The 111,566-nt window shown below is 71.7% G+C and carries 112 protein-coding genes, 3 tRNA genes, 1 other RNA gene and 1 riboswitch (2 of these 117 running past the window's edge); of the genes, 77 read left to right on the top strand and 39 right to left on the bottom strand.

Annotated elements, in window-relative coordinates; all coding sequences use genetic code 11:
- The 5 genes from topA to SHK19_RS01105 form a co-directional block, all read left to right on the top strand.
- Positions 1-814, top strand: partial view of a type I DNA topoisomerase gene (topA, locus tag SHK19_RS01085; RefSeq protein ID WP_322937609.1) — the 3' end only. The gene continues 1,886 nt to the left of window position 1, outside the view; the window shows 814 of its 2,700 coding nt (coding positions 1,887-2,700); its start codon lies off the left edge, out of view; the stop codon is at positions 812-814.
- Between the two features lie 28 nt (positions 815-842).
- A complete protein-coding gene (tmk, locus tag SHK19_RS01090) occupies positions 843-1,508 on the top strand; it encodes a dTMP kinase (RefSeq protein ID WP_322937610.1) in 666 nt (221 codons plus the stop codon).
- Positions 1,505-2,659, top strand: a complete 1,155-nt coding sequence (locus tag SHK19_RS01095) for a DNA polymerase III subunit delta' (protein ID WP_322937611.1) — start codon at positions 1,505-1,507, stop codon at positions 2,657-2,659. The genes tmk and SHK19_RS01095 overlap by 4 nt, the downstream gene beginning before the upstream one ends.
- Before the next feature lie 31 nt (positions 2,660-2,690).
- A complete protein-coding gene (locus SHK19_RS01100) occupies positions 2,691-4,262 on the top strand; it encodes an alpha/beta hydrolase (protein ID WP_322937612.1) in 1,572 nt (523 codons plus the stop codon).
- Between the two features lie 282 nt (positions 4,263-4,544).
- Positions 4,545-4,617, top strand: a tRNA-Thr gene (locus SHK19_RS01105).
- 125 nt (positions 4,618-4,742) lie between these two features.
- Here SHK19_RS01105 and SHK19_RS01110 read toward each other — a convergent pair.
- Positions 4,743-6,287, bottom strand: coding sequence for a hypothetical protein (locus SHK19_RS01110; protein ID WP_322937613.1), 1,545 nt, complete (start codon positions 6,285-6,287; stop codon positions 4,743-4,745).
- A 365-nt stretch (positions 6,288-6,652) separates the two neighbouring features.
- On the opposite strand from SHK19_RS01110, the gene SHK19_RS01115 reads away from it, so the two are divergent.
- Together SHK19_RS01115 and SHK19_RS01120 are read left to right on the top strand one after the other, a co-directional pair.
- Positions 6,653-6,895, top strand: a complete 243-nt coding sequence (locus tag SHK19_RS01115; RefSeq protein WP_322457445.1) for a DUF3263 domain-containing protein — start codon at positions 6,653-6,655, stop codon at positions 6,893-6,895.
- Positions 6,896-6,951: 56 nt separating this feature from the next.
- Positions 6,952-7,149, top strand: coding sequence for a hypothetical protein (locus SHK19_RS01120; RefSeq protein WP_322937614.1), 198 nt, complete (start codon positions 6,952-6,954; stop codon positions 7,147-7,149).
- A gap of 24 nt (positions 7,150-7,173) precedes the next feature.
- Here SHK19_RS01120 and SHK19_RS01125 read toward each other — a convergent pair whose 3' ends face one another.
- The gene (locus tag SHK19_RS01125; RefSeq protein ID WP_322937615.1) at positions 7,174-8,385 is read right to left on the bottom strand and encodes a phospholipase D-like domain-containing protein; all 1,212 of its coding nucleotides are present in this window, start codon (positions 8,383-8,385) and stop codon (positions 7,174-7,176) included.
- A gap of 145 nt (positions 8,386-8,530) precedes the next feature.
- Here SHK19_RS01125 and SHK19_RS01130 point away from each other — a divergent pair, with 145 nt between their 5' ends.
- Positions 8,531-9,076, top strand: a complete 546-nt coding sequence (locus SHK19_RS01130; RefSeq protein ID WP_322457448.1) for a MarR family winged helix-turn-helix transcriptional regulator — start codon at positions 8,531-8,533, stop codon at positions 9,074-9,076.
- Here the strand turns inward: SHK19_RS01130 and SHK19_RS01135 are convergent.
- Entirely contained in the window at positions 8,995-10,536 is a 1,542-nt protein-coding gene (locus tag SHK19_RS01135; RefSeq protein ID WP_322937616.1) for an FAD-dependent oxidoreductase, read from the bottom strand. The two genes, SHK19_RS01130 and SHK19_RS01135, sit on opposite strands and share 82 nt — an antisense overlap.
- A 44-nt stretch (positions 10,537-10,580) precedes the next feature.
- Entirely contained in the window at positions 10,581-11,651 is a 1,071-nt protein-coding gene (locus SHK19_RS01140; protein ID WP_322457450.1) for a CobW family GTP-binding protein, read from the bottom strand.
- A gap of 68 nt (positions 11,652-11,719) precedes the next feature.
- Here SHK19_RS01140 and SHK19_RS01145 point away from each other — a divergent pair, with 68 nt between their 5' ends.
- Positions 11,720-12,922, top strand: coding sequence for a YibE/F family protein (locus SHK19_RS01145; protein ID WP_322937617.1), 1,203 nt, complete (start codon positions 11,720-11,722; stop codon positions 12,920-12,922).
- Here the strand turns inward: SHK19_RS01145 and eccCa are convergent.
- A complete protein-coding gene (gene eccCa / locus SHK19_RS01150) occupies positions 12,870-16,556 on the bottom strand; it encodes a type VII secretion protein EccCa (RefSeq protein ID WP_322937618.1) in 3,687 nt (1,228 codons plus the stop codon). The genes SHK19_RS01145 and eccCa overlap by 53 nt on opposite strands.
- 164 nt (positions 16,557-16,720) lie before the next feature.
- Between eccCa and SHK19_RS01155 the strand changes: the two genes are divergently transcribed.
- The 3 genes from SHK19_RS01155 to SHK19_RS01165 are packed head-to-tail and all read left to right on the top strand — an operon-like array spanning position 16,721 to position 18,433.
- Positions 16,721-17,038: a WXG100 family type VII secretion target gene (locus SHK19_RS01155; protein WP_322937619.1), complete on the top strand. Its 318-nt coding sequence runs from the start codon at positions 16,721-16,723 to the stop codon at positions 17,036-17,038.
- 19 nt (positions 17,039-17,057) lie between these two features.
- Entirely contained in the window at positions 17,058-17,360 is a 303-nt protein-coding gene (locus SHK19_RS01160) for a WXG100 family type VII secretion target (protein ID WP_322457454.1), read from the top strand.
- 53 nt (positions 17,361-17,413) lie between these two features.
- A complete protein-coding gene (locus SHK19_RS01165) occupies positions 17,414-18,433 on the top strand; it encodes an EsaB/YukD family protein (protein ID WP_322457455.1) in 1,020 nt (339 codons plus the stop codon).
- 184 nt (positions 18,434-18,617) lie between these two features.
- Here the strand turns inward: SHK19_RS01165 and SHK19_RS01170 are convergent, their stop codons facing one another.
- From SHK19_RS01170 to SHK19_RS01185, 4 genes are all read right to left on the bottom strand, one after another.
- Entirely contained in the window at positions 18,618-20,009 is a 1,392-nt protein-coding gene (locus tag SHK19_RS01170; protein ID WP_322457456.1) for a phospholipase D-like domain-containing protein, read from the bottom strand.
- 293 nt (positions 20,010-20,302) lie between these two features.
- Positions 20,303-21,268 carry a D-alanine--D-alanine ligase family protein gene (locus SHK19_RS01175; RefSeq protein WP_322937620.1) on the bottom strand — a complete coding sequence of 322 codons (966 nt, stop codon included), beginning with the start codon at positions 21,266-21,268 and terminating at the stop codon, positions 20,303-20,305.
- Positions 21,265-22,350, bottom strand: coding sequence for an alanine racemase (alr, locus tag SHK19_RS01180; protein WP_405030448.1), 1,086 nt, complete (start codon positions 22,348-22,350; stop codon positions 21,265-21,267). The genes SHK19_RS01175 and alr overlap by 4 nt, the downstream gene beginning before the upstream one ends.
- Before the next feature lie 232 nt (positions 22,351-22,582).
- Positions 22,583-22,670 (bottom strand) — tRNA-Ser (locus tag SHK19_RS01185).
- A gap of 70 nt (positions 22,671-22,740) precedes the next feature.
- Between SHK19_RS01185 and ffs the strand changes: the two genes are divergently transcribed.
- From ffs to SHK19_RS01220, 7 genes are all read left to right on the top strand, one after another.
- Positions 22,741-22,831, top strand: an RNA gene (gene ffs / locus SHK19_RS01190) — signal recognition particle sRNA small type.
- Positions 22,832-22,956: 125 nt separating this feature from the next.
- Entirely contained in the window at positions 22,957-24,885 is a 1,929-nt protein-coding gene (locus tag SHK19_RS01195) for a DNA polymerase III subunit gamma and tau (RefSeq protein ID WP_322937621.1), read from the top strand.
- A gap of 37 nt (positions 24,886-24,922) precedes the next feature.
- Entirely contained in the window at positions 24,923-25,339 is a 417-nt protein-coding gene (locus tag SHK19_RS01200) for a YbaB/EbfC family nucleoid-associated protein (protein ID WP_322937622.1), read from the top strand.
- A gap of 8 nt (positions 25,340-25,347) precedes the next feature.
- The gene (gene recR / locus SHK19_RS01205; RefSeq protein ID WP_322457461.1) at positions 25,348-25,944 is read left to right on the top strand and encodes a recombination mediator RecR; all 597 of its coding nucleotides are present in this window, start codon (positions 25,348-25,350) and stop codon (positions 25,942-25,944) included.
- Positions 25,941-26,558: a DUF5063 domain-containing protein gene (locus SHK19_RS01210; RefSeq protein ID WP_322937623.1), complete on the top strand. Its 618-nt coding sequence runs from the start codon at positions 25,941-25,943 to the stop codon at positions 26,556-26,558. Before recR ends, SHK19_RS01210 begins: the two co-directional genes overlap by 4 nt.
- Positions 26,559-26,617: 59 nt before the next feature.
- Complete coding sequence (locus SHK19_RS01215; protein ID WP_322937624.1) at positions 26,618-27,910, top strand: aspartate kinase; 1,293 nt, start codon at positions 26,618-26,620, stop codon at positions 27,908-27,910.
- A gap of 42 nt (positions 27,911-27,952) precedes the next feature.
- Entirely contained in the window at positions 27,953-28,984 is a 1,032-nt protein-coding gene (locus tag SHK19_RS01220; protein WP_322937625.1) for an aspartate-semialdehyde dehydrogenase, read from the top strand.
- 34 nt (positions 28,985-29,018) lie between these two features.
- Here SHK19_RS01220 and SHK19_RS01225 read toward each other — a convergent pair whose 3' ends face one another.
- The 3 genes from SHK19_RS01225 to SHK19_RS01235 form a co-directional block, all read right to left on the bottom strand.
- Entirely contained in the window at positions 29,019-29,978 is a 960-nt protein-coding gene (locus tag SHK19_RS01225) for a hypothetical protein (RefSeq protein WP_322937626.1), read from the bottom strand.
- A 128-nt stretch (positions 29,979-30,106) separates the two neighbouring features.
- Positions 30,107-30,180, bottom strand: a tRNA-Pro gene (locus SHK19_RS01230).
- Between the two features lie 131 nt (positions 30,181-30,311).
- Entirely contained in the window at positions 30,312-31,253 is a 942-nt protein-coding gene (locus SHK19_RS01235) for a metallophosphoesterase (RefSeq protein ID WP_322457466.1), read from the bottom strand.
- Between the two features lie 98 nt (positions 31,254-31,351).
- Here SHK19_RS01235 and SHK19_RS01240 point away from each other — a divergent pair, with 98 nt between their 5' ends.
- A complete protein-coding gene (locus tag SHK19_RS01240) occupies positions 31,352-31,810 on the top strand; it encodes a GatB/YqeY domain-containing protein (RefSeq protein ID WP_322457467.1) in 459 nt (152 codons plus the stop codon).
- 24 nt (positions 31,811-31,834) lie between these two features.
- Here the strand turns inward: SHK19_RS01240 and SHK19_RS01245 are convergent, their stop codons facing one another.
- A complete protein-coding gene (locus SHK19_RS01245; protein ID WP_322457468.1) occupies positions 31,835-34,204 on the bottom strand; it encodes a penicillin-binding protein in 2,370 nt (789 codons plus the stop codon).
- A gap of 260 nt (positions 34,205-34,464) precedes the next feature.
- Here SHK19_RS01245 and SHK19_RS01250 point away from each other — a divergent pair, with 260 nt between their 5' ends.
- Entirely contained in the window at positions 34,465-34,755 is a 291-nt protein-coding gene (locus SHK19_RS01250) for a WhiB family transcriptional regulator (RefSeq protein WP_322457469.1), read from the top strand.
- A gap of 13 nt (positions 34,756-34,768) precedes the next feature.
- Here SHK19_RS01250 and SHK19_RS01255 read toward each other — a convergent pair whose 3' ends face one another.
- From SHK19_RS01255 to SHK19_RS01290, 8 genes are all read right to left on the bottom strand, one after another.
- Complete coding sequence (locus SHK19_RS01255) at positions 34,769-35,959, bottom strand: ArsA family ATPase (protein ID WP_405030449.1); 1,191 nt, start codon at positions 35,957-35,959, stop codon at positions 34,769-34,771.
- 22 nt (positions 35,960-35,981) lie between these two features.
- The gene (locus SHK19_RS01260) at positions 35,982-36,980 is read right to left on the bottom strand and encodes an ArsA-related P-loop ATPase (protein ID WP_322457471.1); all 999 of its coding nucleotides are present in this window, start codon (positions 36,978-36,980) and stop codon (positions 35,982-35,984) included.
- 24 nt (positions 36,981-37,004) lie between these two features.
- The gene (locus SHK19_RS01265; protein ID WP_322937627.1) at positions 37,005-37,406 is read right to left on the bottom strand and encodes an FtsX-like permease family protein; all 402 of its coding nucleotides are present in this window, start codon (positions 37,404-37,406) and stop codon (positions 37,005-37,007) included.
- Positions 37,306-39,474, bottom strand: coding sequence for an ABC transporter permease (locus SHK19_RS01270; RefSeq protein ID WP_322937628.1), 2,169 nt, complete (start codon positions 39,472-39,474; stop codon positions 37,306-37,308). The genes SHK19_RS01265 and SHK19_RS01270 overlap by 101 nt, the downstream gene beginning before the upstream one ends.
- Entirely contained in the window at positions 39,474-40,244 is a 771-nt protein-coding gene (locus SHK19_RS01275; RefSeq protein ID WP_322937629.1) for an ABC transporter ATP-binding protein, read from the bottom strand. The genes SHK19_RS01270 and SHK19_RS01275 overlap by 1 nt, the downstream gene beginning before the upstream one ends.
- Positions 40,245-40,343: 99 nt before the next feature.
- Complete coding sequence (locus SHK19_RS01280) at positions 40,344-40,943, bottom strand: response regulator (protein ID WP_405030476.1); 600 nt, start codon at positions 40,941-40,943, stop codon at positions 40,344-40,346.
- A 68-nt stretch (positions 40,944-41,011) separates the two neighbouring features.
- The gene (locus tag SHK19_RS01285; RefSeq protein ID WP_322937631.1) at positions 41,012-42,163 is read right to left on the bottom strand and encodes a sensor histidine kinase; all 1,152 of its coding nucleotides are present in this window, start codon (positions 42,161-42,163) and stop codon (positions 41,012-41,014) included.
- 92 nt (positions 42,164-42,255) lie between these two features.
- Positions 42,256-42,669, bottom strand: a complete 414-nt coding sequence (locus SHK19_RS01290; protein WP_322457476.1) for a hypothetical protein — start codon at positions 42,667-42,669, stop codon at positions 42,256-42,258.
- Positions 42,670-42,732: 63 nt separating this feature from the next.
- Here SHK19_RS01290 and SHK19_RS01295 point away from each other — a divergent pair, with 63 nt between their 5' ends.
- The 4 genes from SHK19_RS01295 to SHK19_RS01310 are packed head-to-tail and all read left to right on the top strand — an operon-like array spanning position 42,733 to position 45,058.
- Positions 42,733-42,888 carry a hypothetical protein gene (locus SHK19_RS01295; RefSeq protein WP_162851546.1) on the top strand — a complete coding sequence of 52 codons (156 nt, stop codon included), beginning with the start codon at positions 42,733-42,735 and terminating at the stop codon, positions 42,886-42,888.
- Between the two features lie 3 nt (positions 42,889-42,891).
- Positions 42,892-43,362 carry a RidA family protein gene (locus SHK19_RS01300; protein WP_322457477.1) on the top strand — a complete coding sequence of 157 codons (471 nt, stop codon included), beginning with the start codon at positions 42,892-42,894 and terminating at the stop codon, positions 43,360-43,362.
- Positions 43,359-44,240: an NUDIX hydrolase gene (locus SHK19_RS01305; RefSeq protein ID WP_322937632.1), complete on the top strand. Its 882-nt coding sequence runs from the start codon at positions 43,359-43,361 to the stop codon at positions 44,238-44,240. Before SHK19_RS01300 ends, SHK19_RS01305 begins: the two co-directional genes overlap by 4 nt.
- The gene (locus SHK19_RS01310; RefSeq protein ID WP_322457479.1) at positions 44,237-45,058 is read left to right on the top strand and encodes an MBL fold metallo-hydrolase; all 822 of its coding nucleotides are present in this window, start codon (positions 44,237-44,239) and stop codon (positions 45,056-45,058) included. The genes SHK19_RS01305 and SHK19_RS01310 overlap by 4 nt, the downstream gene beginning before the upstream one ends.
- Before the next feature lies 1 nt (position 45,059).
- Here the strand turns inward: SHK19_RS01310 and SHK19_RS01315 are convergent, their stop codons facing one another.
- Complete coding sequence (locus SHK19_RS01315) at positions 45,060-45,422, bottom strand: DUF1330 domain-containing protein (RefSeq protein WP_322457480.1); 363 nt, start codon at positions 45,420-45,422, stop codon at positions 45,060-45,062.
- Positions 45,423-45,535: 113 nt separating this feature from the next.
- On the opposite strand from SHK19_RS01315, the gene SHK19_RS01320 reads away from it, so the two are divergent.
- Complete coding sequence (locus SHK19_RS01320) at positions 45,536-46,306, top strand: helix-turn-helix domain-containing protein (RefSeq protein WP_322457481.1); 771 nt, start codon at positions 45,536-45,538, stop codon at positions 46,304-46,306.
- A 16-nt stretch (positions 46,307-46,322) separates the two neighbouring features.
- Here the strand turns inward: SHK19_RS01320 and SHK19_RS01325 are convergent, their stop codons facing one another.
- Positions 46,323-46,685, bottom strand: a complete 363-nt coding sequence (locus SHK19_RS01325) for a YdeI/OmpD-associated family protein (RefSeq protein ID WP_322937633.1) — start codon at positions 46,683-46,685, stop codon at positions 46,323-46,325.
- Positions 46,686-46,898: 213 nt separating this feature from the next.
- On the opposite strand from SHK19_RS01325, the gene SHK19_RS01330 reads away from it, so the two are divergent.
- On the top strand, positions 46,899-47,843 hold the full coding sequence (locus SHK19_RS01330; RefSeq protein WP_322937634.1) for a type IV toxin-antitoxin system AbiEi family antitoxin domain-containing protein: 945 nt from the start codon (positions 46,899-46,901) through the stop codon (positions 47,841-47,843).
- Between the two features lie 67 nt (positions 47,844-47,910).
- Here the strand turns inward: SHK19_RS01330 and SHK19_RS01335 are convergent, their stop codons facing one another.
- The gene (locus SHK19_RS01335) at positions 47,911-48,588 is read right to left on the bottom strand and encodes a Crp/Fnr family transcriptional regulator (protein ID WP_183098839.1); all 678 of its coding nucleotides are present in this window, start codon (positions 48,586-48,588) and stop codon (positions 47,911-47,913) included.
- Positions 48,589-48,723: 135 nt separating this feature from the next.
- Between SHK19_RS01335 and nth the strand changes: the two genes are divergently transcribed.
- The 5 genes from nth to SHK19_RS01360 all read left to right on the top strand — a co-directional run bounded on the left by nth (position 48,724) and on the right by SHK19_RS01360 (position 52,818).
- The gene (gene nth / locus SHK19_RS01340; protein ID WP_322937635.1) at positions 48,724-49,440 is read left to right on the top strand and encodes an endonuclease III; all 717 of its coding nucleotides are present in this window, start codon (positions 48,724-48,726) and stop codon (positions 49,438-49,440) included.
- Positions 49,440-50,036: a TlpA disulfide reductase family protein gene (locus tag SHK19_RS01345; protein WP_322457485.1), complete on the top strand. Its 597-nt coding sequence runs from the start codon at positions 49,440-49,442 to the stop codon at positions 50,034-50,036. Before nth ends, SHK19_RS01345 begins: the two co-directional genes overlap by 1 nt.
- Complete coding sequence (locus tag SHK19_RS01350) at positions 50,033-50,785, top strand: NUDIX hydrolase (RefSeq protein WP_322457486.1); 753 nt, start codon at positions 50,033-50,035, stop codon at positions 50,783-50,785. The genes SHK19_RS01345 and SHK19_RS01350 overlap by 4 nt, the downstream gene beginning before the upstream one ends.
- The gene (locus SHK19_RS01355) at positions 50,785-51,966 is read left to right on the top strand and encodes a MarP family serine protease (protein WP_322457487.1); all 1,182 of its coding nucleotides are present in this window, start codon (positions 50,785-50,787) and stop codon (positions 51,964-51,966) included. The genes SHK19_RS01350 and SHK19_RS01355 overlap by 1 nt, the downstream gene beginning before the upstream one ends.
- A 78-nt stretch (positions 51,967-52,044) precedes the next feature.
- Entirely contained in the window at positions 52,045-52,818 is a 774-nt protein-coding gene (locus tag SHK19_RS01360) for an enoyl-CoA hydratase/isomerase family protein (protein ID WP_322937636.1), read from the top strand.
- 3 nt (positions 52,819-52,821) lie between these two features.
- Here SHK19_RS01360 and SHK19_RS01365 read toward each other — a convergent pair whose 3' ends face one another.
- Together SHK19_RS01365 and SHK19_RS01370 are read right to left on the bottom strand one after the other, a co-directional pair.
- Entirely contained in the window at positions 52,822-53,601 is a 780-nt protein-coding gene (locus SHK19_RS01365; RefSeq protein ID WP_322937637.1) for a hypothetical protein, read from the bottom strand.
- Positions 53,602-53,707: 106 nt separating this feature from the next.
- Positions 53,708-54,469 carry a hypothetical protein gene (locus SHK19_RS01370; protein WP_322457490.1) on the bottom strand — a complete coding sequence of 254 codons (762 nt, stop codon included), beginning with the start codon at positions 54,467-54,469 and terminating at the stop codon, positions 53,708-53,710.
- Between the two features lie 82 nt (positions 54,470-54,551).
- Here SHK19_RS01370 and SHK19_RS01375 point away from each other — a divergent pair, with 82 nt between their 5' ends.
- From SHK19_RS01375 to SHK19_RS01390, 4 genes are all read left to right on the top strand, one after another.
- Positions 54,552-55,742 (top strand): NADH:flavin oxidoreductase, encoded by a 1,191-nt coding sequence (locus SHK19_RS01375; RefSeq protein WP_322937638.1) that lies wholly within the window; start codon positions 54,552-54,554, stop codon positions 55,740-55,742.
- 98 nt (positions 55,743-55,840) lie between these two features.
- A complete protein-coding gene (locus SHK19_RS01380) occupies positions 55,841-56,938 on the top strand; it encodes an NAD(P)H-dependent amine dehydrogenase family protein (RefSeq protein WP_322937639.1) in 1,098 nt (365 codons plus the stop codon).
- On the top strand, positions 56,935-57,774 hold the full coding sequence (locus tag SHK19_RS01385) for an SDR family oxidoreductase (RefSeq protein ID WP_322457493.1): 840 nt from the start codon (positions 56,935-56,937) through the stop codon (positions 57,772-57,774). The genes SHK19_RS01380 and SHK19_RS01385 overlap by 4 nt, the downstream gene beginning before the upstream one ends.
- A 9-nt stretch (positions 57,775-57,783) precedes the next feature.
- Entirely contained in the window at positions 57,784-58,869 is a 1,086-nt protein-coding gene (locus SHK19_RS01390) for an MBL fold metallo-hydrolase (RefSeq protein ID WP_322937640.1), read from the top strand.
- Here the strand turns inward: SHK19_RS01390 and SHK19_RS01395 are convergent.
- The gene (locus tag SHK19_RS01395; RefSeq protein ID WP_322457495.1) at positions 58,851-59,822 is read right to left on the bottom strand and encodes an AraC family transcriptional regulator; all 972 of its coding nucleotides are present in this window, start codon (positions 59,820-59,822) and stop codon (positions 58,851-58,853) included. The two genes, SHK19_RS01390 and SHK19_RS01395, sit on opposite strands and share 19 nt — an antisense overlap.
- A gap of 116 nt (positions 59,823-59,938) precedes the next feature.
- On the opposite strand from SHK19_RS01395, the gene SHK19_RS01400 reads away from it, so the two are divergent.
- Positions 59,939-60,592 (top strand): NAD(P)-dependent oxidoreductase, encoded by a 654-nt coding sequence (locus SHK19_RS01400; RefSeq protein WP_322937641.1) that lies wholly within the window; start codon positions 59,939-59,941, stop codon positions 60,590-60,592.
- Here SHK19_RS01400 and SHK19_RS01405 read toward each other — a convergent pair.
- On the bottom strand, positions 60,576-61,025 hold the full coding sequence (locus SHK19_RS01405) for a GNAT family N-acetyltransferase (protein WP_322457497.1): 450 nt from the start codon (positions 61,023-61,025) through the stop codon (positions 60,576-60,578). The two genes, SHK19_RS01400 and SHK19_RS01405, sit on opposite strands and share 17 nt — an antisense overlap.
- A gap of 25 nt (positions 61,026-61,050) precedes the next feature.
- Positions 61,051-61,158: riboswitch (TPP riboswitch) on the top strand.
- On the opposite strand from SHK19_RS01405, the gene SHK19_RS01410 reads away from it, so the two are divergent.
- The 7 genes from SHK19_RS01410 (at position 61,152) to SHK19_RS01440 (ending at position 70,411) form a co-directional block, all read left to right on the top strand.
- Positions 61,152-62,210: a thiamine ABC transporter substrate-binding protein gene (locus tag SHK19_RS01410; RefSeq protein ID WP_322937642.1), complete on the top strand. Its 1,059-nt coding sequence runs from the start codon at positions 61,152-61,154 to the stop codon at positions 62,208-62,210. Its footprint overlaps the riboswitch before it by 7 nt.
- Positions 62,207-63,892 (top strand): ABC transporter permease, encoded by a 1,686-nt coding sequence (locus SHK19_RS01415; protein WP_322937643.1) that lies wholly within the window; start codon positions 62,207-62,209, stop codon positions 63,890-63,892. Before SHK19_RS01410 ends, SHK19_RS01415 begins: the two co-directional genes overlap by 4 nt.
- Before the next feature lie 2 nt (positions 63,893-63,894).
- Complete coding sequence (locus SHK19_RS01420) at positions 63,895-64,917, top strand: ABC transporter ATP-binding protein (RefSeq protein ID WP_322937644.1); 1,023 nt, start codon at positions 63,895-63,897, stop codon at positions 64,915-64,917.
- 34 nt (positions 64,918-64,951) lie between these two features.
- Positions 64,952-66,154: a phosphatase PAP2 family protein gene (locus tag SHK19_RS01425; protein ID WP_322457501.1), complete on the top strand. Its 1,203-nt coding sequence runs from the start codon at positions 64,952-64,954 to the stop codon at positions 66,152-66,154.
- Positions 66,155-66,477: 323 nt separating this feature from the next.
- A complete protein-coding gene (locus SHK19_RS01430; protein ID WP_322937645.1) occupies positions 66,478-67,731 on the top strand; it encodes a C40 family peptidase in 1,254 nt (417 codons plus the stop codon).
- A gap of 20 nt (positions 67,732-67,751) precedes the next feature.
- Positions 67,752-69,740 (top strand): acyl-CoA dehydrogenase family protein, encoded by a 1,989-nt coding sequence (locus tag SHK19_RS01435; RefSeq protein WP_322457503.1) that lies wholly within the window; start codon positions 67,752-67,754, stop codon positions 69,738-69,740.
- A complete protein-coding gene (locus SHK19_RS01440; protein ID WP_322457504.1) occupies positions 69,737-70,411 on the top strand; it encodes a class I SAM-dependent methyltransferase in 675 nt (224 codons plus the stop codon). Before SHK19_RS01435 ends, SHK19_RS01440 begins: the two co-directional genes overlap by 4 nt.
- A 53-nt stretch (positions 70,412-70,464) precedes the next feature.
- On the opposite strand, the gene SHK19_RS01445 is transcribed toward SHK19_RS01440, so the two are convergent.
- Entirely contained in the window at positions 70,465-70,971 is a 507-nt protein-coding gene (locus tag SHK19_RS01445; protein ID WP_425454058.1) for an inorganic diphosphatase, read from the bottom strand.
- Between the two features lie 89 nt (positions 70,972-71,060).
- Between SHK19_RS01445 and dacB the strand changes: the two genes are divergently transcribed.
- The 11 genes from dacB to SHK19_RS01500 all read left to right on the top strand — a co-directional run bounded on the left by dacB (position 71,061) and on the right by SHK19_RS01500 (position 81,061).
- On the top strand, positions 71,061-72,536 hold the full coding sequence (dacB, locus tag SHK19_RS01450; RefSeq protein WP_322457505.1) for a D-alanyl-D-alanine carboxypeptidase/D-alanyl-D-alanine endopeptidase: 1,476 nt from the start codon (positions 71,061-71,063) through the stop codon (positions 72,534-72,536).
- Between the two features lie 38 nt (positions 72,537-72,574).
- Positions 72,575-73,630, top strand: a complete 1,056-nt coding sequence (locus SHK19_RS01455) for a zinc-dependent metalloprotease (protein ID WP_322457506.1) — start codon at positions 72,575-72,577, stop codon at positions 73,628-73,630.
- Positions 73,631-73,634: 4 nt separating this feature from the next.
- Positions 73,635-74,636, top strand: coding sequence for a tRNA lysidine(34) synthetase TilS (gene tilS / locus SHK19_RS01460; protein ID WP_322937646.1), 1,002 nt, complete (start codon positions 73,635-73,637; stop codon positions 74,634-74,636).
- A gap of 5 nt (positions 74,637-74,641) precedes the next feature.
- Positions 74,642-75,193 carry a hypoxanthine phosphoribosyltransferase gene (gene hpt, locus SHK19_RS01465; RefSeq protein WP_322457508.1) on the top strand — a complete coding sequence of 184 codons (552 nt, stop codon included), beginning with the start codon at positions 74,642-74,644 and terminating at the stop codon, positions 75,191-75,193.
- A 242-nt stretch (positions 75,194-75,435) separates the two neighbouring features.
- Positions 75,436-77,508, top strand: coding sequence for an ATP-dependent zinc metalloprotease FtsH (gene ftsH / locus SHK19_RS01470; RefSeq protein WP_322457509.1), 2,073 nt, complete (start codon positions 75,436-75,438; stop codon positions 77,506-77,508).
- A gap of 48 nt (positions 77,509-77,556) precedes the next feature.
- The gene (gene folE, locus SHK19_RS01475; protein WP_322457610.1) at positions 77,557-78,135 is read left to right on the top strand and encodes a GTP cyclohydrolase I FolE; all 579 of its coding nucleotides are present in this window, start codon (positions 77,557-77,559) and stop codon (positions 78,133-78,135) included.
- Positions 78,136-78,151: 16 nt separating this feature from the next.
- Positions 78,152-78,976: a dihydropteroate synthase gene (folP, locus tag SHK19_RS01480; protein WP_322937647.1), complete on the top strand. Its 825-nt coding sequence runs from the start codon at positions 78,152-78,154 to the stop codon at positions 78,974-78,976.
- A complete protein-coding gene (gene folB, locus SHK19_RS01485; RefSeq protein ID WP_322937648.1) occupies positions 78,973-79,386 on the top strand; it encodes a dihydroneopterin aldolase in 414 nt (137 codons plus the stop codon). The genes folP and folB overlap by 4 nt, the downstream gene beginning before the upstream one ends.
- Positions 79,379-79,951 (top strand): 2-amino-4-hydroxy-6-hydroxymethyldihydropteridine diphosphokinase, encoded by a 573-nt coding sequence (folK, locus tag SHK19_RS01490; protein WP_322457512.1) that lies wholly within the window; start codon positions 79,379-79,381, stop codon positions 79,949-79,951. The genes folB and folK overlap by 8 nt, the downstream gene beginning before the upstream one ends.
- The gene (locus SHK19_RS01495) at positions 79,948-80,454 is read left to right on the top strand and encodes a DUF3180 domain-containing protein (RefSeq protein WP_322457513.1); all 507 of its coding nucleotides are present in this window, start codon (positions 79,948-79,950) and stop codon (positions 80,452-80,454) included. Before folK ends, SHK19_RS01495 begins: the two co-directional genes overlap by 4 nt.
- Before the next feature lie 10 nt (positions 80,455-80,464).
- Positions 80,465-81,061 carry a hypothetical protein gene (locus tag SHK19_RS01500; RefSeq protein WP_322457514.1) on the top strand — a complete coding sequence of 199 codons (597 nt, stop codon included), beginning with the start codon at positions 80,465-80,467 and terminating at the stop codon, positions 81,059-81,061.
- 19 nt (positions 81,062-81,080) lie between these two features.
- On the opposite strand, the gene SHK19_RS01505 is transcribed toward SHK19_RS01500, so the two are convergent.
- The gene (locus SHK19_RS01505; protein ID WP_322457515.1) at positions 81,081-82,076 is read right to left on the bottom strand and encodes an ABC transporter ATP-binding protein; all 996 of its coding nucleotides are present in this window, start codon (positions 82,074-82,076) and stop codon (positions 81,081-81,083) included.
- Between SHK19_RS01505 and SHK19_RS01510 the strand changes: the two genes are divergently transcribed.
- From SHK19_RS01510 to SHK19_RS01520, 3 genes are read left to right on the top strand one after another with little or no spacing between them, the layout of a single operon-like run.
- Positions 82,075-82,800, top strand: coding sequence for an ABC transporter permease (locus SHK19_RS01510; RefSeq protein ID WP_322457516.1), 726 nt, complete (start codon positions 82,075-82,077; stop codon positions 82,798-82,800). The two genes, SHK19_RS01505 and SHK19_RS01510, sit on opposite strands and share 2 nt — an antisense overlap.
- The gene (locus SHK19_RS01515; RefSeq protein ID WP_322457517.1) at positions 82,797-83,552 is read left to right on the top strand and encodes an ABC transporter permease; all 756 of its coding nucleotides are present in this window, start codon (positions 82,797-82,799) and stop codon (positions 83,550-83,552) included. Before SHK19_RS01510 ends, SHK19_RS01515 begins: the two co-directional genes overlap by 4 nt.
- Before the next feature lie 59 nt (positions 83,553-83,611).
- Positions 83,612-84,526, top strand: coding sequence for an ABC transporter substrate-binding protein (locus tag SHK19_RS01520; RefSeq protein WP_322457518.1), 915 nt, complete (start codon positions 83,612-83,614; stop codon positions 84,524-84,526).
- 1 nt (position 84,527) lies between these two features.
- Here SHK19_RS01520 and SHK19_RS01525 read toward each other — a convergent pair whose 3' ends face one another.
- Positions 84,528-85,658 (bottom strand): glycosyltransferase family 2 protein, encoded by a 1,131-nt coding sequence (locus SHK19_RS01525; protein WP_322937649.1) that lies wholly within the window; start codon positions 85,656-85,658, stop codon positions 84,528-84,530.
- Between the two features lie 316 nt (positions 85,659-85,974).
- Here SHK19_RS01525 and SHK19_RS01530 point away from each other — a divergent pair, with 316 nt between their 5' ends.
- The 8 genes from SHK19_RS01530 (at position 85,975) to SHK19_RS01565 (ending at position 94,847) form a co-directional block, all read left to right on the top strand.
- Entirely contained in the window at positions 85,975-86,898 is a 924-nt protein-coding gene (locus tag SHK19_RS01530) for a Rossmann-like and DUF2520 domain-containing protein (RefSeq protein ID WP_322937650.1), read from the top strand.
- Between the two features lie 2 nt (positions 86,899-86,900).
- Complete coding sequence (gene panC, locus SHK19_RS01535) at positions 86,901-87,869, top strand: pantoate--beta-alanine ligase (protein ID WP_322937651.1); 969 nt, start codon at positions 86,901-86,903, stop codon at positions 87,867-87,869.
- Positions 87,869-88,291 (top strand): aspartate 1-decarboxylase, encoded by a 423-nt coding sequence (panD, locus tag SHK19_RS01540; RefSeq protein ID WP_322937652.1) that lies wholly within the window; start codon positions 87,869-87,871, stop codon positions 88,289-88,291. Before panC ends, panD begins: the two co-directional genes overlap by 1 nt.
- A gap of 25 nt (positions 88,292-88,316) precedes the next feature.
- Positions 88,317-90,017 carry an L-aspartate oxidase gene (locus SHK19_RS01545; protein WP_322937653.1) on the top strand — a complete coding sequence of 567 codons (1,701 nt, stop codon included), beginning with the start codon at positions 88,317-88,319 and terminating at the stop codon, positions 90,015-90,017.
- Complete coding sequence (gene nadC / locus SHK19_RS01550) at positions 90,014-90,940, top strand: carboxylating nicotinate-nucleotide diphosphorylase (protein WP_322457524.1); 927 nt, start codon at positions 90,014-90,016, stop codon at positions 90,938-90,940. The genes SHK19_RS01545 and nadC overlap by 4 nt, the downstream gene beginning before the upstream one ends.
- A complete protein-coding gene (locus tag SHK19_RS01555; RefSeq protein ID WP_322937654.1) occupies positions 90,921-91,697 on the top strand; it encodes a type III pantothenate kinase in 777 nt (258 codons plus the stop codon). The genes nadC and SHK19_RS01555 overlap by 20 nt, the downstream gene beginning before the upstream one ends.
- Before the next feature lie 136 nt (positions 91,698-91,833).
- Complete coding sequence (locus tag SHK19_RS01560) at positions 91,834-92,145, top strand: histone-like nucleoid-structuring protein Lsr2 (protein WP_449867062.1); 312 nt, start codon at positions 91,834-91,836, stop codon at positions 92,143-92,145.
- A 119-nt stretch (positions 92,146-92,264) separates the two neighbouring features.
- Positions 92,265-94,847 (top strand): ATP-dependent Clp protease ATP-binding subunit, encoded by a 2,583-nt coding sequence (locus SHK19_RS01565; protein WP_322457527.1) that lies wholly within the window; start codon positions 92,265-92,267, stop codon positions 94,845-94,847.
- Between the two features lie 49 nt (positions 94,848-94,896).
- On the opposite strand, the gene SHK19_RS01570 is transcribed toward SHK19_RS01565, so the two are convergent.
- Entirely contained in the window at positions 94,897-95,757 is an 861-nt protein-coding gene (locus SHK19_RS01570; protein WP_322937655.1) for an HhH-GPD family protein, read from the bottom strand.
- A 67-nt stretch (positions 95,758-95,824) separates the two neighbouring features.
- Here SHK19_RS01570 and SHK19_RS01575 point away from each other — a divergent pair, with 67 nt between their 5' ends.
- Positions 95,825-96,664 (top strand): hypothetical protein, encoded by an 840-nt coding sequence (locus SHK19_RS01575; protein WP_322937656.1) that lies wholly within the window; start codon positions 95,825-95,827, stop codon positions 96,662-96,664.
- A gap of 141 nt (positions 96,665-96,805) precedes the next feature.
- Here SHK19_RS01575 and disA read toward each other — a convergent pair whose 3' ends face one another.
- Together disA and radA are read right to left on the bottom strand one after the other, a co-directional pair.
- Positions 96,806-97,879: a DNA integrity scanning diadenylate cyclase DisA gene (gene disA / locus SHK19_RS01580; protein WP_322457530.1), complete on the bottom strand. Its 1,074-nt coding sequence runs from the start codon at positions 97,877-97,879 to the stop codon at positions 96,806-96,808.
- Between the two features lie 76 nt (positions 97,880-97,955).
- Positions 97,956-99,374 (bottom strand): DNA repair protein RadA, encoded by a 1,419-nt coding sequence (gene radA / locus SHK19_RS01585; RefSeq protein WP_322457531.1) that lies wholly within the window; start codon positions 99,372-99,374, stop codon positions 97,956-97,958.
- Positions 99,375-99,458: 84 nt separating this feature from the next.
- On the opposite strand from radA, the gene SHK19_RS01590 reads away from it, so the two are divergent.
- Complete coding sequence (locus SHK19_RS01590; RefSeq protein WP_322937657.1) at positions 99,459-100,508, top strand: LacI family DNA-binding transcriptional regulator; 1,050 nt, start codon at positions 99,459-99,461, stop codon at positions 100,506-100,508.
- A 31-nt stretch (positions 100,509-100,539) separates the two neighbouring features.
- Here SHK19_RS01590 and SHK19_RS01595 read toward each other — a convergent pair whose 3' ends face one another.
- The 3 genes from SHK19_RS01595 to SHK19_RS01605 all read right to left on the bottom strand — a co-directional run bounded on the left by SHK19_RS01595 (position 100,540) and on the right by SHK19_RS01605 (position 102,850).
- Positions 100,540-101,244: a class I SAM-dependent methyltransferase gene (locus SHK19_RS01595; protein ID WP_322937658.1), complete on the bottom strand. Its 705-nt coding sequence runs from the start codon at positions 101,242-101,244 to the stop codon at positions 100,540-100,542.
- Positions 101,245-101,261: 17 nt separating this feature from the next.
- The gene (locus tag SHK19_RS01600; protein WP_322457534.1) at positions 101,262-101,900 is read right to left on the bottom strand and encodes a VOC family protein; all 639 of its coding nucleotides are present in this window, start codon (positions 101,898-101,900) and stop codon (positions 101,262-101,264) included.
- A gap of 185 nt (positions 101,901-102,085) precedes the next feature.
- Entirely contained in the window at positions 102,086-102,850 is a 765-nt protein-coding gene (locus tag SHK19_RS01605) for a hypothetical protein (protein ID WP_322457535.1), read from the bottom strand.
- A gap of 57 nt (positions 102,851-102,907) precedes the next feature.
- Here SHK19_RS01605 and SHK19_RS01610 point away from each other — a divergent pair, with 57 nt between their 5' ends.
- From SHK19_RS01610 to SHK19_RS01630, 5 genes are all read left to right on the top strand, one after another.
- The gene (locus SHK19_RS01610; protein ID WP_322937659.1) at positions 102,908-103,846 is read left to right on the top strand and encodes a Ppx/GppA phosphatase family protein; all 939 of its coding nucleotides are present in this window, start codon (positions 102,908-102,910) and stop codon (positions 103,844-103,846) included.
- Between the two features lie 8 nt (positions 103,847-103,854).
- Complete coding sequence (locus SHK19_RS01615; RefSeq protein ID WP_322457537.1) at positions 103,855-104,709, top strand: sugar phosphate isomerase/epimerase family protein; 855 nt, start codon at positions 103,855-103,857, stop codon at positions 104,707-104,709.
- Positions 104,706-105,302, top strand: a complete 597-nt coding sequence (locus SHK19_RS01620) for a TetR/AcrR family transcriptional regulator (RefSeq protein ID WP_322457538.1) — start codon at positions 104,706-104,708, stop codon at positions 105,300-105,302. Before SHK19_RS01615 ends, SHK19_RS01620 begins: the two co-directional genes overlap by 4 nt.
- A gap of 174 nt (positions 105,303-105,476) precedes the next feature.
- Entirely contained in the window at positions 105,477-106,169 is a 693-nt protein-coding gene (locus tag SHK19_RS01625; protein ID WP_322937660.1) for an ABC transporter ATP-binding protein, read from the top strand.
- 100 nt (positions 106,170-106,269) lie between these two features.
- Complete coding sequence (locus SHK19_RS01630; RefSeq protein WP_322937661.1) at positions 106,270-107,007, top strand: ABC transporter permease; 738 nt, start codon at positions 106,270-106,272, stop codon at positions 107,005-107,007.
- A gap of 14 nt (positions 107,008-107,021) precedes the next feature.
- Here SHK19_RS01630 and SHK19_RS01635 read toward each other — a convergent pair whose 3' ends face one another.
- Complete coding sequence (locus SHK19_RS01635; protein ID WP_322937662.1) at positions 107,022-107,495, bottom strand: cupin domain-containing protein; 474 nt, start codon at positions 107,493-107,495, stop codon at positions 107,022-107,024.
- A gap of 61 nt (positions 107,496-107,556) precedes the next feature.
- Between SHK19_RS01635 and SHK19_RS01640 the strand changes: the two genes are divergently transcribed.
- The 3 genes from SHK19_RS01640 to proC are packed head-to-tail and all read left to right on the top strand — an operon-like array spanning position 107,557 to position 110,503.
- Entirely contained in the window at positions 107,557-108,672 is a 1,116-nt protein-coding gene (locus tag SHK19_RS01640) for a helix-turn-helix transcriptional regulator (protein ID WP_322457542.1), read from the top strand.
- A 54-nt stretch (positions 108,673-108,726) separates the two neighbouring features.
- Positions 108,727-109,692: a proline dehydrogenase family protein gene (locus SHK19_RS01645; protein ID WP_322937663.1), complete on the top strand. Its 966-nt coding sequence runs from the start codon at positions 108,727-108,729 to the stop codon at positions 109,690-109,692.
- A 7-nt stretch (positions 109,693-109,699) separates the two neighbouring features.
- On the top strand, positions 109,700-110,503 hold the full coding sequence (gene proC / locus SHK19_RS01650; RefSeq protein ID WP_322457544.1) for a pyrroline-5-carboxylate reductase: 804 nt from the start codon (positions 109,700-109,702) through the stop codon (positions 110,501-110,503).
- A gap of 14 nt (positions 110,504-110,517) precedes the next feature.
- Here the strand turns inward: proC and SHK19_RS01655 are convergent, their stop codons facing one another.
- On the bottom strand, positions 110,518-111,225 hold the full coding sequence (locus SHK19_RS01655; RefSeq protein WP_322937664.1) for an HAD family hydrolase: 708 nt from the start codon (positions 111,223-111,225) through the stop codon (positions 110,518-110,520).
- A 92-nt stretch (positions 111,226-111,317) separates the two neighbouring features.
- Between SHK19_RS01655 and SHK19_RS01660 the strand changes: the two genes are divergently transcribed.
- Positions 111,318-111,566 carry the beginning of a hypothetical protein gene (locus tag SHK19_RS01660; RefSeq protein WP_322457546.1) on the top strand. 270 nt of this gene lie beyond the right edge of the window, so 249 of the gene's 519 nt are visible here — the first part of the coding sequence; its start codon is at positions 111,318-111,320; its stop codon lies beyond the right edge, outside the window.

Genomic DNA, 111,566 nt, shown 5'->3' on the forward strand with positions numbered 1-111,566 from the left:
CCCCTACTTGGAGACCACTGCGGGGCCGGACGACGACGGGTCCTTCGTGTCCCAGCGCGCCAACGTGCCCGAGGACCTGCCGCCGGACGAGCTCACGCTCGCCAAGGCCAAGGAGCTGCTGGCCAACCCGGCGGGCGAGGAGATCGAGCTCGGCTCCCACCCGGAGACGGGCCTGCGGGTCGTGGCCAAGAACGGCCGCTACGGGCCGTTCGTCACCGAGGAGCTCCCCGAGGACGCTCCCAAGAGTGCCAAGCCACGCACCGGCTCGCTCTTCAAGTCGATGTCCCTCGACACCATCACCCTGGCCGACGCGGTCATGCTGCTGTCCCTGCCGAGGGTCGTCGGCGAGGATCCCGCAACCGGTGAGGAGATCACCGCCCAGAACGGCCGCTACGGGCCCTACCTCAAGAAGGGCACCGACTCCCGGTCGCTCCAGACCGAGGACCAGCTCTTCACGGTGACCCTCGAGGAGGCGCTGGCGATCTACGCCCAGCCCAAGCAGCGCGGCCGGGCTGCCGCGGCGCCGCCGCTGAAGGAGCTCGGCAACGACCCGGTCTCCGGCCAGCCGATCGTGGTGAAGGCCGGCCGGTTCGGCGAGTACGTCACCGACGGTGAGTACAACGCCACCCTCCGCAAGGACGACTCGGTCGAGGCGATCACCCTCGCGCGCGCCGCCGAGCTGCTCGCCGAGCGCCGCGAGAAGGGTCCGGCCAAGAAGGCCGCCAAGCGCGGCGCGAAGAAGACGGCCAAGAAGACCACCAAGAAGGCCACGGCCAAGAAGACGACCAAGAAGAGCGCGGCCAAGAAGAAGTGACGTCGGGCCCGTCGTCTAGGTTTCATCCGTGAGTACGTCCCCGTCGCCCGGCCGCTACACCGAGACCGGGGTCTTCGTGTGCTTCGAGGGCGGCGAGGGATCGGGCAAGTCGACCCAGTCACTGCTGCTGAGAGACGCGCTGGTCGCCGAGGGGTACGCCGTACGCCTCACGTTCGAGCCGGGCGACACCGCGGTCGGCAAGGAGGTACGCCGGATCGTGCTCAGCCCCGAGACCGGCGACCTGGACGACCGCACCGAGGCCCTGCTCTACGCCGCCGACAAGGCCGAGCACGTCGAGACCGTCGTGCTGCCGGCTCTCGCCCGGGGTGAGGTGGTCATCACCGACCGCTACGTCGACTCCGCGCTGGCCTACCAGGGCGTCGGCCGCGGCCTCGACGCCGCCGAGCTCGAGCGCGTCGCTCGGTGGGCGACCGGCGACCTGCGACCGCACCTGACCGTGGTGCTCGACCTCGCGCCGGAGGCCGGGCTGGGGCGCTTCGACGAGCGCGACCGCATCGAGGGGGAGTCGCTCGAGTTCCACCAGCGGGTGCGGCAGGCGTTCCTCGACCTGGCCGCGGCCGACCCCGACCACTACCTGGTGCTGGACGCCAGGTCCGGCGTCGCCGCCATCGCCGCCGCGGTCCGGGAGCGGGTCGCGCCCCTGCTCGGCCAGGCCCTCCGGGACCGGCCATGACGATCTGGGACAGCCTGGTCGGTCAGCGCGTCGCGATCGAGGCGCTGCAGACGGCCGCGCGCGGGCACGGCATGAGCCACGCCTGGCTGTTCACCGGCCCGCCGGGGTCCGGGCGTTCCAACACCGCCGTGGCCTTCGCCGCCGCGCTCCAGTGCGAGCACCAGGGACTCGGACCCGACTGCCCGCAGGGCTGTCACGACTGCCGCACGGTCCTCGCCGGCAGTCACGCCGACGTCGCGGTCATCCGCACCGAGAAGCTGACCATCGGCGTCAAGGAGGTCCGCGACCTCGTCCGGCGCGCCTCGCTGACGCCAATGGGCCGGCGCTGGCAGATCCTCATCGTCGAGGACGCCGACCGGCTCACCGAGCAGGCGTGCAACGCGCTCCTCAAGGCGATCGAGGAGCCCACCCCACGCACCGTCTGGATGCTGTGCACCCCGACCGTCGAGGACGTCTTGCCGACCATCCGTTCGCGATGCCGGCTGGTGGCGCTGAGCACGCCGACGGCCGCCCAGGTGGCAGGGTTCCTGGTGTCGCTCGGCTGCGACCCCGAGCGGGCGTCGTACGCCGCCCGAGCCAGTCAGGGCCACATCGGACGTGCCCGCGCGCTCGCGTTCGACGACGCGGTGCGTGACCGACGGCAGGACGTCGTCGGGATGCCCGCCCGGCTCACGTCGCTCGGCGCGTGCCTGGCGTCGGCGACCCGCCTGGCCGAGGTCGCGAAGGCGGAGGCCGACGAGATCACCGCCCAGCTCGACGCCCGGGAGAAGGCCGACCTCGACGCGGCGTACGGCGTCGTCGAGCGCGGGCGCCGGCCACGGGACTACGGCCCCGCCCTGCGTGACCTCGAGGGCGCACAGAAGACCCGGGCCAAGCGGCGCCAGCTCGACGTCGTCGACCGCGGGCTGATCGACCTGATCTCGGTCTACCGCGACGCGATCGCGGTCGCCACCGGGGCGCCGGCCGAGCTGGTCAACGAGGACATCCGGACCGACGTCGAGCGGATCGTGCAGACGTCGTCGCCCGAGCTCAACCTGCAACGCATCGGTTGGATCTTCGAGGCGAGGGAACAGATGCTGGAGTTCAACGTGCCCATCGCCCTGGCGCTGGAGTCGATGATGGTGGCGCTGCGCGTCCCCACGCCGCGTTGATCGTGGTGAACCGAACCGAGGAGACGGACCCGTGAAGAAGTGGATCGTGGCGATCATCGTCATCTGGGCGCTCGTGATCGCCGCCGGCGTCACGGTCGGGGTCGTCCTGGTGACCGGCGACGACGACGAGGATGCCGGGGACGAGTCGTCGCCCGGGTCGGAGTCGACGTCGGAGACAGCACCCGGCACGTCACCGCCGGCGGACATCGGCACGGTCCCTCCCGGCCTGGAGTCCTTCTACGGGCAGCAGGTCGCGTGGGAGGCGTGCGGAGCCAACCAGTGCGGCACCCTCGAGGTGCCGCTCGACTACGCGGAGCCCGACGGCGAGTCGATCGAGATCGCCCTCGAGATGGCGCCGGCGACCGGCGAGCGGATCGGCTCGATGGTGGTCAACCCCGGCGGCCCCGGGGCGCCCGGCACCGACGTCGCGGCACAGGCGGACGCGTACTTCGCCCCGGCACTCCTGGAGCGCTACGACATCGTCGGGTTCGACCCGCGCGGCACCGGTGACTCCAGTCCGGTCGACTGCGTGACCGACAGCGAGCTCGACGCGTACGTCGCCGGCGACCCCGATCCCGACAACCGCAGGGAGGTCCGTGACTTCGTCGAGACGCAGGAGAGCTTCTGGGCCGGGTGCGAGGAGAAGTCCGGTGACCTGGGGTCGCACGTCAGCACGATCGAGGTCGCTCGCGACATGGACGTCCTCCGGGCCGTGCTCGGCGAGGAGAAGCTGCCCTACTTCGGGTTCTCCTACGGCACCCGCCTTGGCGCGACGTACGCCGAGCTGTTCCCCGACAACGTCGGCCGGTTCGTCCTCGACGGCGCCGTCGACCCGAGCCTGCCCACCCTCGAGGGTTCGCTGAGCCAGGCCGAGGGCTTCGAGACCGCGCTGCGGGCCTACCTCGAGAACTGCGTCGACGACGGCGACTGCTTCCTCGGCGACACCGTCGACGAGAGCCTGCAGACCATCGACGACCTCCTGGCGGAGATCGAGTCCGAACCGCTGCCGACCGACGAGGACCGCGACCTCGCGATCGGCAACGCGTTCTACGGCATCGTCCTGCCGCTCTACTCCGAGACCAACTGGCCGTTGCTCGACCAGGGGCTCCAGGAGGCGCTCGACGGCAAGGGCGACACCCTGCTCTTCCTCTCCGACTTCTACGGCTCGCGGGAGGGAGGCGAGTACGTCGACAACAGCCTCGAGGCGATCAGCGTGATCAACTGCCTCGACGACCCGTGGTCGATCTCCGCGGAGGAGGTCCCCGACTACTACGACGAGTTCGAGGAGGCCTCGCCCACCTTCGGCCGGGTCTTCGCCTGGGGCCTGGTCGGCTGCCACGACACCCCGTTCCAGACCACCGAGCCGGAGATCGAGATCGACGGCTCCGGCGCCGACCCGATCGTCGTCATCGGTACGACGCGCGACCCCGCGACGCCGTACGAGGAAGCAGTGGCGATGGCCGAGCAGCTCGAGTCCGCTGTCCTGCTCAGCCGCGACGGCGACGGCCACACGGCCTACAACAAGGGCAACGCCTGCATCGACGACGCCGTCCACTCCTACTTCATCGACGGCGCCGTCCCCGCCGACGGCAAGGAGTGCTGAGTTGAATGGCGCGAGTGCGTCGCTCCTCCGTCGCGCCGCGCTGCCGCGCCGCGGTTGACGCGGTCATCGGTTGAACACGACTGGCGGCTCACGAGTCGGCGTCGCGAAAGCCCGACCGCACTCGGCTCCGGTCGCTCCTTCGTCGCTCCCTCCGCCTCGTCGGTCGGGTTTTCGCGACCGGCCGACCGACTCTGAGGAAGGTGGCGCCGCCGGTTTCGTGGGGCCGGTCGCCCGCCGGTATGCTTCCGCAGGTTGTTGCCAGGCTGATCGGTCGGGCAGCACGCCGCCTTAGCTCAGTCGGTAGAGCGGCTCACTCGTAATGAGCAGGTCATCGGTTCGATTCCGATAGGCGGCTCCGACGACCGTTGCCCTGAACAGCAGACTTGCTGGCCAGGGCCGATGTCCGTTCGATGTCCACCAGCCCGATCGACACGACTGTGACACGTTTCCCGGGATGGGATCGACGCCTCAACGCAGGCATTACGAAAAGAACAGGGCGGCCAGGGCTTCCGGAGTGGCGGACGCCTCGCCGTCGGGACCGTAGGCCTCGAGGTAGCATCGGCACTTCGCGTCGTCGATGTAGAACACAGCGTTCTCATCGGCCGTGCCGTCTTGTATGAGATAGCCGTGCTGCCGACCCTCGTTGACGTCCGGGGTTTCCGTGAAGTTCCAGTTGCCGCCTTCGTAGACGGCGTCCTCGTCCTCCCACTCGGCTGTGTCGCTGCGGTAGGCGAGGAAATCACGGCCGGTACGGAAGGTCGAGACGTAGACGTTCAGCTCGCCCCACCGACGGCTGCGATACGAGCACCAGTTCGCCTCGAGCTCGCCTTCGATAAAGGTGAACTGGCGCTCACAGCCCTTGATCTTCGGCCAGGTCCTGATGAATTCGATCAAGCGCGGCAACCCGGGTTCCGTCGGCGCTTCGACCGTGGGAGAGGTGAGACCGTACTGGGTCTCCACGTCGGCGTACTCGGAGCCAGCCGACGCGGTCAGGTGCGCGGCGACCCTGGCGAACTTCGAGTCCCAGTAGATCTCGGCGGTACCGGGTTCATGGGGCGTGAAGAGCTTCGGGTCGAACGCATAGAAGAGTTGACCCTGGTCCTGGCCCGACAGCGTGTAGGGCCGCGTCGCGTCGACCACCCGAACCCGTCCGACCGAGAGGTCGTCCGTGCTCGCGTACGTCGTCAGCCGGAGCGTCCCGACCGGGACGGTGCACTCCAGCATCTCCTCCGCGCCAGCCGGCGGGTCGACGTCGACACAGGACGTGGCCCCCACAGTGATGTTCTCGGCGAGGTACCTGTACCGCGTGTCGACGTCCTCGAGGTCGATCCCCCCATCGCCCTCGCCGCTGCCGTCGTCGGTGCTGCCGTCGTCGGTGCTGCCGTCGTCCTCGGTGCCGTCCTCACCACCGTTCTCCTCCTCGGACTGACTCGCGGACGCGGTGTCGTCGTCGGAGCTGAGCTGCCACCACGCAACACCGCCGCCCGTGGCAAGCAGGAGCACCAGGACGACCGCGACGACGAACGGCCATCGCTTGCGAGCCGCAGGGGCAGGCGGCGGGGGTGCGGGTGGAAACTGGGGTGCGAATGCAGTTGTCCGCGAGTGCACGTCCGCCCGTGGCAACGGCGGCAGAGACGACGGAGGAGGTGGTGGCGGGGGCGGCGGAGCAGGCAGGTGCCGCGACGAGAAGGCTGCCACTGTCGCCTCGTCGATCCTTCCCACGCCGTATCCCAGCACTGCGCAGGCCCACCCGCACATCGCCGGGTCGCCGCCGCCGCGCGCCAGCGCGAAGCGCTGGCCGGCGTCGCGAACCGCGGAGACAGGGTCGGCGCCGTTGTCGACGTTGTGCACCACCAACCAGACGGCCTGGTTGCGCACAGCATCGACGAGCAGGTTGATGAGACCGGTCGGCAGGGACTCGTCACCGAGCAGGTCCTCGAGACCTGCACGGAAACCCATCGGGTCCTCCAGGATCGCGGGCCCGTTCGACCGGATCAGGTCTCGGATGTCCTTGTGCAGCTCCATGGCAACGCCTTCATTCGATGAACGGGTGCCGTCAGCTCACCGACGCGGTGAAGGTGAACGGCTCGGTGGGCACGACGCGTCCGCGCGTGCCGCCGGGCCGACAGAGGATGCGAAGGGTCATTCCACGACGATAAGGAGCACTGAGCCGGCCTGGCGGGGAATCGCCAAAGTAGCGACAAGTGGTAACGGAGGGGTCCACCACGGCTGCGCCGTGGGGCTGGCCCGCGTCCACAAGGACCCGGTCGGAACCAGCTTCAACCGTGCGACGGAGGTCCGTTGGAGCCGGTCCTTCACGCGGCTCCTGGAGCCGAAGCACGTCACCCCCCGGCGGGCGTTTCGTCGGACCCCCGTGGCAGGCTTTTGCCATGGCCCTGACCGACACCGACCTGGCGATGCTCGAGCTCGAGCGCTCGTGGTTCACCTTTGCCGCCACCAAGGACGAGGCGATCGCGGAGCGGTTCGGCATGACCACGACTGCCTACTACCGCGCGCTCAACAAGCTGATCGACCGGCCGGACGCGGTGGCAGCCGACCCGCTGACCGTGCGCCGCCTGGTGCGGATGCGTGACCGCCGTCGCGCGGAGCGCGTCGCCCGCCGCGTCATGTGATTCCCGTTCGGCCGTCTTCGGCGTACCTTCGAAGGAGGACGACGAAGGAGGACGAGATGACTGACGACCAGTACGTCCTGGGGTTCATCCTGATGGCCATCGCGATCGCTCTGATCCTGGGGCTCGGCACGCTGCGGATGGCCGGGATGCTGCAGCGCCACCAACGCACGGAGGCCGACGAGCAGCAGCGCCGCGGGCACAAGGCGGAGCACCACCACTGGTACGACCGCTTCCACCTGCACGGCGCTGCCTGAGCGGCCCGGCGCCAGTGCGACTCCTTAGTCGGCGAACAGGTCGCACCGGTCGGGGTCGATGTCGGGCCGCTCCGTGAGGACATCGAAGTGGCGCACGTACTGGCGGTGCACGTCGCGGCCCGCGATCCCGACCACGGTCTGGTCCGAGTTCATGGTGTGCGTCGTCCAGTTGTCCGAGCCGATCCAGGTCCAGTAACGGCGCTCGCCGCGAGCGACGTACGTCGCGCTCATGGCCTTGTCGTGCACGAAGGTCTCGTCCGCCGGCCAGCAGCCGCCCTCGACCCGGACTCCGGCGGCGAGCAGCTCCGCGCGCGGCAGCCGGCCGACCAGCGGCCCGGCGACGAACGTGACCCGGGCACCTCGTCGCGCCATCGCGGCCAGTCGGTCGGCGATCCACTCGCCGCGGGAGTCCCACATCGTGAACATCGCGATCCGGACGACCGTGTCCCGGCGGGCGGGGATGGAGCGCAGCGCCTTCATGACCGGGTCATGGTCGGCGCTCTGGATGCTCGACGGCAAGGCGTACGACGACCAGCCGTTGCCGCGGAACTCCCGCATCGGGTTGGCGCCCGCCGGGCGGTCGCGCCGGCTCTCCTGGAACGTCTGCTCGATCGCGTCGTACACCGGTGGCAGTGCCAGCGACCACATCATGCTGAAGGCGTGGGTGTCGGAGTAGTCGGTGTTGTTGTAGGACCCGACGACGGTCACCCAGCGACGATCGCCGACCCGCGAGAAGCGCCAGATCTTGTTGTGGTTGATCGACAGCACGCCCTCGGGGCCGCGCGCCGACAGGTCGGTGAACACGACCCATGACCGGTCCGTCCGATCCGCATTCAGCACGGTCGCCAGCCGCAGCCCCTGCGGGAAGCGGTACCGGCTCGAGCCGTTGAGGATCACCTGCACGTGGACGCCACGCCGGAACGCACGCACCAGTGCGGGATAGGTGATCCGCGACCCGAGGAAGTACGTCTCGACCTTGATGAACTCGCCTGTTGGGACGGCGTCGACGTACCTGGCGAGCGCGCGGGCGATCGCATGTGGCCGGCTCCGCGGGTCGTTGGCCAGGATCGCGCGGCGGGGCGGGCTGAATGCTTCCGATGCGGCTTGCTCGGCAGCAGACCGGGCAGGTAGGTCCGGGTCCGATCGATCCGGGGAGGTGGCGTGGAACGCCGCGCCGACGACCAGTGGGACGAGGACTGCGACGAGCAGGCTGCGGTGCGTCTCGCTGGAGATCACGTACTACGACGTTGTCGGGGCGCGGTGAACCGGTTGTGACCACGGATCCGCGGTCACGCGAACGGCGCGCGGATTCACCGGACAAGGTGGCGACGGCCGTCACAGCAAAGGTGGATACGTCAACCAACTCGGCTAGCATGGAGGCATGACAGCGCCGCGGTGGCTCGACGACGAGCAGCAGGAGGTCTGGCGAGCCTGGCTCGAGGTCAACGCCCAGCTCTTCGCGCGGATCAGCCGCGAGCTCCAGGCCAACAGCGGGTTGTCGCTCCAGGACTACGACGTGCTGGTGGCGCTGACCGACGTGCCCGACGGCAGCGTGCGGATGCGCGACCTCGGCGTGAAGCTGCAGTGGGAGAAGAGCCGGCTCTCCAAGCACCTGACCCGGATGGCGGCTCGCGGCCTGGTGGCGCGGCGCGAGTGCCACGACGACCGGCGTGGCTCCTTCGTCGAGCTGACCGACGACGGGCTGGCGGCGATCCGGGCTGCCGCGCCGGACCATGCCGCGCTGGTCAAGGACATCTTCTTCGACGGGCTGAGCCGCGAGCAGGTGCGCGACCTCGGCAAGGTCTGCGCGATCGTGCTGGAGCGCCTCGGTGCCGCGGAGACGGCTCAGGTCTCGCCCAGCAGGTCGCGGACGGCGAGCGAGCCGAAGACCATCGCCGCACCGAGCGGCGCGCCCGGACCCGGGTAGCGCGACCCGAAGACCGACGTGACCGAGTTGCTGGTGGCGTACAGGCCCGGGATCGCGGCCTCGGTCGCGGCGTCGAGCACGCGACCGGCAGAGTCGGTGACCAGGCCGCCCTTGGTGCCGAGGTCGGACAGCACGAACCGCGCGGCGTAGTAGGGCGGCTGGTCGGTCGGCGTCAGCGCCTTGTTGGGGCCGGTGCCGCCCGCGAAGAAGGTGTCGTACTCGTCCTCGCCCCGGCCGAAGTCGTCGTCGACGCCGGCAGCGGCGAAGCCGTTGAAACGGCCGACGGTCTCCGTCAGCACGGCTGGCTCGACACCGATGGCCTCCGCCAGGTCCTCGATCGACTCCGCGGTGACCCAGGTGCCGGCCGCCAGGTGCTCGGCCGGGTCACCTTCCGGCATCGCGATCGCCGGGAGCCGGCCGCCCTCCCGGTTGTCGAAGACGAACCAGGAAGGGATCCGCTCCGGCGCGGCCGCCATGATCCGGCCGAACCGGTCGTAGGGCAGGCACTCGTTGGCGTAGCGACGGCCGGTCTGGTCGACCATCAGCCCGCCGCGGAAGCCGAGGGTGAAGGTGCCGCTGCCGTCGGGCTGGGCCAGGCCCGGGCAGAACCAGCCCTCCCCCGAGTAGTCGGTCGCCGCACCGGCCTTCGCGCAGGCCTCGATCAGGTCACCGGTGTTGGTGCCCCGCGGGGCCATCGTCCACGCGGCGCTGCCGGGAGTGCCGTGCAGCTCGCGCAGCTCGGGGCTCCCCTCGTAGCCACCGGCGGCGACGATCACGCCTCGGTGGGCGCCCACGTCGACCGGTCCCGTGGGCGTGTCCACGACCACCGCGGTCACCCGGCCGGCGCCGTCACGCCGTACGTCGACGACGTGGTGCTCGGTCGCGAGGGTGCCGCCGTCACGGACCACGATCGCGGCCAGCCGCCCGATCAGCGCCTGGCCGCCCGACAGGGTCGACCGGCCGGCCGCGCCGGCCCGGTCCCGCTCGACCGGCGGCCGCAACAGCGCCGTCACCGCCGGGTCGAGGCCGGCCCGGGCGATCGAGACCGGCTGGATCGAGCGGCCCATCGGCACCCGGCCGGGCGCGTCGTAGTACTCGGAGAACGGGATCCACTCGAAGTCCATCAGCTCGTCGGCCTCGAGCACCGCCACCAGCGCGGGTGCCTGCTGCAGGAACGCCTCGACCCGCGCGGGGTCCGGCTGGTCCAGGACGGCTGCGAGGTAGGCGCGGGCGCCGTCGGTGGAGTCGGGGAGGCCGGCCCGCTGCTGGACGTCGCTGCCCGGCAGCCAACAGGCGCCGCCGGAGTACGCCGACGTACCGCCGATCAAGGGGGTGCGCTCGAGCACGACCGTCGACAGGCCGGCCTTCGCGGCGAGCGCGGCCGCGGTCATGGCGCCGCCGCCGGATCCGACCACCACGATGTCGTAGGAGGACTGCAGAGGAGCGGGCACCGTGGTCACGGCGAAACTGTAACGCGTTCTAGTTTCGGCGGCAGTACGACGATCTACGCGGCGTCGCGGATCGGCCCGAGCCACGGCTCGAAGCCGTCCTCGCCCATGTCCGATCCTCTGTGCCAGGTCTCGCCGGGCTGCACGAGCATGGCGGCGAACGCAGCGCGGGCGTGCTCGGGCGCCACGCCCACGCCCGTCATCACGATTCGCGTGAACGGCTCCTGGTCGCCCCACGGTCCGTGGTGGCCGATGCTCAGCTGGCCGCCGGCGCCGTCCCAGGCGATGACCCGACCGGGGCGGGTGGGGAGCCAGAAGCAGCCGCGGGAGCGATGGTGTCCCGTGCCGAGCTGCTCCAGCGAGTCAAGGAGGCGGCCGGGGTGGAACGGAAAGGAGGACCGGAGGTCGAGCTGCCAGATCCCCTCCGCCCCGGTCAGCGGCAGGTCGTGGGCACGCGTCGGAGCGGTCCACGCCTCGGTGCGGGAGTGGTGGTGGAGCCGACCGGTGAGTGTCGCGTCGTCGAGATCGCTGGCGCCGGTCACGATCGTCGCGTCGGGCCGGGCGAGCGTGCGCACCAGGCCGCGCGCGACCGGATCCGTGGCGCCGTCGAAGGCGATCACGTCGGCATGCTCGACCAGCGCGCCGAGCACCTCGCCCACGCCGCGCCGGTCGTCGTGGGAGCTGTGCACGCCCCGCTCGGCCAGCAGGTCGGCACCCAACAGGGCTTGCACCGGATCCTGGCCGCTCACGGCCGCGACCACGGCGGTCACCCGCAACAGCCGGGCCAACCCGTTCTCCCGGGCGAGCACCCAGCAGACCTGACCAGCCTCGCCGCCCACCGGCAGGTGGGCGACGATGCTCTGCCAGCGGCCGTCTCGCGCCAGCCGCTCGAGAGTGGGCAGGACGTCCTCCCGGATTGCGCAGCTGACGCAGGCGTGCTCGAGGGTGATCTCGTGCTGCTCCAGCACCCCTGTGAGGTCGCTGACGGTCCGGGTGAGGACCTGCCGTTCGACGTCGATGTGATGGCGGACGGCGACCGCTCCGGGCAGGCCGAACTGCAGACCAACCATCGTCGTCGCCATCGCGTCGGGATCGACACCCGTGACCAACACGACCGGAGTCTGCATGTGGCGGACCTCTCTGGATAGGATGAGAACGATTCTCAACTCTACAGCCAGAGAGGCAGTGGTGACGCGTGGGCCACGGACACGCACATCGAGCCCCTGCGGGCGTCGACGAGGCGGTCGAGGTGGGTGGTCCGGGACGGACCGCGCTGCTGGTCGCCCTGGGGATGGCGGCGGTGGCCACCGTCGTCGGGCTGGTCGTCTGGTGGCCGTCCGGCGACGCCTCGGAGGTCGAGTCCGCGCAGTACGCCGCCGACGGCGTGACCTTCCCGGTCGGCGAGGTGCGCGACGTCGGTGAGCCGTGCCCGTTCGACGAGGCGCCCCCGGAGGGCTGCGGGCTGGTGACGGTCGAGGTCGACGGCCGCGACGTCGACGTCCAGGTGCCGCCGGAGGTCATCAACGCCGGCCTCGCCCGCGGTGACTCGGTCGAGCTTCTGAAGACTCCGGCCGCTGACGGGGCGGAGTCGACGTACTCCTACTTCGCCACGGACCGGGACGGCACGCTGGTCTGGCTGCTGCTCCTCTTCCTCGTCGTCGTGCTCGCGATCGCGCGCTGGCGCGGTCTCTTCGCCCTGATCGGCCTCGCCTTCGGTGCGGCAGTGGTGTGGTGGTTCCTGCTGCCCGCGCTGCTGGACGGCGCCTCGGGCGTCGGCGTGGCGCTCACCGGTGCGTCGGCCATCATGTTCGTGGTCCTCTACATGACGCACGGACTGTCCATGCGGACGAGCACAGCGCTCGCCGGGACCCTGGTCGGCATCGCGATCACCGGGTTGCTGTCCGTGGTCGCCGTCGCCGACGCGCGGCTGACCGGCATCTCCGACGACGCCGGCGGCGTGCTGCGGGCCTACGGCGACGGCCTCGACTTCCCGTCCCTGCTGGGCTGCGCCCTGGTGATCGCGGGGCTCGGCGTGCTCAACGACGTCACGATCACGCAGGCGTCGGCGGTCTGGGAGCTGCGCGCGGCGTCACCCCAGGCCTCGCGATGGGAGATCTACGCCGGCGCGATGCGGATCGGGCGCGACCACATCGCGTCCACGATCTACACGATCGTCTTCGCCTACGTCGGGACGGCGCTGCTGGTGCTGATGCTGCTCAGCATCTACGACCGTTCGCTCCTCGAGCTCCGCTCGACCGAGCAGCTCGCGGAGGAGATCGTGCGCACCCTGGTCACGTCGATCGGGCTGGTGCTCGCGGTGCCGGCGACGACCGCGCTGGGCGTCCTCATCGTGGCACCCACGCGACCTGGAGCACCACCGTCCCCCGGTCACGAGTGACCAGCCGCGCCCGACCCGGCGCGGCCGGCGTCGGCCGCACCGTCCCGACGAGCGGGCCCTCCTCCCGGCTGCCGCTGAGCAGCACGCCGGGCACGGCCAGGTCGCGCAGCGACTGGATCACCGGTTCGTAGAGCGCGCGGGCGGCTCCGCCACTGCGACGGGCCACGACCAGGTGCAGGCCGACGTCGGCGGCCTGGGCGAGCAGCGGCTGGAGCGCGGCGACGGGGGAGCCCTGCGGCGTCGCGACCAGGTCGTAGTCGTCGACGACGACGAACACCTCCGCCCCGCTCCACCACGACCGCCCGCGCAGCTGGTCGGGCGTGACGTCGGGTCCGGGGAGCCGCGTGCGGAGGTAGGACGCCAGCTCCTCCAGCGCGGGCCGGGCCTGGTCGGCGGAGGTCAGGTAGTGCAGCAGCTGCCGGTCGGGCACCTCGCCGAGCAGGGAGCGGCGGTAGTCGACGAGGACCACCTGGGCCTGCGCGGGCGTGCGGGTGCGGACCACCTCGTGCAGGTAGGTCCGCAGCAGCCCGCTCTTGCCGGACCGGCCGTCGCCGAACACCAGCAGGTGCGGTTCGACCCCGGGATCGAGCGCGACCGGCGCCAGCCGTGCCTCGTCGATGCCGAGCAGCAACCCGGGTACGTCGGCGCCGGCCTGGCGTCGGACGACGTCGAGGCCGACCGTGCTGGGCAGCAACCGCAGCGGCGCCGCCTCCTGGCCGGGCCATGCGGCCCGCGCCGCCGCGACCAGCCGCTCGTCCTCGGGTGGGAGCGCGGCCAGGAAGTGCAGCGGACCCGGCACCAGTCCGCGGCCGGGACGGTCGGTCGGCACCGCCGCCGCGACCCGACGGTCCACCTCCGAGTCGACCGGATCTCCGAGCCGCAGCTCGAGCCGGGTGCCGAGCTGGTCACGGAGCGCGGCCCTGAAGTCCGACCACCGGGCGCTGGCCGCCACCAGGTGGATGCCCAGGCCGAGCCCGCGCTGCGCCAGCTGTTGGAGCGTGGGCTCGAGGTCGTCGAACTCGGCGCGCAACGTGCCCCAGCCGTCGACGCAGAGGAAGACGTCGCCGCGTCCGTCGTCGACGTCGCCCGCGTCGCGGTCGTCGGCGATGGCCTGGACCTCGGCCACGATCCGGCGTACGACGTCGCGGTCTTTGCGCCCGGCAATGCCGGACACGTGCGGGAGACCGGCCAGGGAGCCGAAGCCGCCGCCGCCCAGGTCGAGCACGTACCACTGCGTCTGCCTCGGGCTGCCCGAGAGCGCCGCCGCTGCCAGGATGGTGCGCAGCAGCGTGCTCTTGCCGCTCCGGGGACCGCCGACCACCGCCACGTGGCCACCGGCCCCGGTCAGGTCGAGCACCAGTGGGTCGCGGCGCTGCTCCCGCGGGCGGTCCACGATCCCGACCGCGATCCGGAGCGGGCCGGCCGCCGCCGGGGCGAGCTGCTCGAGCCGTGGAGGCTCGGCGAGCGGCGGCAGCCAGACCCGGTGCGCGGCGGGGCCGAGACCACGCATCCGGGCCACCGCGAGGTCGAGGATCGACGGCCCGTCCTGCCGATCCGCGACGTGGGTCGTCGGCGCAGGTGAGGCCGCGCGCACCTCGCGGGCCACGAACGGCAGCACCAGCGGTCCACGGCGGTCGGGGCGCCGTCGTACGGCGCGGCCGACAGGTGGTCCGGAGACGTACGCCGCCTGGAACCGGGTCAGCGTCGCCGGGCCCTGCTTGAGGTAGCCGAGACCGGGGACGGACGGCAGCTCGTAGGCGTCGGGCACGCCGAGGACGGTGCGGGACTCCTGCGCGCTGAAGGTGCGCAGGCCGACGCGGTAGGAGAGGTGCGACTCGAGCCCACGCAGCCGGCCCTCCTCGAGCCGCTGGGAGGCGAGCAGCAGGTGCAGCCCGAGCGAGCGGCCGACGCGCCCGATCGCGACGAACAGCTCGGTGAGCTCCGGTTTCGCCGCCAGCAGCTCGGAGAACTCGTCGACCACGACGAGCAGCGAGGGCAGCGGCGGCAGGTCCGCCCCCTGTTCCCGGGCGCGCGCGTGGTCGCGCATCGACGCAAGATTGCCCGCGCTGCGCAGGACCTCCTGACGGCGCACCATCTCGCCCGCGAGGGCGTCGTGCATCCGGTCGACGAGGGCGAGCTCGCCCGCCAGGTTGGTGATCACGGCCGAGACGTGCGGCAGGTCCGCCATGCCGGCGAACGTCGCGCCGCCCTTGAAGTCGACGAGCACCAGGTTGAGCTGCTCGGGCGGGTGGGTCATCGCCAGCCCGAGCACGAGCGTGCGGAGGAACTCCGACTTGCCGCTCCCCGTCGCGCCGACGACCAGCCCGTGCGGGCCCATGCCCTGCTGTGCCGATTCCTTGAGGTCGAGGTACACCTTGGTCCCTGAGCCTGTCGAAGGGTCGGGGCCGACACCGACCGGCACCCGCATCCGGTCGCGGGCGGGTCGCGGACGCCAGCCGGTCGCCGGGTCGAACGCGTCGATGCCGTCGATCCCCAGCAGCTCGGGGAGCCCGGCGGGCGCTGCCGGTGCAGCGTCTCCCGCGTCGGCGGGGACCTGTCGGGGCAGCAGGCGGCGCGCCACCGCTTCCGCCGTCGCCGCGTCGCACTGGTCGGCTCGGACCTCGCCCGCGCCCGGGACGTCGATCCGCAGGGTGCCCGCCGCCGGCGGGTCGTCCGCGGCGCCGACCTCGATGACGGTGGCGCCGCGCTGCCCGCGCACCGGACTGCCCGGCTCGGCGCCGTCGACCAGGAGCAGCAGGTGGGCGGTGCCGGGGAGGTCGGAGAGGACCTCGGTCAGGGCCGCAGGAGAGGAGCTGACCAACCGGACCGGACCGACCGCGTCGGATCGTGCCGCGCTCTGCGCGTGCGGGAGCCACTTGACCCACTCCCACGCGTCGAGCGCGTCGTCGGCCGCGAGCACGGCCAGGGCGAGGTGGTCGGGTACGTGGAGGGTGGCGGCGGAGCAGACCAGGGCGCGGGCCAGGCCGCGGGCAGCCTCGTGCGGTCCCACGACCGCGATCCGGTGGTGCCGGCGGAGGTCGACGGTGACCGGGAGGTCGGGAATCGTCCGGTGGGCCTCGAGGAGTCGGCGCACGGCCGACACTGCTGCCGGATCGGCGTCGTCCGCGGACAGGTCGGCCGGTGCCGCGAGCTCGGCGGAGAGCGGCTGGGGAGCGACGCCGTACCTCACCTGCAGGAAGGCCGGATCGTCCGGCCGCCGCTCCCACACCCGGTCGCCCTCCGTCGCGACCGCGGGCAGCGCAGCCGGATCCGGGTGCAGCCAGAGCAGGGCCCGGCGCTGGCCATCGGCGGCGTCGCGGACGGCGACCCGCACGCCGGCCAGGTGACGCAGGTAGCTGCGCCGGGCGCTGGTCAGCCGGCGCCGGCGCTGTCCCCGTTGCCGGTCGAGCTGGATGCCGAGGTAGGCGACCGTCGTGAGGAGGAACAGTCCGGCCGCGACCACCCGGACCTCCGAGCTGCCGCCCCCGAGCGACGCGACCAGCATCACCGAGCCGAGGCTCCCGAGCATGGGGATCGCGGTCATCGCCACACCGCCGGCGCCCTCGGCAGCTGGCAGCCGCGGCGGCTCCTCGAGCGGGATCCGGCCCGAGGGCAGGTCGGGAGGCACCGTCATGCCGGGGAGTCAACCCGGCACGGGCGGCATACGGAACCACCGCCGCCGCTGCCTGTGGACAACGCCGACCCCCGGTTTCCCGCCGTCCGCGGCGAGGGCACATGCGGGTTCGTCGGCACCGCCCGGTGCCGCCCGCCGACCCGATTCGAAAGAGGAGCACCACCATGGCGCAGCCCGATGAGTTCGGCCAGGGAGACGGCACCCTGAGCCACGCGGCCGGTCTCGTGACCGATGCCCGGACCGACTTCACCTCCTACAGCGCCCGTCTCGACGGCCAGATCGCCGGGGTGCAGGGCCGGTGGGGTGGCCGCGGCGCGCAGGCCTTCTTCCTCCTCCACCAGGCGTGGACGGAGAAGCAGCGGACGATCGTCAACGCCCTCGACGACTTCGCCGCGTCGCTGACCTCGACCGAGCAGGACAACACCGCCACCGACGACGAGATCGGCGGGAGCTACGCCCAGCTCCGCAGCCGGCTCGGCTGACCCCCGAAGGAGAGACGAGATGGGCACCAACCTCGACGGCCTGCGCGTCCAGCACGGCGCGCTCGACCAGGCCGCTTCCGACATGTTCCAGACGGTCAAGGACATCGACGAGCGGATGAACCGGCTCGAGTCCGAGCTCGAGCCGCTGCGCAGCGAGTGGGCGGGCCACGCCCAGCTGGCCTACGTCCACGCCAAGGCGACGTGGGACCGCGCCATCCAGGAGATGCGCGACCTGCTGGACGAGAGCCACCGCACCGTCTACCAGTCCAACGCGGAGTACCAAGCGGTCGACCGCCGCGGCGCCGCGCGCTTCGAGTTCTGAGGCGGAGGCAGAGGCGGGGGCAGAGGCAGAAGTAGGGGCAGAGGTAGAGGCAGATGCCGGTCGCCGACGGACTGCTGCGGGTCACCGCCGTCGCCGGGGGACGGCGGAGCGACCTCGCTGTGCCGGGCGGGGTCGCCGTCGCCGAGCTGCTGCCCGACCTCGCCCGGGCGGTCGGGCTGCTCGACCCGGCCGCGGTCTACGCGGGCTACCGGGTCCACGCCCACGGTCGGAGGCTCCGACCCGACCGGGGGCTGCGCGAGCAGGGCGTCGAAGACGGCGCCCTGCTCGCCGTGGCCGTGGGGGCCGACGCTCCGGCGCCCGCCGTCCACGACGACCTCGCCGACGCGACCGCTGCCGCAGTGGAGCGGCAGCGAGCGTGGCGACCGGCCGAGACCCGTCGGACGACGCTGGTGGCCGGCCTGCTCGCCGTCGTCGTGGGTCTGATCGCGCTCGGGTGGGAGCTGGTGCCCCGGACGACGGCGGACGGGTCCCTTCCCGGTCCGCGGTTGGATCCGGGGGTGGTCGCGGCCGTCGTGCTCGCCCTGGTGGTGCTCGCCGGCCATGCGCTCCCGGCAGCGGCGGTCGCGCTCGGCGTCGCTCGGGCGGACTCAGTGCCGGTCGACCCCGACCGGTTGCAGGCGATGGTCGCGCGGTCGGCCCGGGTCCTCCTCATCGGCTCCGCGGCGGTCGGGGTCGTCGCCACGCTGGCCGTGCCGGTCGTCGTCGACGGCAGCGCCGGCGCGGTGCTCGCCGTCGACTGCTGCGTCGTGCTGCTGCTCCGCGCCCGCCGGCACCGCGCGGCGGCGCAGGTGGCGGTCGACGTAGGCGGGGGCCTGGCCGGGCTGTTCGCGGCCGTGGTCGCCTTGCTGGCGCGTCACCCCGAAGACAGGTCGGCGGTCGCCGCCGGCGTCCTCCTGCTCGGCGCTCTCAACTGCGCGCTGACCAGGCTGCCGGCGGTCCCGAGCGTGCTGCGCGCCCGGCTCCTCGACGTCCTCGAGGTGCTCGTCCTGGTCGCGCTGGCGCCGCTGTTGCTGGTCGCCACCGACGGCCTGGCCCGGATCCCGGAGATGTGACGTGGCCACCAACAAGGAGCTGCTCGAGGCTGCCGCGTTCCACCGGCGTCGCCTGGTCGCGACGTTCCTCCGAGGCTCGGCTGACGACGACCAGCCCGGTGTGCTGCGGACCGTGGTCGTCGGCGTGCTCCTGGCCGTGCTGGCGGTGACGGGTGACGTCGTTGCCGGCTGGCTCGGGGCAGGCTCAGTCGTCGGTGCAGTCGATCGGCGGGTCCGGCTGGTCGTGGGTCCAGGTGAGGCTGCTGTGCGACCTGACGACCCGCCAGCGCTGGACGTACCTGTTGTAGAGGCTGGCGCTCCGGATGTTCACGGTGTTCTCGTCACCCTTGGTCAGTGAACCGGTCGCCCAGTTGGCCGTCCCGGTCCACACGCCGGCGTACCTGCGGTTCGTGCCGTAGGTGCCCCGGATGGCGACGTTCTTCATGTGGGTGCGGGTGTTGACGCAGCCGTCGACGTCCGCGCTGTCCCACCGGCTGTCCCAGATCTCGAAGTTGTTCGAACGCGCAGCCTTCATCCGCCTCAGCAGGCCGCTGTCGACGGCACCGAAGATGACGTGCACCTTGCAGCCGTTGCGTGCCAGGCTGTGGATCTTGTCCCAGATGTAGTTGCCGCGGCGACCGTTCCACCAGAACTGCTGGATGTAGATCTGCGTCGGACCGAAGGCGCTCGAGCACTTCACCTTCCGCAGGTCGACCATCAGCGGGTCGCGTTCCTTCCCGACGCCGATCATCGGGAAGATGCGCGTCGTGTACGGGCCGTCCTTGAGCTCGACGAGCCTGCGCCCGGCGCGCTTCTGGGCGGTCATCAGCTTGTGGATGCGGTTGATGAACTGGAAGGTCTTGGGCCGGTTCTTGATCACGACCAGGTCGTTCCAGCCGGCGTTCGTGCCGCCGGAGTTGAGGTTGGACGACGACATCATGACGACGTTGTTGGCCGTGCCGCTGTGCGACATCGCGTAGATCTTGGAGTGCATGTTCGCCTCGGCGCCGCCTCGGCAGGCTCCGGAGCACTTGAGGACGTAGCTCCCGTCCTTGCCCCAGGTGACCTCCCGGCCGGTGGGCTCCCTGATGCTCCGGTTGGCCTGCCGGGCGGTCATGGTCGGGATCGCCTCGCGGTCGCCGCGCTGGCGGAGACCGCCCTGGTCGGCCGGGAGTGCCCGGTTGCAGCGCCCGGCCCGGGGGTCGTTGTCGGCGATGCCGTTGCGGTCCCGGTCGCGGACGTTGTCGGCGTTCAGCGTCGTGATCAGCTTGCGGGAAGGCGCAGAGGCCACGTCCCGGTCGATGATCACGCGCACCGAGACGCCGCGGCGGCAGGCGTCGATCAGGGCGGCGGCGCTGATCTTGCGGTCGAAGAGATAGCCGGTCACCAAGATCACCGGGTGCGGGTCCCGCCGGGTTGGCCGGACGTTCCTGAACGCCTGCTCGACGGTCCGCACGATCCGCGTGTTGTCCGTGGTCGAGCCCCACGGGTCCGGCTCGTTGAAGGTCGCGCCGCCGTCGGGCTCGTAGCCACTCGCTGACAGCGGTACCAGGGTCACCGACAGCAGGGCTGCCACGAGGGCGACGGCTCGACGCATGGATTCACTTCCCCCATATCCGGGTCGTGGGCGGCGGGAGCGCCCCCACGAGCACAGTGATGGTAACTGCCGATCCGTGACCATCTGTGACAGATACCGAAGTCCGGCGCTAACGAACGGAAAACGATGCTCCTAGGAGTGCGCTGAACAATCCGGCCGTCGCGAGCGGCGCATCCGCGGGATGCTCCGCAAGGCGCGGTCGCGACGGCGCTGTCGGCCCATCTCCGAGCGGCCGCAACGCCGCGGAGCGCCCGCGGGGCGTCGCGCAGCAGGGCGGATTGTTCAGCGGACTCCTAGGGCACGGTCACCCGGTCCGCCACGGCCTCGCGCACCATCGCGTCGAGCAGCTCGGGGTACGACGTCCCGACGGCGGCGAACATCCGCGGCACCTGTGAGTGCTCGGTGAAGCCGGGGATCGTGTTGACCTCGTTGAGGACGGGACCGCGGTCGGTCAGGAAGAAGTCGACCCGGGCGACGCCCGCGCAGCCGAGGGCGTCGTACACGGCGACGGCTGCGCTCTCGAGCGCTGCCCGGTCGGCGTCGGAGACCGGCGCCGGGATGCGGAACTGCGCCGATCCGTCGTACTTGCTGTCCAGGTCGAAGATCCCGGACGCCGGCACGACGATCTCCAGGGCCGGCGGGACGGTCCGGGTGCCGTCCGCCCGGCCGAACACGGCGAGGTCGATCTCGCGGCCGACCACGACGTCCTCGACCAGTACCCGGTCGTCCACCGCGAACGCGGCGTCGAGCGCGGCTGCGAGGTCGGAGGCGGCGCGGACCATGGACACCCCGTGGCTGGATCCTGCCGCGACCGGCTTCACGACCACCGGGTGCGTGAAGGTCTCCGTGTCGGCCGTGGAGCGGGTCACCAGCCGGCCCGGAGCGGTCGGCACGCCGATCGCCTCCGCGACCAGCTTGGTGGCCCACTTGTCCATGGCCACCGCGCTCGCGCCGAGGGAGGAGCCGACGTACGGCACGTCCGCCAGGTCGCACAGCGCAGCGAGGGTGCCGTCCTCGCCGCCGGGACCGTGCAGCATGGGTACGGCGACCTGGCAGTCGCGCAGGACGTCGATCGCGCCGGCCAGGCCGATCGGGAGCGCCGCACCGTCGCGCCACATCCCGTCCCGGTCGATCGTCAGCCGTACGACGTCGTGGCCGGCGGCGGTCAGGGCGTTGCCGGCCGCCGCCGCCGAGGCGAGCGAGACGTCGTGCTCACAGCTGGTGCCGCCGCCGATCACGGCCACGCGTAACGGGTTCATCGGATCCTCGTCAGGGTCGGACGGTTCGAGTCGACCGGCGGGTCGCCCACCGTGACGCGATGGAGGCGGGGGCCGAGCCCGGTGACGATCTCATGCTCGAGGGTCTCCGCCCAGCCGGCCCACTCCGCCGCGGTCGGCTCGCCGGCGTCGCCGGGCCCGAAGATCGTCGCCAGGTCGCCCTCGCGAGCGCCCTCGTACCCGTCGTCGGGGCCGAGGTCGACGATGGTCATGTCCATGGAGATCCGCCCGACGACGGGCCGGCGACGTCCGCCCACCAGCACCTCGGCCCGGTTGGAGGCCAGCCGCGGCAGGCCGTCGGCGTACCCCACGGCCAGCAGGCCGAGCCGGGTGTCGTAGGGGGTCCGCCAGCTGTGGCCGTAGCCGACCGACGTGCCCGCCGTGACGTCACGAACCTGCACCAAGGGGGCGGTCAGGGTGAGCGCGGGCCGGAGCGGGGCGGTATGGGACTCGTCGATGCCGACCAGTCCGGCGCCGATCCGGCTCATCGTGTGGTGACTGAGCGGATCGCTGGCGGTGGCCGCGGTCGCGGCGAGGTGGTGGTCGCCGGGGGTGAGCCCGAGCTCCTGCGCAGCCTGCAGCCCCCAGTCGAACCGGGCCCGGCCGGCGGCGTTCGCCGGGTCGGCAGGACGGTCGGCGCACGGGAGATGCCCCATCACACCGACGACCGACAGCTCACCGGCCGTCTGGGCCGCGAGGGCAGCGCCGCACAGCGCGATCCACTCGTCGGGGCTGGCCCCGTCGCGGGCCATGCCGGTGTCCAGCTGCAGGTGGACGTCCAGGCCGGGCGCCGCCCGCACCGCCGCGAGATGGGCCATGCCGGGTACGGCGACCTCGATCCCGTGCGCCGCCGCGGCCGCGAAGTCGGCGTCGGTCGGGTTCAGCCAGCTCAGGATCCGCTCGGTGAAGCCGGCCGCCCGCAGGGCGAACGCCTCGGCGAGGCTGGTGACGCCGAACCGGGTCGCTCCGCCGGCGAGTGCCGCGCGGGCGACGGCGACCGTGCCGTGGCCGAACGCGTCGGCCTTCACCACCGCCATCACCTCGCCACGGGTCACGGCGCCCATGGTCCGGACGTTCGCAGTGACGGCCGCCGTGTCGATGACGAGGGTCGGGACGGAACCTGGACGTGCTGCATCGGCCGTCGCGGCCGCCGGCGTCACGCCGGCGCCTCGAGCACGGCGTTCGGACCGACCGGTGGCCCGGCCGCGAGGTTCGTCATGGGGCCATGGTGCCTGCTGCCTGGGTAAATCGAGGACATCCCGAACCCGGCGGTGGTTCGGGATGTCGCTCTATCGATGGCGGAGGTAGGGGGATTCGAACCCCCGAGGGCGTTAACCCAACCCGCTTTCCAAGCGAGCGCCATAGGCCACTAGGCGATACCTCCGCCGAGGAGGCTACCGGGACCGTGACCGGCCGATGAAATCGCCTTGGCCACCATCATCTAGAGTTGGGGCAACCCCCCGTGCGGCGGCATCTCGCCCAACTCCCCCAGGGTCGGAAGACAGCAAGGGTAAGTGAGCTCTGTCGGGTGCATGGGGGGCCTCTGTTTTTCCGCGAATCGGGCGACTTTGCCCGTCGAGCCCGCCCGGTTCGACCGGCAGACCTCCCCGATTCGCGGTCGTACGGCGGCGCCGGTTACGGGCGTCGGAGCAGGCGTCTAGGGTCTGACTGTGGATTCCCCGCTCGCGCTCTACCGCCGCTACCGGCCGGAGACCTTCGCCGAGGTCATCGGCCAGGAGCACGTGACCGAGCCGCTCCGCGCCGCGTTGGCGGGCAACCGGGTCAACCACGCCTACCTGTTCTCCGGCCCGCGGGGGTGCGGCAAGACCACGAGCGCCCGGATCCTGGCCCGTGCCCTCAACTGCGAGCAGGCGCCCGTCGCCGATCCCTGCGGCGAGTGCGACAGCTGTCGTGACCTGGCCCGCAACGGCTCCGGGTCGATCGACGTGATCGAGATCGACGCGGCGTCGCACGGTGGTGTCGACGACGCCCGCGAGCTGCGGGAGAAGGCGTTCTTCGCGCCGGTGCGGAGCCGCTACAAGGTCTACATCATCGACGAGGCGCACATGGTGACCACGCAGGGCTTCAACGCCCTGCTCAAGCTGGTCGAGGAGCCGCCTCCGCACCTGCGGTTCATCTTCGCCACGACGGAGCCGGACAAGGTGATCCCCACCATCCGGTCACGCACCCACCACTACCCGTTCCGCCTGATCCCGCCACGGCTGCTGTCGTCGTACCTCTCCGAGCTGTGCGAGCTCGAGGGGGTCACCATCGAGCCGACGGCCCTGCCGCTGGTGGTCCGGGCCGGTGCCGGGTCCGCGCGCGACACCCTCTCCGTGCTCGACCAGCTGCTCGGCGGCGCCGGGCCTGCCGGTGTGACGTACGACCTGGCGAGCGGCCTGCTCGGCTACACCCCCGACACCCTGCTCGACGGCGTGGTCGACGCGTTCGCCGCCGGCGACGGCGCGTCGGTGTTCGGCGTCGTGGACAAGGTGATCGAGACCGGCCAGGACCCGCGGCGGTTCACCGAGGACCTGCTCCGGAGGCTGCGTGACCTGGTGATCGTGTCCGCGGTGCCGGACGCCCCGGCGACCGGTCTGATCGACGTCTCCGGCGACCAGGCGGAGCGGTTGGTGACGCAGGCCGCCCGGTTCGGCCGCGCTGAGCTGACCCGGGCCGCCGACCTGGTCGCCGCCGGACTCACCGAGATGCGGGGCGCGACCGCGCCCCGGCTGCTGCTCGAGCTGATCTGCGCGCGGGTGCTGCTGCCCGCCGCCGACCACGGCACCGACGGCGTGCTCGCGCGGCTCGACCGGCTCGAGCGACGGATGGCGATCGTCGGGACCCCGGCCACGCCCGAAGCACCCCCGCCCGCCGACGCACCGCAGCGGGCCGCGGCCCCGGCGCCGGCCGCCGAAGCACCCGCCCCGGCTCCGACCGTCGAGGCACCGGCCCCTGCCGCCGAGGCACCGGCACCCGTCCCGACAGAACCGGAGCCGGAACCCTCCGCGCCCCCCGCGGCCCCCGCGGCCGCTGCGGCCCCAGCGCCGCCGGAGCCGGCAGCAGCGCCGGCGTCCCCGTCCACGCCGGGCACCATGTCGCTCGGGGACGTCCGCGGCCTGTGGCCGACGGTCATCGACGCCTGCCGTTCCTTGCGCAAGGCGACGTGGTCGCTGATCGGCCAGAACGCACAGGTCGTCGACTTCGACGGCACGGTCCTGACGCTGGGATTCCCGAGCAGCGGCCTTCGCGACCAGTTCCTGGGGGGTGGCCACGAGCCTGTCCTCCTCGAGGCGATGACGAAGGCGATCGGGCTCCAGCCCCGGATCGACGCGATCGTCCACCAGGGCGCGTCGGCGGCGAGCCCGGCCCCGACGGCTGCACCGGCCCCGGTACCGGAGCCCGACCCGCCGGCCGAGCCGGCGCCGCCCCCGCCGCGTCGGCCGCGGATGGCCGACATCCAGGCCGAGCCCGCCGACCTCCACGACCCCGACTCCGCGGTCGACCGCGACGACGCCGATGTCGATGCCGAGTCCGGCGCCGACCTGCTCGTCCGCGAGCTCGGCGCGCAGGTGATCGAGGAGACCCCGCACCAGTGACGACAGCGACCTCAGTGACCTCAGGGAGGGCAACACGATGACCCAGAACCCGTTCGACGCGCTCGGTGGCGGTGATGGCGGCCTGGACCTCGGCGCCCTTCTCCAGCAGGCGCAGCAGATGCAGGACGACCTCCAGGCTGCCCAGGCCCGGCTCGCCGACGCGACGGTCGAGGGATCGGTCGCCGGAGGTGCGGTCAAGGTCAGTGTCAGCGGCACCGGCGAGCTGACCGGAGTCACGATCAGCCCCACCGTCGTCGACGACCCCGAGGAGCTCGAGCAGAACCTCGAGGAGATCGGCGACTTCATCGTCGCCGCCTACCGCGACGCCAAGGCCAAGGCCGACGAGCTCGCCAACCAGACCCTCGGCCCGCTCGCCGGCGGGCTGCCCGGGCTGCCGGGCGACGGTCCGGGCGCCGGCCCCGGCCCGCTCGGGTTCTCCGGTTCTGATTCCTAGGCCAGGCCATGTACGAAGGCGTGGTCCAGGACCTCATCGACGAGCTCGGCAGGCTGCCGGGGGTCGGGCCGAAGGGCGCCCAGCGGATCGCGTTCCACCTGCTCCAGGCCGACCCGGTCGACGTCAAGCGGCTCGCCGACGTCCTGGTCGAGGTCAAGGCGAAGGTCAAGTTCTGCGCCACCTGCTTCAACGTGTCCGAGGACGACCTGTGCCGGATCTGCCGTGATCCCCGACGCGACGTCAGCGTCATCTGTGTCGTCGAGGAGTACAAGGACGTCGTCGCGATCGAGCGCACCCGGGAGTTCCGCGGCCGCTATCACGTGCTCGGCGGCGCGATCTCGCCGATCGACGGCATCGGCCCGGAGCAGCTGCACATCAAGGAGCTGCTCACCCGGCTCGGCGACGGGGCGGTCACCGAGGTGATCCTGGCGACCGATCCGAACCTCGAGGGGGAGGCCACCGCGACGTACCTCACCCGGATGCTGAGCCCGTTGGGGTTGCGCGTGACGCGGTTGGCGAGTGGACTCCCTGTAGGCGGCGACCTCGAGTACGCCGACGAAGTCACCCTCGGACGAGCATTTGCAGGAAGGCAGGCGGCCACGTGACCGATCAGCTCCCAGGCCAGGCGGCCCTCGCGGCCCTGCTCGCGGTCGAGAGCGAGACCGTTCGGTTCGCCGACGAGATCGCCGCTTCGGTGCGCGCCTTCCTCGACTCCGTCCGCGTGATCGCGGCCCAGGCGACACCGGGCCAGGCGGTGTCGCTGCTGCTGCTCCAGATCAGCGAGATCGCGCTGACCGGCGCCCGGCTCGGGGTGCAGCGCGACTTCGCGCCCCGTGACGAGTACCAGCCCGACGTCGGCCCGGACGCCGACCTCGACGACCTCCGGATGCGGCTCGCCGAGCTGCTCGGCAACGTCGACACGATGAGCTACGTCTTCGACCCCTACCAGCCAGAGGTGGTCGAGAGCCAGCTGTCCGACGACCTCGCCAGCATCGCCAGCGACCTCGAGCTCGGCCTGCGCCACCACCGCGCGGGCGACGTCGAGGAAGCGCTCTGGTGGTGGCAGTTCTCCTACGTGTCGTCGTGGGGTGCGCTCGCCGGCGCCGCGATGAAGGCTCTGCTGTCGGTCGTCGCCCACGACCGGCTCGACGTCGACAACGAGTCCGAGCTCGACGTCATCGAGGCCGCCGAGGCCGCCCTGGACGCCGGCGGGGTATAGAACGGCTGGTCGGTAGAATCGGCGGGCATCTTCCCCCGTCGACCCAGGAGCGCATCCCAGTGGGCATTGTCGTGCAGAAGTACGGCGGCTCGTCGCTGTCCGACGCCGACGCCATCAAGAGGGTGGCCCGTCGCATCACCGACGCCAAGAAGGCGGGCAACGACGTCGTCGTCGCCGTCTCCGCCATGGGTGACAGCACCGACGAGCTGTTGGACCTCGCCGCCCAGGTGAGCCCGCTGCCGCCGGCACGGGAGCTCGACATGCTGCTGACGGCCGGCGAGCGGATCTCCATGGCGCTGGTCGCGATGGCGATCTCCGACCTCGGCTTCACCGCGCGGTCCTTCACGGGCTCGCAGGCCGGCGTGATCACCGACGACGTCCACGGCAAGGCGAAGATCCTCGACGTCACTCCCGGCCGGATCCGCAGCGCGATCGAGGAGGGCCACATCGTGATCGTGGCCGGTTTCCAAGGGGTGAGCCAACAGACCAAGGAGATCACCACCCTCGGTCGTGGTGGCACGGACACGACGGCGGTCGCGCTGGCGGCCGCGCTCGAGGCCGACGTCTGCGAGATCTACACCGACGTCGACGGCGTCTTCACCGCCGACCCGCGGATCGTCCCGACCGCGCGCAAGCTCGACAGGGTGACCTACGAGGAGATGCTCGAGCTCGCCGCCTCGGGCGCCAAGGTGCTCCACCTGCGCTCGGTCGAGTACGCGCGGCGCCACAACATCCCGATCCACGTCCGGTCGTCGTTCAGCACTCTCGAGGGCACGACCGTCACCGGCAGCATCAACGACCCAGAGTTCGACGAGGGCCCGGAGGGCAGCATGGAAGCACCGATCATCGCCGGCGTCGCCCACGACCGCAGCGAGGCCAAGATCACGGTCGTCGGCGTCCCCGACAAGGTCGGCGAGGCGGCAGCGATCTTCAACGCGCTCGCCGACGCGCAGATCAACCTCGACATGATCGTCCAGAACGTGTCGGCGGCTGCCACCAACCTCACCGACATCTCGTTCACCCTGCCCCACACCGACGGCCAGACGGCGATGACCACCCTCGCCGGCCTCAGGGACCAGATCGGCTTCGAGAACCTCCTCTACGACGACAAGATCGGCAAGGTCTCGCTCATCGGCGCCGGCATGCGCTCCCACCCGGGCATCTCGGCGAAGTTCTTCACGGCGCTCGCCGAAGCAGGGGTCAACATCGGCATGATCTCCACCTCGGAGATCCGGATCTCGGTGATCGTCGACCAGGACGACGTAGACCGGGCGGTGCAGGGAGCACACACCGCCTTCGACCTCGACGCCGACGAGGTCGAGGCCGTCGTCTACGGCGGCACCGGCCGCTAAACCCAGTCGCGGCGCCGCGAAGCGCCCGGAAGGATCTACTTCATGAAGATCGGAATCATCGGCGCCACCGGCCAGGTCGGCGTCGCCATGCGCCAGATCCTCCTCGAGCGTGCGTTCCCCGCCGACGAGGTGCGGTTCTTCGCATCGGCCCGCTCCGCAGGCACCGTCCTCCCGTTCGGCGACCGAGAGGTCGTCGTCGAGGACGCCGCCACCGCGGACCCGGCCGGGCTCGACATCGCGCTCTTCTCGGCCGGCGCGACCACCTCGCGCGCCCTGGCGCCGACGTACGTCGACGCCGGCGTGATCGTGGTCGACAACTCCTCGGCGTTCCGCAAGGACCCGGCGATCCCGCTCGTCGTCTCCGAGGTCAACCCTGACGCCGCACAGCCGGTGATCGCTGCCGGCCGCGGCATCATCGCCAACCCGAACTGCACGACCATGGCCGCGATGCCGGTGCTCAAGCCGCTGCACGACGAGGCGGGACTGGTGCGGCTGATCGCCTCGACCTACCAGGCCGTCTCCGGCTCGGGCGTCGCGGGTGTCGAGGAGCTCGCGACCGGCATCGCCGCCGCCGGCGACAAGGCCCGCGAGCTCGCCTACGACGGCGAGGCGGTCGCCTTCCCCGACCCCGGTGTCTACCAGCGGACGATCGCCTACAACGTGCTGCCGTTCGCCGGCAACCTCGTCGACGACGGGCTGAACGAGACCGACGAGGAGCAGAAGCTCCGCAACGAGTCGCGCAAGATCCTCGGCATCCCCGACCTGCGGGTCTCCGGGATCTGCGTGCGGGTGCCGGTCTTCACGGGCCACTCCCTGGCCATCAACGCCGAGTTCGAGCGCCCGCTGCCGGTCGACCGCGCCCGGGAGCTGCTGGCCACCGCGCCGGGCGTCGAGCTCGCCGAGATCCCGAACCCGCTGCAGGCAGCGGGCAAGGACCCGTCGTACGTCGGACGCCTCCGCCAGGATCCCGGCGTCGACGGCGACCGCGGCCTCGCGCTCTTCGTGTCCAACGACAACCTGCGCAAGGGCGCGGCTCTCAACACCGTCCAGATCGCCGAGCTGGCGTTGCGCTGAACTGGCCGAGCGCGGCCCCGGTGCTGGCGGAGGGCTAGCCCGTGTCGGTGTCGTCGACGAAGGTCTTGGTGATCCAGACCGACGCCAGGAACCCGCCGACGCCGACGACGGGGATCACGATGAGCATCGACCAGTGGTCGAGCACGTCGATGAGGAACAGCAGTGCCACCACGGCGACCAGACCCACCGCCAGGAAGCTGCTGCTGCCCGGGTCGGGGATCGAGAAGACCTTGAGCAGCGCGCTGCCGAGCAGCACGCACACCACGAACGTCGCCACCAGCAGCAGGAAGCCCGGCCCGCCGGTGCACGAGGAGGTGTCCCTCACGGCTTCGCAGCCGCGCAGGGACAGCCAGATCAGCAGGACCATGCCGGCGCCGACCACGGCTCCGGTCACCGCCGCGGCGGGGTAGAGGGGCAGCAGCGGCGGCTCGTCTGCATGCGCCGCGATCTCGGCGTCCTCCTCGTCGATGCGGGTCAGCGGCTCCGGCTCGATGTCGGGAGCGAGCTTGGCGCGAGGCCGGACAGGGGTCCGGGCCACGGCGCCGCTGGTGGCCGCGGGCTTCTTCGCCGCCGGTTGGACCGGCGCGGTCTTCGCCGCGGGGGTGGCCTTCGCGGCTAGGGCGGGTTTCGCCGCCTTCTGCGGCGCGGGACCGGGCTCCGGCTCCGGGACGGGTGCCGGCTCGGGCTCGGGCTCGGGGGTCACCACGTCGTCCACGGGCTCCGACTCTTCGTCGTCTTCGGCGACCGGCTCGGCGGGCCCGGCGGGGGCCGGCTCCGACGGGGCTGATTCGAGCTCCTCCGCCTGCGTCTCCTCGACGACCTCCGCGGTCGCCTCCTCGTCGGGGGGCTCAGACTCGTCGGAGGCCGGGGGTTGCCCGGTGGCGGGCGCCGGAGAGGTGCTCTTGCTGGTCCCCATGGCGTCCGACTTCTTCTTCCGCCCGAACAGCTTGGGCGGCTCCAAGCTGAGCTTCAGCTTGTCCTGCTCGTCAGACATGGAGTGCAGTGTGTCACGAAGGTGAACCTAACGACACGAGAGTTCACGCGGCCGGTCGGACCCGCTGCCAGGGCTCACCGGCGAAAACGACGACAGGCGGATCCGTTCCGGATCCGCCTGCCGATCGGTCGGGCTGACAGGATTTGAACCTGCGGCCTCCTCGTCCCGAACGAGGCGCGCTACCAAGCTGCGCCACAGCCCGCCGTGCTCGTCGCCGTGCCCCGGGATCCGACGAATCGGACGGCCGGGACGGGCCCGCTCACAAGACCGGGAGCATACCGGGTCGCTTCCCTGCCGACCCAATCGGACCACCGCAGACCAGGTGCGGGCAGCTCAGTCCTGGGGGAGCAGCGTCAGCAGCGTCGCCTCGGGCCGGCAGGCGACCCGGATCCGCGCGTAGGGGCTGGTCCCGAGCCCCGCGGAGACGTGCATCCAGGCCGATCCCGGGTCGCCGGGCCGGGAGTCGGCCGGGTGCCGGTGCAGCCCGCGGGCGCGGGCCGGCTCGAGGTCGCAGTTCGTCGTCAGCGCCCGGCCGGCCCGGCTCAGGTTCGACAGCCGCGGCAGGCAGACCTGCCCGCCGTGCGTGTGACCGGCGACGATGGCGTCGTACCCGTCGGTGGCGAACTGGTCCAGCACCCGGAGGTACGGCGCGTGCGCCACGCCGAGGCGTACGTCGGCCGCCCCGTCGGACCGACCGGCGACGGCCGTGAGGTCGTCGTAGCCGAGGTGCGGGTCGTCGACGCCCGCGAACGCGAACCGGGTCTCGCCGACGGTCAGCGCGGCCCGCCGGTTGGTCAGGTCGAGCCATCCGGACCCGGCGAGGCCCGCCGACAGATCGCCCCACGGGAGCGCCGGGACGTTGACGTGCCGCTTGCCGTTGTCGGGGAGCAGGTAACCGAGCGGGTTGCGGAAGCCGGGCTCGAAGTAGTCGTTGGACCCGTGCACGAACACGCCGGGCCGATCGAGCAGGCCCCCGAGGCTGTCGAGCACCACCGGCACCGAGTCCCGGTGCGCGAGGTTGTCACCGGTGTCGATCACCAGGTCCGGCTCGAGCGCAGCCAGGCCCCGCAGCCACTCCTGCTTGCGGATCTGGCCCGGTGTCATGTGGATGTCGCTGATGTGCAGCACCCGCAGCGGGCGCATGCCGGACGGGAGCAGCGGCACGTCCACCCTCCGCAGTGTGTACTGCCGCGCCTCCCACGCTGCGTACGCCGTCGCGGCCGCGCCCGCAGCGACGCCGGTGCCGAGAAGACCGAGAACGCGTGAGGGGGGCACGGGGGTAGTGTCCCGGCTGCCCGCGCCATGCACAAAGCTCGGCCCCGAATCTGGTGCGGAACGGGCTGCCGGGACACTGCGCTGCCACAATCGGCAACATGAACTCGCTGAAGGACCGTCTGCGCACTGACCTCACCTCGGCCATCAAGGCTCGCGACGAGGTGCGTTCCTCCACGATCCGGATGATCCTCACGGCGGTCACCAACGCCGAGGTCGCGGGCAGCGTCGCCAAGGAGCTGTCCGACGACGAGATGCTGAGCGTGCTCGCGACCGAGGCCAAGAAGCGCCGTGAGGCAGCGGTGGCCTTCGAGGAGGGCAAGCGGCCGGAGATGGCCGCGAAGGAGCGGGCGGAGGCCGCCGTGATCGCCGACTACCTCCCGGCGCAGCTCAGCCCGGAGGAGATCGCCGCCATCGTCACCGCCGCCGTCGAGGAGATCGGTGCCGCAGGCGCCGGACCGAAGGCTATGGGCAAGGTGATGGGCAAGGTCCAGCCGCAGGTCAAGGGCCGGGCCGACGGCGCCGCCGTCGCCGCAGAGGTACGCCGCCAGCTGGGCTAGCCCGAAGGCGCGAAACCACTCGCGTCAGCGGTTGCCGTTCCCGTTCCCGTTCCCGTTGCCGTTCCCGTTGCCGCCGTTCCCGTTGCCGCCGTCCCCGTTGTTGTTCCTGGGTGGTCTCGGCGGGGGCGGTGGGGTGCCGTCGGAGATGTAGATCGTGACCGTGTCGCCGGAGCCGAACTCGGAGTAGGCGGCGGGGCTCGTGTAGGCAACCGTTCCCTGGGCGTAGCCGGAGTCGACGAAGCCGCCGTTGGCGACGGAGAAGCCGGCCGCCTCGAGCTCCGCTGTCGCCGAGTCCTCGGACTGGCCGGCGACGTCGGGCACCGGCACGAGCACGCCGGCGACGTCTTCGCCGGAAGGCTCGACGAACGTCTCGTCCTCGAGGAACGGCGCGATCGCCTTGAACGCGTCGCCCCAGATGGGCGCAGCGGTGCCGGAGCCGGACGTGTCCTGGTAGTAGCCGCCGATCAGCTTGCCGTCGAGGGTAGAGGGCTCGCCGGCCGGCGTGATGCCCGCGACGGTGGCCGCGCCCGCCAGGTTCGGTGTGTAGCCGGAGAACCACACCGCCTGGTTGTCGCTCGTCGTGCCGGTCTTGCCCGCGGCCTGCTGTCCGGGGTACTGCTCCGCGGCGAAGCCGGTGCCGCTCACCACGCCCTCGAGCACGTCGTTGACCGCGTCGGCCACCGGGCTCGGCAGCTCCTGCGTGCAGCGCGGCTCGTACTTCTTGAGCAGGTTGCCCTGGTTGTCCTCGATCTTCGTCACCGGGATCGAGTCGCAGTGCTTGCCCCGAGCAGCGAACGTCGCGTAGGCCTCCGCCATCTCGAGCGGGCTGGCGTCGGCGACGCCCAGGGGGAACGACGGCACCATGAAGTCCTCCGGGGCACCGATCCGGACGCCGAGCCGCTCGGCCAGCTTGTACGGCTCGCACAGGCCGGTGCGCTTCACCAGCTCGATGAAGAACGTGTTGATGGACAGCTGGGTCCCGGTGTAGAGGTTCGCCGTGTGTGACGTGTCGTCGTAGTTCTTGAAGTCCTCGATCTCGGAGCTCGCGTAGTACCCGTCGCAGACCGGGAAGTCGCCCAGGTCGAAGTTGCGCACGGCGGGGGCGGTGATCGTCGTGGTCAGCGGGATGCCCTGGTTGATCGCGGTCGCGAGCACGAACGTCTTGAACGTCGAGCCCGGCTGGAACCCGTTGGCCTTGCCGTACTCCTTGGGCACCGTGTAGTTGAGGAAGGTCTGGCCGGGACCCTTCCCCAGCTCTCGGGACTGGGCGAGCGCCTTGACCGCCCCGGTGCCGGGCTCGACCAGCGCGAGCGCGCCGATCACGTCCTCGTGGGGGAACACCCGGCTGGTCACCGCGTCCTCCGCCGCCGTCTGCATCCGCATGTCGATCGAGGTGGTGATGGTCAGGCCGCCGTTCTCGATCAGCCGCCAGCGTTCCCGAGGATTGTCGCCGAGAGCCGGGTCCTGCTTGAGCCAGGCGATGACGTACTCACAGAAGAACTGGGCGGTGGAGTTGATGCAGCCGTGTTCCTTCTTCTGGACGTCGAGCCCGAGCGGCCGCTCCTTGGCCTTCTCGGCCTGGCGGTCGGTGATGACGCTGAGCTCGGCCATCCGGTCGAGAACGACGTTGCGCCGCTCGCGGGACCGGTCCGGGTTGTTGGTCGGGTCGAACGCACCCGGGCTCTGCACGATGCCGGCGAGCATCGCCGACTGTCGGAGGTTCAGCTCCTTGGCGTTGACGTTGAAGTAGTGCTGGGCGGCGGCCTGGATCCCGTGGGCGCCGTCGCCGAAGTAGGCGGTGTTGAGGTAGCGCTCGAGGATCCAGTCCTTGGAGTACTTCTTCTCCAGCGCGATCGCGTACCGGAGCTCGCGCAGCTTGCGCGCGTAGGTGTCGTCGGTCGCGGCCTCGCGCTCGGCCTTGGTGTTCGCCTGGTTGAGCAGGGTCAGCTTGACCAGCTGCTGGGTGATCGACGAGCCGCCCTGGACGACGCCGTCGGCCGCCTGGTTGGTGAAGAGGGCACGGATCGTGCCCTTCACGTCGAGCGCACCGTGCTGGTAGAAGCGGTAGTCCTCGATGGACACCATCGCCTTGACCATGATCCGCGAGACCTGGCGGAGCGGGACGATGACGCGGTTCTCGTCATAGATGGTGGCGATCGGGTCGCCGGTGCGGTCCAGGATCTCGGTGCGCTGCGGGAGCAGCTCGGTCTCCAGCTCCTGGGGCAGCTCGTCGATCGACTCCGACATGTTGCGGGCGGCGAAGCCCAAGACGCCCGCGAAGGGAATGGCCAGCCCGGAAACGACGACGCCGAGCACCGCGGAGACGAGCAGCATCACGCCGAGGTGGGACACCACCTTCGCCGCGGACAGACCATCGGTCCTGGAGCTGGACATGGCGCCCAGGGTACGTGACCTCAGGTCGTCTCCCCGAGTCGGCGACTGCCTCGGAACGCCGGCCCCGGCGCCGGTGGCGGATCCTCGCGTTTCAACGAGCGGGACTCATGACCCAGTGGTTTCTAGTGAAATGTGACTAGACAGGTTGAACACAACGAGTGATGTGCCGGACCAGACCAGTACTTTACCTTTACACAGACGAGGAGGACTTCGCGGCGCTGTGGGGGTGTCGCCCTCCTTCAATTGATGGGGACAACATCATGTGGGTAGACGATTGGGCCCTCCGCGCGGCTTGCAGGACCGAGCAGCCGGACCAGCTGTTCGTCCGGGGAGCCGAGCAGAACAAGGCCAAGCAGGTCTGTGCCGGTTGCCCGGTACGCACCGAGTGCCTCGCCGAGGCGCTCGACAACCAGATCGAGTGGGGCGTCTGGGGCGGCATGACGGAGCGTGAGCGGCGTGCATTGATCCGGCGCCGACCGACCGCCTCGTGGCGCAAGGTCCTCGAGTCCGCTCGGGACCGCGAGATCGCCCAGGTCACCGCCGACGCCTGACCGGCGTCCAGCTTCAGGTTCTACCTGCGGCGGCCAGCAGGTCGCCGATCCGGCGCAATCCGTCCAGGTCATGGACGTCGCCGGCGAGCGCTGGTACGACGGCCGTCGGCACCTGCGGGTGCGCGGCCGCGAACCGGTCGCGCAGCTTCCGCTCCCGCTCGACCAGCTGCACCTGGTCGGCGTGTAGCCGCAACAGCCCGGCCGCGACCGACCCGCCACCGTCACGCCGCAACCGGCCGACGCCGGACAGCGCCTCCTCCGCGGGGAGGGTGCTCTCCGCCGCGGGGCTGGCCCGGTTGACGATCAGCCCCGCGAGCGGCATCCCGTCCTCGCTGAGCCGCTCGACGAAGTACGCCGCCTCCCGCAGCGCGTCCGGCTCGGGGGCGGCGACCACGAGGAACGCGGTCCCGTCGGCCTGCAGCAGCGAGTAGGTCTGCTGCGCCCGCTGCCGGAAGCCGCCGAACACCGTGTCCAGCGCGGACACGAACGTCTGCAGGTCCTTGAGGAACTGGGCGCCGAGGACCTTGGTCAGGGCGTTGGTGATCAGGCTGAAGCCGGCCGTCATCAGCTTCGCCGGCCCGCGGGCAGGCGCCATCAGCAGTCGCACGAACCTGCCGTCGAGGAAGCTCGACAGCCGCTCGGGTGCGTCGAGGAAGTCCAGCGCCGACCGGGACGGCGGGGTGTCGACGACGATCAGGTCATAGCTTTCTGACGTTTTCGAATCCCGGTGGATCTGACCGAGCTTCTCCATCGCCATGTACTCCTGCGTGCCCGCGAACGAGCTCGACAGCGCGACGTAGAACGGGTTGGCCAGGATCTGCTGGGCCTTCTCGGGGCTGGCCTGCGACTCCACCACCTCGTCGAAGGTGCGCTTCATGTCGAGCATCATCGCGTCGAGCCGGCCGTCGCCTGCCACGTCCTGCACCGGGCGCGGTGTGTTGTCGAGCGCCTCGATGCCCATCGACTGGGCGAGCCGGCGCGCAGGATCGATGGTGAGCACGACCACCTTCCGGCCCTGCTCCGCGGCCCGCAGCGCGAGTGCCGCCGAGGTCGTCGTCTTGCCCACGCCGCCCGATCCGCAGCAGACGATGATCCCGGTCCTGCGGTCGGCGAGCAGCGCGTCGACGTCGAGCGGTCCCGCACGCCGGCCGCTCGGCGAGGTCGGACCCACCCGGGTCTGGTGCTGCGTCGTCCGTCTGGCCATCAGGTCAGTCCTCGGTGAGGTGTCATGCCATTCCCTGCTCGCGGAGCAGTCCCGCGAACTCGTAGAGCGCTCCCAGGTCGACGCCGCCGGCCATCCGGGGCAGCTCGTAGGTCGGCACTCCGAGCCCGAGGACGACCTCGCGCTGGGCGTCCTCCAGTGCCCGCCGTTCGGCGTGCTCGGCCGCCTCGTGGAGCAGCCCGTCGATCAGGGCCGGCGTCACCTCGATGCCGGCCGCCTTCACCTCGGACTCGATCCGCGCGCGGTCGAGGGTGCCGGCCCGGGCAGCGGCGAGGTCCTCGTCGGACAGGTCGCGGGGGCGGACCATGTTGACCACCACGCCGCCGACCGGCAGCTTCGCCCGCTTCAGCTCGGCGATGCCGTCGATCGTCTCCTGGACCGGCATCTCCTCGAGCAGGGTCACCAGGTGCACGGCGGTGCGGGGCGACTGGAAGAGCTTCATCATCGTGTCCGACTGGGTCTTGATCGGCCCCACCTTGGCCAACCCACCGACCTCACCGCCGACGTTGAGGAAGTTGGTGATCCGGCCGGTCGGCGGAGCGTCGAGCACCACGGCGTCGTACTCGATGGCGCCCTTGTTGCGGCTGTTGCGCTCCACCGCCTCGTAGACCTTGCCGCTCAGCAGCACGTCGCGGACGCCGGGCGCGATCGTGGTGGCGAACTCGATGACGCCGAACCGGTCGAGCGCCTTGCCGGCGCGGCCGAGGCGGTAGTACATCGACAGGTACTCCAACAGGGCGGCCTCCGCGTCGATGTGCAGCGCGTGGACGACCCCGCGCCCGCCGGTGCCGTCGGGGAGACCCGTCGTGAGCCGCCGCTCCTGGTAGGGAAGCGGGTCGACGTCGAACATCCGGGCGATGCCCTGTCGGCCCTCGACCTCGCACAGGAGCACGTTCTTGCCCTTGTGGGCGAGGGCCAGCGCCAAGGCCGAGGCGACGGTCGACTTGCCCGTGCCACCTTTGCCGGTGACGACGTGCAACCGCACCCTGGACCAGTCGCTCACGCGGGTCAGCGTAGCGAGGGCGGCTCACTCGAGCGCCAACCCTGCCGCCGGTGCCACTCGGGCCGCCCGTCGTGCTGGAAGCACCGCTGCCAGCAGCGCGGCGATCCCGGAGACCAGGAGCACGACCGCGAGCTGCTCCCACGGGAGCACGACGCCCGCGCCCTCGATCGCCGGCTCCACCAGCGCCCGGACACCGGCCCACGCGAACACCACGCCGAGCCCGGTGCCGAGCAGCGTCGCCACCGCCGACAACAGCACCGCCTCCGCGCCGAGCATGGTGCGCAGCTGGCGCCGGGTCAGCCCGAGCGCCCGGAGCAGCGCGTGCTCACGGCCGCGCTCGAGGACCGAGAGACCGAGCGTGTTGGCGATGCCGACGAGCGCGATCACGACGGCGATCGCGAGCAGTCCGACGACGCCCCCGGTCATCACGTCGAGCTGGAAGAACACATGGTCGCGACGGGCGAGGCCGTTGCCGAGCTCGGCGCCTGCCGGCCGGGCGAGTGCCTCCAGCGATCCCTCGAGCTCGTCGGGGTCGACGCCGTCCGCGGCGCGGACCCACACGGCTTGGACCGCCGCGCTCGGAGCTATCCGCTCGAGCACGGCCGGCGCGACCAGCGCGGCCGCACCCCAGTCGGCTCCGCCCACGACCCGGAGCCGGACGCGGCTGTCGCCGACCCCCACGCTGACCCGCTGCCCGGCCTCGACCTCGTCGCCGAGGTGGTCCCACGGCACCACGATCGTGTTCTCTCCCGGCGTCGGCACCCGTCCGCCCCGGAACAGGTCCGCGGCCGGCGTACCCCTCGCCGGCGCGGCCAGCACCGGGTACTCGCCCAGAGCCCCGATCTGCGCGGTGGTGCCGAGGACAGCGGCCGCCTCGGCGACGCCGTCGACGGCGGCGACCCGGTCGAGAAGATCGCTGGGCAGCGACCCGGTCGAGAAGATCGCTGGGCAGCGACCCGGCCGTGCCCGTCAGCGTCATGTCGATCGGGTGCTGCTCGTCCATCTCCGCCTCCAGCGCCGACCGCGAGCTGGCCATGCCGGTGAGCACCGCCGTGGTCAGGGTGACGCCGATGAGCAGCGACGCGGCGGTGGCTGCCGCGCGCCGCGGGTTGCGCGCCGCGTTCCCGGCAGCGAGCCGACCAGCAGGGCCGAGCACCCCGCCCGCGACCCCGCCGAGAGCGCGGATCAGCGCCGGCACGATCACCGGTCCCAGGACGAGGACGCCGGTGAAGGTGAGGCAGCCCCCGGCCAGCAGCACGGGCAGCACCTGCGTGACCACGGCCAGCCCGAGGAGCGCGACGCCCGCGGCCACCGCGAGGACGCCCAGCGCGACCCGCAGCCGCCCGGTCGCGGTGCGGACGCTGGTGGTGTCGTCGGGCCGCAGCGCCGCGAGCGGACTGACGCGGACCACGCGACGGGTGGGCAACCACGCCGCCAGCAGGGTCACCCCGATGCCGACGGCGCACGCGACCACCAGCCAGCCCGCGCCGATCTCGGCCTCGCCCAGGAGTGCGTCCGGCCACTGGGACCGCACCAGCGCGACCAGGCCGTGCCCGGCGGGCACTCCCGCGAGCACGCCGACGACGGCGGCTACGCACCCGAGGACGAGCGACTCGAGCCGCACCGAGCGGAGCAGCTGGCGCTGCGTGGCGCCGACGCACCGCAGGAGCGCGAACTCCCGCAGTCGTTGCGCGAAGAGGATCGCGAACGTGTTGTTGATGACGAGCACGGACACCAGCAGGGCGATCGACGCGAACAGCAGGACGATGATCGCCACCAGGTCGACCTCGTTGTTGACCTCCTTCTGGACCCGCTGCACGAAGGCGTCGACGCCGAGCGGGTCTGTGCCCGGGACCAGGTCCGCGACCACCTCGGCCTCGGCGTCCTCGTCTCCCGGTCCGGCCCAGGCCAGACTGCTGACGTGGAGCGACTCCTGCCACCGCTCCAGGTCCTCCCACAGCAGGTAGAGAGCCGCGGACGAGAACGGCGACGGCGAGTCGGCCATGCCGACCACCTCGACGTCGACCGCGTCCGGTCCGGAGCCGATCCGCACCCGATCACCGAGCTCGATCCCGGCGCCGCGGGCGGCATCGGGGTCGGCCAGCGCCTCCCCGGACGCGTCGGGGAACCGTCCCGCCTCGAGCTCCTGCCAGCGACGGTCGACCGGCCCCGGCACCTGGCCGATGTCCGCGCTGTCGTCGACGACGGCGCCGTCGTGCAGGACCGGCTGCAGCGTCCACGCCACGAGCCAGGCGTCGGCGTCGTGCTCGGAAGCGGCTGCCAGCAGCGCGGCTGCGTCGTCCGCGTCCGGCTTGTCCACGACGACGTCGGCGCCCTCGTAGGGGACCTGGAGGTCGGTGAGCAGCCCGTTGCGGACGGCGGACGAGAGGGCGGCGGTCACGATGATGAACGCGACACCGATCACGACGGCGAGGAGCGCGGCGACGTACCGCCTCGTGTGCCCGCGCAGCGAGGCGAGGAGGACCGTGCGCATCAGGCGGCCCGCGCCTTCAGGGCCGCGACCAGCGCGTCCGGGCTCGGTTCGGTGAGGCGCGCGGTGATCCGGCCGTCGGTGAGGATGACGACGTCGTCGGCGTACGCCGCCGCCTCCAGCTCGTGGGTGACCATCACGACGGTCTGGCCCAGCTCCCGCACCGAGCGGCGCAGGAACGCGAGCACCTCGGCGGACGCCGCGCTGTCGAGGTTGCCGGTCGGCTCGTCGGCGAAGACGATCGCCGGCCGGCTCACGAGGGCGCGGGCGACGGCGACGCGCTGTTGCTGCCCGCCGGAGAGCTCTGCGGGCCGGTGGGTGAGCCGGTCGCGGAGACCGAGCGTGTCGACCACCTGGTCGAAGCGGTCACCGAGGTCGGGTCGGCGGGCGCCGGCCAGCTCGGTCGGCAGCCAGATGTTCTGCTCGGCCGTCAGCATCGGCAGCAGGTTGAACGACTGGAAGACGAAGCCGACGTGGTCGCGCCGGAACCGGGTGAGGTCGTCGTCGGCGAGTCCGTCGAGCCGCTGCCCTGCAACGGTCACCGCGCCCGCGGTGGGCTGGTCGAGCCCGGCGAGGCAGTGCATCAGCGTGGACTTGCCGGAGCCCGAAGGTCCCATGATCGCCGTGAACCGCCCGGCGGGGATGTCGAGGTCGATGCCGCGCAGCGCGGGCACCTCGACGCCCCGGCCGGTGCTCTCGAAGGTCTTGGTCAGACCGCGGGCGGTGGCCGCGGTGCTCGTGGGTGTCGTGGTGGTGAGCGAAGTGGTCGTCATGCCGACGAGCGTCGCCGTCCTCGGCCCTCCGATCGTCGGGCCGCGGGTGGATCCGGTCGTACGACGTCGGGTGGACGCGGCGGCTAGGAGTGCGGGCTCCTAGGGCACCAGACCGGTCTCGTACGCGAGCACCACCAGGTGCACCCGGTCCCGCGACGCGGTCTTGGCCAGCAGCCGGCCGATGTGGGTCTTCACCGTCGCCTCGGAGACCGTGAACTCCCTGGCGATCTCGGTGTTGGACAGACCGCGACCGACCAGCACGAGCACCTCCCGCTCGCGTTCGGTGAGACCGTCCAACCGCCGGTCCGGCGCGGGCGTCGTGGGGTCGGGCAGCGCCTCCGCGAAGTGCGCGAGCAGCCGCCGGGTGGTCGTCGGGGCGACGACCGAGTCGCCCTCGTGGACGGTCCGGATCGCGCCGAGCAGCGTGTCCGGGGTCGCGTCCTTGAGGAGGAACGCGGCGGCCCCGGCCTTGATCGCGGCGAACGCGTGCTCGTCGAGGTCGAACGTCGTGAGCACGACCACCTGCGGCGCTTCTTCCCGGGCGAGCAGCTGCCTGGTCGCCTCGATGCCGTCCATCCGCGGCATCCGCACGTCCATCAGCACCACGTCGCACGAGGTGACGGCCAGCCGTTCGAGGGCCTCGCCACCGTCGCCCGCCTCGCCGACGACGGTCAGGTCCGGCTGGCTGTCGATGAGCATCCGGAAGCCGGCGCGCACCAGCTCCTGGTCGTCGACGAGGAACACCCGGATCTGCGCGTCCTCAGGCCTCACAGGGAGATCCTTGCGTGCACGGCGAACCCGCCGCCCGGCCGGGGGCCCGCCTCCAGGTGACCGCCGTGGGTGGTCACCCGCTCGCGCATGCCGGTGAGCCCCAGCCCGCGCCCGTCGTACGGCGCCGCGGCCCCCCTGCCGTCGTCGGACACGTCGACCACGAGCCCGCCGTCCACCCGCAGCCGCACCGTCGCCGTCGCGCCGGGGCCGGCGTGCTTGCGGACGTTGGTGAGCGCCTCCTGGACGACTCGGTACGCGGTCAGGGCGACCCCGTCGGAGACGGGAGGGAGCGGGTCGGGGAGCTCGGAGGCGACCGTCGTACCGGCCCGTCGGGCCTCCTCGATCAGCGCCGGGAGGTCGGTGAGCCGTGGCTGCGGCTCGGTCTCGCCGACCCCGGACCGCAGCAGGCCGAGCATCCTCCGCATCTCGGCGATCGCCTCCCGACCGGCTTCTGCGATGGTGGCGAGCGCCGGCGCTGCCACTCCTGGGTCCTGGGCGGCGGCGGCCCGGGCGCCGTCCGCCTGGACCACGATGGTCGTCAGGCCGTGCGCGACCACGTCGTGCATCTCCCTGGCGATCCGGTGCCGCTCCTCGATCGCCGCCAGCGCCGCCTGCTGGGTCGCCTCCCGTTCGAGGCGCTCACCGCGCTCGACCAGTGCGTCGACATACGCCTGCCGGGTGCGCCGGAGCGCGCCGACCGCCGACGCCGTGACGACGATCGCGCCGATGGACAGCGCGTACGCGACGTAGGCGGTCTCGGAGGAGTCGGGGTAGGGACGCAACCAGTCGTACGACGCGATGCCCGCGCCGACCAGTCCGACTGCGGCCGCGGCGAGCGACGCCGCGGTGGAGCCGTACCGGGCCACGGAGTAGACCGCGACCGGGACCGCGACCTGTCCCCACAACGGCTCGTCGACGAGGAGCGCTTGGACGCCGCACGCCGCCGCGACCACCGCGAACACCGCTGTCGGGTGCCGGCGGCGGAAGACGAGCGGCGCGATCTGGACGAGCATCAGCAGCGCCTCGACGCGGCTGCCCCAGATGAGGAAGACCGGCACGGGCAGGAGCAGGAAGCCCACCAGGGCGACGTCGAACCACCGCTCGCCGCGCGGTCCGAGCCGGAACGGGTGCCGGACCTGTCGTGCCACCCGGTCACGGTAGACGGCAGGCGGCGGCGTCACGTCAGACCGTGGGTGGATCCTCGGGTGTCGGCCGTCCGACCGTGGTCGTCACGCCCGGATCACGCCGAGATCTTGTCGGCCAGCACGATCCAGGTGAAGAACGAGATGCCGAGCAGCATCCCGACGTGCCCGAGGATCGAGAGGGCCGGCCCCTGGGCCCACGTGTCTCCCGTGGCGTCGGCAGCGTGCTTGCTGGGACGCGACATCCACCGGCCGAGGATGAGGAGCCCGATCAGGACCTCGATCCACCAGACGGCGAGCGTCACGATGCCGACGACGTCGTCGGGCGAGGTCAGGTAGTACACCCAGACGCCGAGGGCGACGACGCCGACCAGGGTGTGTGCGTTGACGACAGCCCTCGGCACCAGCGCGTGGCCCGACTGCTGTGCCTCGTTGGACAACCGCATCCGGGTCAGCAGCACCACCACGGCCGCTAGACCGGTCAGCAGCCAGACCGCGTTGTCGAGAGTCACGGCCGCATCGTGGCACAGGTTGTGACCCGGGCCACAGCGTCTCGCTGCGACTAGGGTTCCCCCATGACCAAGTGGGAGTACCAGGTGGCGCCCGTCCTCAACCACGTCGCGGCGCAGATCCTCAACAACTTCGGGCAGGACGGCTGGGAGCTGGTGACGCTCGTCCCCGGCCAGGGCGGCAACGACATCGCTTACTTCAAGCGCCCCGCGGAGGGCTGAGTCGTGGCTGATGGCAAGAGCCCCGAAGAGCGGTTGGCCGAGCTCGGCCTGGGTGTCCCGGAGGTCGTGCCGCCGGTGGCGGTCTACGTGCCCGCGGTGCGGGTTGGCTCTCTCGTCTACACCGCCGGCCAGCTGCCGATGCTCGACGGCGCGCTGATGGCGACCGGCAAGGTCGGTGGAGAGGTCACCGCCGAGCAGGCGACCGCCTGCGCGCAGCAGTGCGCGCTCAACGCGATCGCGGCGATCCGCTCGGTCGCCGGCGACCTCACCCACGTGCGGATCGTCAAGGTGGTGGCGTTCGTGGCGTCGACGCCGGACTTCACCGGCCAGCCCGGCGTGGCGAACGGCGCCTCGGAGCTCTTCGGGTCGGTCTTCGGCGACGCCGGCGTGCACGCCCGCTCGGCGGTCGGGGTGCCGGTGCTGCCGCTCGACGCCCCGGTCGAGGTCGAGGTCACCGCGGAGATCGTGGGGTGACCGGTACGCCGCCGGCCAAGGGCTTCGCCCGGATCCCGCTGCCGCAGAGCCTGGTCGACCAGGCCCAGGCCCACCGCGACGGGACGACAGAGCCGGCGGAGCCCCGCAACGCCGCCACCGTGGTGCTGATGCGGGAGGGCAGCGCGGGACCGGAGGTCTACCTGCTCCGTCGCCAGCGGGTGATGGCGTTCGCGGGCGGGATGGCGGTCTTCCCCGGTGGTGGGGTCGACCCGCGCGACTTCGACAGCTCGGTGGCGTGGGCGGGGCCGACGCCGGCCGACTGGGCAGCACGACTGGGCGTGGAGGAGGACCTGGCGCGCGCGATCGTGTGCGCCGCCGTACGGGAGACGTTCGAGGAGTCGAGCGTCCTGCTCGCCGGAGAGTCCGCCGACACGGTCGTCGCCGACACCACCGGCGTCGACTGGGAGGCAGACCGGGTGGCGCTGGAGTCGCGCGAGCTGTCGATGACCGACTTCCTGACCCGGCGCGGGCTGGTGCTCCGCACCGATCTGCTGGGCGCGTGGTCGGGCTGGCTGACCCCGACGTTCGAGCCGCGTCGCTACCGCACCTGGTTCTTCGTCGCGGTGCTGCCGGAGGGCCAGGTCACCCGCGACGTGTCGACGGAGTCGACCGAGGTGCTGTGGTTGTCGGCGGCCGAGGCGCTGAGCCGGGCGGAGTCGGGCGAGCTGATGATGCTGCCGCCGACCTACCTCACCTGCCTGGAGGTCCTCCAGCACCGCAGCCCCGGCGCCGTGCTCGAGGCGGCGGCCGACCGTGACGTGTCGATGTTCACCCCGGAGGTCGTCCCCGACGGGGACGAGTTCGTGCTCTCCCGCCCGGCCCACCTCGACCCGCTGTTGCAGGAGCGGTTCGGGTGAGCGAGCCCTGGGTCGGAGGGGAGTACGGCGACCGCGGTCGCTGCGTGCTCGCACCCAACCCGGGCATCATGACCCTCGACGGCACCAACACGTGGGTGCTCCGCGAGCCCGGTGCCGACCGGTCCGTGGTCATCGACCCGGGTCCGCTCGACGACACCCACCTCGACGCCGTCGTCGCCGCCGCGGGTGAGGTGGAGCAGGTCCTGGTGACCCACCACCACATCGACCACACCGAGGCGGCGCGCAGCTTCGCGGAGCGGATGGGCTGCGGCGTGCGGGGGCTCGATCCCGACCAGTGCTGGCGGGCGGATCCCCTCACCGATGGTGAGGTGATCGACGCCGCGGGGCTCCGGCTCGAGGTGCTGACGACCCCAGGTCACACGGCCGACTCGATCTCGCTGCTGGTCGCCGAGGACCGTGCCCTGCTGACGGGCGACATGGTGCTCGGCCGCGGCACGACGGTCATCGTCCACCCCGACGGCGACCTCGGCGGTTACTTCGACTCGATCGCGAAGATGCGGGCGCTCGTGACCGACGGCCGGGTCGCCGAGCTCTGGCCGGCGCACGGGCCGGTGCTGCCCGACGCGGCCGGGGTGCTCGACCACTACGTCGTCCACCGACGCGAGCGGCTGGCCCAGGTCGAGTCCGCGCTCAAGCGGCTCGGGCTGTCGGCCGACGACCTGCCGCCCGACGTCGCCGAGCACCCCACCCTGCCCCGCCAGGTGGTGGAGGTCGTCTATTCCGACGTCGACGAGTCGCTCTGGGGGGCGGCCGAGTGGTCGGTCCGCGCCCAGCTGGCGTACCTGCGCGACCGCTGACTCACCTCGCGTTCGCGGCCGCGAGGACCTCGGGGACCTTCTCGATCGCGCGGTAGCCGTCCGGCACCCCGACCACCATCGCAGCGATCGACTGGGAGTGCTCGGTCCGCAACGGCAGGATCGCCTGGTAGGACGGCGATTCGTACCACTCCCGCGCCGCGTCCGGCGACGGGAACTCGATGATCACGATCGCGCCGTCCCACTCGCCCTCGGCGGGGGTCAGCTCGCCGCCGTGGACGATGAACCGGCCGCCGTACGGCGCGAGGGTCTCGTCGATGCGCTCGAGGTACTCGGCGATCTCGGGGCCGAAGTCGACCTCCCGCAGGTAGGCGATGGCGTAGGCCCTGGTCGATGTCGTGGTCATGGCGTTCTCCTTCTCGGGTTGGTGTTGGTCGATCACACCTCCAGGTGCTGCGCGGCGGCGATGACGTCGGAGGTCATGTCCGCGCGCACCTGGTGGCGGCTACCGTCGGCGGCATGTCGGATGCGCCCGGGCCGGTCGGCGAGCTGCTGCGTCACTGGCGGCAGCGCCGCAACCTGTCGCAGCTCGACCTCGCGAGCCGGGCGGGCGTCTCGACCCGGCACCTCAGCTACGTCGAGACCGGCCGGTCCCAGCCCACGAGCGGGATGATCCTGCGCCTGTGCGACCACCTCGACGTCCCGCTGCGCGAGCAGAACCGGGTGCTGCTGGCCGGCGGCTTCGCACCGGCGCACCCCGAGCACCGGCTGGCGGACCCGCCGATGGCCGAGGCCAACACCGCGCTCGAGGCGATCCTGCAGGCGCACCTGCCCTACCCGGCGCTCGTGGTCGACCGGCACTGGGAGCTGATCTCGGCCAACGACGCCGCGTTCGACCTGCTCGACGGTGTCGACCCCGCGCTGCTCGAGCCGCCCATCAACGTGATCCGGGTGTCGCTGCACGCGAGGGGACTCGCGCCCCGGATCGTCAACCTCGACGAGTGGCGGGCTGCGTTGGCCGTCCGGTTGCGACGTGAGTACGACGCCTCCGCGGACCCGGCGCTCGGCGAGCTCCTCGACGAGGTGGTGGCCGACGGGGTCGAGACCGCGCCCGGCGCGGCCGCGCTCGTCGTACCGCTCCAGCTCCGCGCGGGCAGTGACACCGTCCTCTCGTTCATCTCCACCACGACGGTCTTCGGCACGCCCCGTGAGGTCACGCTGTCCGAGCTCGCGATCGAGGCCTTCTATCCCGCCGACGAGGCCACGCGGAAGATCCTCAACGGCGTCTGATGCGTTTCGGGGTCGACTACTCCGGCCAGCGCCCGTCGGCCTTCGCGGCGTCGACCGCTGCGCGTCCCGCGTCGGTCATCAGGCCTTCTCGCTCGAGCAGATCGACCCGGGTGACGTTGGACGCGGACCACGTGCTCTTCGGCCCCCGCGGCGTGAACCGGATGAACGTCGACTCCGCGTCCCGGCTGCGCGCCTGACCGTCGATCCACCCGAAGCAGACCGCCTCGAGCACGGCATCCTCGTAGGTCAACGCGGTCACCGTGCCGCCCTTCTTGGTGAGCACCACCCAGGCGGCGGTCTGCGTCGCGTGGTTCTCGGCCAGCCAGGACCGCCACCCCGCCCGGTCCGCCACCAGGATCTCCTCGCCACTCAGCACCATCCGCCTACCCTCCCACGTCGAATCGACGAGGATGGTCCGTCGAATCGACGAGGATGGTCCGTCGAATCGACAAGGAATCCTCGCCGGGCATGACGTTGTTCGCCGGCGTCGCAGGCCGACCGCCGTCCACAGGCGTGCGCGCACCGCACGTCGTCCACAGGGAGTCCTGCTGCCGCAACCAGCGGTGGCCGGGAGCGGCGAACATCCGTCGGTATGACCGACACGCCCGACATTCCTGACGGACCCTTCACGACCGAGGACGCGAAGGGACGAGGGATCACCCGGCACACGCTGCGACGGATGGTGCGGGAGGGCGTCGTACGCCGGGTCACAGCCGGCGTGTACGCCGCGGCCGCCCTCGAGGACACGGTCGAGCTCCGTGCGCGAGCGCTCGCACTCGTCCTCGCCCCGCATCAGGTCGTGTGCGACCGGACCGCGGCGTGGCTGTACGGCATCGACCTCTTCACATCCGGGGACCTCGACGTCCTTCCAGAGATCGAGACCTGTGCGTGGCGCGGCAACGGGCCGTGCCGGCGCAAGGAGGTCGACGGTCGCACCCGCGACCTGCACAACATCGACGTCACGACGATCGAAGGTGTTCAGGTGACGACGCCGCTACGTACCGCGCTCGATCTGGCCTGCCTCCTCGAGCGCCGCGATGCGCTGGCCGCTCTCGACGCGTTCCGCCGCAGGGAGGGCCTGACGCTCGCGCAGCTGCTCGTCGGCTCGCAGCGGTACCGTCGCCGGCGGGGTGTAGTCCAGCAGCGCGAGCTCATCCCCCTCTCGGATCCGCGCGCCGAGTCGACGAGAGAGTCGTGGACGCGGCTCGCCATCCACGACGAAGGATTGCCGACGCCCGACCTCCAGGTGTGGGTCGAGGTCGGCGGCGTCCCGACATACCGCCTGGACCTTGCCTACCGACGCCGCCGGATCGCCGTCGAGTACGACGGATGGGAGGCCCACGAGAGCACCCCCGAGCAGCGTGAGGCGACGAGGGCGCGTCGGAAGTGGCTGAGGGATCACGGCTGGACGGTGATCGTCGTACGCAACGGCGACTTCACCGGACCCGCGCTCGAGCGCTGGCTCGGTGAGCTCAAGGACGCACTGGCGTCGTCGTACTCCAACCGCCGTCGGCTCGAACGCGGCAGCCGGTGCTAGCGGACATCGTCGTCAACTCGGACGACCATCCTTGTCGATTCGACGGACCATCGTTGTCGATTCGACCTCAGCGGGCCCGGCGGGTCATCCGCTCCATGTCCATGATCACGACCGAGCGCGGCTCGAGCCGCAGCCAGCCGCGGGAGGCGAAGTCGGCGAGCGCCTTGTTGACCGTCTCCCGGGATGCGCCGACCAGCTGGGCCAGCTCCTCCTGGGTGAGGTCGTGGTGGACGTGCACGCCGTCGTCCGCCGTCCGGCCGAACCGCTCGGCGAGGTCGAGCAGCGCCTTGGCGACGCGGCCGGGGACGTCGGAGAACACCAGGTCGGCGACCACGTCGTTGGCCTTCCGCAGCCGGCCGGCGAGCTGGGTGAGCAGGCCGCGGGCGACGGCGGGACGGCCGTCGAGCCAGCGCAGCAGGTCCTCGTGGGACAGCGAGACGAACTCGGCGTCGGTCACCGCGGTCACGGTCGCCGACCGCGGACCCGGGTCGAAGAGCGACAGCTCGCCGAACATCGAGCCGGGGCCGAGGATGGCGAGGAGGTTCTCGCGGCCGTCGGACGACGTGCGGCCGAGCTTCACCTTGCCGTCGAGGACGATGTAGAGCTTGTCGCCGCTGTCGCCCTCGTGGAAGAGCACCTCACCGCGGCGCAACCGGGTCTCGGACATGGACGACCGGAGGGCGGACGCGGCCTCGTCGTCGAGCGCGCTGAACAGCGGGGCCTGACGGAGCACGTCGTTGTCCACGGTTCCTCCAAGGGATCGGTACGGCGGTCGCCGCGCGACCGCGCACGACGTCAGCCGCATCCTAGCCAGTGGCCCACCTCACACCTAGCGGCGCCGAGGCGCGGACCTGTCGCCGCCAGCCCGTAGGCTGACCGCGTGCGGGCGATCACGACGGAGGCGGAGACGCCGACCGGTCTCGTCCGCCGGGCGCGCAAGATCGACCGGGTCCTCGCCCAGACCTATCCCGACGCCAAGTGCGAGCTCGACTTCGACAACCCGTTCGAGCTGCTGGTCGTCACCGTCCTGAGCGCGCAGACCACCGACAAGCGGGTCAACCTGGTTCGGCCGACGCTGTTCGCCGCCTACCCCGACGCCCGGGCGATGGCCGCCGCCGACCGCGCCCACCTCGAGCAGATCGTGGGACCGCTCGGCTTCTTCCGGGCCAAGACCGAGTCGCTGCTCAAGCTCAGCGCCGCCCTCGTCGAGCGGTACGACGGCGAGGTCCCGCCTCGGCTCGACGACCTGGTCACGCTGCCCGGCGTCGGTCGCAAGACCGCCAACGTCGTGCTGGGCAACGCGTTCGGCATCCCCGGCATCACGGTCGACACCCACTTCGGTCGACTCATCCGCCGGCTCGGCTGGACCGAGGAGACCGACCCCGTCAAGGCCGAGCACGCCATCGGCGCGCTCTTCCCCAAGCGGGACTGGACGATGCTCAGCCACCACCTGATCTGGCACGGCCGCCGGGTCTGCCACGCCAGGAAGCCGGCGTGCGGCGCCTGCCCGATCGCCCGCTGGTGCCCGTCGTACGGCACCGGACCGACCGACCCGATCGAGGCGGCGAAGCTGGTCCGCACCGAGGGACCCAACTGATGCGGGCGGTCCTGCTGGCACTGCTCGCGACGGCGGTGCTCCTCACCGGCTGCGACCAGGGCGAGACGTCGAGCGCGTGCCAGGTCGACGTCGACACCCGCGAGCTGCGCGAGCTCAAGGCCGCGGCGGCCATCGAGGACTGCCCGGAGGGAGGGGGCGACGCCGACCTCCCCGACGTCGAGCTGGCCTGCCTCGGCGGCGGCACCGCGGGTTCGCTGTCCGAGATCGAGGGACCGGCGATCATCAACTTCTGGGCCTCCAACTGCCCTCCCTGCGTGAAGGAGATGCCGGCGCTCGCCGCCTTCCACGAGCAGTACGGCGACCAGGTCGCCGTCGTCGGCGTCGACTACCTCGAGACCTACCCCGGCGCGGCGCTCGAGCTGGCCAAGCGCAGCGGCGTGACCTACCCCTCCTTCGCCGACGCCTGCGGCGACCTCCAGGAGACCGACCTGGCGATCCCGGGCCTCCCGGTCTTCGTCTTCGTACGCGACGACGGCTCGGTCGAGCAGTCCTCGGGTGGAGTGGAGACGGTCGCCGAGATCGTCGAGCTCGCCGAGGACAAGCTCGACGTCGACCTGGCCCGGGACTCAGTGTGACCGACCAGTTCGCCGTACCCGACGACCTGCCGGACTGGCTGCAACCGGTGGCCGAGGCCGCCAATGCGATCGAGGGCACCGACCTGACCGCCTTCCTGCCGCCGCCTGGGTCCGACCCGCGCCGGGGCGCGGTGCTCATGCTGTTCGGCGAGACCGACGGCCGGGCCGACCTGCTGCTGACCGAGCGCGCCCACGACATGCGCTCCCATCCCGGCCAGGTGTCCTTCCCCGGCGGGACCATCGACCCCGGGGAGAGCGCGGTCGACGCCGCGCTGCGGGAGGCGCAGGAGGAGATCGGGGTCGACCCGGCGGGCGTCGCCGTGTTCGGCGCGCTGCCCGAGCTCTGGTTGCCGCCGTCGAACTTCGCGGTGACCCCGGTGCTCGGCTGGTGGCGTGACCCGCACCCGGTCGAGGTCGCCTCACCCGACGAGGTCCATGAGATCCACCACGTGGTGCTGGAGGAGTTGTTCGCGCCGGACCGACGGATATCCGTGCGGCACCCGAGCGGCTGGACCGGACCGGGCTTCCTGATCGGCGACAACCGCGACGTCATCCTGTGGGGCTTCACCGGCGGGATCATCACCCGGTTCTTCGACTACCTCGGCTGGCTGCCGCAGGTCTCCGCGCCGCCGGTCCACGAGCTGCCCGACTACATGCTCGCGGAGTACCAGCGACGCGTGGACGAGGCCGAGGACGGCGAGGCCGACAGCCTCGACATCCTCGAGCCCGGCGAACGAGGCGGGGCCTGATGGGCCTCAACTTGCTCGACTGGCTGCTCGTCGTCCTCGTGCTCGCCTACGCGCTGTCCGGTTACTGGCAGGGCTTCGTCACCGGCGCCTTCGCGACCATCGGCCTGCTGGTCGGAGGCTTCCTCGGCATCTGGGTCGCACCGATCGTGCTGGGCGGCGCGAGCCCGTCGCTCGGCGTCTCGCTCGGCGCGCTCTTCATCGTGATCCTCGGCGCGTCCTTGGGCCAGGCCCTGCTGCAGTACGCCGGCGCCCGGGTCCGTGAGCGGATCACCTGGCAACCCGTGCGTGCCGTCGACGCGGTCGGCGGCGCCGCGCTGTCCGCGGTCGCGGTGCTGCTCGTCGCCTGGGCACTTGGCTATGCGATCTCGGGCACCCGGATCGGCCCGGTGACCGAGCAGGTCCGCAGCTCGTGGGTGCTCGGCAAGGTCAACACCGTGCTCCCGGCCTCCGCTCCCAACGTGCTGCAGGCCTTCAACCAGGTCGTCGGCATGGGTTTCTTCCCCCGCTATCTCGAGCCGTTCTCGCCGGAGCGGATCGTCGACGTCGCCCCTGGTCCCAACCGGCTCAGGAACGACCCCCAGGTGCTGGCCACCGAGGCCAGCGTCCTCAAGATCCGCGGCGCCAACGACTGCGGCCGCGGCGTCGAGGGCACCGGGTTCGTCTTCGATCGCAACCTGGTGATGACCAACGCGCACGTGGTGGCGGGCGTCGACGACCCCGAGGTGGAGATCGACGGTGGCACCGAGCTCGCCCGGGTCGTCCTCTACGACTCGGAGCTCGACATCGCCGTCCTCAGCGTCGACACCGGCGGCGCGCCGATCCTCCAGTTCGACGAGTCGGCCGGGCCCGAGGACCCGGTCGCGATCGTCGGCTACCCGCAGGACGGGCCGTTCGACGTCCAACCCGGCCGGATCCGGGACAACCCGACCCTGCGCTCGCCCGACATCTACGGCTCCGGCACCGTCCTTCGCGACGTGTTCTCGCTGCGCGGACTGGTGCGGCCGGGCAACTCCGGCGGACCGATCATCACCCCGGACGGCGACGTCGCGGGGGTGGTCTTCGCCGCCTCGGTCGAGGACGACGACACCGGCTACGCGCTGACCGCCGAGCAGGTCGCCGAGAGCGCCGCCGAGGTCGAGGACAGCGACTCAGAGGTCGACACGGAAGACTGCGCCGCATGAGCGTCTGACTGCCCGAGCGCGTCGCAGTTGGCGCGGTCTAGGGTTGCGGCTGCTCGGCGGCTACCAAAGGGGACGATCGTGACGAACCAGTACGTCAGTTATGCATTTGCCGATGGCGCCGCCCGGATCACGTTGACCGCCGGCGACCGCGGCAACCCGATCGAGCCGCAGTCGACCCGGCAGCTCCACGAGGCCGTGCTGCGGGCGAAGGCCGACGGCGCGCGGGTGATCGTCCTCGCGGCCGAGGGACGCTTCTTCTCCGTGGGCGGCGACCTCAGCGCGTTCGCCGGTGCCGACGACCCCAGCGCGCTGCTCCTCGACCTCGCCGAGTCGGTCCACCGGGTGGTCACCGAGCTGGTCCGCAGTGACGCGATCGTGGTGAGCGTGGTGCACGGCACGGCTGCCGGCGGCGGCTTCCCGCTGGCCGCGGCCGCGGACATCGTCCTCGCCGCCGACACCGCGAAGTTCAGCCTCGCCTACGCCAAGGTGGGCCTGAGCCCCGACTGCGGCGGCAGCCTGCTCGTCCACACCCTCGGGCTGCACCGGGTGCTGCGGCTGGCGCTGCTCGGCGACGTCCTCACCGCGCAGGAGGCGGCCGACGCGGGCCTGGTCGCCCGCGTCGTCCCGGCCGACGACCTGGCAGCGGTCGCCGACGACGTGGTCGCCCAGCTGCTCGCCGGGTCACCGGGTGCCTTCGCCGCCGCCAAGCGGCTGGTGCGTGGTGTCGCCGAGCCGGCCCCCGAGGCGGCGCTCCGCCGCGAGGCGGAGTCGATCAGCGCCCTCGCCGGGTCGCCGAACGGTCAGGAGGGCATCGCCGCCTTCCTCGAGAAGCGCCGGCCCCGGTTCTCGTAGGCGCTAGTTCGTCTCGGGCCCGACGGTGACCGGGGGTTCCGCGCCGGTGGCCACGGCGGCGAACCGGTCGACAGCGATCTGGAGGTACGCCGCGTCGTCGAAGTAGTTGTACGTCGGGAAGTTGACGCTCAGCACGATCGCGATGTGCGGCCCCGTGCGGGCGAGCAGGTAGCGGGTCTCGATGTCGAGGTCGGTGCCGTCGGGCGTGGTGATGGTCCCGTCGAACTCCACGAGAAGCTGGTCGTCGATCGCATCGTTGGTGATCGTCTCGTCCGCGGTCAGCGTCCCTTCCCACTGATCGCCGTCATCGTCGGTGCCGTTCACGCTGGTGCACCCGGCGGCCGTGGCCTGGGCTGCATCCACGAACGAGGTGGCGTCCGCTTCGTCGGCCACCGACCCGGCGGCACTGAGCAACGTGGTGAGGGAGTCCTCCTCGAAGTCGTACTCGGCCCGAGCCATGGCCGCGAACAGGTCGTCGGGCACCTGGGCCATGCCCGCGAGGCACCCCACGCTCCCGAACCCGATCTCGGACTCGCTCGACACCTCGCGCCACCCCGGGCTCAGGTTCTCGTGGGCGAGGACCGCCTCGTTCAGCTGCTCCTCGGTCAGCGGTGTGGTGGACGCGGGAGTGTCGGTCGGCGTCCCCGCGGTCTCGGTGACGACAACGGTCACCGGGTCGTCGGCACCGTCGGTCCCCTCGCCGCCGCAGGCGACGGACTGGACGACCAGCGGGAGGCTGACGGCGGCGCCGAGGACGCGGCGCGAGAGAGGAGACGAGTGCATCGGATCGACCTTCCGGAGTCGGGACGGCCGCCCGAGTGCTGACCACGGTCAGGATGCCCCGTCCCGCAGGGCGCGAACACATCCCTGAGAACGATTTGCCCCGGGGTCAGGCGGCGTCCGCCGGGCCGGGGGCGGTGGTCGGCTCCGGCTCCTCGCCCTCGACCACGTCGACCAGGCGCTCGACGGCGATCTCCGCCCACGCCTGGTGCTCGGTCGTGCGGGACTGGGTGTCGGTCGTGCTGATGGACGCGACGTTGGGTCCGACGCGGACCGCCGTCTGCTCGAGGTAGATGTCGAAGCTGACACCGTCGGGCGTCGTGATCGTGCCGCTGCCGGAGACGCTGTACTGGTCGTCGACGTCGTCGTAGACCTGCTCGTCGGTGGTCGCCAGCGTGACGTTCCACTCGTTGCCGTCGCTGTCCGGTCCGGTGACGGTCGTGCACGCGGAGATGACGCTCTGCACCTGGTCGAAGATCGCCGTGATGGCGGCCTCTTCGGCGTACGCCGACACGGTGCTCTCGACCGTCAGCACCTCACCGAAGCTGAACTCGGTGCCACCCCGATCCTGTCGGTCGAGCTGCTCGGTGAGGGTCTCCACGCCGGCGAGGCATCCCGGGGCAGTGCCCTCGTCGTCGGTCGACGGCTCCGACGTCCAGCCCTCGCCCATGTTGTCCGGCTGGAGCACCGCCTGGGCGATCTGGTCGGCGGTCAGCGCTGCGGCCGGGGTGTCCTGCTCCTCGCCGTCGGAGTCCGAGTCGGAGTCGTCGTCGCCGCAGCCCGCCGCCAGGGCCGAGACCAGCGCCAGGACGGCGACGGGAGCGAGAGCACGGGCCACGCCGCGGCGCGGACGGACGACAGCAGTACGCACGGGTACCTCCGGGGGTGGGGTGAGGGGGAGATCAAACCACGCGCCGGCGACCGGTAGAGGTAGAACAGGTTACAGTTCTGCGGTGGCTCCGTCCGTCTTCAGCCCCGTCGGCCTCGGCCCGGTGCGGCTGCGCAACCGGACGGTCAAGGCCGCGACGTTCGAGGGGCGGACGCCGGACGGTGAGGTGACCGACGCCCTCATCGACTACCACCGGGCGCCCGCGCGCGGCGGCATCGGTCTGACGACGGTGGCCTACCTCGCCGTCGCGCCGGAGGGCCGCACCCACGCCGAGCAGATCGTTCTCGGACCGCGGGCGCTGCCCGGGCTCACGCGGCTGACCGAGGCCGTGCACGACGAGGGCGCCGCCGTCGCCGGTCAGGTCGGGCACGCGGGTCCGGTCGCCAACGGGCGCTCCAACGGCATCCGCGCGATCTCCGCCAGCTCGCTGCCCAGCCCGCTGTCGATGCAGATGATCAAGACCGCCACCGAGCAGGACCTCACCCGGGTCACGAGGGCGTACGTCGACGCCGCCCGGCTCCTCGTCCGCGCCCGGTTCGACGTGCTCGAGCTCCACATGGCGCACAGCTACCTGATCTCCTCCTTCCTCGCGCCGGGACTGAACCGCCGCAAGGACCGCTGGGGTGGGCCGCTCGAACGCCGCGCCCGCCTCGCCCGGCAGGTGGCACGCGCCGTACGGGAGGAGGTCGGTGACGCCATGGCGCTCACGGCGAAGGTCAGCGTCTCCGACGGCTTCCGCGGGGGAGTCACCACCGACGAGGGCCTGGAGCTCGCGCGACTGCTCGAGGCGGATGGCCATCTCGACGCGCTCCAGCTCTCGGGCGGGTCGTCCCTGATGAACCCGATGTACCTCTTCCGTGGCGAGACCCCGGTCGCGGAGTTCGCCGACGCCATGCCGCCGATCGTGAGGTGGGGCATGAAGACGCCGTTCGGACGGGGGTTCCTCAAGCGGTACGAGTTCGAGGAGGGCTACTTCAGGGACAAGGCGCTCCGCTTCCGGCACGAGCTCTCGATGCCGCTGATGCTGCTCGGCGGCATCAACCGGCTGGACACGATGGAGCGGGCGATCGCTGACGGCTTCGACTTCGTCGCCATGGGCCGGGCGGTGCTGCGGGAGCCCGACCTGGTGAACCGGCTGCAGCTCGGGATCTCCCGCGCCGGCATCTGCACCCACTGCAACCGGTGCATGCCGACGATCTACACCGGCACCCGCTGCGTGGAGTGGGGCCCGGGCGAGACCATCCCCGTCGCCTGACCGCCCGATTCGCCGTGGTCAGCCCCCGATCCACGGTGGTCAGCTCCGGATTCGACGTCTCGGTATCCAGAAAGTAGAACCTGTTCTAGTATCCACGCATGTCGCAGGTGATTCCCGAGAAGCCGCTCCGTGTCGTCGTCTGGTCCACCGGGACCATCGGGAGGCACGCCATCGCGGGCGTCGATGCCCATCCCGATCTAGAGCTGGTCGGAGTGTGGACCTCCACCGAGGCGAAGAGCGGCGCCGACGCGGGCGAGCTCGCCGAGCTGGGACGGGAGCTCGGCGTCAAGGCCACCACCGACCGCGACGAGCTGATCGCGCTGCGGCCGGACTGCATCGTGCACGGCGCGATGACCGACGACCGGGTCTTCGAGTCGATCGAGGACCTCACCGGCTTCATCCGCGACGGGGTGAACGTCGTGTCGAGCGGGCCGGTCATCCTGCTCCACCGCACCGGCACGCTGCCGGACGAGATGATCGCGACCATCGACGAGGCCGGCCGGGAGGGCGACGCCAGCCTCCACGTCAACGGCATCGACCCGGGCTTCGCCAACGACGTGCTGCCGCTGGTGATGACCAGCCTCAGCCAGCGGATCGACCACATCAAGGTCAGCGAGATCGCCGACTACTCGACCTACTACCAGCCGGTGGTCATGCGCGACCTGTTCGGGTTCGGCGAGCCGATGGACGCCAAGCCGCTCTTGTGGGAGCCCGGCATCCTCACCACCGCGTGGGGTCCGGTCGTCCGGCTGATCGCGGCCGGCCTGGACGTCGCGCTGGACGAGCCACTCGTCGAGGAGGTCGAGCGGCGGCCCGCGCCGCGCTCGATCAAGACGGTCTCCGTCGACATCGCCGAGGGCACCATGGGCTCGGTGCGGTTCCGGGTCATCGGCACCGTCGGCGGTGTCCCGCGGATCACCCTCGAGCACGTCACCCGCACCGACGCCAGCGCCGAGCCCGAGTGGCCGGTGCCGAACGAGGGCGACGGCTGCTACCGGATCGAGATCACCGGCGAGCCGCGGATGAAGGTGGAGTTCAGCCACCACGGAGAGCACGGCGACCACAACGTCTCCGGGATGATCGTCACCGCCCAGCGGCTCGTGAACGCCGTCCCCGCCGTCGTCGCGGCCCAGCCGGGCCTGGTGAGCGCGCTCGAGCTCCCGCTGATCACCGGCCGGGGACTGGTGAGCAAGTGAGCATCCTCGACCGCTTCCTGCTCACCGACCACGTCGCCGTCGTCACCGGCGCCGGTCGCGGCATCGGCGCGGCAACCGCGATCGCGCTCGCCGAGGCGGGCGCCGACGTCCTGATCTCCTCCCGCACCGAGGGCCAGCTCGAGGGCGTCGCGGACCGGATCCGTGCGGCCGGCAGGCGGGCGCTCGTCGTACCGGCCAACCTCGCCCACACCGAGGCGGTCGCCGGCCTCGCGCAGGCGGCGTACGACGAGTTCGGGCGGCTCGACCTCGTCGTCAACAACGTCGGCGGGACCATCCCCAACGCCTTCCTCGACACCGACGTCGCCTACCTCGACGAGGCCTTCCACTTCAACGTGAGCACGGCGCACGCACTGACCCGGGCCGCGGTGCCGCTGATGCTCGCCTCCCTCGGCGATCCCGACGAGCACCGGCAGAAGTCGGTCGTGAGCATCAGCTCGATGATGGGCCGGTCCGCCGGCCGCGGCTACCTGGCCTACGGCACGGCGAAGGCCGCGCTCGCCCACTGGTCGCGACTGGCTGCCACCGACCTGGCCCCGCGGATCCGGGTCAACGGGATCTACGTCGGGTCGGTGATGACCAGCTCGCTGGAGTTCGTCGCCGGCGTCCCCGAGACCAGGCAGCAGATGGAGGAGGCCACCCCCCTCGGCCGGATCGGCGAGGCCGAGGACATCGCCGCAGCCGTGGTCTACCTCGGCTCGCGCGCCGGCCAGTACGTCACCGGCAAGATGCTCGAGGTCGACGGGGGTCTCCTGTCCCCGAACCTCGACCTGAACCTGCCCGACCTCGAGCCGAGCACCGCTGAGAGCCCTCAGTAGGGTGCGTGGATGAGCTCAGGTGTCAGTACCGGTGTCGCCGTCTCGCCCGACTCCGGCGAGCACTGGGCTGCGGAAGGTGCGTGGGAGGTCACGACCGGCATCTACCGGATCCCGCTCCCGCTGCCCATGGACGGGCTCAAGGCGATCAACGTGTACGTCGTCCAGAGCCCGGGTGACGGAGACGGACTGACCCTCATCGACGGCGGGTGGGCGATCCCGGTCGCCCGCGAGCTGCTCGACAAGTGCCTGCGCTCCATCGGCTCCGGCTTCGGCGACATCCGGCGGTTCCTGGTCACCCACGTCCACCGCGACCACTACACGATGGCGACCGTCCTCGGCCACGAGTACGGCGCCGACGTCACTCTCGGTCTTCCCGAGAAGCCAGGCCTCGACCTGCTGCACGCGGCCGGGCGGGGCGAGTTCGACGGCGGCAACCCGTTCAGCGGCGTACTCCGGTCGGCGGGCGCGGTCGAGGTCGCGGAGGCGTGGGAGCTCGGGCGACGCGTGGAGGACCTGCCCGACCCGGTCGACTGGGCCTATCCGCACACCTGGCTCGACGGTGACGTGACGGTGCAGGTCGGCGCCCGGAGCATCGACGCCGTCCACACCCCCGGCCACACACCGGGCCACTACGTGTTCGCCGACCGCGCCGACGGGCTGCTCTTCGCGGGCGACCACGTGCTGCCGACGATCACGCCCTCGATCGGGTTCACGGTGCCGCCCGAGCCCGACCCGCTCGGCCACTTCATGGCGTCCCTCACGAAGGTGCGCGGGCTCCCCGACCTGCGGATCCTGCCCGCCCACGGGCCGGTCGCGCCGTCGACGCACGCCCGCGTCGACGAGCTCCTCGAACACCACGAGCACCGGCTCGACCAGTGCCTGGCCTCGTTGCGGTCGCGTGGCACCACGGTCGCGGCCCTCGTCGCCACCGACCTCGGCTGGACCCGGCACGAGCGGTCGTACGCCGAGCTCGACCTCTTCAACAAGGGGATGGCGGCAATGGAGACCAAGGCCCACCTCGACCTGCTGGTGGCCCGCGGGCAGGCCACCTGCGACGTGAGCGAGGACGGCGACGTCTACGCCGTCGCCGACTGATCCGTCACCAGCGCCGGGGTGGCGTTCGCCGCGGCGAGCGGCGACCCGCGGCGCCAGGCGCCGGGCGTGCACCCGTGCGCCCGGCGGAATGCCCGGTTGAACGCGGCCTCGGACCGGTAGCCCACCCGCGCGGCGACCGCGGCCAGGCTGAGGCCGCCCGCCTCGACGAGCTGGGCGGCGAGGTCCATCCGCCACGAGGCGACGTACGCCATCGGTGTCTCGCCGAGCACCGCCACGAAGTGGGCAGCGAACGCTGACCTCGACATCCCCGCTGCTGCCGCGAGTGCGGGCAGGTCCCAGGGCCGCTCGGGCGCCGTGTGGAAGGCGCCGATCGCGGCTCCCAGGTGAGGGTCCCGGACGGCGGCGACCCAGCCGCGCTCGGGGGAACTCGTCCTCAGCCACTCCCGGACGGCGTGCACGACCAGGACGTCGGCCAGCCGCGTCGTCACCACCGAGCTGCCGGCCAGTGGCGAGTGCGCCTCGTCCGCCATCAGCTCGATCGTCGAGCGCAGCCAGGCGCTGCGCCCGCCCGACCCTGGGTGCAGCACCGGTGGCAGGCTGGCCATCAGCCGGCCGACGGCGAGGTCGGTGAACTCCAGGGCGCCGCACACCAAGGTGGTGGGGGTCCCGCCGCCGTCGATCCGGATCCGTTCGAACCGGTCCGTCTGCTCCAGCCGCGGGACGTCGAAGAGCGGCGTCCGGGGCGCGTCCTCGTCGGAGTACCCGACGTGGCCGGTTCCGTGCGGGAGCAGCACGATGTCGCCGGGCCCCATCGCCACCAGCTCACCGTCGACCTCGAGCACGGCGGTCCCCGCCGCCACCAGGTGGAACAGCACGGTGCCGGGCATCGGGGGCAGGTCGATCCCCCAGGGGGCGGTGAGCTCGGAGACGCAGTAGAAGACCCCGGTCATGCCGAACTGGCCGAGCGTGTGGGTGAGGACGTCGTCGGACATGGACCCTCCCGCCTGGACGAATGAGCAAGAAACTACGTCATGCGGACATTGTTCGTCCAGCCCCGATGGCGGATCGTCGGAGTCACTGGAAAGACCACTCCGAGAAGGGAAACGACATGAAGATCTTGGTGGTAGGTGGCAGCCGCGGCACCGGCGCGGCGGTGGTGCGTACCCTGGCGGCGGACGGTCACCTGGTGACCGCGTTCGCGCGGTCCGCGAGCTCGGCCGGCCTCGGTGAGCACGGCGTCGTCGCGTTCGACGGCGACGTGATGGACGCAGACGACCTGGGCAAGGCGATGATCGGCCAGGACGCCGTGGTGGTGACCCTCGGCATCAGCGACAACCCGCTCAAGGTGCAGTACCTCCGGCGCGCGAGCACCCCGCTCGACATCCGGTCGGCCGGCACCCGGAGGGTCGTCGAGGCGATGCAGTCCGCGGGGCTGCGCCGGCTGGTCGTGCAGACGGTGTACGGCCTCGGTGAGGGTCGCCGGCACCTGGACCTGAAGTGGAAGCTGATCTTCGGCCTGCTCCTGCGACCGCAGATCCGGGACAGCACCGTCCAGGAGCAGGTGGTCCGCGAGAGCGGTCTCGACTGGACGCTGGTCCGGCCGGTGGCGCTCACGGACGAGGAGACCACCGCCCCGGCCCATGTCGACGCGCAGGACGAGCGGCTCGGGCTGCAGGTCGCCCGCGCCCAGGTCGCACGGGTCTTCGCCGACGTGGTCGACGAGCCGACCTCGGTCGGGAAGACGCTCAGCGTTTCGAGCTGAGCCGCATCGGCGTGTGCGGGATGCCGTCCTCGAGGAACTCGTCCCCGTCGACGGCGAACCCGAAGCCGGCGTACCAGTCCGCCAACGGCGTCTGCGCGTCGAGCACGACGTCTCGGAGCGGGTCCTCCCTCCGGCAGTGACCGATCGCGGCCCTGATCACGCCGTCGGCGAGACCACGCCCGCGGGCCGGTCTCGCCAGGACCACGCGACCGATCCGCCAGGCCGTCGTGTCGTCGAGCACCCGGGCGTAGCCGAGCAGCGCACCGCCCTCGTCATGCATCAGCACGTGACCCGTGCCGGGGTCCCGGTCGCGCCCGTCGAGGTCCAGGTAGGGGCACTCCTGCTCCACGACGAACACGTCCTGGCGGAGTCTGGCGACGTCGTACACCTCGCCCGCGGTCAGGCCCGCGAACCGAACGACCCGGATGTCCATGTCCGAAATCTAGGGCCTACTCTGGAGGGACAGACAGGGGAGCACGGCAGCGTGCTGAGAGTGCGGGCAGACCCGCAGACCCTCCGAACCTGCTCCGGCTAGCACCGGCGAAGGGAGTCCACACCGATGCACATCCGTCCTGCGATCGCGCTGGCTGTTCTGACCATGATCGCGCTGATCGGCACCAGCTGCTCGCTCGGCAACGACAACGGCGACGCGGCCGACGTCGCGGCCGGCGAGTGCGGCGAGGTCGTCCTCGTCACCCACGACTCGTTCGACCTGCCGAAGAAGGTCGTCAGGGACTTCGAGGAGGAGTCCGGCTGCACGCTCACCCACAGCCCGGCCGGTGACGGCGGCGAGCTCACCAGCAAGCTGACGGTCACCCAGGGCGACCCCATCGGCGACGTCGCGTTCGGGGTGGACAACACCTTCGCCGGCGCCGCGCTCGACGAGGGCGTCTTCGCGCCGTACGACGCCGAGCTCCCGGCCGGCGCCGACCAGTACCGGCTGCCCGGCGACGACGCCGGCGTCCTGACGCCGATCGACAACGCCAGCGTCTGCGTCAACGTCGACACCGCCTGGTTCGCCGACCAGGGCATCGAGCCGCCGACCACCCTCGACGACCTGACCGACCCGGCCTACCGCGACCTGTTCGTGACCCCGGCCGCGACCACCAGCACCCCCGGCCTGGCGTTCCTGCTGGCGACCATCGGCGAGTACGGCGACGGGTGGTCCTCCTACTGGGAGGACCTCCTCGCCAACGGCGCCAAGGTCGTGAAGGGATGGGAGGACGCCTACCTGGTCGACTTCTCCTTCTCCGGCGGCGACCGGCCGATCGTGCTCTCCTACGACACCTCCCCGGCCTACACGGTGAAGAAGGGCGAGTCGTCGACGGCAGCACTGCTCGACACCTGCTTCCGGCAGGTCGAGTACGCCGGCGTGCTCGACGGCGCCGCCAACCCCGAGGGCGCCGAGCGGGTGGTCGACTTCCTGCTGAGTCCCGAGGTGCAGGAGGCGCTGCCGACGAGCATGTACGTCTTCCCCGTCGCCTCCGACGCCGCGCTGCCGCCGGAGTGGGCGGAGTTCGCCGAGCAGCCGACCGCCCCGATCGAGGTCACGCCCGAGGAGATCTCCGACCACCGTCGTGAGTGGCTGACGGAGTGGACGGACATCACCTCGCGATGACCGGGGCGCCCCTGAAGCGCCTCGCCGGCCTGCTGGCGCTGGCCGCGGTCCCGACCGCGGTGCTGGCGGTCTTCTTCCTGCTCCCGGTCTGGGGGATGCTCCAGCGCGGGCTGTGGTCCGAGGGATCCTTCGACCCGGGTGCGCTGCTCGACGTGCTTGCGCAGGAGCGGACCCGCGACGTCATCTGGTTCACGCTCTGGACCAGCACCGTCTCGACCGTCGTCGCAGTCGTCATGGGCCTCCCGGCCGCCTACGTGCTGCACCGGCTGGCGATCCCGATGCGGAGCGCGGTGCGGGCCGCCCTGCTGGTGCCGTTCGTGCTGCCGACCGTCGTCGTCGGCATCGCGGTCCGTGAGCTGGTCTCCGAGTCCGGGCCGCTCGGCTTCCTGCACCTCGACGGCACCCCGGTGGCCATCCTCATCGGCCTGGTGTTCTTCAACGTCGCGGTCGTGATCCGCACCGTCGGCACGGCCTGGGAGAGCCTCGATCGGCGCCCCGCCGAGGCTGCCGCGGCGCTCGGTGCGTCGCCGCTCCACGTGCTGACCACGGTCACCCTCCCGGCGCTGCGACCGGCGATCGTGTCGGCCGCCGCGGTCGTCTTCCTCTTCTGCGCGACCGGCTTCGGCGTGGTGCTGATGCTGGGTGGCACCCGCTACGCATCGGTCGAGACGGAGATCTACCTGCTGACGACCGGGGCGATCACCGGGACCGTCGAGTACCAGGCCGCCGCCGCGCTCTCGCTCGTGCAGCTGGCCGCGGTCGTCGTGCTCCTGGCGGTGGCGGCCCGGCTGCGGGCGGTGCCGGACCCGACCGTACGGCGGGCGAAGGCCGCTCCCGCGCGGCCGCAGCGGCACGACCTGCCCGCCGTCGTCGCGACCGGACTGGTGCTGCTCGCGATCGCGACTCCGGTCGTGACCCTCGTCGTGGGGTCGCTCCGGCGCGACGGCGCGTGGACCCTGGTGCACTACCGCGCGCTCCGCGGCAGCGGCGAGGACGTCGGGGCGTCCGGGATGGAAGGAGGTCTGCTCCGGGTGCCGGTGACCGAGGCGCTCGCCAACTCGCTGCGGATCGCCGTCGACGCCACCTGGATGTCGCTGCTGCTGGGACTGCTGGTCGCGTTCGTCGTGACCCGCAAGACCCGCAGCCGGACCGAAGCCTCGGTCCGGAACGCGTTCGACGGTCTCTTCATGCTCCCGCTCGGGGTCTCGGCCGTGACGCTCGGCTTCGGTTTCCTCATCACGCTCGACGACCCGCCGCTCGACCTGCGCTCCAGCGCCCTGCTGGTACCGATCGCCCAGGCGCTGGTCGCGCTGCCGCTCGTGGTGCGGGTCCTGGTGCCGGTGCTGCAGGGCATCGACGACCGGCAGCGACAGGCCGCCGCGGCGCTCGGCGCCGGCCCGCTGCGGGCGCTGCTCACCGTCGACGTGCCCGTGCTCTGGCGACCGCTGCTCGCGGCCGCCGGTTTCGCGTTCGCGGTGTCGCTCGGCGAGTTCGGCGCCACGTCGTTCATCGTGCGCGCCCAGGTGCCGACGCTGCCGGTCGTGATCTACCGCCTGATCGGCAGCCCCGGGGAGCTCAACTACGGCACCGCCATGGCGGCTTCAGTCGTGCTGGCCGCCGCCACCGCGCTGGTGATCCTCCTCGTGGAGCGTTTGCGCGTGCCCGGCGTAGGGGTGATCTAGCAATGCTGCAGCTCGAGCGCGTGACCGTCGCGTTCGGTCACCACGTCGCCGTGGCCGGCGTCGACCTGCGGGTCGACGACGGACACGTGCTCGCCGTGCTCGGACCGTCCGGCAGCGGGAAGTCCTCGCTGCTGCGCGCGGTCGCCGGACTCGAGCCGCTCCGGGCAGGAGTGGTCCGGTGGGACGGCACCGACCTCGCCGGCGTGCCCACTCACAAGCGCGGTTTCGCGCTGATGTTCCAGGACGGCCAGCTCTTCGACCACCTGACCGTCGCCCGCAACGTCGGGTATGCGCTGCGGCTGCGCGGCGTGACGGGCGCGGCCGCGCGCAGCCGGGTCGACGACCTGCTCGAGCTGGTCGGGCTGGGCGGGTGGGGACCGCGGATGCCGCGCACGCTCTCCGGCGGCGAGCGGCAGCGGGTCGCACTTGCCCGCTCGCTGGCGGCCGAGCCGCGGCTGATGCTCCTCGACGAGCCGCTGTCAGCACTGGACGCCGAGCTCCGGGTGCGGCTCGCGGCCGACCTGCGGCGGATCCTCCGCGAGGCCGGCACCACCGCGCTGCTGGTCACCCACGACCAGGAGGAGGCGTTCGCCGTCGCCGACCGGCTAGCCGTGATGCGCGCCGGCGCGGTGGTCCAGGAAGGAACCACGGAGGACGTGTGGGCCCGACCGGCCGACGCCGCGACCGCCCTGTTCCTGGGCTACGCACGGGTGCTCACGGGCGCCGCCGCCCGCGCCGTGCTGGCCGCGGCCGGCCGGCCGGCGGCCGACGCGATCGCCGTACGACGCTCGGCCCTGGCCGCCCGTCGGGCCGACCCGTCGGTGGCCGCCGCCGGTGGCCTCACCGCGACCGTGCGCGCCGTACGCGCGACGCCGGACGAGGTGCGGCTGGTCGTGGACGTGGACGGGATCGGCGAGGCCGATGCCGTCGGAGCCCCGGGGTGGCTGCCGGCACCGGGCGACGCGGTCGTGCTGCGGGTCGACCCCGCCCGCCTCGCCGTCCTGCCGTCCGCGCCCACACCCTGAGCGCACGGGGGAGTGGGCTCCTAGACTCCTCCGGGTGTACCGCCGCGCCTATACCCTCCTCATCGGCACGGCTGTGGCGATCTACGTGGCGACCTGCGTGGTGGCGCTCGCCTACGACCGACCCCCCGTCGAGCCGGAGGGCAAGCTGCTCGGCCCGTCCTTGACCTGGGTCCTCGAGATGGCGGGCGGGGTGCCGACCAGCATCTGGCTGCTCAACGTGGTGCTGCTGATCGACGTTCTCCTGCGCGCACTCACGGTGCTGATCGCCGCCGTGGCGGTCGACCTCGCCGTCGGCACGGTGGTGACGCGGCGCGGAGAGCTGTTCCGGCGCGGGGGCGCCTCGGACGACGATGGGCCGTCGACGTTCGCGCTGTTCCGGGCGGCCGCCGGCGACCGGTGGCGGACCCGGTGGACCCGCGAGCGCACCCGGCTGGTCGTGGTGGGCACGGTCTGCTTCTACATGACCTACGTCTGCTACCGGAACCTGAAGTCCAACCTGCCGTTCGTGCGCCCGGATCCCAACCGGGACCCGGGCGAGGTCAAGGCGCTGTCCTACGACCGCGAGCTGCACGTCATGGACAAGGTGCTGTTCTTCGGCCACGACCCGTCCGACGTCCTCCACACGATCCTCGGGACCACGTTCACGGCGCACATCCTCAGCCAGGTGTACCTGACCTACCTGCCGCTCGTCATCCTGCTGGTGGTCGTCTGGCTGGTGTGGTCCCGCAACGTGTCCTTCGGCTACTGGTTCGTCACCTCGCAGGTCGTCGCCTGGACCCTCGGCACCCTGTCCTACTACCTGCTGCCGACCCTCGGACCCGGCATCGAGTACCCGTCGGAGTACGAGGCCCTCTCCCACACCCCCACGACCGACCTGATGAAGTCGATCACGGACGGGCGGTTCCGGGTCCTCTACGACACCACCCTCGAGGGTGCCCTCAACTCCGTCGCCGGCTTCGCCAGCCTGCACGTGACCATCACCGTGCTCTGGGCGCTGATGGTGCAGTACACCGTGCGCTCGCGGATCCTGCAGTGGGTCTTCTGGGTCAACGCCGGGCTGACCGTGATCGCCACCATCTACTTCGGCTGGCACTACGTCGCCGACGACATCGCCGGCATCGCGATCGCCATCGTCTCCTTCTATCTGGGTGGGATCGCGAGCGGCCAGAAGTTCGATCGCGGGATGAGATCGCACCCGACGACCACCACCTCGAAGGTGCCCGTCGAGCGGTCTTGACGTCGGCGACCGAGGTCACCGGGTCTCGACGCGCCGACGCGCCGACGCGCCGACGCGACCTCGCGAGCTCGGCCGCGTCGCTTGCTCGACCTCCGGTCGCCCACACGGCGCGCTCGTTCCTCGCGCACCGCTGCTCCGTGAGAATGACATCGTTGTAGTTCGCAAGCCGACACGCCGGTGGCGGTTGAGAAATCTGAGGTTTTTGTTTCCTTTGTGACGAAAGAGCACTAGCGTGCTGCGAGTTGCTCCGGTGACGGGGAAGTCCTCGGCGGCAACTGCTGCACGCTGCCGTCGACACCCAGGAGCCTTTTGTGCGTCGCCCCGTGATCGGGACCGTCCTGCTCGCCGCCGTCCTCGTGACTGCACCCGCGAGCGCCGACCCGGCCGACCCGCCACCGTCCCAGAGCGACATCCGGGAGGCAGAGCGCCGGGCCGAGGGTGCCGCCGACGACGTCGCGACCATCCAGGCCCAGATCGACACCGCCAACGCCGACCTCGAGGCCGCCGCGATCGTCGCCCAGCAGGCCGCCGAGGCCTACAACGGCGCCCGGTGGCGACTGGCGGAGGCGCGGACCGCGGCGCGACAGGCCACCCGCGAGTCCCGCCGCGCCGACCGGGCGCTGGCCACGGTCAAGGCCGACTACCGGGACGCGGTCCTCACGACGTACGTCGGCGGCAGCCCGGAGCTCGATGCGTTCAGCGCGGCGCTCGACGCCGACGGGCTGTCCTCGCTGCTCGACCGCGGGGCGACCGCGGCCATCGTCCAGGGCGAGTTCGAGGAGAAGCGGGCCGCCTACGAGGACGCGGCCGGCGACGCCGAGGACGCAGCGCAGGCAGCCGAGGACGCGGCGACCGATGCCGCGGACGCAGCGGCGGACGCCCTGACCGCGAAGCAGGACGCGGAGTCGGCGGTCGCGGCCGCCACCGCGGCTGCGGAGAGCGTCACCGCCGAGAAGACCCGGCTGCTGCGTCGGATGGCGCGGTTGGAAGGCATCAGCGTCGCCCTGGCCGAGGAACGGCAGGCAGCGCTGGAGCAGGAGCGCCAGGAGCAGGCCGCCCTCCAGGCGGAGCTGGAGCAGCAGGCCGAGCAGGAGCAGGCCGAGGAGCAGCCGCCGGCTCAGGAGGAGCCGCCGGCCGAGGAGGAGCCCCCGGCGGACGACACGGACGACACGGGCGACACCGACGACCCGGTACCGCCGCCGCCCGCCGACCAGGGTGGCGCCGCGGCCGCGGTGGCGTTCGCCCGCAGCCAGCTCGGCGATCCCTACGTCTGGGCCGCAGCCGGACCGGACGCGTGGGACTGCTCCGGGCTGACCATGGGCGCCTGGGCCGCGGGCGGGAAGTCGCTCCCGCACTACTCCGTCGCGCAGTACGAGCAGTCGACGCCGATCTCGGCCGGCGACCTCCGGCCCGGCGACCTGGTGTTCTGGGGATCGTCGAGCAGCGCGGGGTCGATCTACCACGTCGCGCTGTACGCCGGCGACGGCATGATCATCCACGCGCCGCGCACGGGCCGGCCGGTGACGCTCGAGTCCATGTACTACTGGGTACCTCCGACGCACTACGCCAGGCCGTGACTCGTCGGTAGGTTGCGGGCATGGCCAGCGACGTGCAGGAGCCGACGACCACCTACGACGAGGAGGCCTCGCCGTACGGCGAGCTCCGGCTCGACCTCCCGGCGCTGACCGCGCTGCTCGACGGTGACTACGCCGAGATCCGGGCGAAGGTGCGCGAAGGCCTCGTGGAGTACGCCTCGGTGCTCGAGGACGCGGAGACGATGACCCGCGACGAGTTCCGGGAGCGGGTCAAGGACGTCGTCCTCGAGCTCGCGGCCACGGGTCAGACCGGCATGGGCTTCCCGGAGGAGTACGGCGGCGGCGGCGACATCGGCGCCTCGATCGCGGCCTTCGAGACCCTCGGGTTCGGCGACCTGTCGGTGCTGGTGAAGGTCGGCGTGCAGTTCGGCCTGTTCGGCGGCGCGATCCTCCAGCTCGGCACGAAGCGGCACCACGACGCCTATCTCGCCGGTCTGGTGAAGGGGGAGATCCTCGGCTGCTTCGCCATGACCGAGACCGGTCACGGCAGCAACGTCCAGGCACTCGGGACGACGGCGACCTACGACCCGGAGACCCAGGAGTTCGTCATCCAGACCGGGTCGCCGGCAGCGACCAAGGACTACATCGGCAACGCCGCGAAGCACGCCCAGCTGGCCGCGGTGTTCGCCCAGCTGGTCGTCGGCGGCGAGCGCCACGGCGTGCACGCGCTCGTCGTACCGATCCGGGAGGGCGACACCGTGCTGCCGGGCATCACGATCACCGACGACGGCCCGAAGATGGGCCTCAACGGCGTGGACAACGGGCGGATCCGGTTCGACGGCGTCCGCGTGCCGCGAGACGCGCTGCTCGACCAGTTCGCCCAGGTCACCGAGGACGGTCAGTACGTCAGCGAGATCGACAACGCCAACCGGCGCTTCTTCACGATGCTCGGCACCCTCGTCCAGGGACGGGTGTGCGTCGGGGCCGCCGGCATCAGCGCGGCCAAGGTCGCGCTGACGATCGCGGTCGAGTACGGCCTGCGCCGCCGGCAGTTCGAGGCGACCCAGGACGACCGTGAGGAGATCCTGCTCGACTACGGCATGCACCAGCGCCGGCTGTTCCCCCTGCTGGCCCGCACCTACGCGCTGCACTTCGGCCAGCAGGTGCTGACCACGCAGCTGCACGACATCTTCTCCGGCGTGAACACCGACGAGCTGGCGCGCCGTCAGCTCGAGTCCCGCGCTGCGGGCACCAAGGCGCTGGCGACCTGGCACGCGACCCGCACCATCCAGGAGTGTCGGGAGGCGTGCGGTGGAGCCGGCTACCTGTCGGAGAACCGGTTCACCGCCTTGAAGGCCGACACCGACGTGTTCACGACGTTCGAGGGCGACAACCACGTGCTGCTGCAGCTGGTCGCCAAGGGCCTGCTGACCGACTACGCCAGCGACTTCGAGGACCTCGACCAGTTCGGGATGGTGCGGTTCGTCGCCGGACTGGCCGTCGAGACCGTGCTCGAGCGCTCGCGCGCCCACAAGCTCTTGGAGGGGCTGCGGGACGCGTTCGGCAGTGACAAGTGGGACCAGGACACCGGGCTGCTCGACCCCAACTACCACCGGGCGATGCTCGAGTTCCGCGAGGAGCACATGATCGGCGGCGTCGCCCGTCGTCTGAAGCGCGGCATCGACGCCGGCATGAACCCCGGCGAGGTGTTCTCCCGTGTGCAGGACCACGTCGTCGCGGCGGCGCGCGCGCACGTCGAGCGGCTGGTGCTCGACGCGTTCCTCGACGCGGTCGCCGAGCAGCCCGACGGCGACCTGAAGACGGTGCTCAACCTGGTCTGCGACCTGCACGCGCTGTCGTCGATCGAGGCGGACCGCGCCTGGTTCATGGAGCACGGGCGGCTCACCTCCCAGCGCTCCAAGGCGATCTCGCGCGAGGTCAACGAGCTCTGCCGCCGGATGCGACCGGTCGCCGGCGACCTGGTGCGCGCGTTCGGTGTCCCGCGCGAGATGCTGCGCTCCGAGGCTCTGCTCAGCTGGGGCGAGGAGTGAGACGGACCCGGATCCCCGGCCTGGGCGGGTGGTCCGAGGACCCGCTGTGGGCGCACTTCTACGACTGGTCGGTGGAGCACCGGCGGCTCGGCGGGCTGCTCTGGCGGGCCGGCATCCAGAGCGACCTCGGTCGGCTGTACGACGCCGCGGCCGAGATCGGTCGCCAGCCGACCGGCGCGCGCGTGCTCGACATCCCCTGCGGCGGTGGCGTGGCGCTGCGCGCCCTGAAGCCCGGCCAGGGCGTGGAGTACGTCGCCGCCGACATCGCGCAGACCATGCTCGACCGCACGATGCGGGCAGCAGAGCGTCGCGGCGTGGCGGACCAGGTGCGGGCCCGGCTCGCCGATGTCGGCGACCTGCCGTTCGAGGACGGGTGGTTCGACCTCGTCGTCTCGTTCACGGGGCTGCACTGCTTCCCCGACCCGGCGCGGGCGGTGATCGAGATGGTGCGGGTGCTCAAGCGTGGCGGGGTGCTGACCGGCAGCGCCCTGCTCAACGACTCCGGGCTGCACCACGAGCCGCTCCGCAGGATCGGCCGGGCCGCCGGACTGCTCGGGCCGGGCTGCACCGGCGCCGAGGTGGTCGGCTGGCTCGACGCGCAGGGGATGGCGGACGTCGTCCTCGACCGCAGCGGGGCGATCGGCTACTTCCGAGCCGTCAAGCGCGCTTAGACGGCCTCGCTATGCCGGCCCGGTGGGAGGCCGACGAGCTCGCGCTGTTCAGCTCAGTGGTCGGCAGGGGGGACGTAGCGCTTGAACGACGCGTCGATCTCGAGCTCGGCCTCGGTGCGGCCGACCCAGTCGGCGCCCTCGACGGACTTGCCGGGCTCCAGGTCCTTGTAGACCTCGAAGAAGTGCTGGATCTCGAGCCGGTCGAACTTCGGCACGTGGTTGATGTCGCGGATGTGCTCCATCCGCGGGTCGCTGGTGGGGACGCACAGGACCTTGTCGTCGCCGCCCTTCTCGTCGGTCATGCGGAACATGCCGATGGCGCGGCAGCGGATCAGGCAGCCGGGGAAGGTGGGCTCCTGCAGCAGCACGAGCGCGTCGAGCGGGTCGCCGTCCTGGCCGAGGGTGTCCTCGATGTAGCCGTAGTCGGCGGGATACATGGTCGAGGTGAAGAGGAAGCGGTCGAGGCGCATCCGGCCGGTCTCGTGGTCGACTTCGTACTTGTTCCGGCTCCCCTTGGGGATCTCCACGAGGACGTCGAACTCCAGCACTTCTTCCTCCACTCCGCGAGACCTGCGTGAGGCCCGTTGCCACTGCCTCAGACATCCTCGCGCACAATGTGCCGGAACGTGCAGTCGAGAGGGGTGCCAGCGTGACCCAGCGTGATCCAGACCACGTCCGCGGTGCCCTCGTCGGCTGGGTGTCCGCGGCGCTGGCTCTGCTGCTGGTGGCCGGGGTCGCCGGATGGCAGCTCGGCTGGTTCGAGGACCTCCTCGGCGACGACACCGCCCAGCCCGCCGATCCGGCGCAGGTGGCGCCGCCGCCCGAGGTCGACGTACCGCCGGTGCGCCGGCCGCGTGCGGTCGCCACCACCGCAGACGGAGGGGTGCGGCTCGACGCGGCCGAGGTGGAAGCAGCGGTCACCGGCTACCTGACCGACCGCGACCTCGGCCGCGACGTGCTCGCGGCCGTGGCGCCGCTGGAAGGCAACAGCGACGGCTTCTCCTTCGCGTCGTCGGCGTCGGTGCTCGGGATCCCCGCGTCGACCACCAAGGTGGTGACGTCGGCCGTCGCGCTGTTCCTGCTCGGTCCGGACCACGTCTTCGAGACCACCACCGTGCTCGAGCGCGGCGGCGGCACGCCGCGACTGGTGCTGGTCGGCGGCGGCGACCCGTTCCTGCTGAGCAGTCCGCAGGCGCAGTGGGGCACCAGCACGGCGGCGACGTACGCCCCGCCGAAGGCCGACGTCGTGACCCTGGCCCGGCAGACGGCCAAGGCGCTGCGCGCGGACGGCGTACGACGGGTGCGGCTCGGCTACGACGACAGCCTCTTCTCCGGGCCGACCGAGAACCCGCACTGGCGCGCCGACTACATCCCCGACGACGTCGTCTCGCCGATCACCTCCCTGTGGGTCGACGAGGGCCGCGACCCCATCGGCTACGGCCGGGTGTCCGACCCGTCGCTGACGGCCGCCGCCGTCTTCGCCGACGCGCTCGCCGCCGCGGGGATCGAGGTCGTCGACGCACCCGTCGCGACGGTCGCCGACCGCGCCGCCGACGAGGTGGCATCGGTCAGCTCGGCACCGCTGGCCCAGATCGTGCAGCGGGTCCTCGAGGTGAGCGACAACGAGGCCTCCGAGGTGCTGCTGCGGCACATCGGGATCGCCGACCAGGGTGACGGGTCGTTCGCCGGCGGCCAGACCGCCGTCGAGCGGGTGCTGCGGGCCAACGGCATCGACCTCCGCGGCAGCGTCCTGTACGACGGCAGCGGCCTCTCCCGCGAGAACCAGATGTCGCCCCACCTGCTGGTCGACGTGATCCGGTGGGCCGCCTCCGACCAGCAGCCCGACCTGCGTGCGGTGGTCACCAGCCTCCCCGTCGCCGGCTTCACCGGCTCCCTGGCCGACCGCTTCGACCAGGGACCGACGGACGGCCCCGGCCGGGTGCGAGCGAAGACCGGCACCCTGACCAACGTCACCTCGCTCGCCGGCATCGCCGTCGACCTCGACGGGTCGCTGCTGGTCTTCGCGATGATCGCCGACCGCGTGCGCCCCAGCCGGAGCGGTCTGGCCGAGGTTGCGATGGACAACGCCGCCTCCTCCCTCGGCGCCTGCCACTGCGCCCGTTAGGCCCGCTGCCCGCCCGCCCCACCCGTACGCTTCACGGCATGACGAGCGCCGCGCCGACCTCCGAGCCCCAGATGGTGGACTGGGGCCTCGCCGTCGCGCTCGGGTCGAAGCTGGCAGGTGAGGGACCGACGGTCACCCGCGTCGAGGCGGACTCCGTGGTCGCCGAGCTCCGGGCAGACGCTGCCCGCAGCACCGGCCTGGTGCGGGAGTTCACCGGTCTCGACGCACCCGACGACACCGCGCCGATCGTCGTCGTCGACCGCCCGGGCTGGGTGCGCGCCAACGCGGAGGGCTTCCAGGTGGCGACCGCGCCGATGATGCGCAAGCTCGTCGAGAAGCGGGAGCCGCCCAACCGGATCTCGCAGGCCATCGGGTCCAAGGTCACCGGCGCCGAGGTTGGCGGCCTGCTCGGGTTCCTCGCCAGCAAGGTGCTGGGCCAGTTCGACCCCTTCTACGACCCGTCGGGCCGGCTGCTGCTGGTCGCGCCCAACATCGTCCACGTCGAGCGCGAGCTCGGCGTCGACCCGTCCGACTTCCGGCTCTGGGTGTGCCTGCACGAGGAGACGCACCGGGTGCAGTTCACGGCGGTGCCGTGGATGCGCGAGCACCTCTTCTCGGAGATCGAGGCGATCAGCGAGACCGTCGAGCCGGGGTCGCTGCTCGACGGCGGCCTCGAGCGGATCACCGAGGCGATCAAGAGCAGCCGCAACGGCGGCAGCATCGTCGACATGTTCAGCACACCCGCGCAGCGGGAGATCCTCGACCGGGTCACCGGGATGATGTCGCTGCTCGAGGGCCACGCCGACGTCGTCATGGACGACGTCGGTCCGCAGGTCATCGGGTCGGTCAAGGAGATCCGCGCCAAGTTCACCAAGCGCCGCCAGGGGATCGGCGCCCTCGACCGGATCCTGCGCCGCCTGCTCGGCATCGAGGCGAAGATGGCCCAGTACCGCGACGGCGCCCGCTTCGTGCGAGCCGTCGTCGACAAGGTCGGCATGGCCGAGTTCAACGCCGTCTGGGCCGAGCCCGCGCACCTCCCGTCGAAGGCCGAGCTGAACGACCACGACGGCTGGATCCGTCGCGTGCTGAACTAGTGCCATGCCGCTCCACCCCGCCGTGGCCGCCGTGCGACGCGGCGTCCGCGGGGCGATCTCCCGGCTCGAGCCGGGCGACACCGTCGTCGTCGCCTGCTCCGGCGGGGCGGACTCCCTCGCCCTGACGTCGGCCACGGTCTTCGAGGGACACAAGCTCGGTCTCCGGGTCGTCGGCGCGACCGTCGACCACGGCCTGCAGCCGGGCTCCGCCGACCAGGCGGCGCGGGCAATCGCCCAGCTGGCGGCGCTGGGCGTCGACGAGACGGCGACGGTCCGGGTGGAGGTGGTGGGCGGGGGCCACGGCCCCGAGGCCGCCGCCCGGCAGGCGAGGTACGACGTGCTCGAGCAGCTCCGGGAGCGGCTGGGCGCCGTGCTCGTGCTGCTCGGCCACACCCGCGACGACCAGGCGGAGACGGTGCTCCTGGGCCTGACCCGCGGCTCCGGCGCACGATCGCTGGCCGGCATGCGTCGTACCTTCGACCACTACGCCCGGCCGCTGCTCGACGTCACCCGCGACGACACGGTGACCGCGTGCCAGGTCGAGGGCCTCGAGATCTGGGACGACCCCCACAACGACGATCCCGCCTACACGCGGGTGCGGGTCCGCCGTACCGTCCTGCCGGTCCTCGAGGAGCAGCTCGGTCCCGGCGTCGCGGCGACCCTGGCACGCACCGCAGACCAGCTGCGCGACGACGTCGACGCCCTCGACGACCAGGCCCGCTCGGCGTACGACGGCCTCCGGGCGACCGGGGACGGCGCCGACGGCAGCGACGGCCTCCCGCTCGGCCCGGTCTCCGAGCTCCACCGGGCGGTCGCCTCGCGGGTGCTGCGGCTGGCCGCGCTCGATGCCGGGGCGACCGGCAGCGAGCTGTTCCACGTCCACGTCCGGGCCCTCGTCGACCTCGCCGCCGGCGACCTCAGCGGCGAGGTCCGGCTCCCCGGCCACGTCACCGCGTACCGCGATCGCGACCACCTGCACTTCCGGCCGACCCCTGTGCCACGATGACGCTCATGGATGCTGGGCATGTCGAGAACGACCTCGTCGAGGTCCTGTTCACCGAGAAGCAGATCCTCGACCGGCTCGGCGAGCTGGCCGCGGAGATCGAGCGCGACTACGACGGCAAGGACCTGGTCATCGTCGGCGTCCTCCGCGGCGCGGTGATGGTGATGGCCGACCTGGCCCGGTCCCTGAGCCGGCACGTCGAGATGGACTGGATGGCGGTGTCGTCCTACGGATCCGGCACGAAGTCGTCCGGTGTGGTCCGGATCCTCAAGGACCTCGACTCCGACATCACCGGCCGGCACGTCGTCATCGTCGACGAGATCATCGACACCGGCCTGACGCTGTCGTGGCTGACCTCCAACCTGGGCTCCCGCGGCCCCGCGAGCGTCGAGATCTGCACCCTGCTCCGCAAGCCGGAGGCGCTCCAGATGCCGGTCGACGTCAAGTACGTCGGGTGGGACATCCCCAACGAGTTCGTCGTCGGCTACGGCCTCGACTACCGGGAGCGCTACCGCAACCTGCGCGACATCGGCACCCTCGCCCCGCACGTGTATTCCTGATCGGCCGTCGGCGGGGCAACCAGGTCGCCAGGCGTCTTACTGTCGTTGCGGGCGAGTGGCACTAGTCACGCTGGGCCAGGTGGAGTCGTGCCTCCGACCCCCCTTTCCTCGTTGGCACTTTCGTCCTACCACCGGGCTGCGACAATGAAGCTGTGCGGCGGCAGGTAACGTCGTCTGATCATTGAAGCCCGGGCTGTCCCGGGGTCGGGGTCCCGAGGGGCCCGGTAGGAGCGAATGAGTCTGTGAAGCGCGTGTTCAGGGGTCCCTGGGTGTGGATCGTGGTTGCGGTCCTCGCCGTCCTGCTTGCCCTGGAGTTCCTCGCGCCCGGCGGGGGGTACGACGAGGTCTCGACCTCGCAGATGAGCAAGTACATCGCCGACGGTGACGTCAAGGAGATCAACTTCATCGACGGCGACCAGACCATCGAGGCGACGCTCGACAGCGGCACCCGCGATGACGGCGACAAGGTGATGACCCACTACATCCAGGGTCAGCAGGAGACGATCCTCGCCGCGGTCGACGAGCAGGTCGCCGAGGGCACCATCGAGAAGTCGAACTCCGAGAACCCCCAGCCCAGCCTGCTCGGCTCGATCCTCGCCACGCTGCTGCCGTTCGCGCTGATCATCCTGCTGTTCATCTTCCTGATGAACAACGTCCAGGGCGGCGGCCGGGGCGTGATGCAGTTCGGCAAGTCCAAGGCCAAGATGATCAGCAAGGACATGCCGAAGACCACCTTCGCCGACGTCGCCGGCTGCGACGAGGCGATCGAGGAGCTCGGCGAGATCAAGGAGTTCCTCCAGGAGCCGGCGAAGTTCCAGGCGGTCGGCGCCAAGATCCCCAAGGGCGTGCTGCTCTACGGCCCGCCCGGCACCGGCAAGACCCTGCTGGCCCGCGCCGTCGCCGGCGAGGCCGGGGTGCCGTTCTACTCGATCTCCGGCTCCGACTTCGTCGAGATGTTCGTCGGCGTCGGCGCCTCCCGGGTGCGCGACCTGTTCGAGCAGGCGAAGGAGAACGCCCCGGCGATCGTCTTCATCGACGAGATCGACGCCGTCGGCCGGCACCGCGGCGCCGGCATGGGCGGCGGTCACGACGAGCGCGAGCAGACGCTCAACCAGCTGCTGGTCGAGATGGACGGCTTCGACGTCCGCGGCGGCGTGATCCTCATCGCCGCGACCAACCGGCCCGACGTCCTCGACCCCGCGTTGCTGCGCCCGGGCCGCTTCGACCGACAGATCGGTGTCGACGCACCCGACCTCGCCGGCCGCAAGCAGATCCTCGAGGTGCACTCCCGGGGCAAGCCCCTCGGACCCGACGTGGACCTGATGGCCGTGGCGCGCCGTACTCCCGGCTTCAGCGGCGCCGACCTCGCCAACGTGCTCAACGAGGCCGCGCTGCTCACCGCGCGCAACAACGAGAAGCAGATCTTCCCGTCGGCGCTCGACGAGGCGATCGACCGGGTCATCGCCGGGCCCCAGCGCAACTCCCGCCTGATGTCGGAGAAGGAGAAGCTGATCACCGCCTACCACGAGGGCGGCCACGCCCTCGTCGCGGCGGCGCTGCCGGGCACCGACCCGGTCCACAAGATCACGATCCTCCCGCGCGGCCGGGCGCTCGGTTACACGATGGTGCTGCCCGACGAGGACAAGTACTCCCAGACCCGCAGCGAGATGCAGGACAAGCTCGCCTACATGCTGGGCGGTCGAGCCGCGGAGGAGCTGATCTTCCACGACCCGACCACCGGCGCCGGCAACGACATCGAGAAGGCCACCAGCCTGGCCCGGGCGATGGTCACCCAGTACGGCATGACCGAGCGGCTCGGCGCCATCCAGCTCGGTGAGGCCAACGGCGAACCGTTCCTCGGCCGCGACATCGGTCACACCCGCAACTACTCCGAGGACGTCGCCGCGATCATCGACGAGGAGACCAAGAACTTCCTCACCGTCGCCCACCAGGAGGCGTTCGACATCCTCGAGGAGAACCGCGACGTGCTCGACGCCCTAGTCCTGGCGCTCCTCGACAAGGAGACCCTCGACAAGAGCGAGGTAGCAGAGGTCTTCACGCCGCTCCGGCGGCGCCCGGAGCGGCCGGCCTGGACCGGGTCGCCGACCCGCGTCCCGTCGACGGTCCCGCCGGTCGAGATCCCCGAGGAGATCCGTAGGCGGGCCGCCAACGGCACCAACGGCACGGCTCCCGAGGACGACCGCGAGGCGGGCGCCGTACTCACCCCGCCGGGGCCGGGTGGCGACGTCTACGGCGGCTCGCCGGTCGCGCCGCCCTCCGACCCGAAGCCGCCCAGCCCCCCGATGGGGGCCTAGGCTCACTCCGTGGCCGACCCCATCCACACGCCGGACCGGGACCCGTCGCTGGTCCCCGCGTACGACCGGGAGCGCGCCGAGGCAGCGGTCCGTGAGCTCCTCATCGCGATCGGAGAGGACCCCGAGCGCGAGGGGCTGCTCGACACCCCGGCCCGCGTGGCCAGGGCGTACGCCGAGCTCACCGCCGGGCTGAGGCAGCGGCCGGAGGACGTGCTCACGACGACCTTCGACCTGGGGCACGACGAGATGGTCCTGGTCCGTGACATCGAGCTGTGGTCGATGTGCGAGCACCACCTGGTGCCGTTCACCGGCGTCGCCCATGTCGGCTACATCCCGGCCGAGACCGGCAAGATCACCGGCCTGTCCAAGCTGGCGCGCCTGGTCGACGTCTACGCCAAGCGGCCGCAGGTGCAGGAGCGGCTGACCACCCAGATCGCCGACTCCCTGATGCGGATCCTCGAGGCCCGTGGCGTGATCGTGGTGATCGAGGCCGAGCACCTGTGCATGACGATGCGCGGGGTCAAGAAGGCCGGCGCGCGCACCATCACCTCGGCGATCCGCGGCAGCATGCACAACGCCGCGACCCGCAACGAGGCGATGAGCCTGATCATGCACGGCACCCGCTGAGTTGAGCTGGCCGCCCATGACTCCGCTCGTGATGGGAGTCGTCAACGTCACCCCGGACTCCTTCTCCGACGGCGGGCTGTTCCTCGATGCCGAGCACGCGATCGCGCACGGGCGGCAGCTGCTGGCGGACGGTGCCGACATCCTCGACGTCGGCGGGGAGTCGACCCGGCCGGGCGCGACCCGACCGCTGGTCGAGGAGGAGCTCGGCCGCGTCGTACCTGTCATCGAGGCGCTGGTCGCCGCCGGCGCGACCGTCTCCGTCGACACCATGCGCGCCGAGGTCGCAGCGGCGGCGCTCGCGGCCGGCGCCCGGATCGTCAACGACGTGTCCGGCGGTCTCGCCGACCCGGCGATCCTCGGGGTGGTCGCCGACGCGGACCCCGAGGTCAGCTACGTCGCCATGCACTGGCGCGCGCACAGCGACCGGATGCACGACTTCACGTCGTACGACGGGCCCGTGGCCGCGGTCGTGGCCGACGAGCTGCGAGCGCGCGTCGACGCCCTCCGCGCGGCCGGCGTCGACGACGCGCGGATCGTGCTCGACCCGGGTCTCGGCTTCGCGAAGACCCCCCAGCAGAACTGGGAGCTGCTCGGACGGATCGGCCTCGTCCAGGAGCTCGGCTTCCCGGTCCTGGTGGGCGCGAGCCGCAAACGTTTCCTGGGCGAGCTGCTGGCGGCGCCCGACGGCACTCCTCGTCCGGTCGGTGAGCGGGAGCTCGCCCACGCGGCGATCCTTGCGACGCTGGTGCTCCACGGCGTCTGGGGCGTGCGGGTGCACGACGTCCGCGCCGCGCGCGACGTGCTCACCGCCATGGAGCGCCTCGGGAGGGAGACGACATGACAGGAGGAGCCGACCTCGACGAGCTGAGCGTGATCGGTATCGAGTGCTGGGGCCACCACGGCGTGTTCGAGCACGAACGCCGCGACGGACAGCGCTTCGTGATCGACCTCACCCTGGGTGTCGACGTCGCTCCGGCGGGGGCCTCGGACGACTTGCGCGACACGATCGACTACGGAAGTGTCGTCGGCGAGGTGACGACGGTGGTCGAAGGAGAACCGGTCGACCTGATCGAGACTCTCGCTACGCGGATCGCCGATGTCTGCCTCTTGGACGCTCGTGTTGAATGGGCGCGGGTGACCGTGCACAAGCCGGACGCCCCCATCGAGGCGAGGTTCGCCGACGTACAGCTGACGATCACCCGACACCGACCCCCGACATCCCACGGAAAGGGAGAGGCCGACGATGAGTGAGACGCCCAACCCGAACATCATCGACGCCGACACCCTCACTGGTGAGATGCGGCCGATCCGTCGGGTCGTCGTCGGGCTGGGGTCCAACCTCGGCGAGCGCCTGTCCAACCTGCAGGGTGCGGTCGACGCCCTCGCCGACACCCCCGACGTCTGGATCACCGGGCTGTCGCCGGTCTACGAGAGCGAGCCGGTCGACTGCCCGCCGGACTCCCCGAAGTTCCTCAACGCGGTCGTCCTCATCGACACGACCCTGGCCGCCAACCGGCTGCTCGACCGGGCGCTGGCGATCGAGGACGCCTACGACCGCGACCGCAGCGACGGCCTCAACGCGCCGCGCACCCTCGACGTGGACCTGATCGTCGTCGGCGACCGGCGCAGCGACACCGAGACCCTCCGGCTTCCCCACCCGCACGCCCACGAGCGGGCGTTCGTGCTGCAGCCGTGGCTGGACCTGGAGCCGGACGCGCAGATCCCCGGTGTCGGCGCGGTCAAGGAGCTGCTCGACAAGATCGGCACGGACGGCCTGACCCGGCGCGACGACCTGGTGCTCGAGTCTGACGAGTGAGGGACGAGCAGGTCCCCCCGCCGGCCGACGACCCTGTCGAGCCGGACGGTCCGCAGGGCAACCTCCGGCCGACCCCGCCCGGTGTCGTGGTCGGCTGGGCAGTGGCCGGGCTGGTCGGCGGCTGGGCCCTGCACGCGGTGAGCGACCGGCTGGGCAACGTCCCGCCGCACGTGACGTGGGCGCAGCCGCTCGCGCTGCTGCTGCTGGCCGCGATCCTGGGCTACGTGGCGTGGGCTACCTGGCGGACGGTGCACGTACGACAGGAGCGGCTGCTGCCGCACCAGGCGGTCAACCGGCTGGTGCTGGCGCGCGCCTGCGTGCTCGTGGCGGCCCTCGTCGGCGGCGGCTACCTCGGCTACGCCCTGAGCTGGATCGGCGCCGCCGAGGACAACGGCCGGATGTGGCCGTCCCTGGCCGGCGGTGGCGCGGGGGCGCTCGGCGTGGTCGCTGCTCTGCTGCTCGAGCGCGCGTGTCGCATCAGAAACACTGATAACTCCAAGTAACGTCAGCCACATGGCTACCTCTGCGGGCCCCTCCCGCCGTCGTCAGCGGTCGACCCGGGTCGTGGTCGCCGTTCTTCTACTGCTGGGCGCCGCCGCCGCGGTCGCCGGCACCGCGGCCAGCGGATCCTGGCTGGCCGTGACCGTCGCCGGCGGGGCCGCCGTGCTCCTCGGCGCCGTCGCCACCAAGATCACCCACAGCGAGCTGCTCGCCACGCGCGTCGAGGCGGCGCGCGACCGAGCCGTGCAGGCGCGGGGATACCGGGAGCTCGACACCCTCCGCTCGGCCGAAGGCGTCGAGTACGCCGCCGACATGCAGGGCAAGCTCGCCAAGCGCGACGCCACCGTCTCCCGGCTCGAGCGTCGCCTCGCCGACACGGCGGAGGAGCTGGCGGACGCCCGCCGGGCCCTCACCGTGATCGAGGAGCAGCTCACCTACGCCGAGCGCGAGAACACCACCCTCGGTGAGCGGCTCGGTGACGCCGAGGAGCGCGCAACCCAGGCCGTCGTACGCGTCGCCGAGCTCGAGGTCGAGGTCGACATGCTGACCGCCCAGTGGGAGGCCGCCGAGGCCGCGCTCACCGCCCAGAGCATCCCGAAGGGCGCCTGAGCGACCGACTATCGCGATCTCAGCCCTTCAGCGACTCCCGCAGCGCCCGGTGGACGCCGGCGGGGGTGAGGACGCCGACGAAGCGCGGACCGTCGGTCACGCCGACCATCGCGCGGTCGTCGCGGAGCATGAGCGCGAGCGCCTCCTCGAGGGTGGCGCCGACGGCGACCGTGGTGGCGAGGTCGGCGGCCTTGACGCCGTCGACCGGCTCGACGTGATCCTGGTCGATCCGGGTCACCGACAGTCGGCGGAGGCCGTGCTCGGCGCCGACGAACGTCGCCACCTCGTCGTTGACCGGATGGGCCAGCAGACGCGCGGGGGTGTCGTACTGCAACAGCCGCCCGCCCTCGGCGAAGACCGCGACCCGGTCCCCCAGCAGCACCGCCTCGTCGATGTCGTGGGTCACGAACACGACGGTCTTCTCGAGCTCCCGCTGCAACCGGCGGAACTCCTCCTGGAGCCGGGCCCGCACCACCGGGTCCACCGCGCCGAACGGCTCGTCCATGAGCAGCACCGGCGGATCCGCCGCGAGCGCCCGCGCCACGCCGACCCGTTGCCGCTGGCCACCGGAGAGCTGGTGGGGATAGCGGTCGCCGTACAGGTCGGGCTCGAGGCCGACGAGGGTCAGCAGCTCGCGCGCCCGCTCGCGGGCCGTCGCCTTCGACTCGCCGTAGAGCAGCGGCACCGTCATCACGTTGGTGATGACCCGCTGGTGCGGGAAGAGCCCGACCTGCTGGATGACGTAGCCGATCCCGCGGCGCAGCTTGACCGGGTCTTCGTGGGTGACGTCGCGGCCCTCGATCTCGATCAGGCCGGTGCTGGGCTCGACCAGTCGGTTGATCATCTTCAGCGTGGTCGACTTGCCGCAGCCGGACGGGCCGACCAGGCAGACCAGCTCGCCGCGCCCGACGTCGAGGTCGAGCTCCTGCACCGCGACCGTGCCGTCGGGATAGGTCTTGCTCAGTCCCGAGAGGCGGATCATCGTGCCGTCGCCCGCGGAGGCGGTAGCGTTCATGGCCGTGACACTACTGGTGGCGGGGGCTCCGGCGGTCGTGTCAGCCACGGAGGAGAAGTGCTACTCCGTCGACGTGAACGCCTGGATCTGCGGCGACTACTGGGTTGATCGTCAGGACGAGATCATCGAGGCCACCACCACCCACATCCAGATCACCGTGGCCGCGGTGCTCCTCGGCCTGGTGATCGCGTTCCCCCTGGCCCTGATCGCCCGCGGAGTGCCACGGCTGGAGTCGAGCGTGCTGGGCCTGAGCACGGCGATCTACACGGTGCCGTCGCTCGCACTGCTGCCCCTGCTGGTGCCGCTGACAGGACTGACCAAGACCACGGTGGTGATCGGCCTCGGCCTCTACTGCCTGACGATCCTGGTGCGTGCGATCCTCGACGGCCTGCGTTCCGTGCCCGACGACATCCGGGAGGCGGCGGTGGGGATCGGCTACAGCTCGACGCGGCTGCTGCTGCGCGTCGAGCTGCCGCTGGCGCTGCCGGTGATGATGGCCGGGCTGCGGGTGGCCACCGTGTCGACGGTCGCGCTGACCACGATCGGCACCGTGGTGTCGGAGGGCGGCCTCGGCTACCTGATCGCCGACGGCCAGAGCACCGAGTTCAACGCCGAGCTGTTCGCCGGGGCGGTGCTGTGCGTCGCGCTCGCGTTGACGCTGGACCTGCTCCTGGTGCTCGCGCAACGGCTCGCCACCCCCTGGCGACGGGGGCTCACCTCGTGATCGGGGCGATCGAGTTCCTCCTCGACGGGGAGAGCTGGACCCGCAACAACGGCCTGCTCGAGCAGCTCGTCCAGCAGCTGCTGCTGACGGTCACCGCGCTGGTCCTTGCCGTCCTGGTGGGGCTGCCGATCGCGCTCGTGCTCGGCCACCTCGGGCGGGGTGGGCTGCTCGCCATCAACATCTCCAACATCGGCCGGGCGGTGCCCACGTTCGCGCTGCTCGCGGTGCTGGTGCGCCTGGAGTGGCCGGGCAACGACCCGTTCGGACCGTACGGACGGGCAGGGCTGGCGACCCTCCTGGCCCTGCTGTTCTTCGCGCTGCCGCCGATCATCACCCAGGCGTACGTCGGAGTCCGTGAGGTGGATGCGGGGGTTCGCGAGGCCGCCCGCGGGATGGGCATGTCCGGCCCCCAGCTGTTCTGGCGTGTGGAGCTGCCGCTCGCGATGCCGTTGGTGATGTCGGGGGTCCGGCTCGCGCTGGTCCAGGTGTGGGCGACCGCCACGATCGCGGCGCTGGTCGGCGGACCGGGCCTCGGCAACGTGATCCAGCTCGGGTTCGCCAACCTCGACCGTCGTAGCGAGGGCATCGGCGGCGCCATCCTGGTCGCCCTGATCGCGCTGGTGCTCGAGCTGCTCGCGGCGCTTGCCCAGCGGGCGACCAGCCCGGTCCCCAGCGCCGCCCGTACGCCGAACAGCGACCAGATGTCGATGCTGCCCCCTACAGTGAAGCCGGCTGACGACCCCGTCGGCTGAGCTCCGCTCGCAACACCGGACACGCGTGGCCACGCCACGGGACACAGAAGGTCAAGCAAATGCGCATTCGCCGCACCATCACTGCCGCCCTGTCCGCCTCCCTCGTCCTCGCCGGTCTCACCGCCTGCGGCGACGACGACGACGGGGCGGGGACGGCCGTCACCATCGCCAGCCAGAACTTCCCGGAGGCGGCCCTGGTGACCGAGCTCTACACGGTCCTGCTCGAGGACAACGGCTACTCCGTCGACGCCAAGCTGGTCGACACCCGCGACGCCTACATGGGTGACTTCCCCGGCGACGTCGACATCGTCCCCGAGTACCTCTCCGCGGTGGGCGACTTCCTGAACATCGCCGCCAACGGCGAGGACGCCGAGCCGGTCACGTCCAACGACACCGACGCGACCCTCGAAGCGGTGACGCCGATCGCGGACGAGGAGGGCATCACCCTGCTCGAGCCGTCGGAGGCGAACTCCCAGAACGCCTTCTTCGTCACTCCCGAGTTCTCGGACGCCGAGGGGGTCACCGCGCTCTCCGACCTCGAGGGCCAGTCGATCACCCTCGCGGCGGCGCCCGACTGTGAGGGACGGCCCGACTGCGCGGGCGGTCTCAGCGAGGTCTACGGCATCGAGATCGAGGAGATCCTCGCCACGGGGTTCGCGTCGCCGGAGACCTACACCGCTGTCACCGACGGCGAGGCCGAGCTCGGTCTCACCGGCACCATCGAGCCCACCGTCGAGGAGGACGGCTTCATCCGGCTCGAGGACGACCGCGGCATCCAGCCGGCGCAGAACCTGATCCCGGCGGTGTCCAGTGACTTCCTCGCGGACAACGAGGACGTCGAGGGCCTCCTCAACGACCTGATGGCTGCGCTCGACAACGACACCCTCAACGAGCTGCTCGGCCGAGTCACCCTCGACCGCGAGAAGGCCGAGGACGTGGCCGAGGACTTCCTCGAGCAGGAAGGCCTGATCTGACTCAGGTCTCGTGGTCCCGGAGGCGCATCGCCTCCGGGGCCACGGTGGCCGGGTCCAGGCCGGGTACGTCGACCCGCACCGACCCGTCGCCGAGCGCGACCCGCGGCAGCGGGGCCCCGAGGCTGCGCGCGTAGGAGCTGACCAGCGAGGCGTCCGCGCGCCGGTCCTCCTCGACCAGCCACCCGATCAGCCGCTGCGCGGGCGGCAGCGTGCTGCCGGTCAGTGACCGCTCGGGCCCCCAGAACTCCCGCACGCCGGTGACGAGCAGGTCCCACCACTCCTCGGAGCAGTCCGGGATGTTCACGAAGTACTGGCCCATGTCGCCCGGCAGCACCCGGTCGCGGAAGACCTCGGTGACCCCGGCGACGCCGTACTCCTCGACCGAGGTGAGCGCCATCCGCTTGGTCGTCCAGCGGTCCGTGAGGTCGGCGACCGTCGCCCGCTGCTGGGTGATCGACGACCCGTCGTGGCGCACCCGCCAGTGGTAGACGACGTCGGGGGTCACCCCGATCCGGCCGGCGCGGAGATAGGCGTGAGTGGTGGTCGGCTGGTCCTCGTAGCGGATCCGCTCCGGCCAGGAGAGCCCGGCCTCGTCCCAGAAGTCGCGGCGGAAGAGCTTGTTCCAGGCGAAGACGTCGCCGAGCAGCTCGGGGAGGTCGTCGATGGTCAGCGGACCGCGCTCGGCGTGCAGGCGGTTCATCCAGGGCAGGCCCGGCCGCCGGTCGCCCTCGAGCCGGACCACGTTGCCCGTCACCAGGGGGGCGTCCGTCTCCCGCGCCAGCGCCACCAGCAGCTCGAGCGCCCGCGGCGTCATCAGGTCGTCGGCGTCGCAGAAGCCGAGGTACTCCCCGCGCGCGTGGCGGATGCCCTCGTTGCGGGCGGCGCCGAGCCCCCGGTTGTCGATGTGCACCACCCGGACCCGCGGATCGCGGTCCGCGTAGCCGTCGGCGATCGCTCCCGAATCGTCGGTGGCGCCGTCGTCGACCACCACGACCTCGAGCTCGCGCAGCGTCTGCCCGAGCAGGCTGTCGAGGCAGGCCGGGAGGTACTCCGCCACGTCGTACGCCGGGACCACCACGCTGACCTGCGGGGTCGACCTCCGGCGCCGAAACACACCTCGAACCGTACTCATGCTCCTCCCGCCGACCGCGAATCGGGGGAGATGGCCCCTTGAATCCGGGAAGATGGCCCCTCGAATCGTGAGAGATGCGCCGGCGAGACTGCCCTTCTGGCCGGGAATCTTCCGCCGATTCGCGGGCCATTTCCCCGATTCACGGGGACATCTCCGGCGATTCGCGAAGGGTGGCCCACGTCACGCAGCCGTGACCTGTCGGCCCGGCATCTGTTGCACCTACGCTTGGTTGTATCGAATGAGCAACGTCCGGTACCCACCCCGGCCCGCAACACGAGCGGGTGGTCGGAGGGATTGGAACGAAAGGTTCGAACAGATGACCCAGTCGTCGACGTCGCCTGCGCCGCGCGCGCTGAGCATCGGCGTGATCGGCGCCGGCAAGGTCGGCGCCGTGCTGGCCGCCCGCCTTCGCGAGGCCGGCCACCCCGTCACCACCGTCGCCGGCGAGTCCGACGCCTCGCGTGAGCGCGCCGCCACCCTGCTCCCGGGCGTCGCCATCGACAAGCCGAGCGCCGTCGCGCGCGGCTGCGACCTTCTGCTCCTCACCGTCCCGGACGACATGCTGCCCAACGTCGTGCGGGTGCTCGCCGACTCGGGTGCCCTGCGCGAGGGCCAGTACGTCGTCCACACCTCCGGCCGGCACGGGCTCGCCGTGCTCGCGCCCGCCGCTGCGGTCGGTGCGAGGGTGATCGCGCTCCACCCGGCGATGACCTTCACCGGCACCGCCGTCGACCTCGACCGCCTCGACGGCTGTGTCTACGGCCTCACCGCCGAGCCGGCCGAGCGCCCGCTCGCCGAGCAGCTCGTCGCCGAGCTCGGAGGCCGCTCGACCTGGGTGCCCGAGGAGATGCGCACCCTCTACCATGCCGGTCTCGCGCACGGCGCCAACCACCTGGTCACCCTGGTCACCGAGGCGATGGAGCTGCTCTCCGCGGCCGGCTCCGACGACCCGGCCGGCACCCTCCGCCCGCTGCTCGAGGCCGCGCTCGACAACGCTCTCGAGCACGGCGACGCCGCGCTGACCGGCCCGATCGTGCGGGGTGACGTCAAGACCGTCGCCGCCCACCTCGAGGACATCACCGCCAACCGCCCCGACACGCTGCTGTCGTACGTCGCGATGGCCCGGGCCACCCTCGACCGCGCCGTCACCGACGGTCGGGTGCTGCCCATCCGGGCCGCGCGGATCCTGGCGGTCCTGGACGCCGCGGTCGCTCGCACCGGTCACGTCGCGGACCACTGACCTTGTCCGCCGCTGTGACGATGCCGGTCGTCGCGCGCACGCGCGCGGACCTGGCCGCGCTGCTCGTCGACAAGCGCGCCTCGGGAGACGTCGTCCTCGTACCCACCATGGGCGCGCTGCACGAGGGCCACGCCGGCCTGATCCGGATCGCCCGCGAGCGCGCTGGTGGCGGCGCGGTCGTGGTGTCGATCTTCGTCAACCCGCTCCAGTTCGGACCCAACGAGGACCTCGACCGCTACCCCCGCACCTTCGACGCTGATCTCGAGATGTGCCGTCGTGAGGGTGCCGACGTGGTGTTCGCGCCGACCGTGGACGAGATGTATCCCGGCGGCGTGCCGCGCGGGGAGGTCTCGACAAGCTCGACCACCGGCGGCGCGGTCACCGTGGAGCCCGGCCCGCTCGGCGGCATCCTCGAGGGGCGCACCCGGCCCGGTCACTTCCGTGGCGTGCTCACCGTGGTCGCCAAGCTCTTCGGCCTGGTGCGGCCGGACGTGGCGGTCTTCGGCGAGAAGGACTACCAGCAGCTGGTGCTGATCCAGCAGCTGGTGGCCGACCTCTGCATCAGCGGCAGCCACGGCGCCCTCGAGATCGTGGGTGCGCCCACCGACCGCGAGGACGACGGTCTCGCCCGGTCGAGCCGCAACCGCTACCTCGACGCCGAGCAACGCGGGCAGGCCGCTGCCCTGAGCCGCGTCCTGCACGCCGCCGGCCGGGAGGCGCCGCACGGTGTGGAGGCCGCCCTCACCGCCGCCCGCGCCGAGCTGCGGACCGCCGACGGCGTCGACCTCGACTACTTCGTGATCCGGGCCCCGGACCTCGCCGAGCTGCCGAGCGAGGTCGAGTCCGGCACGCCTGCCCGAGCGCTCATCGCCGCCCGGGTCGGGACCACCCGCCTGATCGACAACCTGGCCCTCACCATCGGAGGGTCCACCACCGAGCCGACCGAGCCGACCGCGAACGGGAGCAGCTGATGTTGCGCACCATGATGAAGTCGAAGATCCACCGGGCCACCGTGACCCAGGCCGACCTGCACTACGTCGGCTCGGTCACCGTCGACGAGGACCTCCTGGAGGCGGCCGACCTGCTGCCAGGCGAGCTGGTGCACATCGTCGACATCACCAACGGCGCCCGGCTCGAGACCTACACCATCGCCGGCGAGCGCGGATCCGGCGTGATCGGCATCAACGGCGCCGCTGCCCGGCTGGTGCACCCGGGCGACCTGGTCATCCTGATCGGCTACGGCCAGATGACGACCGAGGAGGCCAGGGCGTACCGGCCGCACGTCGTCTTCGTCGACGCCGACAACAAGATCCTGAGCACCGGCGCCGACCCGGCCGACACGTTCGACGACCCCGGCCTGCGCCGTGGCGACCTCACTGCGGCGGGCGTCTGACCGGTGCTATCGGTAGCCTGCACGGATGCGTGACCCGAGCCCGCAGGGGCCCGCCGCGACCCGCCGCCTTCCCGGCCGGCTGACCGCGCCCCCGCCCGGGTGGACCGCCCGCGCCGACGTCGTCATCATCGGCTCCGGCATCGCCGGGCTGACCACGGCGCTGCGGCTGCGCGAGCACGTCGACAAGGTGCTGGTCGTGACCAAGGACGTCCTCAACGCCGGGTCGACCCAGTGGGCGCAGGGCGGCATCGCGGCTGCGCTGAGCCCGGAGGACACCCCCGAGGAGCACGAGGTGGACACGCTGGTCGCCGGGGCGGGCGCCTGCGACCGGGACGCCGTCCGCGTGCTGGTGACCGAGGGACCCGACGCGGTGCGCGAGCTGATCGCGCTCGGCACGAAGTTCGACCTCGACGCTGCCGGCGAGCTGTCGCTGACCCGCGAGGGTGGCCACCACCGCGACCGGATCGCGCACGCCGGCGGCGACGCCACCGGCGCGGAGATCCAGCGTGCCCTGATCGCCGCGGTCGAGGCGGCTCCGGACATCGAGGTGATCCAGCACGCCCTGGCCGTCGACCTGCTCCTCGGGGACGACGACGGCGTCGCGGGTGTGACGCTGCACGTGATCGGCGAGGGTGTCCGCGACGGCGTCGGTGCCGTGATCTGCCGCGCGGTCGTGCTCGCCAGTGGCGGGCTCGGCCAGGTGTTCTCCCAGACCACCAACCCCGCGGTGTCCACCGGCGACGGGCTGGCGATCGCGCTGCGCGCGGGCGCGACGCTGCGCGACCTGGAGTTCGTGCAGTTCCACCCCACCGTCATGTACCTCGGTCCCGAGTCGCGCGGCCAGCAGCCACTGATCTCCGAGGCGGTGCGCGGCGAGGGCGCGTTCCTCGTCGACGACGACGGCGACCGGTTCATGACCGGTGTGCACCCGCTGGCGGACCTGGCGCCCCGCGACGTGGTCGCCAAGTCGATCATGAAACGGATGATCGACACCGGCCGGCCGCACATGTGGCTGGATGCCCGGCACCTCGGTGCGGAGTTCTGGGAGCGCCGGTTCCCCACGATCCTCGCGACCGCCCGGTCGCACGGTGTCGACCCGGTCACCCAGCTGATCCCGGTCGCGCCCGCCTGCCACTACGCCTCCGGCGGAGTCCGGACCGACCTCGACGGGCGCACCGACCTGCCCGGCCTCTACGCGACCGGCGAGGTCGCCTGCTCGGGGGTGCACGGCGCCAACCGGCTCGCCTCGAACTCGCTGCTAGAGGGCCTGGTCTTCTCGCGCCGCATCTCGAAGGTGCTCCCCGGCGAGCTCGGCCCGTGGCGCGACCCGGCGGCGGACCGCCGTACGGCCGGCCTGGTGCCGGGATCGGTACGACGCACGTTGCAGGAGGCGATGACCTCGCAGGCCGGCGTGCTGCGCACGGCGGCCGGACTGGGCGAGGCAGGGGCGGTCATCGACAAGCTCGCCGGTGTCACCGCGGACCAGGTCGACCAGGACTCCTGGGAGACCACGAACCTGGTGACCATCAGCGCCGCGCTGGCGGACGCCGCGGCGCTGCGGGAGGAGACCCGTGGATCGCACTGGCGCGACGACTTCCCCGACCGCGACGACGAGCACTGGGCCGGCCACTTCGACGTCGCCATGACCGACGGTGTCACCACGGTGACCTTCCACCCGGCCCCGGCCACCGACACCGACCTGCCGACGACCGGGGTGGACGGATGACGCTCGCGCTCACGCCGTACGACGCGCTCCCGCCGCTGCTGCTCGAGGAGCTCACCAAGGGCGGCCTCGACCCGCGGGCGACCTACGACCTGGTCGCGGCCGCGCTGGCCGAGGACGTGCCGACCGAGGACGTCACCAGCGCCGCCACCATCGCGACCGATGCTCGCGGGGTCGCTGACTTCAACGCGCGCGAGCCCGGTGTGGTCGCCGGCCTCGGCGTGGCCGAGCTGGTCTTCCGGATGGTGCTCGGCGGCGGGTCGGACGGGGTCGACGTACCCCTGCGCATCTCCGACGGCACCGCGGTCGCACCCGGCGACGCCGTGCTCACCGTCGCCGGACCCGTGCGCGGCCTGCTGACCGCCGAGCGGACCGCGCTCAACATCGCGTGCCACCTCTCGGGCGTCGCGACCGCGACGGCCGCGTGGGTGGCCGCCCTCGAGGGCACCCGCGCCCGGGTGCTCGACACCCGCAAGACGCTGCCCGGCCTGCGCGCGCTGCAGAAGTACGCCGTCGCCTGCGGCGGGGGCGTCAACCACCGGTTCAGCCTGTCGGACCGGGCGATGGTCAAGGACAACCACGTGCTCGCCGCCGGCGGCGTCGTGCCGGCCTACCGGGCGGTGCGCGCCGCCTACCCCGACCTGCGGGTCGAGGTCGAGGTGACCGACCTCGACCAGCTCCGCGAGCTGCTCGAGGCCGGGTGCACCGAGATCCTGCTCGACAACATGCCGACCGCCACGATGGCCGAGGCGGTGGCGATCAATGCTGGTCGGGCGACGCTCGAGGCGTCGGGCGGGCTGACCATCGAGCGGGCCCGCGAGGTCGCGGAGACCGGCGTCGACTTCATCTCGGTCGGAGCACTGACCCACTCGGTCAAGGTCTTCGACCTCGGAATGGACCTTCGCGATGACTCTGCTCGCGGTTGACATCGGCAACGCGCACACCGTGCTCGGGATCATCCGGGACGGTGAGGTCGGCTCGCACTGGCGGGTCGCCACCGAGGAGCACCGCACCGCCGACGAGTGGGCCGTCCTCCTGCGCGGTCTGCTCGGACCGGAATCCGCGGAGATCTCCGGGATATCGGTCTGCGCGACGGTGCCGGCGGTGCTGAATTCGTGGCGCGAGATGCTGGCGCGGCATTTCGCCGATATCCCGCACGTCGTCGTCGAACCAGGTGTGCGCACCGGGGTGCCGATCCTGGTCGACAATCCGCGCGAGGTCGGCACCGACCGCATCATCAACGCACTGGCCGCCGCTAATGATTTCGGCGGTCCCGCGATCGTGGTCGATTTCGGCGGCACCGCCACGACCTTCGACGTGGTCGACAGCGAGGGGCGGTACGTCGGCGGGGCGATCACCCCCGGCATCGAGATCTCGATCGAGGCCCTGGGCCGGCGCGGCGCTCAGCTGCGCATGGTCGAGCTGGCCCGCCCGCGCGGGGTGATCGGCAAGAACACCGTCGAGGCGCTGCAGTCCGGGATGGTCTTCGGCGTCGCCAGCCAGGTCGAGGGAATGGTGGAGCGGATCACCGCCGCGCTCGGTGCGGAGGCCGGTGGGATCCGGGTGATCGCGACCGGATATCTTGCGCCCCTGGTCGTCGACGAATGCCGGTGCTTCACCGATCATTCACCGTGGCTGACGTTGCGCGGCCTGGAAAAAGTATTCCTCCGGAACGTGAAGTGAGCGCGAAATTCGATTTGCCTGAAATTGCCAGCTTTCCCCAACTTTCCTTTATCGCAGGAATGCGGCACTATTCGTTAAGGCCACCGATATCGGGCGGCTATCACTGAGGGAGGGAAGCTTCACCATGGCACAGCGCGTGAACATCGTTCTGGTCGATGACATCGACGGCTCCGACGCTACAGAGACGGTCGCTTTCGGACTGGACGGCACGTCCTACGAGATCGATCTCAACGAGAAGCACGCGGCCCAGCTCCGTGACGCCCTGGCCACGTACGTCGGTCACGGGCGCAAGGTGGGCGGCGGTCGCCGTACCCGATCTGCCGCGAAGGCCTCCGCCACCGGTGCCTCCGCCAAGGAGATCCGCGACTGGGCCCGCTCCAACGGCTTCAAGGTCCCCGACCGCGGCCGGATCCCCTCCGACGTGCGCGAGGCCTTCGAGGCCAGGTAGAGCTCGGCCAATCCAGTATTTCGCTCAGAGCGGACGGGATTTTCGCTGCCCACGGAACGCGTAGGCTGTTGGTCGGGTTGTACCCGTCGTACGCCCCGTGACGTGTGGAGGAGCAAGAGATGTTCGAGCGGTTCACTGACCGAGCCCGCCGGGTGGTCGTGCTGGCCCAGGAAGAGGCCCGCATGCTCTCCCACAACTACATCGGCACCGAGCACATCCTGCTCGGGCTCATCCACGAGGGCGAGGGCGTCGCCGCCAAGGCGCTGGAGTCGCTGGACATCTCGCTCGAGGCCGTGCGGGCCCAGGTCGAGGAGATCATCGGCCAGGGCCAGCAGGCGCCGAGCGGGCACATCCCGTTCACGCCGCGCGCCAAGAAGGTCCTCGAGCTGTCCCTGCGCGAGGCGCTGCAGCTCGGACACTCCTACATCGGCACCGAGCACATCCTGCTCGGCCTGATCCGCGAGGGTGAGGGCGTCGCCGCCCAAGTGCTGCAGAAGCTCGGCGCCGACCTCAACCGGGTCCGCCAGCAGGTCATCCAGCTGCTGTCCGGCTTCCAGGGCAAGGAGTCCGGCTCCACCGCCGCGTCCACCGGCAGCGGCAGCAGCGACGCACCGTCGTCGTCGCTGGTGCTCGACCAGTTCGGCCGCAACCTGACCCAGGACGCTCGCGAGGGCAAGCTCGACCCGGTCATCGGTCGCGAGCAGGAGATCGAGCGGGTCATGCAGATCCTGTCCCGCCGCACGAAGAACAACCCGGTCCTCATCGGCGAGCCCGGCGTCGGCAAGACCACGATCGTCGAGGGCCTGGCCCAGGACATCGTCAAGGGCAACGTCCCGGAGACGCTCAAGGACAAGCAGATCTACACGCTCGACCTGGGTGCCCTGGTCGCGGGCAGCCGCTACCGCGGTGACTTCGAGGAGCGCCTCAAGAAGGTGCTCAAGGAGATCCGCACCCGCGGCGACATCGTGCTGTTCATCGACGAGATCCACACCCTCGTCGGCGCCGGCGCCGCCGAGGGCGCCATCGACGCGGCGAGCATCCTCAAGCCGATGCTGGCCCGCGGCGAGCTGCAGACCATCGGCGCGACCACGCTCGACGAGTACCGCAAGTACCTCGAGAAGGACGCCGCGCTCGAGCGCCGGTTCCAGCCGATCCAGGTCGCCGAGCCGTCGATCGCCCACACGATCGAGATGCTCAAGGGCCTGCGCGACCGCTACGAGGCCCACCACCGGGTGACCATCACCGACGAGGCGCTGGTCTCCGCGGCGACTCTCGCCGACCGCTACATCTCCGACCGGTTCCTCCCCGACAAGGCGATCGACCTCATCGACGAGGCCGGCTCGCGGCTGCGCATCCGCCGGATGACGGCCCCGGCCGACCTGCGGGAGTACGACGACAAGATCTCCGACGTCCGCCAGCGCAAGGAGGCGGCGATCGACGGGCAGGACTTCGAGGCCGCCGCCCGCCTGCGCGACGAGGAGAAGCAGCTCATCCTCAAGAAGGCCGAGCGCGAGAAGCAGTGGCGCGCGGGCGACATGGACGAGGTCGCCGAGGTCGACGAGGAGCTGATCGCCGAGGTGCTCGCGGTCGCCACCGGCATCCCGATCGTGAAGCTCTCCGAGGAGGAGTCCACGCGACTGCTCAAGATGGAGGACGAGCTCCACAAGCGGGTCATCGGCCAGGAGGAGGCCGTCAAGGCGCTCAGCCGGGCGATCCGTCGTACTCGTGCTGGCCTGAAGGACCCCAAGCGTCCCGGTGGCTCGTTCATCTTCGCCGGCCCGTCCGGTGTCGGCAAGACGTGGCTGTCCAAGACGCTGGCGGAGTTCCTGTTCGGTGACGAGGACGCGCTGATCCAGCTCGACATGAGCGAGTTCGGCGAGAAGCACACCGTGTCGCGGCTCTTCGGCTCCCCTCCGGGCTACGTCGGCTACGAGGAGGGCGGCCAGCTCACCGAGAAGGTGCGCCGCAAGCCGTTCTCGGTCGTGCTCTTCGACGAGGTCGAGAAGGCGCACCCCGACATCTTCAACAGCCTGTTGCAGATCCTGGAGGAAGGTCGCCTGACCGACTCCCAGGGCCGGGTCGTCGACTTCAAGAACACCGTGATCATCATGACGACCAACCTCGGCACCAAGGACATCGCCAAGGGCATCAACCTCGGGTTCCAGCAGAGCGGCGACTCGGCGGGCTCCTACGAGCGGATGAAGAACAAGGTGCAGGACGAGCTCAAGCAGCACTTCCGGCCCGAGTTCCTCAACCGCGTCGACGAGATCATCGTGTTCCCGCCGCTGTCGCAGGAGCAGATCGTCCACATGGTCGACAACATGATCGCGTCGGTCGAGCTGCGGATGCGCGACCGCGACATGCGGATCGAGCTCACCCAGGCCGCCAAGAACCTGCTCGCCCAGCGGGGCTTCGACCCGGTGCTCGGCGCCCGGCCGTTGCGCCGCACGGTCCAGCGGGAGATCGAGGACGTGCTCGCCGAGAAGATGCTGTACGGCGAGGTAGGCCCCGGTCAGATCGTGCTGGTCGACGTCGACGGCGAGGGTCCGACCGCGACCTTCACCTTCGAGGGTCAGAAGGTCAGCGAGCTGCCCGACCTGCCGCCGCTCGAGACAACCGCGGTCGAGGGTGGTCCCGACGGGCCGGCGGCGCCGCTCGGCGGCGACGGTCCGACCGACGTGCCACGCACCGCGACCGAGTAACGCGTTTCCACATCGACCCGGCAGAGGTTCTCTGCCGGGTCGATGTCGTTCAGGGGAGCGCGTAGCGGTCGCCGACAGCGACGACGAGGCCGTCGAGCAGCGAGACCAGGCAGCGATCGCGCTGCTCGGCCAGGTCCCACGCGGCGTCGAGGCGGTCCTTCGTGACCGAACCCGGCGCATCCCGCAACACGGCGAGCAGCCGGCCGCGGCACTGACGGTCGGTGCCGGCGTAGGTCTGCAACGGGCGGGGTGGTCCGTCGTACGCCGGCCGACCCGCGGCCTGCCACGCGCAGGTCTCGACGACGGGGCAGAACGGGCACTTCGGCCGGTCGGCGGTGCAGACCAGCGCGCCGAGCTCCATCACGGCGACCGACCAGGTGGCGGCGGTCGGCGGATCCGCTGGCAGCAGCGCCTCGGCGACCCCGCGTTCGGCCTTGGTGACCGACCGGGCCGGGAACTCCACGCCCGCCACGGCCCGGCCCAGCACCCGCCGGACGTTGGTGTCGAGCACCACCTGGCGCTGGCGGTAGGCGAAGGCGGCCACCGCCGCGGCGGTGTAGTCGCCGACGCCGGGAAGGCCGCGGAGCGCGTCGTAGGAGTCGGGTACGACGCCGCCGTGGTCGGTCACGATCGCGACCGCGGCCGCGTGCAGGCGCAGCGCCCGGCGGGGGTACCCGAGCCGGCCCCAGGCCCGCACCGCCTCACCGCTCGCCTCGGCAGCGAGGTCGGCGGGGGCCGGCCAGCGGTCCAGCCAGGCCTCGTGCACCGGCAGCACCCGCGACACCGGCGTCTGCTGCAGCATGAACTCGGACACCAGCACCGACCACGCCGACGCGGTCGGCCGCCGCCAGGGGAGGTCGCGCGCGTGCGCGTCGTACCACCGCAGGATCGGGTCGACGAGGTTGGACATCGCGTCGATTGTGCCTGCCCCGCCGCGCCTCCGCGGATCGGGGACGGTCGCTGCCTAACCTCGGACCATGCCGCCGCTGACCCGTGGCCCGCTGCCGGCGGGCGTGTACTGGCGCCGCCGGCTCTTCGTCCTCCTGCTCGCGGCCACCCTGGTGTTCGTCATCGCCAACGTGCTCGGCGGCGGCAGCGACGCCAAGGACGACGACGTGCCGGCAGCGCAGCAGGCCGGCGGCGTCGAGGCGTCGCAGACGATCACCGTCAAGGACCGCCGGCAGGACCGCAAGAAGGACCGCAGGGTCACCGGCGGTCAGCAGGGCCCGTCCTACGACCCGGCCGTGATGGCGGACCCCGACGGCAACTGCGACCCGGCCGACGTCAGGATCACCCCCCGGATCGAGGCCGCGGTCGCCGGCGAGCCGGTCACGGTCGGGCTGAGCCTGCAGACCGTGCAGGCGGAGGCGTGCTACTTCCGGATCGGCGCCGACAAGGTGACGGTCAAGGTCACCAAGGGCGACCGCGAGGTCTGGACGTCGCGCGAGTGCCCGGACCCGGTGCCCGACGAGTCCGTGGTCGTACGGCGGGTGGTGGCGACCGTCGTCCAGATGACCTGGACGCCCTACCCGCAGGGCCGTCGCGGCGCGGAGTGCCCGGGCACGGACGACTGGCTGATGCCCGGCGCCTTCACCGCCACGGCAGCGGCACTCGGCGGCGAGCCCGCCGATTCGGACTTCGTGCTCGCCTCGCCCACGCCCGAGACGATCACCGTCTCGCCGGACCCGAAGAAGAAGGACCGCAAGAACAAGCAGGACCGCGACCCGTTGCAGGGTGAGTCGGCGCAGGAGGAGGCGCAGGGCGACCAGCCCGAGCAGCAGGCGTCGGACCGGTCGACGGACGAGCCTCGACGGTAGCCCCGGCTCGTCGAGTAGCCCGAGCCGCTAGGCGAGGGCGTATCGAGACGCGGTGACGTGCCCTATCACCGCTGGGCGGTCGCGTCACCGGGTCTCGATAGAGCGGTCGCGGCTGCGCTCGTTCCTCGCAGACCGCCTGCCTCAGACGTACCGCTCGAGGATCGTCGACTCCGCCAGTCGCGAGAGACCCTCGCGCACGCTCCGCGCCCGCAGCTCGCCGACACCCTCGACGGCCTGCAGGTCGTCGATGCCGGCGGAGAGGAGCTTCTGCAGGGTGCCGAAGTGGTCGACCAGGCCCTCGACGACGCCGGCAGGGAGTCGGGGCACCTTCGCGAGCAGCCGGTAGCCGCGGGGAGCGACCGCGCCGTCGAGGTGCTCGCCCGCGCCGATGCCGAGCACCCGCGCCACGGACGCGGGGTCGACCAGGTCGGTGGCGGAGAGTCCCTCCAGCTTGGCCAGCAGGTCGTCGGGGTCCCGGCTGCGCTTCCGGGACGGCACGTAGTCGCGGATCACCAGCTCGCGCTCGATGTCGACCCCGGTGATCAGCTCCTCGAGCTGGAGGGCGAGCAGCCGGCCGTCGGTGCCGAGCTCGAGCACGTAGTCGTCGATCTCGCGGGCGATCCGGGTGACCATCTCGAGCCGCTGCGCGACGACGGCGACGTCGCGGACGGTCACGAGGTCCTCGATCTCGAGGGCGGACAGCGTGGCGGACACCTCGTCGAGGCGCAGCTTGTAGCGCTCGAGCGTGGCCAGCGCCTGGTTGGCGCGGGACAGTATCTGCCCGGAGTCCTCGAGCACGTGGCGGGTCTCGCCGACGTAGGCCGCGATGATCTGCATCGACTGCGACACCGAGATCACCGGGAAGCCGGTCTGCTTGGCGACCCGGTCGGCCGTGCGGTGCCGGGTGCCGGTCTCCTCCGACGGGATCGAGTGGTCGGGCATCAGGTGGACGGCGGCACGGATGATCCGGGTGATGTCGCGGTCGATGATGACCGCGCCGTCCATCTTGGCCAGCTCGCGCAGGCCGGTGGCGGTGAACGGGACGTCGAGCTCGAAGCCGCCGGTCGAGATCCCGTCGACGGTCTTGTCGCGACCGAGCACAATCAGCGCACCGGTGCGGGCGCGCAGGATCCGGTCGAGGCCGTCGCGGAGGCCGGTGCCGGGCGCGATCGACGCCAGCGTCTCGCGAAGCCGCGGATCACCCCGCTCAACCACGCCGTACTCCCATCCCTACGCCGGGCGCGCACCCGGTCGATCGCAACCTTAAAGCCTGCGGTCGCTCACGGCCGAGTTATCCGCCCTCCACCACCTTGAGCGCGCGGTCGAGGTGGAGCAGCCGGAGCGCGGTGCGGACGTCGGGGGCCTCGACGACGCGCATGTCGTCGATCGAGCGGTAGGTGCCCGGCGACCCCGGCTCGGCAGGCACGACCGCCAGCTCGAAGCCGAGCCGGGCCGCCTCGGCGAGCCGCTGACGGACGTCGCGGACCCGGCGCAGCTCGCCGGACAGGCCGATCTCGCCCATGGCGACCACCCCGGCCGGGGCCGGGCTGAGGAAGCGGGAGGACGCGAGCGCGATGGCGAGCGCCAGGTCGGCCGCGGGCTCGGTGATCTTGGCGCCGCCGACGGTCGAGGCGAACACGTCGTAGCCGCCCAGCGTGATGCCGCAGTGCTGGTGGAGCACCGCGAGCACCATGGCGAGGCGGGACCCGTCGACGCCGGACGTCGTACGGCGGGGGCGATCCTGCGACGACGCCTCCGCGACCAGCGACTGCACCTCCGCCAGCATCGGGCGGCGGCCCTCCATGGTCACCGCGACGCAGGTGCCGGCGACCCGACCGTGGTGGCGCTCGACGAAGATGCCGGTCGGGTCGGTGACCGTCGTGATGCCGTCGGGGCCGAGGTCGAAGCAGCCCACCTCGTCGACCGGGCCGAACCTGTTCTTGACGGCGCGGAGCATCCGGAACCGGCTGCCGGACTCGCCCTCGAAGTGGAGCACGACGTCGACGAGGTGCTCGAGGACCCGGGGACCGGCGATCGAGCCGTCCTTGGTGACGTGGCCGACCAGCACCACGGTGATGCCGCGGGTCTTGGCGACCCGCACCAGCGCGGCGGCGACCTCCTTCACCTGGGTGACACCGCCCGGCACGCCCTCGACGCCGGAGGCGCCGATGGTCTGCACGGAGTCGACGACGACGAGCCGCGGCCGCGTGTCCTCGATGTGCGTGAGCACGGCGCCGAGGTCGGTCTCCGCCGCGAGGTAGAGCTCGTCGTGCACGGCGTCGGTGCGGTCGGCGCGCAGCCGCACCTGAGCCGCGGACTCCTCGCCGGTGACGTAGAGCGTGCGCTGGTGGCCCGCGGCGGTCCGTGCCGCCACCTCCAGCAGCAGGGTCGACTTGCCGACGCCCGGCTCCCCGGCGAGGAGGACGGCGGCGCCGGGCACGATGCCGCCGCCGAGGACCCGGTCGAGCTCGGGGACGCCGGACGAGTGGTGGACCGCCTGCTCCGCGGAGACCGTGCCGATCGGCACCGCGGGCGTGGTCACCGGCGCCGCTGCCGTGCGGCCCGCGGGCGCGGTGCCGACCTCGGCGACCGAGCCCCAGGCCTGGCACTCGCCGCAGCGTCCGACCCACTTGGTGGCGGTCCAGCCGCACTCCGTGCACCGATAGGACGCTCGCGCCTGGGTATTGCGGGAGCGCGTCGTCGAGGCCATGGTGCCGACGTTAGGCGACCCCTACGACAGTCCGTATCCTCGACACACCTCAGCAGACCCCCCAACTCGCAGAGGCGGCTGGAGATGTCAGTGCACGACGCGCGAGCGCTGCCACCGACTCTTGCCGACGTCGCCGAACGGGCCGGGGTCTCCCGGCAGACGGTGTCCAACGCGATCAACAACCCCGACCTGCTGCGCCCCGAGACCCTCGAGCGGGTCCAGGACGCGATCCAGGTGCTCGGCTACCTGCCCAACCGGGCCGCGCGGCATCTCCGCACCCGCGCGTCGCACCTGATCGGCCTGCGGATGTTGCCGGCCCAGGAGTTCACGGCCAACGCCACGATGGACCGGTTCGTGCATGCGCTGGTCGAGGCGTCGCGGGAGGCTGGCTACCACCTGCTGCTCTTCTCCGGGGGTCCCGGCAAGGAGGAGACCACCGCGGCCGACCTGGTGCGGGGCTACGACGACCTGCTCCGCTCCACCGCGGTCGACGCCTTCATCGTCACCGACACCTATCTCGGCAACCCGCAGACGCGGTGGCTCAGCGAGCGGCGCGCGCCGTTCGTGGCGTTCGGCCGTCCGTGGGAGGACCCCGACGCCACCCACCCCTGGGTCGATGTCGACGGTGCGGCCGGCGTCGCACTCGCCACCGGCCACCTGATCGAGCGGGGGCACGAGCGGATCGCCTGGGTCGGCTGGGCCGAGTCGTCCTTCATCGGCCAGGACCGGCGGGCGGGGTGGGAGCGGGCGATGGCCGGCGCCGGCCGGTCGATCGATGGGCTCGCGGTCGGTGTCGCCGACACCGTGGCTGCCGGGCGCGAGGCGTCGGCCGCGCTCCTCGAGGAGGTCCGTCCCTCGGCGATCGTGTGCGGCTCCGACACGCTGGCGGTCGGTGTGCTCCACACGCTCGCGGACCGTGGCCTCCACCCCGGCCGCGACGTCGCCGTCGTGGGATTCGACGACTCGCAGGTGGCCCAGGTCGTGCCCGGCGGGTTGACCTCGGTGCGGCAGCCGCTCGAGCAGGTCGCGCTGGAGCTGGTGCGGGCGCTGGAGGCGCTGCTCGCGCGGGAGCCGTACGACGCCGCCGGGACGCTGCTGGTCCCCACGCTGGCCGTGCGCGGTTCCTCCGGCTGAGCCGGCAGCGTGGCCCGCTCGGCCCATCGGATCAGTAGTCCCGTGACCAGAGGTTGACGGCGTAGTCGACCTCGAGCCCGTCGTGGTGGCGCAGGATCTCCTCGGCGACGTCGCGCTTGAACTCGATCCGCACCACCGCCTCGAGGTCGGCGCGGCTCTCGAACCGCCATCCCATGTCGACGGGGGTGCGGGTCCAGCCGCGCTCCGACCAGAACCGCTCGATCTCCGCCGGCGCGGGCAGGTGCGGGTAGCCGCGACGGAACCATGCGCCGAAGGTGGATCGCGAGCCGTCGTTGTCGATGATCAGCGCAGTGCCGCCGCGTCGTACGACCCGGTCGAGCTCGGCGAGCCCCGGCTCGCAGCCGGGTCCGAAGAAGTAGGCCCAGCGGGCGTGCACGACGTCGACGCTCGCGGCGGGGAGCGGGACCTCCTGTGCGGTGCCGAGTCGCACGTCGACCCCCGCCAGGCCGCGGGTCCGGCGCAGCGCCAGCCGCACCAGTCCCGGATGCGGCTCGACTCCGATCACCGCGGCCGCCGTGGCGGCGAACCGCGACAGGTGGAAGCCGGTGCCGCAGCCGAGGTCGAGGACGGTGCGCCCGTGCCAGGAGACCCGGTCCTCCATCGCGGCCCAGAGCCGGCCGTCAGGGTCGGCGGCGTGGTTCTCGAGCTCGTAGGTGGTGGTGTGCCGCCAGATGTTGGGACTCGGGACGGCGCCGCGCGCCGGCCGGTCGCTCACCGGGTGCGCCCGACGCGTCAGATCCGGACGATGCCGTCCGAGGTCTGCAGCTGCGCGGCGAGGATGCCGGGCGTGCCGTGGGGAGCGACCCACTCGACCTTGACGTCCTCCAGCGGAGCCTCGACGCTCTCGCCGAGCCACTCGCTGACCCGCTGCGGGTCGCCAGCGATCTCGATGCCAGCGAGAGAGATCGAGCCGTCGGCACCGGCGGACGGGTGCAGGTCGGCCGGCACCTCCCACTGGATGAAGAACGGGAGCTGCGGGTCGGCGATCAGGCCGTGGATGCCGATCTGCCTCCACTTGAGCTCGGTGCCGTCGGGGCGGTGCCGGCTGCCGACGACCGCGGCGCGGCCGAGCCGCTCCTCGACGGGGGAGATGTCGGGCACGGAGACGACCCATCCGAGCCAGCCGCCGCCGAGCGCCGAACGCGCCCGCACGGCCTGGCCGAACGGCGCCTTGTCGGACGCCGGGTGGTCCAGCACCTCGACGACCTCGAGGTAGGTCGCGTCGGCCAGCGGCAGGATCATGTTGCGGGTGCCGAACCGCGGGTGCACGCCGCCGTCGAGGAACTCGCGCCCCAGCGCCTTGCCGAGGCGGGCAGCGGTGCCCGCGAGTCCGTCCGGTCCGGCGGCGTACGACAGGTGATCCAGGCGCATGTCAGACATTCTCGGCCTGCGACGGTGGCGACCGGGAATCGGGGTCGGATTCTCTTGACGTGAAGAGTCCCGGGGACCGCGAGGAACGAGCGGACGCCGGATCGACTCGAAGGTCGAGTAGCCGCCTGGGCGAGCTTGCGAGCCCAGGACCGGCGTATCGAGACCCGGCGAGCCGAAAGCGGACCTCAGCCGAGCCGGTCGGCCGGATGCAGCGCCAGCGCCGACCGCGACCGGAGGTGGGCCTCGCAGTGGCGGACCAGCTCGTCGTACGCCGGCCGCCCCATCAGCTCGACCAGCTCGGGCTCGTTCGTGACGTAGAGCGGCTCGACGGCGACGTGCGCCTCGGTGTTGCCGGAGCAGTACCAGTCCAGGTCGTGCCCGCCTGCGCCCCAGCCGCGGCGGTCGTACTCGGTGATGGTGACCTCGGTGTACGTCGAGCCGTCCTGCCGCTCGACCTCTCGGTAGAGCCGCCGGATCGGCAGCTGCCAGCACACGTCCGGCTTGGTCTCGAGCGGGTTGCGGCCCTGCTCCAGCGCCAGCCCGTGGAGGGCGCACCCGGCTCCGGTGCTGAAGTCGGCGCGGTTGTGGAACACGCAGCCGCGCTGCCCGTCCACCTCGATGGCCCTGGTCTTGCGCTCGCCGTCCTCGTCCTTCTCGACCCAGTCCTTGCGCCGCACCTTCCGGCCGGGGTGGAACTGCCAGTGCTCCGGGGTGAGCTGGCCGACGTACTCCGCCACCCGGGCCTCGTCGTCCTTGTCGCTGAAGTGCGCGCCGAGCGTGCAGCAGCCGGTGTCGGGGGAGTCGGCGTAGATGCCCTTGCAGCCCTGGCCGAAGATGCAGGTGAAGGACGAGGTCAGCCAGGTCAGGTCGCAGCGCATCACCTCGGTGTCGTCGGCCGGGTTGACGAACTCGACGAACGCGCGGGGGAAGTCCAGGTCGACCTCGGGCACCCCTCCAACGTACTCGGCGTTCCTGGCCCGCTGCGGAGAGGGCGATACGGTGGTGGCATGCGGTTGGGCGTGCTCGACATCGGCTCGAACACCGGGCACCTGCTGGTGGTCGACGCCCACGGCGGTGCCGCTCCGCTGCCGGCGTTCTCCCTCAAGCAGCCGCTGCGCCTCGCCGAGCACCTCGACGCCGACGGCGCGGTCAGCCAGTCCGGCATCGACGCGCTGACGACCTTCACCGCCGACGCGGTCGTGGTCGCCGAGGAGAAGGGCTGCGAGGCGATGCTCTCGTTCGCCACGTCGGCGGTGCGCGACTCGGTCAACGCCGATGCGGTGCTGGCCCACGTGCGCGACAGCACGGGAGTGACGATCGAGGTGCTGTCCGGGGAGGACGAGGCACGGCTGACGTTCCTGGCCGTACGGCGTTGGTTCGGCTGGTCCGCCGGGAAGCTGACTGTCTTCGACATCGGTGGTGGCTCGCTCGAGATCGCGACCGGAGCCGACGAGCGGCCCGATGTCGCGCAGTCGCTGCCCCTGGGAGCGGCGCGGCTCGCGTCGACGTACTTCTCCGAGCCGGTCGGCGAGGCGGACCTCCGGAAGATCCGGCGCAGCATCCGAGCCGACATGGCGAAGGACGCGGGCCAGGTGCTGCGCACCGGCACGACGCACCGCGCCGCCGCCACCTCCAAGACATTCCGCTCGCTCGCCCGGATCTGTGGCGCGGCGCCATCGACCGACGGACCGCTGACGCCGCGCTCGCTCGCCCTCGCGGACCTGCGCGAGTGGATCCCCAAGCTGGTGGGGATGACCGGGGCCGAGCTCGGCGAGCTGCCCGGGGTCTCACCCAGCCGCACTCACCAGATCGTCCCGGGTGCGCTGGTCGCCGAGGCCTGCATGGACATCTTCGACCTCGCCGAGCTCGAGATCTGCCCCTGGGCGCTGCGCGAGGGCGTGATCCTCGAGCGCATCGACAAGCTCAGCGTCACCGACGAGGACTGACGACCGACGTGTCCGGACCTGGGCGCCCTCGGATCGGGCTGTCGACCTCCTCGGTCTACCCCGAGTCGACGGCCCACGCTTTCAGCTGGGCCGTGGAGGTGGGCTACGAGGCGGTCGAGGTGATGGTCGGCATCGACGCGCTCTCGCAGCAGACGACGGCCGTGAAGCAGCTGATGGACCACCACGAGATGCCGGTCTGTGCCATCCACGCGCCGTGCCTGCTCTTCACCCAGCGGGTCTGGGGGCTGGAGCCGTGGGGCAAGCTCGAGCGCTCGGCCGAGATGGCGGCGGCGGTCGGGGCGGACGTCGTCGTCGTCCATCCGCCGTTCCGCTGGCAGCGCGACTACGCCCGCGACTTCGTCAACGGCATCGCGGCGCTGGAGGAGTCGACGGGCATCGCCTTCGCCGTCGAGAACATGTATCCGTGGCGGGCGTCGACCAAGCGGCGCCTGGAGATGTACCTCCCCGGCTGGGACCCCTCGTCCGAGCCCTACGCCAACACCACGATCGACCTCTCCCACGCCGCGATCGCGCACGCGAAGCCGATCGAGATGGCCGAGCGGCTCGGCCCCCGGCTGCGTCACATCCACCTGACCGACGGCTCCGGGTCGCCGAAGGACGAGCACCTGGTGCCGGGCCGCGGCGCGATGGAGGCCGCCGACTTCCTGCGCCACCTGGTCGACACCGGCTTCGACGGCGAAGTGGTCCTCGAGATCAACACCCGGCGCTGCACGACCCGCGAGGAGCGAGAGGTCGACCTGCGGGAGTCGCTGGAGTTCGCGCGCGAGCACCTCACGCCGTCGCCCGCGGGCGTGGGTCGCAGAACGATCGGCGACGCGGGCGAGACGAACACCGGGTCGTGAGCACCAGCACTCGCCGTGGTCGACGACCCGGCCGACCCGACACGAAGGCGGCGATCCTCGCGGCCGCGCGCGAGAGCTTCGCGGCCGCCGGCTTCGGAGGTACGACGATCCGCGCGATCGCCACGACGGCCGGGGTCGACGCCGCGCTCGTCCACCACTACTTCGGCTCCAAGGAGGACCTGTTCGTCGCCGCGCTCGCCCTTCCTGTCGACCCGCGGGCGGTGATCGGCAGCGCGCTCGCCGGTCCAGCCGACGAGGCGGCGGAGAAGCTGGTCCGCACCTTCCTGTCGGTGTGGGACGACCCCGGCTTCCAGCCGGCCCTACTCGCGACGGTGCGCCGAGTCCTCGAGCCCGGCGGCGACAAGCTGATCCGGGAGGGGTTCCTGCCCGTCGTACTGATCCCGGTCGGCGAGCAGCTCGGCCTCGACCGCCCAGAGCTGCGGATGCCGCTGGTCGCCAGCCAGGTGATCGGGCTGATCCTCGCCCGTTACGTCGTCCGCATCGAGCCGATCGCGTCCCTAGACCCGGAGCGGCTCGTGGCCATCTACGCGCCGACGATCCAGCGCTACTTCACCGGCGACCTGGGCGGCTGATCGCCGCTCGGCTGCGGCTGCAACACGCCGTTCGCGGCTCCGGGAGACCGTTGCAACGCCCCGGAACCGCCGCAGGAGCCCTCCCAGTGCGGCGAACAGCGTGTTGCACGCCACTTGCGCCGGCGCCGACCGCGCGGCATTATTCATCACATGATGAAAAAGGCGGTGGAGGTAGTGAGCCTGACCGTGGTCCGGGGCCGGCGCGAGGTGCTGCACGGCCTCGACTTCACGATCCCGGTCGGCCAGGTGACGGGACTGCTGGGCCCGTCGGGCTGCGGCAAGTCGACGTTGATGCGGGTGCTCGTCGGCGTGCAGGCGGGCGTCAGCGGCACGGTCACGGTGTTCGGCGAACCGGCCGGCTCCAAGACGTTGCGGCACCGGATCGGCTACGTCACCCAGGCGCCCAGCGTGTACGACGACCTCAGCGTCGCCGAGAACCTCGCCTTCTTCGCCCGCGTGCTCGGTGTCGACAAGGCGGAGGTGGCGCGCTGCATCGAGACCGTCGATCTCGTCGACCATGCCGACGACGTGGTCGCCCGGCTCAGCGGCGGGCAGCGCTCGCGGGCCAGCCTCGCGGTCGCCCTCCTCGGCAACCCGAGCATGCTTGTGCTCGACGAGCCGACCGTGGGACTCGACCCGGTGCTGCGCGAGGACCTCTGGACGACCTTCCACGAGCTCGCCGACACCGGCGTCGCCGTACTCGTCTCGAGCCATGTCATGGACGAGGCCGAGCGGTGCGACCGGCTGCTCCTGATGCGGGACGGCGTCTTCATCGCCGACGGCACGCCGACCGAGATCAAGGAGAAGGCCGGGGTCGACGACATCGAGCAGGCATTCCTGGCGATCGTCAGAGGAGAGGCAGCATGAAATCACCCCACGACGTTCTTCGTCTCCCCCAAGCGGTCTGCACTCAACCGCGGATCCGCACCGTCGATCCTCCGACGAACAACGTCGCGGGAACCCCGAAATGAGCCTCAGGATCACCTTCGCCATCGCCGCCCGCGTGCTGACGCAGCTGCGGCGGGACCACCGGACGCTCGCGATCATGCTGGTGCTGCCCTGCCTGCTGATCAGCCTGCTGTGGTGGATGTTCGACGACCTGCCGGGGAACACGTTCGACCAGCTCGGGCCCGCGCTGCTGGCGATGTTCCCCTTCATCGTGATGTTCCTCGTCACCAGCGTCACCACCCTCCGCGAGCGCTCCGGTGGCACCCTCGAGCGGCTGCTGGCGATGCCGATGGGCAAGCTGGACTTCCTGTTCGGCTACGCGATCGCCTTCGGCCTGGTCGCGGCCGTCCAGTCCGCTGCCGCCGTCGCCCTCAGCGTCGGGCTGCTCGGCCTGAGTATCGAGGGCCCCGTCTGGCTGCTGACCGTGGTCGCCGTCGCCGACGCGGTGCTCGGCAGCGCCCTCGGCCTGTTCGTGAGTGCGTTCGCGCGCACGGAGTTCCAGGCCGTCCAGTTCATGCCCGCACTGGTGATCCCGCAGATCCTGCTCTGCGGCCTGTTCGTCCCGCGCGCCGTGCTGCCCGACGTGCTCAACGCGATCAGCGACGTGCTCCCGCTGTCCTACGCCGTCGACGCCATGGAGCACCTCACCCGCTCGTCCAGCACGGGCGAGGTGTGGACGGACCTGGCCGTCGTGACGGCGTACGCCGTCGCCGGGCTGGCGCTCGGTGCCGGCACCCTCCGCCGCCGGAGCGAGTGAGGTCAGCCCCCAGGTCAGCCCCAGGTGAGCCCGTAGCGCGCCACGATCGGCTCTGTGGCCTCCGGGTCACCGGTGCATCCCGAGGCATCGATCATGGCGGCGACCTGGTCCTCGGGGACGCCGCGGCCCATGGCCCGGAAGACGGCTTCGAGCCCGCCGGGCGTGATCATCTCGAGGACCCGTGCGGGCTCGTCGGCGGCGTTCCAGAAGGTGTGCCACTGACCGCGCGGCTTGACCACCAGGTCGCCGGCGCGAGCGACGTGCTCGTCGTCGCCGAGACGGTAGGAGACCTCGCCGTCGAGGATGAAGCTGAACTCGTCCTCGCGAGTGTGAACGTGCACGGGCGCCGCGATGCAGTGCGGTGCCAGGAGGTGCTCGACGATCGCAAGCCGGCTCTCGGTCCGGTCGGCGTCGACCTTGAACCTGTCCCGGCAGCCTGCCTCCGCGCCGAGGACCTCGCCCTCTCCGGCCCTGATGATCTGCTCCATGACCCCATGGTCGATCCCGCCGGCCCTGTCCGCCATCCCAGATTTCTGATAGGCCGGGGACATGGACCGTGCCGATCGGGTCGTCGAGCGGATCCGGCGGATCGTCGTTCGTCGGCCGGACCTGGTCAACCTCTGGCGGGAGGTGACGCCGATCCTCACCGCCGAGGTCCCGCACTTCGAGGCCCCGTGCTTCTTCACGGTGGATCCCGAGTGCCGGATCGTCACCAGCCACTTCCAGGAGGGGCTGCCGGAGATCCCCGGCGAGTGGCTGGCGCGGGAGTACGCCGAGGACGACTTCAACTCGATGACCTCGGTGCTGGCATCACCCGCGGGCATCGGCACCCTCCACGCCGCGACGGCCGGCCGGCCGGAGCGGTCGGTGAAGTACCACGTCGAGATGCAGCCCTTCGGCTGCGAGCAGGAGCTCGTCGTCGCCCTTCGCACGCCGGACCGGGCGCCTTGGGGTTCGATCGGCCTCTACCGCGAGACGGGGCGCCCGCTGTTCTCCGAGCCGGAGCAGCGCCTTCTGGTGGCCGCCGCGCCGGTCCTCGCCGACGGCGTCCGGCACGGCCTGCTGGCGGCGCAGGCCCGGGAGCCCGACCTCGCCGAGGCACCCGGTGTGATCGTGCTGGACGGGTATGACGTGGTGTCGGCGACGCCGTCCGCGGCGTACTGGCTGGACGCGCTGGGCAGGGGCCTCGAAGATCTTCCGGTCGCCGTGCTGTCGGCGGCCGGCGACGTGGCCTCCGGACGGCCGGGAGCCGGGGGACCGGACACGAAGGTCTGCGTCTGCGGGCCCACCGGCCGATGGGTCGCCCTCCATGCCGGCCCTCTCGTCGACGCCACCGGCCGCGCTCAGGTGTGCGTCGTCCTCGACGCCGCCCGGCCGGAGCACCTCGAGGCCCTGCTCATGCGCGCCCACCAGCTCACCCCGAGGGAGCGGGACGTCGCTGGCCTGGTCCTGCGCGGCCTGGCGACGGAGGCCATCGCGGCCGAGCTCTCGATCTCGCCGCTGACCGTCCAGCAACACCTCGCTGCCGTGTTCGACAAGACCGGGGTGCGCTCCCGCCGCGAGCTCGTCGCGGACGTCTTCCGCAGCCGGTTCGAGCCGCGGGTCCGGGACAACGAGGCGCGGACGAAGGCCGCGCGCGCGAGCCGGGGCGGACCGAAGCCCTGACCCGAGGGCACCGCGAAGCGGCATCCGGCGGGGCGTCGTCGTACCGTTGGTGCCATGCGTCCCGTGCGTGATTCGCTCCTCCTCCTCTCGCGCAGCCACTCGGTGAAGCGGCTCATCACCACGCTGCCGGTGTCGGCGGCGGTGGTGCGTTCCTACGTCCCTGGCGAGCGTGCCGAGGACGCGGTGGTCGCGGCGGACCGGCTGGCGAGCGAGGGCATCAACGTCACTCTCGACTACCTCGGCGAGGACACCACCGACGTCGAGCAGGCGGAGGCGACGGTCGCGGCCTACCTCGACCTCCTCAAGCAGCTCTCGGCGAAGGGCCTGGCCCGGCGGGCCGAGGTCAGCGTCAAGCTGACCGCCATCGGTCTGGCGCTCGACGACGTCGTCGCGCCGGGCGGCGGCCGCAAGATCGCGCTCGAGAACGCCCGCGCCATCTGCCGCGCCGCCCGCAACGTCGGCACCACGGTCACCATCGACATGGAGGACCACACCACCACCGACCAGACGCTCGCGATCCTCCGCGACCTGCGCAAGGACTTCCCCGAGACCGGCGCCGTGCTCCAGGCCTACCTGTTCCGGACCGAGGCCGACTGCCGCGCTCTGGCGTACGCCGGCAGCCGGGTCCGGCTCTGCAAGGGCGCGTACGACGAGCCGTCCGAGGTCGCCTACACCGACCCCGACGACGTCGACAAGTCCTACGTGCGCTGCCTCAAGATCCTGCTCGGCCACAGCGGCGCCGAGGGCGACTGCTACCCGATGATCGCCACCCACGACCCCCGCCTCGTCGAGATCGCGTCGTCGCTCGCGAGCCGCTACGGGCGGGCGCAGGGCAGCTACGAGTTCCAGATGCTCTACGGCATCCGCCCGGCCGAGCAGCGGCGGCTCGCGGCCGCCGGTGAGACGGTGCGCGTCTACATCCCCTACGGCACCGAGTGGTACGGCTACCTGATGAGAAGGCTCGCCGAGCGCCCGCGGAACCTGACATTCTTCCTGACGTCCCTCATCAAGAAGAGCTGAGCAGCACATGAAGCAGACCGCGGTCATCGGCGCCGGAGTCATGGGCGAGACCCTGCTGTCCGGGCTGGTCCGGGCCGGCCGCCGGGTCGACCAGCTGCTCGTCGGCGAGAAGCGCGCGGTGCGCGCCAGCGAGCTCGTCGAGAGGTACGGCGTCGCGGTCGTCTCCAACGTCGAGGCTGCCACCAAGGCCGACACCGTCGCGCTGGTCGTGAAGCCGCAGGACATGGCCGAGGTGCTCGACGAGATCGCCGGCTCGCTCCGGCCCGGCCAGCTGCTGGTCTCCCTCGCGGCCGGCATCACCACCGCCTTCATCGAGTCCCGGGTCCCAGCGGGCGTCGCCGTCGTCCGGGTCATGCCCAACACGCCCGCGCTCGTCGACCAGGGCATGTCGGCCATCTCGGCCGGGTCGCACTGCGACGAGGCCCACCTCGCCGAGGCCGAGTCGCTGATGGCGTCGGTCGGCAAGGTGGTCCGGGTCCCGGAGAAGCAGCAGGACGCGGTCACCGCGATCAGCGGCTCCGGTCCGGCGTACATCTTCTTCGTCGTGGAGTCGATGATCGAGGCGGGCGTCCACCTCGGGCTGCCGCGCGCGACCGCGCACGAGCTGGTCATCCAGACCCTCGTCGGGTCGGCGCAGATGCTCGCCGAGACCAACGAGCACCCGACCGTGCTCCGCGAGCAGGTCACTTCCCCGGGTGGCACCACCGCCGCCGCGGTGCGCGAGCTCGAGATCCACCGGGTCCGGGCCGCGTTCCTCGCCGCCCTCGAAGCGGCCCGCGACCGGTCCCGCGAGCTGGCGTCGGGCTCCTAGCTCACCAACCCGGCTCACCAACCCAGCTCGGCCAACGACCGGATCCGGTCGACTCCCTGCACCTCGTCGTCGCGGTAGCGCCCGGTCCGGTCGATCAGCACCCCGGACATGCCCGCGGCACGTGCCCCCTCGACGTCGTGGCGCAGCGAGTCGCCCACCATCACGACGCCGCCGGGGTCGACACCGAGGTCAGCGCACGCGGTGCGGAACGCCCGCGGGTCCGGCTTGGCGGCCGGCAGCGAGGACGACGCGAAGACGGGCACGTCGTACGTCGCCAGCCCGGTGCGCCGGACCTTCGTCTCCTGGATGCTCTGCTCGCCGTTGGTGAGGATGCCGACCCTGAGACCGGCGGCGAGCGCCTGCTCGAGGGCGGCGGCTGCGTCTGCGAACGCGGACCACGCGGCGCGGTAGCAGGCGAGGTAGCCCGCGAACGTGTCGTCGGCGACGGCGTCGTCGGCGAGATCCCAGCCGTGGAGGAACGCCCGGATGCGGGCGCGCCGCTGGTCGACGTGCGAGATCTCCCCGCGCTGGAAGCGCTCGTGGTGGAACGTCTCGAGTGCGAACCACCGCTCGACGTGTTCCTCGAGGATGCCGTCGAGCCCCAGGCCCGAGAGCCACGCGCGGAGGCCGCGGTCGACCGCCCCGCGGTGGTCGAACAGCGTGTCGTCGAGGTCGAACAGCACCCCGGTCACCGGCCTGCCGAGCCGGGTCGCCGTGGTCATGGCGCCATCCTCGCAAGGGTCACCGACATCGGTGGCGGCGACCCGGACCTCCGCTCCTTGAGTTCGGCGTGATAGCGAGTAATCATGATTACATGACAACAGACGAGATTCGCGGCTGGTTCGCCGGCCGCCTGCCCGAGGGCCTCTTCGAGGAGCTGATCGAGGTCACCGTCGACCGCGAGGAGATCACCGTGATCGGCCGGATCCCCACCCCCGAGGTCGCCGCCGACACCTCCGACGCCGAGCGGGCCGCGACCGTCCAGGGGCGGATCGCGGAGTTCCGCGAGCGCACCCGCGGCGACCGGATGAAGGTCGCCCGCGAGGCCGAGCGTCGCTTCGAC

The organism is Nocardioides bizhenqiangii, from assembly GCF_034661235.1.
GTDB classification, from domain to species: domain Bacteria; phylum Actinomycetota; class Actinomycetes; order Propionibacteriales; family Nocardioidaceae; genus Nocardioides; species Nocardioides bizhenqiangii.

What these genes read in the sequence shown, in the direction of transcription:
- recR (WP_322457461.1), top strand. Translation starts at nt 25,348, where the DNA reads ATGTACGAAGGCGTGGTCCAGGACCTCATCGACGAGCTCGGCAGGCTG.
- nadC (WP_322457524.1), top strand. Translation starts at nt 90,014, where the DNA reads ATGACGCTCGCGCTCACGCCGTACGACGCGCTCCCGCCGCTGCTGCTC.
- radA (WP_322457531.1), bottom strand. Translation starts at nt 99,374, where the DNA reads ATGGCCTCGACGACGCGCTCCCGCAATACCCAGGCGCGAGCGTCCTAT.
- SHK19_RS01405 (WP_322457497.1), bottom strand. Translation starts at nt 61,025, where the DNA reads ATGGACATCCGGGTCGTTCGGTTCGCGGGCCTGACCGCGGGCGAGGTG.
- SHK19_RS01505 (WP_322457515.1), bottom strand. Translation starts at nt 82,076, where the DNA reads ATGAACGCTACCGCCTCCGCGGGCGACGGCACGATGATCCGCCTCTCG.
- SHK19_RS01575 (WP_322937656.1), top strand. Translation starts at nt 95,825, where the DNA reads ATGCCGCCGCTGACCCGTGGCCCGCTGCCGGCGGGCGTGTACTGGCGC.
- SHK19_RS01545 (WP_322937653.1), top strand. Translation starts at nt 88,317, where the DNA reads ATGCGTGACCCGAGCCCGCAGGGGCCCGCCGCGACCCGCCGCCTTCCC.
- SHK19_RS01200 (WP_322937622.1), top strand. Translation starts at nt 24,923, where the DNA reads ATGACCCAGAACCCGTTCGACGCGCTCGGTGGCGGTGATGGCGGCCTG.
- SHK19_RS01610 (WP_322937659.1), top strand. Translation starts at nt 102,908, where the DNA reads ATGCGGTTGGGCGTGCTCGACATCGGCTCGAACACCGGGCACCTGCTG.
- SHK19_RS01270 (WP_322937628.1), bottom strand. Translation starts at nt 39,474, where the DNA reads ATGCGCACGGTCCTCCTCGCCTCGCTGCGCGGGCACACGAGGCGGTAC.
- SHK19_RS01395 (WP_322457495.1), bottom strand. Translation starts at nt 59,822, where the DNA reads ATGTCCGACGACGTCCTCACCCACACGCTCGGCCAGTTCGGCATGACC.
- SHK19_RS01630 (WP_322937661.1), top strand. Translation starts at nt 106,270, where the DNA reads ATGAGCCTCAGGATCACCTTCGCCATCGCCGCCCGCGTGCTGACGCAG.
- SHK19_RS01175 (WP_322937620.1), bottom strand. Translation starts at nt 21,268, where the DNA reads ATGAACCCGTTACGCGTGGCCGTGATCGGCGGCGGCACCAGCTGTGAG.
- SHK19_RS01130 (WP_322457448.1), top strand. Translation starts at nt 8,531, where the DNA reads ATGACAGCGCCGCGGTGGCTCGACGACGAGCAGCAGGAGGTCTGGCGA.
- SHK19_RS01600 (WP_322457534.1), bottom strand. Translation starts at nt 101,900, where the DNA reads ATGCGCCTGGATCACCTGTCGTACGCCGCCGGACCGGACGGACTCGCG.
- alr (WP_405030448.1), bottom strand. Translation starts at nt 22,350, where the DNA reads ATGGGCGCCGTGACCCGTGGCGAGGTGATGGCGGTGGTGAAGGCCGAC.
- SHK19_RS01165 (WP_322457455.1), top strand. Translation starts at nt 17,414, where the DNA reads ATGCCGGTCGCCGACGGACTGCTGCGGGTCACCGCCGTCGCCGGGGGA.
- SHK19_RS01530 (WP_322937650.1), top strand. Translation starts at nt 85,975, where the DNA reads ATGACCCAGTCGTCGACGTCGCCTGCGCCGCGCGCGCTGAGCATCGGC.
- SHK19_RS01390 (WP_322937640.1), top strand. Translation starts at nt 57,784, where the DNA reads ATGAGCTCAGGTGTCAGTACCGGTGTCGCCGTCTCGCCCGACTCCGGC.
- folK (WP_322457512.1), top strand. Translation starts at nt 79,379, where the DNA reads ATGAGTGAGACGCCCAACCCGAACATCATCGACGCCGACACCCTCACT.
- proC (WP_322457544.1), top strand. Translation starts at nt 109,700, where the DNA reads ATGAAGCAGACCGCGGTCATCGGCGCCGGAGTCATGGGCGAGACCCTG.
- hpt (WP_322457508.1), top strand. Translation starts at nt 74,642, where the DNA reads ATGGATGCTGGGCATGTCGAGAACGACCTCGTCGAGGTCCTGTTCACC.
- tilS (WP_322937646.1), top strand. Translation starts at nt 73,635, where the DNA reads ATGCCGCTCCACCCCGCCGTGGCCGCCGTGCGACGCGGCGTCCGCGGG.
- SHK19_RS01225 (WP_322937626.1), bottom strand. Translation starts at nt 29,978, where the DNA reads ATGTCTGACGAGCAGGACAAGCTGAAGCTCAGCTTGGAGCCGCCCAAG.
- SHK19_RS01410 (WP_322937642.1), top strand. Translation starts at nt 61,152, where the DNA reads ATGCACATCCGTCCTGCGATCGCGCTGGCTGTTCTGACCATGATCGCG.
- SHK19_RS01110 (WP_322937613.1), bottom strand. Translation starts at nt 6,287, where the DNA reads ATGGAGCTGCACAAGGACATCCGAGACCTGATCCGGTCGAACGGGCCC.
- SHK19_RS01255 (WP_405030449.1), bottom strand. Translation starts at nt 35,959, where the DNA reads ATGGCCAGACGGACGACGCAGCACCAGACCCGGGTGGGTCCGACCTCG.
- SHK19_RS01565 (WP_322457527.1), top strand. Translation starts at nt 92,265, where the DNA reads ATGTTCGAGCGGTTCACTGACCGAGCCCGCCGGGTGGTCGTGCTGGCC.
- SHK19_RS01345 (WP_322457485.1), top strand. Translation starts at nt 49,440, where the DNA reads ATGCGGGCGGTCCTGCTGGCACTGCTCGCGACGGCGGTGCTCCTCACC.
- SHK19_RS01380 (WP_322937639.1), top strand. Translation starts at nt 55,841, where the DNA reads ATGTCGCAGGTGATTCCCGAGAAGCCGCTCCGTGTCGTCGTCTGGTCC.
- SHK19_RS01170 (WP_322457456.1), bottom strand. Translation starts at nt 20,009, where the DNA reads ATGCGTCGAGCCGTCGCCCTCGTGGCAGCCCTGCTGTCGGTGACCCTG.
- SHK19_RS01115 (WP_322457445.1), top strand. Translation starts at nt 6,653, where the DNA reads ATGGCCCTGACCGACACCGACCTGGCGATGCTCGAGCTCGAGCGCTCG.
- SHK19_RS01140 (WP_322457450.1), bottom strand. Translation starts at nt 11,651, where the DNA reads ATGCAGACTCCGGTCGTGTTGGTCACGGGTGTCGATCCCGACGCGATG.
- SHK19_RS01520 (WP_322457518.1), top strand. Translation starts at nt 83,612, where the DNA reads ATGCGCATTCGCCGCACCATCACTGCCGCCCTGTCCGCCTCCCTCGTC.
- SHK19_RS01655 (WP_322937664.1), bottom strand. Translation starts at nt 111,225, where the DNA reads ATGACCACGGCGACCCGGCTCGGCAGGCCGGTGACCGGGGTGCTGTTC.
- SHK19_RS01640 (WP_322457542.1), top strand. Translation starts at nt 107,557, where the DNA reads ATGGACCGTGCCGATCGGGTCGTCGAGCGGATCCGGCGGATCGTCGTT.
- SHK19_RS01250 (WP_322457469.1), top strand. Translation starts at nt 34,465, where the DNA reads ATGTGGGTAGACGATTGGGCCCTCCGCGCGGCTTGCAGGACCGAGCAG.
- SHK19_RS01265 (WP_322937627.1), bottom strand. Translation starts at nt 37,406, where the DNA reads ATGACCGGGGGCGTCGTCGGACTGCTCGCGATCGCCGTCGTGATCGCG.
- folP (WP_322937647.1), top strand. Translation starts at nt 78,152, where the DNA reads ATGACTCCGCTCGTGATGGGAGTCGTCAACGTCACCCCGGACTCCTTC.
- SHK19_RS01095 (WP_322937611.1), top strand. Translation starts at nt 1,505, where the DNA reads ATGACGATCTGGGACAGCCTGGTCGGTCAGCGCGTCGCGATCGAGGCG.
- SHK19_RS01525 (WP_322937649.1), bottom strand. Translation starts at nt 85,658, where the DNA reads ATGAGTACGGTTCGAGGTGTGTTTCGGCGCCGGAGGTCGACCCCGCAG.
- SHK19_RS01240 (WP_322457467.1), top strand. Translation starts at nt 31,352, where the DNA reads ATGAACTCGCTGAAGGACCGTCTGCGCACTGACCTCACCTCGGCCATC.
- SHK19_RS01320 (WP_322457481.1), top strand. Translation starts at nt 45,536, where the DNA reads ATGTCGGATGCGCCCGGGCCGGTCGGCGAGCTGCTGCGTCACTGGCGG.
- SHK19_RS01420 (WP_322937644.1), top strand. Translation starts at nt 63,895, where the DNA reads ATGCTGCAGCTCGAGCGCGTGACCGTCGCGTTCGGTCACCACGTCGCC.
- SHK19_RS01160 (WP_322457454.1), top strand. Translation starts at nt 17,058, where the DNA reads ATGGGCACCAACCTCGACGGCCTGCGCGTCCAGCACGGCGCGCTCGAC.
- SHK19_RS01325 (WP_322937633.1), bottom strand. Translation starts at nt 46,685, where the DNA reads ATGGTGCTGAGTGGCGAGGAGATCCTGGTGGCGGACCGGGCGGGGTGG.
- panD (WP_322937652.1), top strand. Translation starts at nt 87,869, where the DNA reads ATGTTGCGCACCATGATGAAGTCGAAGATCCACCGGGCCACCGTGACC.
- SHK19_RS01415 (WP_322937643.1), top strand. Translation starts at nt 62,207, where the DNA reads ATGACCGGGGCGCCCCTGAAGCGCCTCGCCGGCCTGCTGGCGCTGGCC.
- SHK19_RS01590 (WP_322937657.1), top strand. Translation starts at nt 99,459, where the DNA reads ATGTCAGTGCACGACGCGCGAGCGCTGCCACCGACTCTTGCCGACGTC.
- SHK19_RS01245 (WP_322457468.1), bottom strand. Translation starts at nt 34,204, where the DNA reads ATGTCCAGCTCCAGGACCGATGGTCTGTCCGCGGCGAAGGTGGTGTCC.
- SHK19_RS01570 (WP_322937655.1), bottom strand. Translation starts at nt 95,757, where the DNA reads ATGTCCAACCTCGTCGACCCGATCCTGCGGTGGTACGACGCGCACGCG.
- SHK19_RS01435 (WP_322457503.1), top strand. Translation starts at nt 67,752, where the DNA reads ATGGCCAGCGACGTGCAGGAGCCGACGACCACCTACGACGAGGAGGCC.
- SHK19_RS01280 (WP_405030476.1), bottom strand. Translation starts at nt 40,943, where the DNA reads ATGCTCATCGACAGCCAGCCGGACCTGACCGTCGTCGGCGAGGCGGGC.
- SHK19_RS01635 (WP_322937662.1), bottom strand. Translation starts at nt 107,495, where the DNA reads ATGGAGCAGATCATCAGGGCCGGAGAGGGCGAGGTCCTCGGCGCGGAG.
- SHK19_RS01455 (WP_322457506.1), top strand. Translation starts at nt 72,575, where the DNA reads ATGACGAGCGCCGCGCCGACCTCCGAGCCCCAGATGGTGGACTGGGGC.
- folB (WP_322937648.1), top strand. Translation starts at nt 78,973, where the DNA reads ATGACAGGAGGAGCCGACCTCGACGAGCTGAGCGTGATCGGTATCGAG.
- SHK19_RS01275 (WP_322937629.1), bottom strand. Translation starts at nt 40,244, where the DNA reads ATGACGACCACTTCGCTCACCACCACGACACCCACGAGCACCGCGGCC.
- SHK19_RS01315 (WP_322457480.1), bottom strand. Translation starts at nt 45,422, where the DNA reads ATGACCACGACATCGACCAGGGCCTACGCCATCGCCTACCTGCGGGAG.
- SHK19_RS01365 (WP_322937637.1), bottom strand. Translation starts at nt 53,601, where the DNA reads ATGCACTCGTCTCCTCTCTCGCGCCGCGTCCTCGGCGCCGCCGTCAGC.
- SHK19_RS01120 (WP_322937614.1), top strand. Translation starts at nt 6,952, where the DNA reads ATGACTGACGACCAGTACGTCCTGGGGTTCATCCTGATGGCCATCGCG.
- SHK19_RS01155 (WP_322937619.1), top strand. Translation starts at nt 16,721, where the DNA reads ATGGCGCAGCCCGATGAGTTCGGCCAGGGAGACGGCACCCTGAGCCAC.
- SHK19_RS01220 (WP_322937625.1), top strand. Translation starts at nt 27,953, where the DNA reads ATGAAGATCGGAATCATCGGCGCCACCGGCCAGGTCGGCGTCGCCATG.
- SHK19_RS01330 (WP_322937634.1), top strand. Translation starts at nt 46,899, where the DNA reads ATGACCGACACGCCCGACATTCCTGACGGACCCTTCACGACCGAGGAC.
- SHK19_RS01500 (WP_322457514.1), top strand. Translation starts at nt 80,465, where the DNA reads ATGGCTACCTCTGCGGGCCCCTCCCGCCGTCGTCAGCGGTCGACCCGG.
- SHK19_RS01295 (WP_162851546.1), top strand. Translation starts at nt 42,733, where the DNA reads ATGACCAAGTGGGAGTACCAGGTGGCGCCCGTCCTCAACCACGTCGCG.
- SHK19_RS01355 (WP_322457487.1), top strand. Translation starts at nt 50,785, where the DNA reads ATGGGCCTCAACTTGCTCGACTGGCTGCTCGTCGTCCTCGTGCTCGCC.
- SHK19_RS01400 (WP_322937641.1), top strand. Translation starts at nt 59,939, where the DNA reads ATGAAGATCTTGGTGGTAGGTGGCAGCCGCGGCACCGGCGCGGCGGTG.
- SHK19_RS01645 (WP_322937663.1), top strand. Translation starts at nt 108,727, where the DNA reads ATGCGTCCCGTGCGTGATTCGCTCCTCCTCCTCTCGCGCAGCCACTCG.
- SHK19_RS01510 (WP_322457516.1), top strand. Translation starts at nt 82,075, where the DNA reads ATGGCCGTGACACTACTGGTGGCGGGGGCTCCGGCGGTCGTGTCAGCC.
- SHK19_RS01555 (WP_322937654.1), top strand. Translation starts at nt 90,921, where the DNA reads ATGACTCTGCTCGCGGTTGACATCGGCAACGCGCACACCGTGCTCGGG.
- eccCa (WP_322937618.1), bottom strand. Translation starts at nt 16,556, where the DNA reads ATGACGGTGCCTCCCGACCTGCCCTCGGGCCGGATCCCGCTCGAGGAG.